This window comes from Bacillus sp. 22475, from assembly GCF_052044835.1.
GTDB classification, from domain to species: Bacteria; Bacillota; Bacilli; order Bacillales; family Bacillaceae_G; genus Bacillus_A; species Bacillus_A cereus.
Genome location: NZ_JBQENW010000004.1, coordinates 115,343 through 230,685 on the forward strand (window position 1 = coordinate 115,343; position 115,343 = coordinate 230,685).

Here is a 115,343-nt window from a genome sequence, read left to right on the forward strand (position 1 = left end):
CTAATAACACTTCATAGCCTTGTTCTTGTAATGAGTTGTAGATATTTTCACCCATTTCACGTTGTGCATCAGATTTCATATTTACTGGAATTACATGCACATGGAATGGTGCTACAGCTTTTGGCCAAACTAAGCCGTTCTCATCGTTAAACTGCTCTGCAATTGCTGCCACTGTACGAGATACACCGATACCGTAACACCCCATAATAAGTGGTTGTGTTTTTCCGTTTTCATCTAGGAATGTCGCGTTCATTGCTTCACTATAACGAGTTCCTAATTTGAATACATGACCAACTTCAATTCCGCGTGCGAAAAGAATTGTTCCGTTTCCATCTGGAGATTGGTCTCCTTCTTGAATGAAGCGTAAATCTGTATATTGACTTACTTTAAAGTCACGTTCTGGATTTACATTTACATAATGGAATCCTTCTTCGTTCGCTCCTGAACATCCGTTAACAATTGATGCTACAGCGTGATCAGCAATAATTTCAATATCACCTGTTACACCAATCGGCCCTAATGAACCAATTTCACAATTTAATAATTCTTTTACTTCTTCATGAGAAGCAAGCTCAACAACTGAAGCGCCGTATACATTTTTCACTTTCACATCGTTTACTTCGTGATCACCACGAACAAGTACAACTACTAATTTCTCATCTACTTTAAATACCATAGACTTAATGCACTTGTCAGCTGCAATGTTTAAGAATGCAGATACTTCTTCAATTGCTTTTTGGTCTGGTGTTGCTACTTTTTCAAGAGCTTTTTCTGCTTCGTCACTCTTCGTATACGTATCTACAACAGGAGCCATTTCGATGTTTGCTGCATAATCAGATGTGTCAGAGTATGCAATTGTATCTTCACCAACATCAGATAATACCATAAATTCATGTGTATCTTTTCCGCCCATTGCTCCAGAATCAGCAATAACTGCACGGAAATTCAAGCCACAACGAGCAAAAATGTTAGAGTATGCTTTATATAAGCGATCGTATACTTCATCTAAGCTCTCTTGTGTAGCATGGAAAGAGTATGCATCTTTCATTAGAAACTCTCTTCCACGTAATAAACCGAAACGAGGTCTTTGCTCATCACGGAATTTTGTTTGAATTTGGTATAATGTTAACGGTAATTTTTTATATGATTTCACTTCATCACGCACAAGATCCGTAATTACTTCCTCATGTGTCGCTCCTAATGCGAATTCACGAGCGTTACGATCTTTCATACGCATTAATTCAGATCCGTATGAATACCAACGACCTGATTCTTGCCATAATTCTGCAGCTTGCATAGCTGGCATTAATAATTCTACAGCTCCTGCACGCTCCATTTCTTCTCGAACGATACGTTCTACTTTGTGTAATACTTTTAATCCCAATGGTAGAAAACTATAAATACCAGAAGCATTTTGACGCATAAAACCTGCGCGAAGTAATAATTGATGACTCTTAATTTCAGCATCAGCTGGAACTTCACGTAATGTAGGACTGAATACCATACTTTGTTTCATTTATTTGCACCTCTTCATTTTACTCTTACACGCAGTAAAAACCCTCACCTCGAATTAGGTGAGGGATTTTATTCTACGAGCTCTATTTCATTATTAGTTTCATTCTATTTTACAAGAAAAACTTACGAATGTCATTCCATGTTACAACTAACATTAATAACATTAATAATGCAAAACCAATAAAATGAACCATTCCTTCTTTTTGACGGTCGATTGGTTTCCCTCGTAACGCTTCAATTAAGAAGAAGAATAAACGGCCACCATCTAAAGCAGGAACTGGTAATAAATTAAATAAACCAAGATTAATGCTTAGAACTGCCGCTAAACTTAGTACACGCGTAAATCCATAATCTACAACTTGATCTGTTAGATTATAAATTCCTACCGGACCTGACAACTCATTAATAGAAAATTGACCAGTTACTAATTTCACAAGAGATTCAAAAATTAGTTTCGTCCATTGGTACGTTTGTTCAAATCCTGATTTAATAGAACCCATTACTGTTTTCTCTACAGGAGAATAAACACCAATTCTACCAACTTCGTCTTTTCCTTCTTTATCAAGTGTTGGCGTTACTTTCACATTAAACTGTTCATTATCACGCTTTACTTGTAACGTAATTTCTTTATTCGGGTTTTCACGTACAATAGTAACAACATCTTTCCATGTACTTGTGTTTTTCCCATCAATCGCTTGAATTGTATCATTCTCTTTCAGGCCAGCTTGCTGTGCTGCACTATTATCCATCACTTTTCCGACCATTGGTTTGTCAATAGGAACCCCTTGTACAAATCCAAGAATCACAAAAATAACAAATGCTAAAATGAAGTTCATTGCAGGACCCGCAAAGATTGTTAAAGCGCGTTGACCCAATTTTTTAGAACCAAATTGCCTGTTATATGGAGCAATTTGAATTTCTTCTCCAGCAGTAATGATACGAGCCTTTTCATTCACTCGGAATGTTTGAAGCTCTTCCTCATACTCTTCATAGCCTGAAATCGTTAGATTATGCTCTAAATCAGCTTGTTCAACTTCAATAACACGAACATTTGGATATTTTTCATATCCATCAAAAACTAATTTCACAGCTTCGTCTTTTTCATTTAGCACAAGGCCAACCTTTTTCCCTGGCTTTAACTCAACTGTGTCTGCATCCTCGCCAGCCATTCTTACATAGCCACCCAGAGGCAGTAATCGAATCGTATACACCGTTTCATTCTTTTCAAATGAGAATATTTTCGGACCAAAACCAATCGCAAATTCGCGGCATAAAATGCCTGCTCTTTTCGCGAAGTATAGATGCCCTAGCTCATGGAAAAATACGAGTGCACCGAAAATTAATATAAAGGCAATCGCTGTATTCAATTCCATAACCACCTTTGCTAAATTTGTTCCATCACAAACCGTCTTGTGGCTGCATCAATTTCCAGAATTTCCTCTAAGCTCGGACGTGCAATGACATTGTGATGGTTCATTGCTTTTTCAATGAGGTCTTCCACTGTTAAGAAACCAATTCTCTTGTGTAAAAAAGCTTCAACAGCTACTTCATTCGCTGCGTTCATTACAGCTGGCATACTTCCACCTGCTTTTCCAGCTTCATACGCAAAACGTAAACAACGGAATCGTTCTTGGTCCATTTTCTCAAAATGCAACGTCCCTATTTCCCATAAGTTTAGCTGTTTTGTGTCTGAAAGAGGCAATCTATCAGGATATGTAAGTGCGTATTGAATTGGTACTCGCATATCAGGTGAACCAAGCTGCGCCATTACACTACGATCTTCAAATTCAACCATAGAATGGATAATACTTTCTTTATGTAAAACAACATCGATTTGCTCATAAGGGATACCAAAAAGCCAATGTGCTTCAATTACTTCTAGTCCCTTATTCATCATTGTAGCAGAATCAATTGTAATTTTCGAACCCATTGACCAGTTTGGATGTCGAAGCGCATCTTCTACGGTCACATGATGCAATTCATCTCTCGTTTTATCACGGAAACTTCCACCAGAAGCCGTTATAATAAGACGAGAAATTCTTTTTTCATTTTCACCATTCAAGCATTGAAAAATAGCCGAATGTTCACTATCTACTGGAAGTAACGAAACATTATGTTTTCGCGCTGCTTCCATTACAAGATGTCCTGCAGTTACTAACGTTTCTTTATTTGCAATTCCAATTGTTTTTTTCGCCTCAATCGCACGAAGTGTCGGTAACAACCCTACGCTACCTACAACAGCATTTACTACAATCTCCGCATCTGGATGTAATGCTACTTCTAAAAGTCCTTCACTACCATATACAATTTTTGTATTACCAGAAACAGCTTGTAATTTTAAAACATCTTCCTCTCTTTGCACAGAGACGATTTGCGGAGAAAATTCTTGAATTACCTTTACTGCGTAGTCAATATTTTTCCCTACAGAAAAAGCAACGAGACGGAATTGGTCTGGGTGCGAGCGTAATACATCTAAAGTTTGTGTACCAATTGATCCGCTTGCACCTAATAAACTAATGTTTTTCATGACTCCAACCCCTCGTTCATTTATTAATTGTATTGTAATAAGAAGTAGAGAATTGGTAAAACGAATAACCAACTATCTGTTCGATCTAATATACCGCCATGCCCAGGTAAAATTGTACCTGAATCCTTTACGCCATAATGACGTTTAAAAGCAGATTGTACTAAATCACCAATTTGTCCAAAAATAGAAATGATAATTGTCAGCACAATTAAAATTACTACATTCGATTCGACTGGGAAGAACACGTTGTAAACAAGTGCCACAATAATTCCACAAACGATGCCGCCTAATGAACCTTCAATCGTTTTATTTGGACTAATTTCTGGCCACAATTTTCTCTTGCCCAATGCTTTTCCTACGAAATATGCGCCTGAATCAGTAGCCCATATAACAAATAATGCACAAAACACATATTTAATTCCTAATATTCTCGTTTCATTTAAATATAAGAATCCCATTGCCACATATGTCGTTGCCATTAGTAAAAATGAAGCATTATCAAAAGTAAATGTATTCTTAGAAAGGACTGTATATGATAAAAGTAATAAAACAATCACAAATGTGATTTCCAATTTACCTAATCCAATCCATGTAAACAGTTCTGATGCACTACTTGGAATTAAAAGAATCCACAATAATAATGCAGCTAAAACTGTCGGTACTGAAATAAGCGTAAGCTTATTCATACGAATTAATTCATATAAACCTATAGAAGCAAGTGCATACACTAAAACCGTAAAAGGCACGCCACCGTATATTACGATGGGAATGAATAGCGCGGCAGCAACCACTCCAGTAATAATTCTCTGTTTCACTACCAAACCCTCTCTTTCTACACGCCTCCGAATCTGCGCCCTCTATGTTGAAAGTCAGTAATCGCATTTAGCAAATGTTCTTCTTTGAAGTCTGGCCAATACACATCTGTAAACCAAAACTCCGAATATGCAATTTGCCATAACATGAAATTACTAATACGTAGCTCTCCGCTTGTTCGGATTAACAACTCTGGATCGGGTAAAGAACTCGTCATTAAGTAGGAGGAAAGCATTTCTTCACTTACCTCTTCAGAACGAATTTTTCCTTCCTCATTATCTTTCATCATATGTTGCACAGCAGAAACGATTTCATCTCGACTTCCATAGTTTAACGCGAAATTAAGAATTAATCCCGTATTCTCTTTCGTATCTTCCATGGCTTTCTCCATCGCTCTGCGTGTATGCGTAGGAAGACGATCTTTTTGCCCTATTACTCGGACTTGTACGTTTTCTTCAATCAATTCTGGTAAAAATGTACCTAGAAATTCTTCTGGAAGCTTCATTAAATAATCAACTTCCTTTTTCGGTCTTTTCCAGTTCTCAGTTGAAAAAGCATAAAGAGTTAACACCTTCACATTAAGTTTACTTGCAAATTTTGTAATTTTCTTTACAACTTGCATACCTTCATGATGTCCCGCAATACGAGGCATTGCTCTCCTCTTTGCCCATCTTCCATTCCCATCCATAATGATGGCAATATGTTCTGGGATATATCCTTTTTTCACTTCTTCAACGAGATGATCAAACGATGTGTCCTTTTTACCTTTAAAAAAAGGAAAGTTTTTAAACATCATTCATACCCTCCAACAAGCAGACGTATGCCTAAAAGTGTAAAAAGACCCCCTTAAGAAGAGGGTCATATTTGCGAAGTTATCGCTATTACACTTCCATGATTTCTTTTTCTTTGTTTTTTGCGATTTCGTCAACTTTTGCAATATATTTATCTGTTTCTTTTTGGATATCTTCAGTATATCCTCTTAAATCATCTTCTGTAATCTCGCCAGCTTTTTCAAGCTTCTTAAGATCATCATTTCCATCACGACGTACGTTACGAACAGCTACTTTTGCTTCTTCAGCATATTTTTTCACAACTTTAACAAGATCACGACGACGCTCTTCTGTTAATGCAGGGAATGCAATACGAATTACAGTTCCATCATTAGAAGGGTTTAAGCCTAAATCTGCTTTTAAAATTGCTTTTTCGATATCACCGATAGAAGTTTTATCATAAGGTTGAATTACAAGTAAACGTGCTTCTGGAACTGTAATGTTCGCTAATTGCACAACTGGTGTTGGTGCACCATAGTAATCAACTTGTACCTTATCTAATACAGACGAGCTTGCACGACCAGCGCGAACTGTTGCTAATTCACGAGAATAAGCAGCAACTGCTTTTTCCATTTTTTCATTTGAAGACTTCAATACTTGTTGTCCCATATTTATTTCCCCCTTACAACTGTTCCAATATTTTCGCCTAAAACGGCACGTTTAATATTACCTTTTTCCATAACTGAGAATACAATTAATGGAATATCATTATCCATACATAGAGAAGAAGCTGTAGAATCCATTACACCTAAACCTTCTTTTAATACATCTAAGTAAGTAAGCGTTTCGTATTTCGTAGCTGTTGGGTCAATAGACGGATCTGCGCTATATACGCCATCCACATTATTTTTTGCCATTAAAATAACGTCTGCTTCGATTTCCGCTGCACGTAATGCTGCTGTTGTATCTGTAGAGAAGTATGGATTACCTGTACCTGCTGCAAAGATAACAACACGTTTTTTCTCTAAGTGACGAACTGCTTTACGGCGAATGTAAGGCTCTGCCACTTGACGCATCTCAATTGAAGTTTGTACACGAGTTTGGATTCCAATGTTCTCCAAGCTATCTTGAAGAGCTAATGAATTCATAACTGTAGCTAACATGCCCATGTAATCTGCTCCTGCACGATCCATGCCCATTTCACTTCCAATTTTCCCACGCCAAATGTTACCGCCACCAACAACAACAGCAACCTCTACATCAAGTTCTGCAATTTCCTTTACTTGTTCCGCAACTGACTTAATAACAGTTGGATTAATTCCAAATCCTTGCTCTCCAGCTAAAGCTTCTCCACTTAGCTTTAAAACGACACGATTATATTTCGGTTTACTCATAATGAACCTCCAATTGCTTACATCTTTATTTTAAAAAAGGGAACACAATGTGTTCCCTAATCTGTATTAGTTACTACCTTTTACTTGGTTCATTACTTCTTCAGCAAAGTTGTCTTCGCGTTTTTCGATACCTTCACCAACAGCGTAGCGAACGAATCCTTTTAATGTTCCGCCTTTAGACTCAACGAACTGACGAACTTTCATATCAGGGTTTTTAACGAATGCTTGGTCAAGTAAGCAAATCTCTTCGAAGAATTTGCCTAGACGGCCTTCAACCATTTTTGCAACGATTTTTTCAGGCTTGCCTTCGTTTAATGCTTGTTGTGTTAATACTTGACGCTCATGCTCAACTTCTTCAGCTGTTACAGCATCGCGGTCGATGTATTTAGGGTTAACTGCAGCGATGTGCATTGCAACATCTTTAGCAGCAGCTTCATCAGTAGAACCTTCAAGAACTGTTAATACACCAATGCGTCCACCCATGTGTAGGTAAGCGCCGAATGCATCTGCATCAGTTTTTGATACGATTTCGAAACGACGAAGTGTAAGTTTTTCACCAATTTTAGCGATTGCTTCGTTGATGTGCTCTTCAACGTTTTTACCGTTTTCCATTGTTTGAGCCATAGCTTCTTCAACGTTAGCTGGTTTGTTAGTTAATAAGTGAGCAGCTAATTCTTTAATTAGTGTTTGGAAACCTTCGTTTTTCGCAACGAAATCAGTTTCAGAGTTTAATTCTAAGATTAAAGCGTCGTTACCGTTTGTTTCGATGAAAGTTAAACCTTCAGCAGCAATGCGGTCTGCTTTTTTAGCAGCTTTCGCAATACCTTTTTCGCGTAAGAAGTCAATTGCCTTCTCCATGTCGCCGTTAGTTTCTGTTAAAGCTTTTTTGCAGTCCATCATACCTGCGCCAGTTTTTTCACGTAATTCTTTTACCATTTGAGCAGTGATTGCCATACTTTTCATCCTCCTAAAATATGTATTTATACCTTTTATAAAGGTGTTTATACCTTAAAAAAGGTGATAAAAGGCCGAACCCCTTATCACCTTTCCAACTTTGTTACGCAGTAACAGTTTCTTCACCTTGTTTTGCTTCAAGGATCGCGTCTGCCATTTTAGATGTAAGAAGTTTTACAGCACGAATTGCATCATCGTTTGCTGGGATAACGTGATCGATTTCGTCTGGATCACAGTTTGTATCAACGATACCGATGATTGGAATGTGTAATTTGCGCGCTTCAGCAACTGCAATACGCTCTTTACGAGGGTCTACTACGAATAATGCACTTGGAAGACCTTTCATATCTTTAATACCGCCTAAGAATTTCTCAAGACGCTCTAACTCTTTTTTAAGTTGAACAACTTCTTTCTTAGGAAGTACTTCGAAAGTACCATCTTCTTGCATTCTTTCGATGTCTTTAAGACGCTTGATACGCTTTTGGATTGTTTGGAAGTTTGTTAAAGTTCCGCCTAACCAACGTTGGTTAACGAAGTACATACCAGCACGAGTTGCTTCTTCTTTAATAGCTTCTTGTGCTTGTTTTTTAGTACCTACGAATAAGATGTCTCCACCTTCAGCAGCGATGTCGCGCATCGTTCTGTAAGCTTCCTCAACTTTTTTCACAGTTTTTTGTAAGTCAATGATGTAGATACCGTTACGCTCTGTGAAAATGTAACGCTTCATTTTTGGGTTCCAACGACGAGTTTGATGTCCGAAATGAACACCAGCTTCAAGCAATTGCTTCATAGAAATTACTGACATAATATAGTTCCTCCTAAATGGTTTTTGATATCCTCCGTTTACTTCATCTCTAAGCGAAACTACAAACGTAGCACCAACACTTAAATCAGTAAACGTGTGTACTTTGTACTGACACCACTGCTTACTATATCATACTGAAATATTACAATCAAGTCGAAAATGCGAACAATGTAAAACTTTCTTTGTTCATACTCGAATTCTAGTATTACCAACCTTCATTTCTTTTAAGCAAAAAAGTAAAACACAATTAATAGTTTCCCCAGAAAACACGCTTATGGCACTTTTCACAAGCGCCATCAACCCATTGCACAAAAAAAACTCTCCTCGATCGAGGAGAGTTTTTTATAAATTAGTTTGTTTTTAATTTAGCAAGTTCCTGTAGAAACTTGTCGTTTAGCACTTTAATGTATGTTCCTTTCATACCTAAAGAGCGAGACTCAATAACACCAGCACTTTCTAATTTACGTAGTGCATTTACGATTACAGAACGAGTAATTCCTACACGATCAGCAATTTTACTTGCAACAAGTAAACCTTCTGTTCCATTTAATTCTTCGAAGATATGCTCAATTGCTTCTAACTCACTGTAAGATAATGAGCTGATCGCCATTTGAACAACAGCTTTACTACGTGCTTCCTCTTCGATTTCTTCTGCTTTTTCACGTAAAATTTCCATGCCTACAACAGTTGAGCTGTACTCAGCAAGGATTAAATCGTCATCTAAGAACTCTTGACCAAGACGAGCTAATACTAATGTACCTAGACGCTCACCACCACCAACGATTGGTACGATTGTAGTTAAACCTTGACCAAATAATTCTCTGTTTTCTACCGGGAATGCTGTGTAAGCACTGTTCACATCTAAGTTTGAAGATGTTTCTGTAATGTTGAATAAGCTTTGTGTATATTCTTCTGGGAATTGACGTTCTGCAAGCATTTGCTTCATGCGTTCGTTTTCGATTTGTTGGTGAATTGCATAACCTAGTAATTTACCACGACGACTAACTACGAATACGTTTGCTTCGATTACTTCACACATTGTGTCAGACATTTCTCTAAAGTTTACAGGCTTCCCTGCTGCGCTCTGTAATAACGCATTTAATTTTCTTGTTTTTGCTAATAATTCCATTTCAAAAGTTCCTCCTACATGTTACTCACATATTTTTTCATCACTTGGAAACTAGGGCGAGTCACCTGATGACACTATTACAAAATAAACTGGCTCACATCTTTATTTTTAGCAATTGTTGCTAATTTCTCCTCAACGTATTGAGGGGTTATCGTTATTTTCTCTAACGTAATTTCAGATGCTTCAAACGATAAATCTTCAAGGAGCTTCTCCATAATCGTATGAAGTCTTCTTGCTCCAATATTATCTGTATCCTGATTAACTTGATAAGCAATCTCAGCAATCTTACGAATAGCTTCGTCTGAAAATTCAATTTCTATACCTTCAGTCGCTAATAATGCCATATATTGTTTAATTAACGCATTGTCAGGCTCGATTAATATTTTAACAAAATCGTCTGTCGATAATTTTGTTAATTCTACTCGAATCGGAAATCTCCCTTGCAATTCCGGAATTAAATCCGACGGTTTAGACATATGGAACGCTCCAGCTGCAACGAATAAAATATAATCCGTTTTTACTGATCCGTATTTTGTCGCAACATTCGACCCTTCTACAATTGGCAAAATGTCACGTTGCACACCTTCACGTGATACATCTACGCTATTCGACTGCTTACCAGCAATTTTGTCAATTTCATCGATAAAAATAATCCCGAGCTGTTCAGCACGATAAACAGCCTCTTGTGTAACTTCATCCATATCAATTAAGCGCTGTGCCTCTTCATTTGTCAAGAGTTTTCTTGCTTCTTTTACAGAAAGTTTACGTTTTTTTGTTTTTTTCGGCATAAAACTCCCTAACGCATCTTGGAAATTTATTCCCATTTGCTCCATGCCAGTTCCTTGTAACATATCAAACATTGACGACTGTTGCTCAGTCACTTCAATCGATACAATCTCTTCTTCAAGAAGCCCTGCAGCAAGCTTTCTCTCCACATCTTGACGTTTCTTTTCGATTTCACCATCTTCTTGTGTATCAGACGTTTGACTCGAATTTTGAGCGCCCCCAAAAAGCATCTCTAATGGATTTTTAAATCCAGATTGCTTCTCCGGACTCGGTACTAAAATTTCAACAAGACGTTGATTCGCTTGCTCTTCTGCTTTATCTTGAACTTTCACTACCATTTCTTCTTTTACGATACGAACCGATGTTTCCACAAGGTCACGTACCATCGACTCTACATCTCTACCCACATATCCAACTTCTGTGAATTTTGTAGCCTCAACCTTAATAAAAGGTGCTCCAACGAGTTTCGCCATTCGTCGTGCTACCTCTGTTTTCCCAACACCTGTCGGTCCAATCATCAAAATGTTTTTAGGTGCTATTTCATCACGTAAATTTTCAGCTAATTTACTGCGACGGTATCGATTTCTCAACGCTACAGCAACCGCTTTCTTTGCGTCTTTTTGACCAATGATATATTGATCTAATTTTTCCACAATTTGGCGCGGAGTAAAATGTAAATGCATATAAAATGCCTCCCTTACGATTCTACAATTCTTCAACAATTATGTTGTGATTCGTATAAACACAAATATCGCCAGCAATCTCTAAACTCGCTTTCGCAATTTGTTTCGCTGTTAAGTGTTCACTTGCATATTGCTTTAAAGCACGACCTGCAGAAAGTGCATAATTCCCACCAGATCCAATTGCTAAAATACCATCATCCGGTTCAATCACTTCTCCTGTACCTGAAACAAGAAGCATAGTTGTTTTATCCATGACAATGAGCATCGCTTCTAGTTGACGTAACATTTTATCGCCACGCCATTGTTTTGCCATTTCAACAGCAGCACGCTGCAAGTTGCCATTATACTCTTCTAATTTCCCTTCAAACATTTCAAAAAGAGTAAATGCATCAGCAACTGAACCTGCAAAACCAGCTAAAACTTTACCTTGGAAAAGTCTGCGAACTTTACGAGCTGTATGTTTCATTACAACAGCATTTCCCATTGTCACCTGACCATCTCCAGCCATTGCACATTCTCCATTATGATGAACTGCAAATATCGTTGTAGCGTGGAAATTCCCCATAGAAAAAACTCCTTTATTTGTTTTTATAGCTTTTAAAGCAATTTATGCCCGCGGGTGATGCTTCATGTAAACAGAACGCAATCTTTCTTTAGAGACATGCGTATAAATTTGTGTAGTCGACAAATTCTCATGACCTAATAGCTCCTGTACAGTACGTAAATCCGCGCCTTCATCTAACATATGTGTAGCAAATGTATGCCTTAACATGTGGGGACTTATCCGCATTGTCAGTGACGCCTTTTTAATGAGTTCATTTAAAACATAACGTACTCCACGACTTGTTAGCGGTGTACCTTTCGCATTTAAAAACACCATACGAGAGTCTTCGTCAGTCTTATTAACTAACTGTTTTCTCCCATTCTCTATATAAGTAATTAAAGAATCTTGCGCATAGCTTCCGAACGGAATATACCTTTGTTTTTTTCCTTTTCCCATTACTAAAATTGTTCCCACCGCAAAGTCAATATCGGTAAGTTGTAAATTGACACATTCACTCACACGGATTCCAGTCGCATACATCAACTCTAATAAAGCTTGATTCCTTTGACCTAATGGTGTTTCCGTGTCAGAAACTTCAAATAATTCCTCTAACTCTTCAGCATATAAAAACTTTGGGATTGACAATTCTTTTTTGGGGAGTGACGCAAGTGCAAATGGATTATCTTTTCGATAACCTTCACGCATCAAAAAACGATATAAACTTCGTAAGCTTGATACTTTTCTTGCGACAGATTTACGGGCTAACTTTTCATCGTGCAACGTCGTTAAGTACAAACGAACATCCGCGTATGTAACGTCTAAAAAAGAGGATATGCCTTCTCGCTCCATAAATTGCACAAAATGTTCTAAATCATTTTGATAACTTGCAATTGTATATTTTGAATAATTTCTTTCAATTTGTAAATATCCAACGAATAATTGTAACAATTTCTTCACATTCACACGACTCACCTCAATAAAGGCTACTAAATCGTATCACAACTTAGTAGCCTTTGCAAGAAATTTAACTAAATATTTACAAAATTTTGAATTGTTTCTAAAGCGCGTGTTGCGTATGCTTCATTTCGTTCCGCTTTCTTTTTGATCTTTTTCTCTAACGGTGCAAATAGACCGAAGTTCGCATTCATCGGTTGGAAGTTTTTAGCGTTCGTTGCCGTAATGTAATTTGCCATGCTACCCATTGCAGTTACTGACGGTAATACAACTGGCTCTTCACCTTGCACAAGACGTGCAGCATTAATTCCCGCTAATAATCCTGATGCTGCTGATTCAACATATCCCTCTACTCCAGTCATTTGACCAGCGAAGAATAAATCATCACGTTGTTTATATTGATATGTTGGACGAAGCAAATTAGGTGAATTAATAAACGTATTACGATGCATTACACCATAACGTACAATCTCTGCATTTTCCAGTCCCGGAATTAACTGTAGCACTTCTTTTTGTGGTCCCCACTTTAAATGCGTTTGGAAACCTACGATATTGTATAAAGTTCCCGCTGCATCATCTTGACGTAACTGAACAACAGCATATGGCGTTTTCCCTGTTTTTGGATCTTCCAATCCAACAGGTTTCATAGGTCCAAATACTAGCGTCTGTCTCCCTCTACTTGCCATAACTTCTACTGGCATACAACCTTCAAAGAAAATTTCTTTTTCAAACTCTTTTAAAGGCACTGTCTCAGCAGCAATTAAAGCCTCATAAAAACGGTCAAACTCTTCTTCTGTCATTGGACAATTTAAATATGCAGCTTCACCTTTGTCATAACGCGATTTTAAATATACTTTATTCATGTCAATGCTGTCTTTTTCTACGATTGGTGCTGCCGCATCGTAGAAATAGAAATAATCTTCACCTGTTAGTTCTTTTAATTGTGTAGCAAGATCAGGAGATGTAAGTGGACCTGTTGCAATAATTGTTGGTCCTTCTGGAATTTCAGTAAGCTCTTCGTTCACTACAGTTACATTCGGATGGTTTTTTACGTATTCTGTTACTTTAGCTGCGAACTCATGGCGGTCTACAGCTAAAGCACCTCCAGCTGGTACAGAGCACTCGTCTGCCGCACGAATAATTACAGAATCCATTAAACGCATTTCCTCTTTAATAACTCCAACTGCATTTGTTAAAGTGTTTGCACGAAGTGAGTTACTACATACTAATTCAGCAAATTTATCTGTGTGATGAGCTGGTGTTTGCCTTACCGGCCTCATTTCATATAATCTAACTTGGACACCACGTTTTGCAATTTGGTAAGCTGCTTCACTTCCTGCAAGACCTGCGCCGATGACGTTTACTACTTGTGTTGTCATTTATATCACCTTTCCTTTTCTTCCCGAAAAAAATGTGAGCAGTTACGCTCACATTTGTTGTTCTTCTTCATAATCGCACGAAATACATTGTACTTGCACGCCTTTTTTTAACTTTTTCTCTACAAGCATGCCTTCACACTTCGGACATTTACGACCAATTGGCTTATCCCAAGATACAAAGTCACACTCTGGATACGTACCGCATCCATAGAAAAGACGTTTCTTTTTGTTACTGCGACGCTCAATAATTTGTCCTTCTTCACATTTCGGACAAGTTACACCGATTTCTTTCACAATCGCTTTTGTATTACGACAATCAGGGAAATTCGAACAAGCCATAAACTTCCCGTATTTACCCATTTTAAAGACCATTGGATGTCCGCATAATTCACAGTCTTCCCCAGCTGGCTCATCTTTAATTTCCACTTCACGCATTTCTTTTTCCGCTTTTTCTAAGCGCGGTTCGAATCCTACGTAGAAATCATCAACAATTTTCACCCAATTGGCATTTCCTTCTTCTACTTCATCAAGGCTTTGCTCCATATTGGCAGTAAATTCAATATTAATAATTTCTGGGAAAAACTCTAAAATAAGTTCGATTACTATTTCACCAAGTTCAGTCGGAACGAAGCGTTTATTATCCAAACCTACATATCCACGTTTTTGAATCGTTTCAAGTGTAGGTACATAAGTCGACGGTCTTCCAATTCCAAGTTCTTCAAGTGTTCTTACTAGACGAGCCTCTGTATAGCGCGGAGGAGGTTGTGTAAAATGTTGCTTCGGTTCTAAATCCTTTGAAAATACAGTTTCCCCTACTTCTAAAGGCGGCAACATCTTATCCTTTTCTTCCGCACCATCATCTTTCGACTCTACATACACTTTCATAAATCCTGGGAACTTTACAACCGATCCACTTGCACGGAACTGAACATTGTTATTAATGAGTCTCGCTGTCACAGTATCCATTATAGCAGACGCCATTTGACTTGCAACAAATCGCTCCCAAATCAATTTATATAATCGAAGTTGATCACGACTTAAGAAACTTTTCAGTTCCTCTGGCTTTCTCATTACCGAAGTAGGACGAATTGCCTCATGCGCATCTTGTGCATTTGACTTTTTCGTTTCTTTCTTCTTTTCTGTTCCTATGTATTCCGTACCATACGCTTCAGTGATGTAAGTACGAGCCTCTGTTTGAGCTGTTTCTGAGATACGTGTTGAATCAGTTCTCATATACGTAATAAGACCTACAGTTCCTTGTTTTCCAAGATCTATCCCTTCATACAATTGCTGTGCAAGCATCATCGTTTTCTTTGCTCGCATGTTTAACTTACGTGCTGCTTCTTGTTGCAAGGAAGATGTTGTAAACGGTAATGCAGGATTACGTTTTCGCTCTTTGCGCGTTACATTTTCAACTGAAAACGCATTGTCTTTCATCTGTTCAATTATTTCATTCACTTGCGTTTCATTCGTTAATTGAACTTTTTCACCATCTACACCGTAAAAACTTGCTTCAAATGTGTCTTTTCCTTTTACAAATTCTGTTTTAATTGTCCAGAATTCTTCAGGTTCAAAGCTTTGAATTTCCTTTTCACGTTCGATGATTAAACGAACTGCTACAGATTGTACACGCCCTGCACTTAATCCTTTTTTTACTTTCTTCCATAATAAAGGACTAATATTGTAACCAACAAGACGATCAAGTATGCGTCTTGCTTGTTGTGCATCTACTAAATCCATATTAATTGCACGAGGATGTTTAAATGATTCTTTGATTGCATCTTTCGTAATCTCATTAAACACAACCCGACAATCTGATTCAACGTCCACATTTAACGTATTCGCTAAATGCCAAGCAATCGCTTCCCCTTCGCGGTCTGGATCGGCCGCGAGATAAACTTTCTTTGCTTTTTTCGCCGCTGATTTTAAATCTTTTAAGACGGGACCTTTACCACGAATGGTAATATACTTCGGGGTGAAGTTATTCTTTACTTCTATCCCCATTTGACTTTTTGGCAGATCGCGAACATGTCCCATAGACGCGACAACTTTGTATTTTTTCCCTAAATATTTCTCAATGGTCTTCGCCTTAGAAGGCGACTCCACGATTACGAGGTAATCTGACATGCTAGTGCCTCCTTAAGAGGTGGATTCAAGTCTTCATTAATCTTATTGATTTCTCTTGTTTTTGTCAATCAAGAATGAATATACCATACAGTGCCAATCTACCATTTGTCAATAATTGTTTAATAAAAATTTAAAAATATAAGGTTAATTTAAAATCTCCTCCAAGATATCTTCTGCATTTCTTACTAATTTTGCTCCTTGTTGAATAAGATGATTCGTTCCCGATGCCCCCTCTATAAATATAGGTCCAGGAAGCGCAAACACCTCTCTATTTTGCTCTAACGCAAGGTCTGCAGTAATAAGTGTTCCACTTCTCGATTTCGCTTCTACAACTAAAACACCTTTACTTATACCACTAACAATCCGGTTCCTTTTTGGAAAATACCATTTTTTCGGTGCATAGTGCGGAGGATACTCTGTCAATAACAATATATATTCCTTCCACATTTCATATAAATGTCTATTTTCTTTCGGATACATAAACGACAATCCGTGCCCTAATATCGCAATAGTCGGGCAATGATGCCTTACTGTAATCTCATGAGACATTGTATCTATCCCTTTTGCAAATCCACTGACAATAAGCCACTCTCTTTCTAATAAAGGGTGTAAAATAAACTTCAAACTCTCATGACCATATAATGATGGTTCTCTCGTTCCAACAACTGCTAATTTATTTACTTTATTGAGAAAATCTTTCTCTCCTTTTCCATATAAAACGAAAGGAGGGTCTTGTATTTCACGTAATAATTGCGGATAATTTTCATCCCATATCGTTATATAAAAAATACGATTTTTCTCTAAATAAGATATATATTGCGGAAGATTTGAACTTTGAAGAAATTTCACTAGTTCTGAAGATTTTTTCGAGGATATTCCAGTGTAGTATTCCATTTGTTTTTCGTTAAAAGTATATATGTTCTTTAATTCTGGATCGACATATAGTAGCCTCTCCATCGCTTTCCAATAATCTGCTAGCAAGTAATGAAGATGTAATAATCGCTCTCTTTTCATCTCAATTCTCCTTACCCATAATTTTTATTATGTAAACAGAAAAAAGTGTAAAAAGACACCCTCAAGTAAGAAGGTGTCTTTCAACAGATTAATAGTTTTTGCAAGTCTCAAATAAACCTTTTTCTTTTAAAACAGAGATTAGCGTTTCTCCCATAACTGCTGGAGTTTCAGCTACTTTAATGCCACAAGCTTCCATTGTTTTAATCTTTTCAGCAGCAGTTCCTTTACCGCCAGAAATGATTGCACCAGCATGGCCCATACGTTTGCCAGCAGGCGCTGTTTGACCACCAATGAAGCCTACAACAGGTTTTGTCATATTAGCTTTTACCCATTCAGCTGCCTCTTCTTCTGCTGTACCGCCGATTTCACCAATCATAATTACAGCATGTGTTTCTTCATCTTCATTAAATGCTTTTAACGCATCAATAAAGTCTGTACCGTTAACAGGGTCACCGCCGATACCTACAGCAGTAGATTGGCCAATACCTTCTTGTGTTAACTGATGTACAGCTTCATACGTTAATGTACCAGAACGCGATACGATACCTACATGACCTTTTTTATGAATGTATCCTGGCATAATACCGATTTTACATTCATCAGGCGTGATAACACCTGGGCAGTTTGGTCCAAGTAAACGTGTATGTTTACCAGCCATATATCTCTTTACGTTTACCATATCTAATACAGGAATTCCTTCAGTAATACATACTACTAAATCAATTTCTGCATCAACTGCTTCCATAATTGCATCAGCCGCAAAAGCGGGTGGAACGTATACAACTGAAGCGTTTGCGCCTGTTGCTTTCACTGCATCTTCTACAGTATCAAATACTGGTACACCTTCAATATCAGTGCCACCTTTACCTGGCGTTACACCACCGACAATTTTCGTACCGTATTCAATCATTTGTTTTGTATGGAATAAACCTTGAGAACCTGTAATACCTTGAACAATAACTTTTGTATCTTTATTAACTAATACGCTCATTTTTCTCCCCCGCTTTCTATTAGCCCACTAGTGAAACAATTTTTTGTGCACCGTCTGCCATAGATTCTGCTGCAACAATATTTAAGCCAGACTCATTTAAAATTTTCTTACCTAGTTCTACGTTTGTACCTTCAAGACGTACAACTAAAGGTAACTCAAGACCTACCTGTTTCGTTGCTTCAATAACACCTTCTGCAATAACATCACACTTCATAATGCCACCAAAAATGTTAACGAAGATACCTTTTACATTTTTGTCAGAAAGGATAATTTTGAATGCTTCTGTAACTTTTTCAGCAGTTGCACCGCCACCAACATCTAAGAAGTTAGCTGGGTCACCGTGGTAATGTTTAATGATATCCATTGTAGCCATCGCTAAACCTGCACCATTAACCATACAACCGATATTTCCATCTAAAGGAATGTAGTTTAAGTCGTATTTTGAAGCTTCAATTTCTTTTGCATCTTCTTCATCAAGATCACGAAGCTCTAAAATGTCTTTATGGCGATATAACGCATTAGAATCAAAGTTTAATTTTGCATCTAGTGCCATAACTTTACCTTCACCTGTTGTAACAAGTGGGTTAATCTCAGCGATAGAGCAATCTTTTTCGATAAACGCACGGTATAAGCCCATCATAAACTTCACAGCTTGTCCTACAAGCTCTTTTGGAATATTGATGTTAAATGCAATTCGGCGCGCTTGGAAACCTTGTAAGCCTACTGCCGGATCAATATATTCTTTAAAGATTTTTTCAGGTGTTTTTTCTGCTACTTCTTCAATTTCTGTTCCGCCTTCTTCAGAAGCCATTAAAACAACTTGAGAAGTAGCACGATCTAAAACTAGACCTACATAATATTCTTTTTTAATATCGCAACCTTCTTCGATAAGTAAGCGTTTTACTTCCTTACCTTCAGGACCTGTTTGATGTGTCACAAGTGTAGTTCCTAAAATGCTTTCTGCATATGTACGAACTTCATCTAAATTTTTTGCAACTTTTACTCCGCCAGCTTTGCCGCGTCCACCAGCGTGAATTTGTGCTTTCACTACACATACATCTGTTCCTAATTCTTTCGCTGCTTCTACAGCTTCTTCTACTGTAAATGCAACCTTCCCGTTCGGAACGCTAACCCCATAGCTTCTAAGGACTGCCTTACCTTGGTACTCATGGATATTCATGGTCCCATCCTCCCCTGTTTTCCTGTTTTACTCGAAAAGTTTTTTAATGTTTAAAAAACATTACATTGCCATTGTATAAGATGATTGGCACGCTGTCTACAATAAAGTGTCAGAAAACTGAAATCGCTTTATTCTTTTTCGGAAATAGTAATGTTTATATGCCAAAATAAAAAATAAGCTGTATATTTACAGCTTATTTTTGAATCATATCTTTAATTGGCGCGAATGACTTGCGGTGTTCATCTAATACTCCATGCACTTCAATTGCCTCTAAATGTTGCTTTGTGCCATATCCCATATGTTGCTCAAATCCGTATTCAGGATACTTCTCTCCCAGTTCTTTCATCATACGATCTCTCGTTACTTTTGCGATAATGGATGCAGCTGAAATCGAAACACTTTTCGCATCACCTTTAATAATTGAAGTTTGCGGAATTGGTGTGGGAAGCTTCATCGCATCAATTAATAAATGTTGGGGTGTATAAGATAAATTTGCAACAGCATCTAACATCGCTTGTTTCGTTGCTTGGTAAATATTAATTTCATCAATAACTTGCGGTGATACAATTCCAACTCCAATTGCAATCGCTTGTACTTTTATTTCATCATAAAAACGCTCACGTTTCGCTTCACTCAGCTTTTTTGAGTCATTTAACCCTGGAATATAAAAATCCTCAGGAAGAACGACAGCTGCCGTCACAACGGGCCCAGCCAATGGCCCGCGCCCTACTTCATCAATACCCGCGATATATGTGACCCCTTTTTCACGCAAAGCATTTTCATACTTGGACATTTCAAAAAACTTCTCTTTTTCTTTCTGTTCTAACTCTTTTTGTTTATACCACTTCAAAACGAGCTTTTGAACGCCTTTTCGCTCATCTTTCATTAACAGTTGAAAGCGATCATCTTCTTCATTCATAATTTCTTTCAATACATTTTCCGCTTCTTTTATCGTCATTGTTTGCATTTATACAAGCTCCTTTTTAAACGTATCCAAAAAGAAAAGACGCACAAACGCACGTCTTATACTTCTTCTATTTTTTCCACATCTTCTACTTGCTCTGCAAACTCTTCCGGTGTTTCAAACGTCATTTTTCCAAGTTTGCCACCACGAAGCTCACGAAGTACAAGCTCAGATGTCTTATCATAATCAATCATTCCGCCGCCCATTAAGCAGCCTCTATTTTTTCCAATTGCATCGAATAATTCCACAATATCTTCTGGAATCTCATTTAAATTGTAGCGTTCTTTCAAGCGTTCTGGATAATGTTTCTCCATAAAACGTAATGCGTAAACAGCTACATCTTGTAAATTTAAAATTGAATCTTTAATTGCACCCGTCGTCGCTAAGCGAAGACCCACTAATTGATCTTCAAATTTAGGCCACAGAATACCTGGCGTATCTAACAATTCCATTTCCTTTCCAACTTTAATCCATTGTTGAGCTGTTGTCACACCTGGACGATCTCCTGTTTTAGCAATATTTTTCTTTGCCAATTTATTAATCAATGTAGATTTACCAACATTTGGTATACCTACAATTAATGCGCGAATCGCTCTCGGTCTAATACCTTTTGCAACCATTTTATCAAATTTTTCTTTAACAAGCACTTTACAAGCTGCTGCAATTTCTTTCATACCTTGTCCAGCTTGCGCGTTAATCGAAATTGCCATATGGCCTTTTTCTTTAAAATATGCGATCCATTGTTTTGTTAAACGATCATCTGCCATATCCGCTTTATTTAAAACAACAAGCCTCGGCTTATGTGTAATGATTTCATCAATCATTGGGTTTCGAGATGATAATGGTAATCGAGCATCTACAAGCTCAATTACAACATCAATTAATTTTAATTTCTCCGTTACTTGGCGTCTAGCCTTCGCCATATGCCCTGGAAACCATTGAATTACCATGTTGCCACCTTCTTTTTCATTTATTTCACAATACGTGCGTCTTCTAACGGCCAATATAACATATTGGCTTTACCAATTACTTGATCCATTGAAATCGTACCGATTGAACGGCTATCTTTACTAAAACGACGATTATCACCTAAAACAAATAATTGATCTTTTGGAACAGTTTTCTTGCCTGTCATTTCTTCAAGATTAAAATCATATGTAAGCGGTCCGTCAGCAATTTGCTTTTTCTGCTTGTCTAAATACGGCTCCTCATAAGCCTTTCCGTTAACATACAGTTTATCATTACGATACTCTATTTCATCGCCTGGCAGGCCTATAATGCGCTTAATGTAATCTTTATCTTCTGTTGCTCGAAACACGATAATATCAAAGCGTTTTGGATCTCCAATGTGATAACCAATTTTATTCACAATCATTCGATCACGATCATGTAAAGTAGGTGCCATCGATACCCCATCTACGAGAATTGGCGCAAAGAAAAACTGTCTAATAACACCAGCTAATACAACAGCAATCAAAATTGCTTTAATCCATTCCCAAAGTGAACTCTTCTCTTTTTTCATGCATTTCCCCTCCACGGTTATGTAAGCTGTTCGTATTATACCAAAATTTCATATAGATTGGAAAAAGGGAGCTTGTGCATTTACAAGCTCCCATACATGTCTTATCGAATTTCTTTAATACGTGCTTTTTTACCGCGAAGGTTACGTAAGTAGTATAACTTAGCACGACGTACTTTACCACGGCGAAGTACTTCGATTTTCGCGATTCTTGGCGTGTGAACTGGGAATGTACGCTCAACACCTACACCGTAAGAAATCTTACGAACTGTGAATGTTTCACTAATTCCGCCACCACGACGTTTAATTACAACACCTTCGAAAAGCTGAATTCTTTCACGAGTTCCCTCAACAACTTTTACGTGTACACGTAAAGTGTCACCAGGACGGAATGAAGGAAGGTCAGTTTTTAATTGGCCTTTTGTAATTTCTGCGATTAATTGTTGCATATTAAATTCTCTCCTTTAAACAGATGCTCTTATAAAGTCTTAATAAATTACAGCGGAACATCGTTAATACGGCTACTGATTTCAGTAGCACAAATGTTATAATAGCATATTACTAGGCCTGTTGCAATAGCAAATATATGAAGTTATTACTGCTCTCGCTTTATTTCCTCAAGCCATTTTTTCTCTTGTTTAGATAGATCTCTATCATCTAACAAATCAGGTCTACGCGTATACGTACGACGCAAAGATTCCCTATGTCGCCATTCGTCAATATTTTTATGATTCCCTGACATTAATACATCCGGTACCTTCATACCACGAAAATCAGCCGGACGTGTATAATGAGGATGCTCTAATAAACCTGTACTAAACGAATCCTCCACTTGTGAAGCATGATTTCCTAGCACGCCTGGCAAGAGACGTACAACACTATCAGTAATAACCATAGAAGCTAATTCTCCGCCCGTTAATACATAGTCACCAATAGAAATCTCATCCGTTACGAGATGCTCACGAATTCGTTCGTCATACCCTTCATAATGCCCACATACAAAGATCAAATGTTCTTCCTCTGCAAGCTCTTCCGCTTTCTTCTGCGTAAATCTTTCGCCCTGCGGACACATTAAGACAACTCTCGGCTTACGCTCTGTCTCTTTCGTCAAATCTTCTACAGCATCAAAAATAGGCTGAGGAGTAAGCACCATACCAGCTCCTCCGCCGTAAGGATAATCGTCTACGCTATTATGCTTACTTGTTGTATAATCACGAAAGTTAACAACACGAAGGTTTACCGCTTCTTTTTCTTGCGCCTTCTTTAATATAGAAGATCCAAATACACCGGTAAACATGTCTGGGAACAACGTTAAAATATCAATTTTCATTATAGCAACCCTTCCATTACATGAATGGTTACTAATTTATTTTCAATATTAACTTGAAGTACAACGTCATCAATATAAGGAATTAAAAGATCTTGACCCTTCGGACGTTTAATCACCCAAACATCATTTGCACCAGGAGAGAGAATTTCTTTGATTGTCCCTAGCGCTTCTCCTTCTTCCGTTACAACGCTGCAACCAATAATTTCGTGATAGTAGTATTCACCTTCAGCAAGTTCGCCTAACTGCTCTTCTGGTACTTTTATTAAAGAACCTTTAAACTTCTCTACTTCATCTACATTGTTATATCCTTCAAATGTTAATAAATCAAATGTCTTATGTTGGCGATGAGAAGTTACCTTCACCGGAAGGTAGTCTGTGTCTTTCTCATTCGATATGTATAGTGTGTTTCCTACTTTATATCGCTCTTCTGGAAAATCAGTACGAGAAATAACACGGATTTCTCCTCTTACGCCATGAGTATTTACAATTTTCCCTACGTTAAACCATTTTGTCATAAATAGTATGTCACCCCTGGTTTCTATATAAATTAAGCATCTCCATTTTATAGATGGAACATGCAATCTCTATTTAAATGTTAAAAAAGGGAGAGGAATAACTCCTCGCCCTTTTTACGTTTATTGAATTTCCAGCGTTACTTTTTCATCATTATGATGTCCCACTGAATACAAGAGCATTCGAATCGCTTTCGCAACTCTCCCTTGCTTTCCAATGACTTTTCCAACATCCTCAGGATGTACAGTTAATCGATACTTTATCTCTCCGTTGTAAAGTTCCTGTGTAACTTTTACATCTTCAGGATGATCGACAAGAGGCTTGACAATCGTCTCGACTAACTTCTTCATAGTCATTGCCTCAATTACTTACCTTGTTTAGATAAGTGGAATTTCTCCATGATACCTTGGTTAGAGAATAAGTTACGAACTGTATCAGATGGTTTAGCACCATTTCCTAACCATTTTAATGCTGCTTCTTCGTTGATCTTAACTTCAGCTGGTTGAGCAACTGGATTGTAAGTTCCGATTTCCTCAATGAAACGTCCGTCACGAGGAGAACGAGAATCTGCAACAACTACACGATAGAAAGGAGTTTTTTTAGCTCCCATACGTTTTAAACGAATTTTAACTGCCATTTATAAAGCACCTCCGAATTTATTTCACACAGATAATTATATTAGCAAAAAGACTATTGCTTTGTAAAGTATTTTTTCTTAACAGAGCCATCTTTTTTTCCTTACATGAATGGAAACTTCAATCCACCTAGTCCTTTTTTCTTGCCTTTTTGCATTCCAGTCATCGTCTTCATCATTTTTTTCATGTCATCGAATTGTTTGATTAGACGATTGATTTCTTGTACAGTTGTACCGCTACCTTTGGCAATGCGCTTTTTGCGACTAGCATTGATTATTTCCGGTTGTTCTCGTTCTAATTTAGTCATAGAACGAATAATTGCCTCAATATGCCCAATTTGTTTTTCATCAACTTGCGCATTTTTCAGCCCTTTAATTTTATTTGCACCAGGAAGCATTCCTAACAATTCATCAAGCGGCCCAAGTTGACGCACTTGTCCAAGTTGTTCTAGGAAATCATCAAGCGTAAACGAAAGCGTACGCATTTTTTGCTCAAGTTCTTTTGCTTTCTCTTCATCAACTGTAGCTTGCGCTTTTTCAATCAATGTTAAGACATCGCCCATCCCTAAAATACGGGATGCCATACGCTCTGGATGGAACGCTTCAATTGCATCTAGTTTTTCACCCATACCAGCAAATTTAATCGGTGTGTTTGTTACAGCCTTAATAGATAATGCAGCACCACCGCGCGTATCACCATCTAATTTCGTTAATACAACACCTGTTAAACCTAACTGTTCATGGAAACTTTGTGCAACATTTACCGCGTCTTGTCCCGTCATCGCATCGACAACAAGGAAAATTTCATCCGGTTTCGCAACTTCTTTAACTTTCGCTAATTCATCCATTAGTTCTTCATCAATATGCAGGCGACCCGCTGTATCGATTAAAACATAATCATGATGATCTTCTTTTGCTTTTGCAATCGCTTGTTTCGCAATTTCAACAGGACTTACTTGATCTCCTAAAGAAAATACAGGCATGTCCAATTGCTTCCCTAATGTTTCAAGCTGTTTAATTGCTGCTGGACGGTAAATATCAGCTGCAACAAGCATCGGTTTACGATTATGCTTTTTACGAAGCAAATTCGCAAGCTTACCTGTCGTCGTTGTTTTACCCGCACCTTGCAGACCAACCATCATAATAACAGTCGGTGGCTTATTAGCAACAGCAATTTTGCTTTGCTCTCCGCCCATAAGTTCTGTAAGTTCTTCCTGTACAACTTTAATTACTTGTTGTCCAGGTGTCAAACTTTTCATTACATCTTGTCCGACAGCACGTTCAGACACACGCTTCACAAAATCTTTTACTACTTTAAAGTTAACATCTGCTTCTAAAAGAGCTAGACGAACTTCTCTCATCATTTCTTTCACATCGGCTTCAGAAACTTTTCCTTTGCCGCGGATTTTTTGCATTGTCTGTTGAAGTCGGTCGGCTAATCCTTCAAATGCCATATTGCCGCCCTCCTAATCTAATTTTTCGATAGCTTCAACAACTTGTTTCATTTCTTCATTCACATGCTCTTCTTCGCTGATTAGCTGTTTTAGCTTTGCAACAAGTCGCTGTCGCTCTTGAAACTTTTGAAGTAATACTAATTTTTCTTCATATTCTTCAAGCATCGCTTCAGTCCGTTTAATGTTATCATACACGGCTTGGCGACTTACATCAAATTCTTCCGCAATTTCACCAAGAGATAAATCATCTAGATAATAAAGCGACATATAACTTCTTTGTTTTTGCGTTAACAACGATTGATAAAAATCAAATAAATAGTTCATTCTCGTTGTTTTTTCGAGCATGTTGGATCATCCTTTGTTAAGTGATTTCCCTTTACATGAATTAGTTTACATGGAGTCCAAAAGAGTGTCAAGTTTTTTTCTTAACATCATATATTTTTATAGAAAAAGAAGCGGAAATACCGCTTCTTTCGCTTATACTTCTTCTGTTTCTACTAAGTTCGCAAATAAACCATACACATATTGTTCTGGATCAAACTGCTGCAAATCATCCATTTGCTCTCCTAATCCAACAAACTTCACCGGTACATCCATTTCGTTACGAATCGCTAATACAATACCACCTTTAGCAGTTCCATCTAACTTCGTTAAAACAATACCAGTTACATTCGTTGCCTCCCGGAATGTTTTCGCTTGGCTTAAACCGTTTTGTCCTGTTGTTGCATCAATAACAAGCAATACTTCATGAGGAGCACCTGGTACTTCACGCTCAATTACACGCTTCACCTTCTCTAACTCTTTCATTAAGTTTACTTTATTTTGCAAGCGTCCTGCTGTGTCACATAGTAATACATCTACCTTACGTGCTTTCGCAGCTTGTACAGCGTCATACATAACCGCCGCTGGATCAGATCCAGATCCTTGTTTAATCACTTCTACACCAACACGATCGCCCCATACTTCTAATTGTTCAATCGCCCCAGCACGGAATGTGTCTCCTGCTGCCAATAGGACTGACTTACCTTCTGATTTAAACTTATGCGCCAGTTTACCAATTGTTGTCGTTTTTCCTACACCGTTAACACCAACAAATAAAACAACCGTTAATTGGTCCTCTTGCATATTAATTTCGTTACTAAAATCGCTTTCACCTTTGTAAATTCCCACTAGTTTTTCTGAAATAACAGCTTGTACTTCTTTTGGATCTTGAATGTTACGACGTTGTACTTCTTCTTTCAATTGATCAATTAATTCCATTACCGTCGCAACGCCAACGTCTGCACCAATTAAGATTTCTTCTAACTCTTCGAAGAAATCTTCGTCCACTTTACGGTAACGATACACTAAATCATTCACTTTATCCGCAAATGAATTTCTAGTTTTTTCTAATCCGTGTTTAAATTTCTCTGTAACTGTATCCGTTTGTTTTGAAATTTTTTCTTTTAGTTTTTTAAAAAAACTCATACTTTCCCATCCTTCCTATTCACTTGCAATAAGTTCTTCTCCGGCATCTAAACGAACCGAAACAAGTTTAGATACCCCTGATTCTTGCATTGTTACACCGTACAACACATCAGACTCTTCCATTGTACCTTTTCTATGTGTAATTACAATAAACTGCGTCTCATCACTAAATTTCTTTAAATACTGTGCAAAACGAGCTACATTCGCTTCATCAAGGGCGGCCTCTACCTCATCTAGTACACAGAACGGTACTGGGCGCACTTTTAAAATACCAAATAAAAGCGCAATTGCCGTTAAAGCACGCTCTCCACCTGAAAGTAAACCTAAGTTCTGCAATTTCTTCCCTGGCGGTTGTGCTACAATATCAATACCCGTATTTAGTAAATCCTCTGGATTAGTCATTACTAAATCCGCTCTACCGCCTCCAAATAATTCAGAGAATACCGATTGAAACTCCATTCTAATGCCTTCAAACGTAGTAGAAAAGCGTTTTTTCATTTCTTCATCCATTTCGGTAATAAGCTGGTGCAATGTCGTTTTCGCTTCTTCTAGATCGTCTCTCTGCTCTAGTAAGAATGTATGACGCTCCGCTACACGTTCATATTCCTCAATTGCCCCTAGGTTCACTGTACCTAACTCTTCTATGGATAATTTGATTAATTTTACTTTCTTACGCGCATCTTCTGCAGGCATTGTCATTGTATATTTTAGTTTCGCCGCTTCAAATGAAATCGTATATGTTTCACGTAAATGTTGTAATCTATTTTCCAACTCTACATCAAGTCGGTTTATTCTCACTTCTTGATCTTTCAACATTTCAAGAATATATTTATGTTTACCTGTCGTTTCTTTCAAATTGCGTTCTAAATGTTCTACTCTCTCTTGCAACGATACACGTTGTTCACGACGAGAGCGAATTAATTCTGAAGTTTGATTACGATCATACGCTTTCTTCTCAATCATATTCGTAATTTGCTCTTCACCACTTGAATTAGATGTCATTTCTTGTTTTAAGAATGCTAAATCCTCTTTCGTTTTTACAAGTGTCGCATCCGTTTCTTCTTTTTCCTTCGTCAATCGTTCAACTTTTTCTTTTTGATTAGATAAGCGTTGTTGCTTTTCAGCTGCCAGCACTTTTAATTCAGTCATTTCTTTTTGAACTTTTTCTTTCGAAGAATGTTGCTCACTTTTTTGTTTTGTTAAAGCTACAATTTTACTATCTAACTCAGTGATATCAGCTTGAAGATTCGCTAAAATCCCTTCTAACTCCTCTTTACGCCCTTGCATTTTTACTCGATCTTGTAAAAACCCTTCAATCTCTAAATCATAAATAGACAAGCGGTCATTAATACGATGTTCTTCTAATTCTAAACGATTAATCTCTTCTCTTAATTTCTGCTCTTCTACACGATCCACTTCTACAGTTTGCCTTAGTTCGCGTATTTTCACTTCTTTTTCTTGAATCTCTTGTTTTACTGCTTTAACAAAGTTTTCTAACTTCGTTGTTTTTTCTTCCATATCAGTTAACTTGCGAGTCCACTCTTCCAGTTCACGTTGGCGTCCTAATAAAGAAGATTTCGCTTGTTTTACCGCCCCACCAGTCATAGAACCGCCAGGATTCACTACGTCACCTTCAATTGTTACAATGCGATAACGGTATTGCAGTTGTTTCGCCAACTCATTTGCTCCGCGTAAATCTTTCGCAACAATAACAGTACCTAATAAATTTGAAACTACATTTTCATATTTATTGTTGTACTGCACAAGTTCTGCCGCCACACCTACAAACGATGGGTGTTGATTTGCAATGCGTAATTGCTCAAATGATAACGATCTGCTTTTAATAACAGCTTGCGGTAAAAACGTTGCACGTCCATGTTTATTTTGCTTTAAAAATGCAATCGCATTACGAGCATGCTCCTCTGTTTGTACAACAATATGCTGCATCGCTGCACCTAGAGCGATTTCCATTGCAACTTCGTATTCTTTCGGAACCGTTAACAGTTCCGCAACAGCACCCTCGATACCTTGCAACCTATTTTCTCTAGCTTTCAATACTTCACGTACACCTTGATAGAAGCCAGAATAGTCTTCTTGCATCTCTTCAAGCATTTCTTTTCGAGAACGTGCCTGTTGCACAAATTGGTATGCTTGGTATAGTTTTGTTTCATTTTCACTATACTGCGTCTTACATTTCCCAAGTGCCGCCTCTGTCTTCTGTATGTTTGAGAGAATGCCAGCTACTTTTTCTTTCGCTTGTTCGTAACTTTCTACAAGTTTCGTCTTTTTCGCTGTAATTTCCATACGCATTTCTACATATTTCGCATTCTCTTCATCTAGACGCTCGTTTTTAGACGTTTGCTGTTTAGATTGTTCTTCAATCATAGATAATTCATTGCGATGACTAGCTTGTTGATTTAAAAGTTCAATATAGTCACCTTTTAAATTCTCAATCTGTTCCTCTAAATTGTCAGCAAAAGTAGCAAGCAATTGCTCATTATCATGCAATTTTTGCTCCAACTCTTTTACTTCATTCACAAATTGCATTAAAGCTTCTGTACTTGACTCAATCTCACCATCGTAAATTTTAGCTTTCTCTGTTAATTCAACAATTAACTGCTCAAGTTGCGCACAATGCGTCGTAGCATTTTGCTTTCTCTCTTTTAACAACTCGCGCTGCCCTTCTAGTTTTTCTAGCTCTTTACTAGAAAGAAGAAGTACCTCTTGCAACGAGTCTACAGACTCATCTACCGCTTGTAATTGTCCTCGTAATTCCTCAAGTTCTTCTTCACTTTTTTGTAAATTCGTTGACATTTTAGCTTCTTCGTTTTTATTATGCCCAAACTGATTTCGAAGTGCTTCCCATTTCTCATGCAATTCTTCAATTTCATGGACAATAAGCGCAGCTTCTACTTTCTCTAATTCTTCTTTATTCTCAAGATAATCTTTCGCAATAGAAGCTTGTCTTTCTAAAGGTTCTACTTGACTACTTAATTCATGAATTATATCTTGTACACGATTTAAGTTTTCTTGTGTTTCTTCTAATTTTCCTTCAGCTTTCTTTTTGCGAAGTTTGTATTTTAGTACGCCTGCCGCTTCTTCAAATACACCTCGACGCTCTTCTGACTTACTACTTAAAATCTCTTCCACTTTCCCCTGGCTAATAATTGAAAAAGCTTCTCTCCCCATACCAGAGTCCATAAATAAATCAATAATATCTTTCAATCTACATGATTGTTTATTAATATAAAAATCACTTTCACCTGAACGAGATACACGACGTGTTACACACACCTCATTGTATTCAATTGGTAAACGTTGATCTTCATTATTTAAAGTTATTGTTACTTCAGCAACATTAACCGCTCTCCTCGTATCACTGCCTGCAAAAATAATATCCTCCATCTTTGCACCACGTAATGATTTTGCAGATTGTTCACCAAGTACCCAGCGAATTGCATCAGTAATATTACTTTTCCCGCTTCCATTAGGTCCTACTACAGAAGTTACACCCGGGACAAAATCAACAGATACACGCTCAGCAAAAGACTTAAACCCTGCTATTTCTAATCTTTTTAAAAACACGAAAGGCCTTCCTCCTATTCTCCGTCGTTATAAATGTTCTCTATACAAAAACAAGCTATTATACGGATTTACCTTCTTTTTATTTACAAACAAAAAGAAAGTTTCATTCTATGCATAAGGAATCCCCCTCATTCAAAGGGGGATTCCTTATAGTTGTTCTTTTAATTTTTTCAATGCTTCTGCAGCAGCTTGTTGCTCTGCTTCTTTTTTCGACTTACCACTACCAAGACCTAAAGCTACGTTATTTAACGTAACACGTGACACAAATTCTCGATTGTGAGCTGGTCCTTTTTCTTGCAAAATTTGATACTCAACATTGCCACTACCATCACGCTGAATCAATTCTTGTAACTGACTCTTATAATCCATCACATGAGAAAAAGCACCCTCATTAATTTTCGGATATACAATTTCTTTTAAGAATTCCCAAACTGTTTCTAACCCTTGATCAAGATAAAGGGCACCAATAAACGCTTCAAAGACATCCGCTAATAAAGCTGGTCGTTCACGTCCACCTGTCATTTCTTCACCTTTTCCTAATAAAACAAGGCTACCAAATGACAATTCGTTCGCAAAACGAACAAGAGATGGCTCACATACAATAGCTGCACGTAGTTTTGTTAACTCTCCTTCGCTCATTGTCGGATATTTTTGAAACAGATACTGCGATACAGTAAGTTCCAATACTGCATCTCCAAGAAATTCAAGACGCTCATTATCTTCATGCGGTTTTTTTCGATGCTCATTCACATACGATGAATGCGTAAATGCTTGAATCAATAATTTTTCATCTGTAAACGTAATACCTATCTTTTCTTGAAACACTTTAAATGCTTCACGATATTTTGTTTCGTATTTTTTTTCTCTATATTTTCGGTACGGCATAGGTCCCTCCAGATATAAGCCAGAAAGCCCCGCTAAAAAACGGGACTTCACTTAAGCATTATAGATGACTCTCTATGTAAGTCACAGCATCGCCAACAGTAGCAATCTTTTCAGCATCTTCATCAGAAATTTCCATTTCGAATTCATCTTCTAATTGCATTACAAGTTCTACTACATCTAGGGAGTCTGCTCCTAAATCTTCCTTGAAGCTTGCAGCTGGTACTACCTCAGTCTCTTCTACTCCTAAACGATCAACGATGATTTTTGTTACGCGCTCTAAAACATCTGCCATTCCATTCACCTCCCCTCAAATATTATATTAAATATTGACCAAAAAAACTAGGTGAAATCGATTCTTTTATTACATTACCATACCGCCATCAACATTTAACGTTTGACCTGTAACATATTTGCTTTGATCAGAAGCAAAAAACGTTACAGCATTCGCGATATCTTGCGCTTCACCAAATTGAGCAGCTGGAATAACTTTTAACATTTCGGCTTTAATATTCTCATCTAGTACATCAGTCATATCAGTCGCAATAAAGCCTGGCGCAATTGCATTCACAGTAATATTTCGACTTGCTAACTCTTTTGCAGATGTTTTTGTTAATCCAATAACACCCGCTTTAGCAGCAACATAATTAGCTTGCCCTGGGTTTCCTATAACACCCACAACAGAAGCGATATTTATAATTCTACCGTGACGTTGACGCATCATATAACGAGATACTGCTTTTGTACATAAGAATACACCTTTTAAGTTTGTATTAATAACTGTATCCCATTCTTCTTCTTTCATACGCATTAATAAATTATCTTTTGTTACACCAGCATTATTTACAAGAATATCAACTTGTCCAAATGTATCTACTGTTTGTTTCACCATATTTGTAACATCATCAGCATTTGCAACATCTGCTTTTACCGCAATTGCATCAGAACCTAATTTCTTAATTTCATCTACTACTTCATTTGCTTTTTGTTCATTACCTGCATAATTTACTACTACATTTGCCCCTTGTTTCGCTAAATCGATCGCAATCGCGCGACCAATTCCACGTGAAGCGCCAGTTACTAATGCTACCTTCCCTTTTAACATCAGTTTTCTCCTCTCAAATTTGAAATGGTATCTTTTAATGTCTCTTCATCATATATCGCATATGCTTTCACTGATGAATCAATTGACTTCATAAGTCCAGCAAGTACTTTTCCAGGTCCAATTTCAATAAATGTATCTACTCCCTGCTTCACCATACATTCAATAGACGGGTACCATAATACAGGCGAATAAAGCTGTTCGATTAACTTTTCTTGAATGTCGGCACCACGTGTAATAACATCCGCCGTAACATTTGCAATAACAGGAATATTCGTATCATGGATTGTAATTTCATTTAAAACACTTTGGAACTTCTCAGCTGCCGGCTTCATAAGTGAAGAATGGAATGGCCCACTTACTTTTAGTGGAATTGCTCTCTTTGCACCATTTTCTTTCGCTCTTTGAGAAGCAAGCTCTACGCCTTGCTTCGTTCCAGAAATTACAATTTGCTTCGTACTATTCATATTAGCGATTTGCACTGCATATCCTTCACTTGTTACTTCTTCTGTAACTTGTTTCAGCATATGTGGGTCAGCACCTAATATAGCTGCCATTGCACCTTCCCCGCCCGGAACAGCTTCTTCCATATATTCCCCGCGTTTCCTTACAGCATATACCGCATCTTCAAAAGTTAATGCACCAGCTGCTACAAGAGCGCTATATTCACCTAAACTATGACCAGCGACAAAGTCAGGTGTAATGTCATACTCTTTCAAAGCTGTCAAAATAGCAAAACTCGTTGTTAATAATGCAGGCTGAGCATTTGTTGTTAATGTAAGCTTTTCCTGCGGTCCTTCAAAAATCACTTCTGAAAGTGAATCTTGTAACACCTCATCTGCTTTTGCAAACACTTTTGCAACCTCTTTATTATTCTCTGCTAATTGTTTACCCATTCCAACTGCCTGTGAACCTTGGCCCGGAAAAAGAAATGCTATTTTTCCCATTTCAAATCCTCCTCTTATTGGAGTGACTCTTTCTCCATTACGCTTGAAATTGTAGGAATTACTTCTTTCGCTACCATTTCTCTCGTTTGACGAATCGCACTAAATATCGACTGGTCATTAGAAGAACCGTGAGCCTTAATGACAGGTGCTTTCAATCCAAATAATGCAGCTCCCCCATACTCCGAATAATCCATTTTATCTTTTAATACCATAAGTTTTGGCTTTAATACCGCCGCTGCTAATTTGCTCGTAAACGAACTCATTAGTTGTTCTTTCAACATAGAGAATAGCGCAAGTGCTGTTCCTTCTAATGATTTCAACGCTACATTCCCTGTAAAACCATCACATACAACAACATCTGCTACACCTTGCAATAAATCTCTCGATTCAACGTTCCCAACGAAATTAATTGGCGCATCCTTAAGCATTGCAAATACTTGCTTTGAAAGCTCGTTTCCTTTTCCATCCTCTGTTCCAACGTTTAATAGTCCAACACGAGGATTTTCAATTCCTCTTACCTTCTCAGCATAAACAGATCCCATTACTGCATATTGATATAAATGAATTGGTTTTGCATCAACATTTGCTCCAACATCTAACATAACAAAACCTTTTCCATCTACAGTTGGCATTGTAGGCGATAAAGCTGGTCGCTCAATTCCTTCCATACGACCGACAACAAATAATCCAGCTGCCATTAAAGCTCCTGTACTACCTGCGGATATACAAGCGTCTGCTTCTCCATCCTTTACTTGCTGTGCCGCAAGTACCATTGAAGCTTGTTTTTTTCGACGAACCGCTCTTACTGGTTCCTCCGTCGATTCTATTTTTTCGTCTGTATGAAGAATAGTAATTCGTTCATCACTCGTTAAATATTGACGAATTTCCTCTTCTTTCCCTACTAACGTAATATGTAGATCAGAATATTCCTTAATAGCTTTCATTGCCCCTAATACTACAGCCTTTGGAGCGTGATCTCCGCCCATTGCATCTATTGCGATTTTCATAAGTTGTTACCTTCCTCACTATAATTACTAGATCGATACATTTCAAAAGTGCCTGTAAAAACAAGTTCTTCTCCAACGAAGCTACGCACTTTGACAACCGTCCGTCCCTTATCATTCTCTACGTCTTCAACACGCGCTTTTGCAACAACACGCTCTCCTAATTTTACAGGGCGAATGTATCGAATGGTAGACTTTGCAGTTAAAGCTAATTCTTCATCAATAACCGCAACAGCTAGTGAGTTTGCTTGCGCAAACAGATGATGCCCACGGGCAATTTGATTTCTTTTAAATACATGTTCTACCTTTACTTCAAAGATAGAGATTGCATGTCTATCTAATTCAATATCAATAATTTCTCCGACAACCTCTTCTAACGGTAAAGATTTCACATCTTCTTCATGTTGCTTTGTAGCTACATGTTTAATTCTCTCTCTTAATTCAGGAATAGACAATTCCATACGATCCAGTCGTACTGTTTGTATACTCACTTGAAATTTTTCCGCTAAATCTTCATCCGTAATAAAAGGATTTGATTCGATTGTTTGTTGTAATAATTCTTGTCTTTCTTTTTTACTTCTTCTTTTCTTCATACCGCACCATCCATTTTTATGACTAGGTACTAACAGTAGTATATAATCATTAAAAGTAGAATGCAACAAAAATTTTTGTTGACTCCCTTTAATCGAGCTTCTCTCCTTGGAACACACCTGTCCCATCAAGATACGTACGCAAGGCAGCGTACTGATCATTGTGCCAAAATGCTTCTGAATCTACTAGTATCGCCGCATCTTGCCTTGCTGTTTCTAACGCTCGATAATCGTGTACCATGTCAGCAACCTTAAATTCTGGTAAGCCACTTTGCTTACTCCCAAAGAAATCTCCAGGACCTCGTAATTCTAAATCTTTTTCTGACAATACAAATCCATCATTTGTTTCAGTCATTATGCGCATTCTTTCTTTTCCTGTTTCTGATTTAGGGTCTGCTATTAATAAACAATATGATTGTTCACTACCACGCCCGACACGCCCTCTAAGCTGATGAAGCTGCGATAAACCGAAACGTTCTGCATCATAAATAACCATCACAGTCGCATTCGGTACGTTCACACCCACCTCAACAACCGTTGTCGATACAAGAATTTGCACTTTATTTTCACTAAACTGGCCCATTATCTCTTCTTTTTCCTGAGACGATAATCTCCCATGCATCAATCCAACTTGGCATTTCCCTTGGTAATGATGCGTCAGCATACTATGTAAGTCGATAGCATTTTGCACATCAAGTTTCTCAGATTCTTCAATTAGAGGACAAATAACGTATGCCTGTCTTCCTTTTTTTATTTCCTTCTCAACAAAACCGAGGACGCGATCTAACATATCATGTTTTGCCCAGTATGTTTCAATCACCTTTCTACCTGCTGGCATCTCATCGATTATCGAAACATCCATCTCTCCAAATGCAGTAATTGCAAGCGTACGCGGAATTGGTGTCGCTGTCATAAATAATACATCTGGACTTTCACCTTTCTCCCGTAAAACTCGGCGCTGCGCTACACCAAATCGATGCTGTTCATCTGTAATAACGAGACCCAACCTATGAAATATAACTTCATCTTGAATTAAAGCGTGCGTTCCAACAAGAATATCTATTTCTCCTTGTTCTAACTTCGCTAAAATTTCTCGGCGTCTTGCACCTTTAACAGAACTTGTTAGCAGTTCCACCTTCATACCAAAATGCGAAAACGTTTCAGCAAGCGACTGATAATGTTGCTCAGCTAAAATTTCTGTAGGAACCATTAAAGCACCTTGATAATGAGCTAATTTCGATGCATAAAGGCCAATCGCAGCAACAACTGTTTTCCCAGAACCAACGTCACCTTGTAATAGTCGGTTCATCCGATAAGGAGATGTCATATCTTTTAAAATTTCATCTACAACTCGGCGCTGCGCACCAGTTAACGGGAACGGCAGTGCATCGATAAATTCTTGTAATTCTACTGACGGAATCTCTTTCTTCGTCCCTTTTGAATTTTCCCTCTCCATTTTCCTCAGTGTTTGCATTTTCAGCTGAAATAAGAAAAATTCCTCATATACAAAACGGCGACGCGCTTGCTTTAAATCCTCCTGTCCTACCGGAAAATGCAAAGCCTTAAGTGCTTCATATCTTGGTAATAATTTATACCGGCCTAACAAACCATCCGGTAACACTTCGACTATAGAATCTCCATATTCCTTTAACGCTTGAGCAATAAAACGACGCATCTGTTTTACTGTAAGTTTCCCCTTTACTGAGTAAACAGGCTCCACTTCTTGTTGACGTACAACTGGCCCAAAATGAAGTTCTGATACAGCAATTGTTTGACGATGTTGATCCCATTTACCAGTAATCGTTACCGTTTCATCTAACGTTAATTTTTGCTTATAGTAAGGCCTATTAAAACATACCGCCGTAATTAAATAACGACCGACGAGAACACGAACTGTTAGACGCGATTTCTTCTTACCATAATATTGCAGCAAAGGAGCACTATGAACCTTCCCTTCAACCGTTACACGTTCATCATGCTTTACTTCAGCAAGATCTTTCATCGCATAATCTTCATAACGGTACGGAAAATGTTCTAATAGATGAGAAACTGTATAAATCCCCATCTCATGTAGTAACTCAGATGTTTCTCCTCCGATCCCCTTTACATCCGTAACAGGAACTTGTACAACATCATTCAAGATTCTCACACCCCGTCACATTATTTTCTTTATTGCATTTTATTTGAGTACCAATTAGCATCTGTAATCGCTCTCTTTCACCTTATATATTCTATCATAGGCATTCTAAGAGAAACTACTCAAATCCCTTATATAAAACAAGTAAAAAAGAGCCTCACTATTAGCAGCAAGGCTCTTTTCTCTCTTCAATATGCTAGCCTTTTGAATAAAAACTAGTAATAAACTTCATATTACTACTTCTTATCCATTAGCAAGTAAGTAATCCATTTATTTTCAAAACAAATCTTATCTTATTCTACAGAGAAGATGAAAGAATACACTGGTTGGTTTCCAGCATGCACTTCTACTTCTGCATCTTCAAATTTCTCTTCTACAAATTCAACTAACTCCGCTACTTCTTCGTCAGTTGCATCTTCACCTTGTAGAATCGTTACGATTTCAGAATCTTCATCAATAAGCGCTTCTAGTAATTGCTTCGCAGCTCCTACTTTTTCAGCATTTGTAGATACAATTTTTCCATCTGCAATACACATGAAGTCATCTTTTTGAATTGCTACACCATCAATTTCCGTATCACGTACAGCATACGTAATTTGACCTGTTTTCACATGAGATAAAGCTTCTTGCATGTTTTCTTCATTCTCTTCTAACGTTCCAACTGGGTTAAATGCTAACATTGCTGCCATACCTTGAGGAACTGTTTTCGAACGAACAACAATAACTTCTTGATCTACAACTGATGCCGCTTGTTCTGCTGCCATTACAATATTTCCGTTATTCGGTAAAATAATGATTTTTTCAGCATTTGCTTCTTCAATTGCCTTCACGATATCCTCCGTACTTGGATTCATCGTTTGACCACCTTCGATAACTTTCGTTGCGCCGATGCTCTCAAATAAAGTTTTAATACCAGACCCCATTGCCACAGTTACGATACCATATGGTTGTTTTTCTTTCGATTGAGCTGGTTGTTCAGGAACCATAGCAGGTTCATCTAATAAAGCAGTATGCTGTTCACGCATATTTTCTACTTTAATCTTAATTAAACTACCGTATTTTTGCCCGTAGTTCATAGCGTCTCCAGGATGTTCTGCGTGGATATGAACTTTTACAATTTCATCATCAGACACAACTAGTAGAGAATCACCATGTACACTAATATCTTCACGGAATTTTTGTTCAGAGAAATTATGCTCTTTAACCTTTTCAGCCTCTAATTTCACCATGAACTCCGTACAATATCCATACTTAATATCTTCTGTACTCAATTGGCTTTGTACACTACGGTGATGTTCTGCGCGTACCATCTCATTCATAGATGTTTGCGTCGGTGCATCAGAAGAAATCGTTTCTCCTTTTAAGTCAGCTAAAAATCCTTCGTATACCACTACAAGACCTTTACCACCGCTATCTACAACGCCAACTTGTTTTAATACAGGTAATAAATCTGGCGTACGATTTAACGATGCGTTTGCTTCTTTCACAACGTCTTCCATAAACAAAACAAAGTCGCGCTGTTTTTTCGCAACTGTTACTGCATATTTAGCCGTTTCTCTTGCAACCGTTAAAATCGTTCCTTCAATCGGTTTCATAACCGCTTTATAAGCCGCCTCTACTCCAGCTTCTAGTGCTGCAGCAAAATCAACTGTTGTTAATTCTTCTTTTTGTTCAATGGATTTAGAGAAACCACGGAACAACTGAGATAGAATAACTCCAGAGTTACCACGAGCTCCCATTAATAATCCTTTGGCTAAACTTACGCCGACTTTACCAGCATGCTGTGAAGGATTTGCTTTCACTTCACGCGCACCTGAAGTCATAGATAAGTTCATGTTTGTACCGGTATCGCCATCTGGAACTGGAAATACGTTTAATGCATCAACAAGCTGAACATTATTTGTTAAATTATTCGCTCCTTGCATGATCATTTGTGATAAACGTTTTCCATCAATTTTTTGAATTGACACAGATTTTCCTCCTTAATGCACATTACAAGTTTATTACTTTAACTCCTTGTACGTAGATGTTTACAGAATCTACTGCTAGTCCTACAGTTTGATCTAATGTATATTTCACTTTCGTCTGCACATTATGTGCCACTTCTGAAATTTTCGTACCATAGCTCACAATAATATACATATCAATATGTACTTCATCTTCATCTTTACGAACAATAACACCTCTAGTGAAGTTTTCTTTTCGTAAAATGTCTGTTAATCCATCTTTTAACTGATTTTTTGATGCCATACCTACGATACCGTAGCAATCTACCGCGGCACCTCCAGCAATTGTTGCAATTACATCTGTACTAATATCAATTTGACCGTACTTCGTTTTAATTTCAATTGACATCTCGTTTCCCCCTTCATAAATGGTGAAAGTGAGCTAGACTACTTTAGTTACTATCATATAATCTTTTTAAAGAAAATTCCATCGTTCTTTCTTTTCACTCTCATATTTTATGTTTTAAATTACACTTTTTTATGATGAGCAAAATAGTCCATTGTTATTATACAACATGTACCACTATAATATGTCAAGCAATTTTTATGGATTTTAACTTTTCTTCATTGACATATAGTGTCAAGTAAATTTTCTTGATTTCTTTTTTCTACGGTGTTGCATTCTCTTTTTAGTTGTGTTAAATTATAGTAGTGTTTTTAGCATCGCATAAAAGACTAACATTGAAAAATTACGTATGGTAAGGTATCAAGGGAGGGAAATATAAATGGCTCGTGTTTGTGCTATTACTGGAAGAAAAGCTCGTTCTGGTAACTCTCGTTCTCACGCAATGAACGCTACAAAACGTAAGTGGGGCGCTAACCTTCAAAAAGTTCGCGTACGCATCGACGGAAAAGTTCAACGTGTTTACGTTTCTGCTAGAGCATTAAAATCTGGCAAAATCGAACGTGTTTAATAATAAAAAAAAGAGCCGATAGGCTCTTTTTTTACTATAACAATGGAAAAAGCACCGGTGATAGGTGCTTTTTTTAATCTTTTTTGAAGGTATTTAACATTGCACGAACAATTCCACCAAGAAATTTAGGTAACTTAATTGTATAAAATCTCATGGTTTCCCTCCTAATCCCCATTACTCCACTTGGTCACTATATGATGTAAGGAGCAAAATTGTTTCTTCAATCAGTGCTTCTTATCAACATTAATATGCCAGAAGTAAATGAAAAAGTACCTTTTTCCTCAACGAGTTCGTTACTAATACAAAGTGTTGATCCCCACTCTATTGTTTTATTAGTAAGAGGGTACTTAAAACCAAACAATGTAATCCCTTCCACTATTTCAGTAACTGGTACAAAAGATACATAAGGAAAATTTTTATTTTCTTCAATTATATGTGTACCCACTTTTTTAACTGTTATTTCATTTTTATTGTCCACAATACACATTTCTATCTCTACTTCTAACCCTTTTAAAAGCATTTGTATATTTGCCAAACCGTGATCAAGTCTTCCACCGGTAGCACCAAAAATACGAATTAGTGCCGGCTTCTGTCCTAATGCCCAGTTGATTGCAATTTCTAAATCCGTTTGATCTTTTTCCCGCGGAACAATATGTAATTCGTTCGTTTGCTGTCCCATCCATACTAATTCTTCTTCAGTAACTGAATCGTAATCTCCAAACGCAACAGCCGGGGTAATCCCTTTCTTTAATAGACGGTATACTCCCCTATCAACCGCAGCCCACACTACTTCCTCATTCTCATATCGAGCAAAATCTGCGCAATATTCCGAAGGTCCTCCTGCCAAAATATGAATAATCATTTTTTCTTCCCCTTCCATTGTAAAAAGGCAATCTGCCATTCGGTAGATTGCCTTTTTACATATTTTTACCCTATCCTATGAATACCTTACTAGGATAAAAGTTCATCACTACCCACGAATTACGCGAATTGCTTCACCGCGGTCTTTTTGATTGTATACTGCTGATCCAGCTACAAGTACATTTGCTCCTGCTTCCACACAAAGTCTTGCTGTTTCAGCATTTACACCACCATCAACTTCAATTTCTACTTCTAGATTGCGCTCTTTCACCATGTCTGCAACTTGTTTAATTTTCGGTAATACAGAATGGATAAACTTCTGTCCACCAAATCCAGGGTTTACTGTCATAAGTAATACCATATCTATATCTTCTAATACATGCTCAATCACTGAAACTGGCGTATGTGGATTTAATACAACGCCCGCTTTAATACCGTGAGATTTAATTAACTGAATTGTACGATGCAGATGTGGACACGCCTCTACGTGAACAGTAATAATATCCGCTCCCGCTTCTGCGAAAGTCGGGATATAGTTATCAGGATTTTCAATCATTAAATGTACATCTAATGGTAATGATGTAATTGGACGGATAGCTTCTACAATTAATGGTCCAATCGTAATATTTGGTACGAAATGTCCATCCATTACGTCAACGTGAATGTAATCCGCTCCACCCTTTTCTACATCTTTAATCTCTTCCCCTAATTTTGAAAAATCTGCTGATAAAATCGATGGTGCAATTTTAATCATAACTAATACCTCGGCTTTCTCTCTCTAATTTCTTCTACGAATTGTTTATAGTTCTTATAGCGATATTCTGTAATCTTCCCTTCTTCAACCGCAGCTTTCACAGCACATTTCGGTTCAGAAAGATGTGTACACCCTCTAAATTTACAGTATTGGCTCGCTTCTTTCAACTCTGGAAAACAATATGTAAGATCTTCTACTTCTATATCAATGAAATCTAGTGAACTAAAACCCGGTGTATCTGCTACTAGTCCACTCCCAATTGCAATTAATTCTACGTGTCTTGTCGTATGCTTCCCGCGTCCTAAATGGGAGGAAATATCATTTGTTTTCAGCTCTAATTCTGGACGTAGCACATTAAGCATTGAAGATTTCCCAACACCAGATTGACCCGCAACAACAGAAACACAATTTTCTAAGTATGGTTTTAATATATCAATACTTTCTGACATATTAATAGAAGTAAATAAAACATCATAACCCATCTCACGATAATCATTCGCATAAGCTTCAACAGTTGCTTTCATCTTTTCATCTACTAAATCCATCTTGCTAATACAAATAATTGGCTTAATGTTATGATATTCAATCAGCACTAAAAATCGATCTAACAGTCCAGGATTAAAATCTGGTTCTACTGCAGAGAACACAAGGATCGCTTGATCGACATTAGCAATAGGAGGTCTAACAAGTTCATTTTTTCGATCAAACACTTCAAGCACATAACCTTCAGTTGGATTATCTGCCTGAAAAACAACTTGGTCTCCTACAAGTGGTGTAATTTTATTTTTTCTAAATACACCTCGCCCACGACATTGCGTAACCCCTTCTTCATGCTGCACGTAATAAAACCCACTTAAAGCTTTTATAATTTTTCCTTCTGGCATAGAATTCTCCTTTTTTGTATAAGGTGATGCTGAATTTAAAAATGAATGGATTTAAATTTTCCAAATAACGATTTCAAAACCTACCATATATACTTTCGCTAATATACATTAAATTTCCCATTAAATGCAAAAAAACATTTACAGCTGCATCACTTTACTAGCTTTTTGAATCATATATTTTTGCCTGCTATACCGTCCACTTTGTAGACAGCATAACAGGCAATAATAATAAGTAGACTTTCACTATTATTGAGTTGGATATGGTACTTCTTTATCAATAATCGTTACTCCATCTCGTACAATTTTATAGTGTCCCTTTGAACCTTCTTGAATTACAAATTCTAAAGAAATAGTCGCTGATTCAGTAATTGTTCTCGTTTCAACCGGTCTATCCATTTTTTGCTGCATGTCTTCTTTATAAATTTCTATTGTTTGCGGCTTTTTTTCACCTGTTACAGCAGGCTCATATGGGATAGAGATATTGTCCACTTTTACCGTTTTAGTCACTTTAGGCTTTTGACCATCAGAGATAATAATAGTTACTTTATCTCCCTCTTTTAATGGTGTACCTGGTTTTGGAAATTGCGAAATTACAAGTCCTTTTTCGACTGAATCTGAGTACTCTCGTTTTATATCTGACGTTAGTTTTCTCTCATTCAAATAACCAGTTACACTATTTTCAGTCCACCCCGAAAAGTCACCTGGTCTAATTTGATAAGGACCTTTACTTACCCAGATTTTCAGTTCTTGCTCCGCTTCTATAACCATTTGATCAGGCGTCGGAATTTGCTCTACAATTTCACCTTTCGGCTTATCATTTTCAATATAATTTACTGTAACTTGTTTATATTTTTCTTCTAACTCAGCTTTTACACTCTCAAAGTTTTGCCCTGTGAAATTCGCCATCTTACTTTTCTTTTTTCCACCTGATTGATAGATAGTAATTTTAGCGTTTTCTTTTACGACTCTTCCTGCTACAGGTTCCGTTTTTATTACATCCCCAACTTCAACATCATCTGTATATACAATATTAGGCTCCGTCACCTCAAAGCCCTTTTCTACTAACGTATTTACAGCTGTCGTGTATTTCATACCAGCCACATCAGGAACTTTCACATCTTTCGGAATAAATAATCCTGGAATAACCGTAAGCGCTAATGTTATTCCTATTGCTAAAAATAAAAATGTTGAAATTAAAACTTTAAGCCACTTGTTACTCCGTTTTTTCTTCTTATCTAACTCAGCTGCTTCTGCTCTTATCGGTTCTTCCACCTTACTCCCTTTTAAAACAATCGTTTCATCACTTACATTTTCAAATAATTGTTCTTGTTGAATAATCGGAATCGCTTTCGTCGCTTCCATATCTTCTGGTATGTAAAATGGTTGCTCATTTATCCTCTCTGGATATAGCGCAGTTTCAATATCTCGCTTCATCGCATTGGCAGATTGATATCGATGGAAAGGATCTTTTGCAGTTGCCTTTAATATAATATTTTCAACACTTTGCGGAATATTTTCATTCCATCTTTTTGGTGATGGGATTTCACTTTGTAAATGTTTTAAAGCTATAGCAACAGCAGATTCGCCAGAAAACGGTTGTCTTCCTGTTAACAATTCAAACATAACTATTCCAAGAGAATAAATATCCGATTGTTTATTTGCTATCCCGCCACGTGCCTGTTCTGGTGATAAATAATGGACTGAACCCAGTACTGAATTTGTATGTGTAATTGTTGTTGCACTTGTAGCTGTCGCAATTCCAAAATCTGTTACTTTTATTATTCCATCAGCTCGAATTAAAATATTGTGCGGCTTTATATCACGATGCACAATTTCAAAATGATGGGCGTGTGCCATGGCGGATGTTAACTGCTCCATAATATCAAGAGCTTCTCCTATAGGTAACATACCTCGCTCAATTATGTATTGCTTCAATGTTTGCCCGGGTACATATTCCATGACAAGATAATATATACCATCTTCTTCTCCGACATCATACATATTCACAATATTTGGATGCGACAACGTTGTAACAGACTGCGCTTCTCGATGGAAACGTTTAATAAACTCTTCGTTATTTGAGTAGTCGAGTCTTAATATTTTTACCGCTACATCTCGGCCAAGTATATCATCATGAGCTAAATATACATTGGCCATTCCGCCACCACCAATCATTTTCAGCAGCTTATAACGGTCATTTAAGCGTTTTCCAATCAGCACGTTGCACTTCACCTACTTTCGTTTGTCGAACCCGCATAATCAATAAGAACAAGTGTGATATTATCTTCTCCACCGCGATCATTCGCCAATTGAATGAGACGCTGCCCTTTACCTTCAAGCTGTTCATTTAACTGTAAAATTTGTTGCATATCATCAATAGAAACTTTGTTTGATAACCCATCAGAGCAAAGAAGTAATTGATCATCTTCCTCAAGCACCAACGTTTTAACATCTAATCCAACTTTTTCTTCTGTTCCTAGCGCTCTTAATAACACATTCTTTTTCGGATGATACTCTGCATCTTCCTTTGAAATTTCACCATGTCTCACAAGCTCATTTACAAGCGAATGATCTTCCGTTACAAGCGTCATTTCTCCTTCTGATACCATATAGCAACGACTATCTCCTATATGCCCTATCGTCACAAAACTTGGTGTACAAACAGCTATTATAAGCGTTGTTCCCATACCATTACATTCTACATTTTGCTGAGCGTATTCATATATGCGCTCATTAATAATCCCAACACTAGTATGTAACCATTGTTCTACTTTTTTCGGTTCATTCATATTATGCGTTTGCTTCCAATAATCATGGAATAATTGAATGGCCATCGAGCTAGCTACATCACCAGCTCGATGACCTCCCATTCCATCTGCTACTACCGCTAAAACATTTCCATCTAAATTGTGAAAAACTCCTGCACTATCTTCATTATGTTGACGAACTTTTCCTTTATCCGATAGAAATACGGCTTTCATCTCGTCACCTCGTCTCTTCTTTGCGCTCCTTCGCACGCAACTGACCGCAGGCTGCGTCAATATCATGACCTTGTTCACGGCGAATCGTTACATTCACTCCACGATCTTTTAACGTTTTCTCGAACAAGAAAATTTGCTCACGTGGTGTACGTACATAATCACGTTCAGGTACGTAGTTTACCGGGATTAAGTTTACATGACATTTTACACCTTTTAAGAGCGCAGCAAGCTCTTCAGCGTGCTCAACTTGGTCATTTTCTCCTCCAAATAATCCATATTCAAAAGTAATACGGCGCCCTGTTCTATTTACATAGTATTTAATAGCTTCCATTAAATCCGGTAATTTATAAGCACGGTTAATCGGCATTAATTTTGAACGTAATTCTGAGTTTGGAGCATGCAATGAAATCGCAAAATTAATTTGTAGTTCTTCTTCAGCAAACTTATAAATTTTCGGGATAATTCCACTCGTCGAAACAGTCATATGTCTAGCACCAATATGAAGTCCTTTTTCATGGTTAGTGATGCGTAAGAATCCCATTAAATTATCGTAATTATCAAATGGTTCTCCAATTCCCATAACAACAAGAGAACTTACACGTTCTTCTGTTTCATCAAGCGCACGCTGAACTTCTACTACTTGCGCTACGATTTCTCCAGCTTCTAGGTTTCGTTTTAGTCCACCAAGTGTCGAAGCACAGAACGTACATCCAATACGACAACCAACTTGCGTTGTTACACAAATGGAATTTCCATATTCATGTCGCATTAATACCGTTTCAATAGAATATCCGTCATATAATTGGAATAAGAATTTAATCGTTCCATCTGAAGACGTTTGTTTTACTAACGTGTTTAAAGTAGTAATATCAAAGGAATTCGACAATTTATCACGCAATCCTTTAGAAAGGTTTGACATATCCTCATAATTTTTTACACGTTTTTTATATAGCCAGTCAAAAATTTGTCCAGCGCGGAACTTCGGTTCTCCTTGTTCCTTTAACCAATCTTGCATTTCATGAAGTTGTAAAGAGTAAATTGATGGTTTCTTCGTTTCTACATTTTTCTTTTGTTTTCTTACAGTTGTTTCCATGATGCTACACCTTCTTCCTTAAACAAGCAATATAAAAGCCATCCGTTGCAAAATAATGCGGTAAAATTTGTACTTGACCTTCATTAATATACGGACTTAATTTTTCTGGCATACGTTCTTTTATCGTAGTATCCCATTCAAATTCAGGATGTTCTTTTAAAAATTTATCTATTACTTGTTCATTTTCTATTTTCTCAATTGTGCACGTACTATAAACAAGACGACCGCCTTGTTTTAATAATGGTGCTATTTTTTCTAGTATCGCAAGTTGAATCGTCGATAATCTTTCACTATCGCCTTTATCTTTTCCTAACTTAATATCAGGCTTACGTCTAATTACACCAAATCCAGAACACGGTGCATCTACCAATATTTTATCAAACGTTTCATTTGCAAAGTGCTCTTGCACTTTTCTAGCATCTAGCGCTTTTGTTTCGACATTTTCTAGACCAAGTCGCTCTGCTTGCTGTTTAATTAAACGTACTTTGTGTGCATGTAAATCAAGGGACATTACTTTACCAGTTCCCTTTAAACGCTCTGCTATATGCGTAGTTTTACCACCAGGAGCCGCACAACTATCAAGAACTGTCTCTCCCTCATTTGGTTCTAAAGCGCGTGCTACAAGCATAGAACTTTCATCTTGAATAGAAAGAAATCCTTTTTTAAACGCTTCTGTATGCGCTACATTTCCTCTTTCAATCTGAATTGCATCATCTGACAAGTCACCACGTTTTGCTTCTATACCTTCACTTGCCAACAACTCAATCGCTTCTTCTACCGTTACCTTATCAACATTCACACGTGCTGTTGGTACAGGTGGTAACATGTTTACTTCGCACATTTTCTCTGCAGTTTCTAAGCCATATGCAGAAGTCCACTCTTGTACAAGCCAAACTGGATGACTCGTCGCAATTGCAAGACGTTCTACTGGATCCTTGATTTCATCTACAGAAGGCACACCTTCTCTCTGAATCGAACGTAATACACCGTTCACCATACCAGCAATTCCTTTATGCCCGCGACGCTTTGCAATCTCAACCGCTTCATGAATAGCCGCTCTTTCTGGCACTCGGTCTAAATAAATCATTTGATATAAAGATAAGCGAAGCAATACTCTTACCCACGCCTCAACCTTCTTTTTTAAAAAAGGCTGTAAATAATAATCTAATGTGTCACGACGTTGAATCGTTCCATATACAATTTCAGTTAATAAACCAATATCTTTTCTATCAATTGCACTTTTTTCAATTAGATTATTTAAAAGTAAGTTGCTATATGCACCACTTTTTTCCACTTGAATTAAACCATCAAGAGCTAATTCACGAACATTTTGTCTCATGCATTTTCTCCTAACTTCGTTCCAATTTCAGGTTTTGTTCCACGTAAAAATTGTGAACAACTCATACGCTTTTTACCAGAAGGTTGCAATTCAGTAATTTTAACACCTGTTTCATTACTAGTTGCTACAACAAAACCATCTTCTTCGATTGCAACAATCGTACCTGCTTCAGCCGGTTCAGTTACAGGCACTTTTTCTCCCCACCATACTTTAACAACTTGTCCTGCTAAAGTTGTATAAGCAACTGGCCATGGATTCAATCCGCGAATGTGATTGTATACTTCTTCACCTGTTTTTGTCCAATCAATTTTCTCTTGTTCACGTTTTATATTGTACGCAAACGTTACTTCTTCTTCGTTTTGTTTAATCGGTTCTAACTTACCTTGAATTAATAAAGGTACTGTTTTAGATAGAAGGTGTGCTCCGGCTTCACTTAATTTATCAAATAATGAGCCTGTCGTTTCACGCTCTTCAATTTCCACTTCCACTTGCGTTAAGATATCACCAGCATCCAATTTTTCTACCATATACATAATTGTAATACCAGTTTTTTCTTTACCTTCCATAATGGCATAATGAATTGGTGCACCACCACGAAGTTCAGGAAGTAAAGAAGCGTGGACATTAATACATCCATACTTCGGTGCTTCTAAAATTTCATTTGGTACAATCTGACCAAATGCAGCTGTTACAATTAAATCTGGCTCTAATGCCAATACTTTTTCATATTCATCTTTTTCACGAATTTTTAACGGCTGTAACACAGGGATACCATGTTTTTCCGCTTCAACTTTAACAGGTGTAGGTGTTAATACTTTTTTTCTACCTACCGGACGATCAGGTTGCGTCACAACACCTACTACCTCATAGCCATCTTCAATAAGACGACGAAGCACCGGCACTGAAAAGTCCGGTGTTCCCATAAACACTACTTTTATCATTTAAAAACCGCTCCTTTTAACACCTATTCTAGTTCGTTTTCTTCATAATATCTTGTCACTTTCGATGTAAATAAAACACCGTGTAAATGATCGATTTCATGTTGAATTGCACGCGCTAAAAATCCTTCCGCTTCTAATAAAAATACTTTCCCACGGCGATTTTGCGCTCTTACTTTAATATAATCGGCACGTTCTACTTCACCATAAAGTCCCGGGAAGCTTAAACAGCCTTCGGGACCTACTTGTTCACCACGTTTTTCTAATATTGATGGATTGATTAACTCGATTTTCCCAGTATCATCATCGACATCAACAACCGCTACTTGCAAGCTTACACCTACTTGAGGCGCAGCTAAACCGACTCCGTCCGCAATTAACATTGTTTCATGCATATCTTTCAACAATTTCACTAACTTTTTATCAAAGTTAATTACTCTTTCGCATGGTGTTTCTAACACTTCATTTGGATGCTTTATTATTTCTAAAACTGCCATATTTCCCTCCGCTACATTAACATTGTTGGATTAAAATCAATTGAGATTTGTAGCTCTTTTTGCATTTCTGCTTGATAATGTTCATTTACCATTTTGAGCACGTTCTTTAAGTTTGGTTCCCGTTTGTATTTTATCATGCATTGATAACGATATCTATCTTTTATCCTTGGAATTGCTGAAGCAACTGGTCCTAATACCATTGTTTGCTGTGAGCAATGCGTTCGTAAATACGAGGCAATTTTTTCCGTCACTTGCACCGCTTTTAATAATTCTGGATGAGATACGGTTATGAGTACAACATAGTAATATGGGGGATATTGTCTTGTTCGCCTCATTTGCATTTCTTGGTCAAAAAACACATCATATTGTTGGTTCTTCGCTAACTCTATACTGTAATGTTCTGGCGTATACGTTTGAATCACAACTTCCCCTGGCAATTCATGTCTACCCGCTCGTCCACTTACTTGCGTCAATAACTGATATGTCTTTTCACTTGCTCGAAAATCAGGTAAGTGAAGCATCGTATCTGCAGTTAAAACCCCAACAAGCGTTACTTTCGGAAAATCTAATCCTTTAGCAATCATTTGTGTTCCAAGTAATATATCTGCTTTTTCTTCCCCAAACGCCTTTAATAATTTTTCATGCATTCCTTTTCGACTTGTCGTATCTACATCCATTCGAATGACTCGCGCCTCTGGAAATAGTTTTGTAATTTCTTCTTCTACCTTTTGTGTACCTGTACCAAAGAAACGAATGTATGTACTTTGACAAGCAGGACACTCAGTTGGCATATTTTCTTCGTAACTACAATAATGACATTTTAAACGATGATTCATTTTATGATATGTCAATGAAATATCACAATGCGGACATTGTACAACATACCCACAATCACGGCACATAACAAATGTAGAATGACCTCTTCTATTTAAAAAGAGTACCATCTGTTCTTTCTTTTCTAATCGATCTGCTATTTTTTCATGCAGCACCTTAGAAAACATTGATCGATTCCCGTCACGAAGTTCTTCTCGCATGTCAACAATCTCTACCGTTGGTAAAGCTTGTTCATTCATACGTTTTTCCATTGTTAGTAGTTCATAAACACCTTTTTTCGCCCTTGCAAACGATTCAAGTGTTGGTGTCGCACTACCAAGAACGATAGGACATTTATGATATTGCCCTCTCCAGACAGCTACATCTCTTGCATGATACCTCGGATTATCTTCTTGTTTGTAACTTGATTCATGCTCTTCATCAATAATAATAATCCCTAAATTCTCAAAAGGCGCAAAAACGGCTGAACGCGCACCAACTACAACTTTCACTTCTTTTCTTAAAATCTTACGCCACTCGTCATACTTTTCTCCAACAGACAACGCACTATGAAGAACTGCAACTTGCGAGCCAAACCTACCTTTAAAACGATCCACCATTTGGGGCGTTAGTGCAATTTCAGGAACAAGAACGATGGCTTCTTTTCCTTTCTCGAGCACTGCTGCTATAGATTGTAAATATACTTCTGTCTTTCCACTTCCTGTAACACCATATAGTAAAAATGGATTATAAGTTTCATTTGTAATTGATGATAAAATCGGTGTAATAACTTGTTTTTGTTCCTCCGTAAGTGGAAATGGTTTCGTTTGTTCAAAATGATCATCGTCATACGGATTTCGGTATACTTCCACATACTTTTCTGAAATGAAGCCCTTTTTAACAAGTGCTTTTATTGGAGCATCTGTTATTTGTAACTCTTCTGTAATGATTTTCAACGGTACACTTTTATAATTTTCCACAAAATAATAAAGTACATCTTGTTGTTTTTTACTTTTCAGTTCAAATGCCGCTAATTCCAATTTATCTTCTGGCAACTCCGGCTGAACAACTCTTTGCTTCTTCTTTTGTACTTTATCTTTCACTTGATAAACGACTTCAACCGTACCATTTTTAATTTCTTGTTGAATAGTCCGGTATAAATGTGGCTGCTGCTCGATTACTTCAAAATCAATTGCTTCTTTATCCTGAAATAAATATAGTATTTCAGGTGCTATTTCTTCCTGCTTACAAATTTGTAGACGTTTTTTATACGTTGCTTTTATCGCAGTTGGAAGCATCACTTGAAAAGCTGAAATCATGTAGCATAACGTTTCACTTGTAAGCCAATATCCAAGCTTTAATAATTCATCATTTAAAACCGGTGTTACATCTAATATTTCATGGATTGTCTTTAACTTATTACTTTCTACATCCACCGAATCTTTAATCCCAATAATAAAACCTTGCAATTTCCTTGGCCCAAACGGAACTACTACACGCATTCCTGTCTGTACAATATCTTCCCATTTTTCAGGGATAATGTAATCAAATGGTCGATCTGTCTGACGCGCAGGTACATCAACAATTACACTTGCAAATTTCATAAACGATCATCTTCTAACATCATTTCAATTTGCTTTAATATTTCACGAGCTACCTCTTTTTTCAGTAAAAGTGGTAACTCAATAACTTTTCCATCTTTTCTATACATTGTTACAATATTCGTATCCGTGCCAAATCCAGCTCCTTGCGCTTTTACATCATTCGCGACAATCATATCTGCATTTTTCTCACGTAGTTTTTTCGTTGCATATTCCTCTACATTTGTCGTTTCAGCAGCAAAACCGATAAGTAACTGTTTATCCTTTTTCTGACCTAACGTTTTTAAAATATCCACCGTTCTTTCGAGTTCAATGACAGCATCACCATTTTGCTTTTTCATTTTATTATCATGAACATATTTTGGACGATAATCTGCAACTGCTGCTGTTTTAATGACAACGTCTACGTTTTGATAATGTTGAAGAACTGCTTCTAACATATCTTGTGCAGATTCCACTTGCACTGTCGTTACATGTAACGGTGGATTTAATGCTGTCGGTCCTGAAACGAGTATAACATCAGCGCCTAAATTCGCCGCCACTTCTGCAATCGCATACCCCATTTTTCCAGAAGAAAAATTCGTCATAAAACGAACTGGATCAACTTTTTCACGTGTTGGGCCAGCAGTTATTAATATTCTTTTTCCCTGCAATGGTTTGTGTTCTGAGAAAGCTTCCTCTAACCGTGCAATAATCGCTTCAGGTTCTTCTAGTCGTCCCTTCGCTACATATCCACATGCTAAAAAGCCTTCCCCAGGCTCAATAAATGTATATCCTAGCGTTTTCAATGTCATCATATTTTTTTGAACAATTTTATTTTCATACATATGCACATTCATAGCAGGCGCAATCCATACCGGGGCTGTAGTAGCTAACAGAGTAGTTGTAATCATATCATCTGCAATACCACCAGCTAACTTTCCAATACAATTGGCAGTAGCAGGTGCGACAAGTACAACATCCGCCCAATCTGCTAAATCAATATGAGCAATAACAGCCGAGTCTTTCTCATCAAACGTATCCGTATATACATCATGGCGAGAAAGCGCTTGGAATGTAAGAGGCGTAACAAACTTCATTGCCGACTCACTCATCATTACTTTTACAATCGCGCCAGATTGTGTCAATTTACTCGTTAACGCAGCTGCTTTAAAAACCGCAATGCCTCCTGTTACACATAGAAGTATCTTTTTCCCTTTTAGCATATGACTCGTCCTCTTTCTTTTTCAAACTTATAATACTGAAATAGAATTCCCAGCTCGTCAGTACCAATATTTCATTCCTTTCGTAAAAAAATAACAACCTACTTGTAAATAGGTTGTTACCGTTACATAGAAAATTATAAAGTCTATGTTTTATTTTGTCGAAGGCAAAGGCTTATTCAGCTACTTTATCTTCACTTGGTACGTAGCTTAATGCTTCTGCATCGATTTCTTCTAATGCTTTACCTACACATTTATGAGAAACAGGTTGCTCTACAACACAGTTATTAGCAAGTTGCATTTCACGTGCGCGTTTTGCAGCCACTGTTACTAATGTGTACTTAGAATCGATTTTTTGTAGTAATGAGTCAATTGATGGATTTAACATAATTATAGACCCTCCGTCATTTCTTTATAATATTTTGCTACCCTTTCGCGGCGGCAATGTTCGCCAACCACAATTGCTTTAATTCTATCACAAGCTAATTCAACTTGATCGTTTTCTACTACATAGTCGTAAGCGTCCATCATCTCGATTTCTTCTTTCGCTACAGTTAAACGATTTTCAATAACATCTTCAGTCTCTGTACCACGTCCGACAATACGGCTCTTTAGTTCAGATAAACTTGGAGGTGCTAAGAAAATAAATACACCTTCTGGGAAAGCTTTCTTAACTTGAATTGCTCCTTGCACTTCAATTTCTAAGAATACATCTTTTCCTTCTTGTAATGTTTTTTCAACATAGTCAATTGGTGTTCCGTAATAATTACCTACGAACTCAGCCCACTCAAGTAATCTTTCATTACGAATCATTTCCTCAAATTCTTCTCTTTCTTTAAAGAAATAATCCACACCATCTACTTCACCTTCACGCGGTTTACGTGTCGTTACTGAAATAGAGTACTGAAAACGTGTATCCTCATGGCTAAACAGCTCTTTACGAACCGTTCCTTTTCCAACCCCAGAAGGCCCTGAAAGAACGATGAGCAATCCTCTTCTACTTCTCATAAATATGTAAAACCTACCCTTCCTCACTTAAATCTTCTTTATTATTCAAACGATGTGCAATCGTCTCTGGTTGAATTGGACTTAATACAACATGCCCATCATCCATAACAATAACCGCCCTTGTTTTTCTCCCATACGTAGCATCAAGCAAAGCATTATGTTCGCGTGCTTCTTGTACTGTTCGTTTAATAGGAGCTGACTCCGGACTTACAATAGCAATAATTCGATGAGCAGATACAATATTTCCGTATCCAATATTTAAAAACCGCATGGCCATAGTTTGCGCCTCCTAGTAAGTCTATCCGATTTCTCCACCACGTATAACTTTATATATTTTTTGAAAGCTACTCAATATTTTGTACTTGTTCACGAATTTTTTCAAGGTTATTTTTCATTTCTACAACATATTTTGAAATTGTTAAGTCATTTGCCTTAGAACCAATCGTATTAATTTCTCTATGCATCTCTTGCACGATGAAATCCATTTTCCTTCCAACAGGCTCTTCAATCTGCAATGTTTCACGAAATTGCTCTAAATGACTTTGCAAACGAACTAACTCTTCATGAATATCACAACGCTCTGCAAAGATTGCGACTTCTGTTAGCAATCTTTGTTCATCTAACTCTTGATTATGTAATTCTTTTAAGCGATTTTCTAATCGTTCACGATATTTTTGTGTAACAATTGGTGCATGTGGAATAATTGCATTTACACAATTGCTAATCTCTTGTAAACGATACGCTATATCTTTATGTAATCGTTCTCCTTCGTCATCTCTCATCGTTTTCAACATATGAGCAGCTTGACGAACAGCCTCATATAAACTGTTCTCAAAATGTTCATTTACATTTTCTATTTCTTCAATTGCTGTTACTTCTGGCATTGCCATTAATTGCTCGAGTGTAATAGAATCTTGTAATTGAAACTTTCCTTTTATATCTTCCATCATCGATTGGTACTGCTCAAGAAGTGACCAATTCACACTTAATTTTCTTTCAACAAGTCCTTCACCTGCTATACTAATAGACACTTCAATGCGTCCACGTCGAACTTGCTGTGCAATTATTTTACGAATTTTGTCCTCAAATACCATCATTTGCTTAGGAAGTCGAATACTCATCTCTAAAAAACGGTGGTTCACCGATTTCATTTCTACTGTAATTTGAAAAGTATCACTTTCTACTTTCGATCTTCCAAACCCTGTCATACTAGAAATCATTTTTATCACATCCAAGCCATAAAATAACTCAATGAAAAAGGTAATAGAGACAAGGCTCTACTACCTTCTGTAAATTATATCACATTTTCATAACATTGACTATTTCAAGTTTAATCCCTTCTTATATAACATTGGCTTTTTCTTTTTCGCCTTTTTCCCTGTTAATAAAGAACCTACTAGTAAGAAAGTCGGAATTGATGACAAACCTCCAATTAATAACCAATCTCTTGCTTGTATCGGCATTGTGCTAAAAATCGGTTGTAACGGTGGATAATATATCACCACTAGCATGAGTAGTAATGAAATGATAACCGCCCCTACTAAATACACGTTCCCAAATGGATTACGATGAAAGACAGAATGCTCACTACGACAATCAAATACATGAATAAGCTGAGCAAGTACCAACGTCGCGAACGCTACAGTTTGTGCATATTTCAGTTCATTTGGATGTTGGTTATATGCAATAATAAACGCTACTAACGTCACTGCCCCAATTAAAAAACCTCGACTTATTATTTTCCACGCAAGCCCTCTAGCGAATACCCCTTCTTTCGGGTGGCGCGGCGTTCTCTTCATCACATCTCCTTCAGCCTTATCCAAACCTAATGCCATCGCTGGTAAACCGTCAGTAACTAAGTTCACCCATAAAATTTGAATAGGAACCATCGGCAGGGGTAATGCAAGTAACATCGCAAATAACATAACTAAAATTTCTCCAACATTTGATGCTAATAAATATCGGATGAACTTACGTATGTTCTCGTATATATTTCTTCCTTCTTTAATCGCTGACTTAATTGTAGCAAAATTATCGTCTAGTAAAACAAGTGAAGAGGCTTCTTTTGCAACATCTGTCCCTGTAATCCCCATCGCTATCCCAATATCCGCTGTTTTTATAGCTGGAGCATCGTTCACTCCATCACCTGTCATCGCTACTATATGCCCTTGATTTTGCAGTGCCTTAACAATTTTTAATTTATGTTCAGGTGATACACGAGCGAATACATACGTATCTTCTACAACATTTTCTAATTCCTCCACATCCATATTCGCGAGTTCTACTCCTTCAACAACGCGTCCATCTGGTGGCAAAACTCCTAATTGTTCAGCAATCGCCATTGCTGTCACTTTATGATCACCTGTAATCATTACTGTTCGAATACCAGCTTCTTTACACTCTTTTACCGCCTGCGCCACTTCTGGTCTTGGTGGGTCAATCATACCTTGTATCCCAACCAACATAAAATCTTTTTCAACGTCTCTTTCATGTTCAATAGAATCCGTTATTTTTAAAGGTTTAAACGCAACTGCAATTGTTCGAAGCGCTTGACTACCTAAGCTATGAATAGCAGCCTGTACTTCTTTTCTATATAGCTCACTTAACGGCTGTTGCTTATCCCCCCATAAAATCGTTTGACTCATTTGTAAAAGAACATCCGGTGCTCCCTTCGTAACAATAAACTTTTTCCCCTCTCGATCTCGTACAATAACACTCATCATTTTTCGAGTTGAATCAAATGGAAATTCACGAATAACTTCAAATTTCCCTTTCAATGCCTCACGTGTTATCCCAGCTTTCATTGCTGCAGCTACAAGCGCTCCCTCTGTTGGATCTCCATCTAATACGTACGCCTTTTTCTTTTGAATAATATTTGCATTGTTACATAGTGAACCAAATGTAAGTAGCTGATAAAGTGCTTTTGTCTTAGCTGGATTCACTTCTTTTTCACCTTTCATAAAAGAGCCATTAGGTTCATATCCTTGCCCTGTCACTTTCCACAATTCTCCGCCTGACCACATATGTGTTACCATCATTTTGTTTTGCGTCATTGTTCCCGTTTTATCAGAACATATAACGGAAGCACAACCTAACGTTTCTACGGCTGGTAACTTTCGTACAATTGCTCTCTTTTTTATCATACGCTGTACACCAAGTGATAAAGCTACTGTAACAATTGCTGGCAACCCTTCTGGAATAGCCGCAACAGCCAGAGACACACCAGCTAAAAACATATGATATACTTCATTCCCTTGATACACACCAGCTAATACAACGAGTGCTGTCAAAATAAGAGCCACAATAATTAATATTTTTCCGAGCTGTTCTAACCTTCTTTGCAGTGGTGTTTCCATTTGCTCTGCATTTTGTAACATATTTGCAATTTGCCCCATCGCTGTATTCATACCAGTTGCTACAACGACTCCTGTACCAGATCCTCGCGTAATCATTGTCCCCATAAAAGCCATATTTTTTTGATCACCAATTGCAACATCTTGCCCTTGCAATGCTTCTACCTTCTTTTGTACAGGTACGGACTCCCCTGTCAAAGCAGACTCTTCAATATATAAACTTGATGCTTCAACAAGACGCACATCAGCCCCAATACGATCACCACTGGAAAACTTAATAATATCACCTAAAACAAGTGCTTTAGATGGTGCTTTTACCCACTTTCCATTCCGCATTACAGTAACTTGTGGAGCGGCTAGTTCCTTTAAAGCTTCCAATGATTTTTCAGCTTTTCTTTCTTGAAAAAATCCGAGAATACCATTGATAATAACAATGGCAACAATAGCAATAGAATCAATGTATTCACCTAAAAACGCAGAAACAATTGTTGCTCCAAACAAAACGAGTACCATGAAATCTTTAAACTGTGCTAAAAATACCATTAGTGCAGAAGGCCTTTTTGCTTCTTCTAATTCATTAGTACCAAATTTCTTTACGCGCCCTTCTGCTTCTTTCTCTGTAAGTCCAACCTTTACATTCGTATTCGTTCTTTCTTCCACTTCATGTGCCCGCATTCCATACCAGTTCATCCTGCCATCGACCTCCTGATTCCAGACATACTCTATTGAAAGCTTATTCAGCCTCGTCCAAAAAAATGCTATAATTAACTTTTAGTTAGAAAGGAGTGTTCATTTATGGCATTCGATGGATTATTTACAAGAGCAATTACACATGAAATTGCAAATTCTCTTTACACAGGAAGAATTTCCAAAATATATCAACCTTCAAAGTATGAGATTTTATTACATATTCGAGCAAACGGAAAGAACCAAAAACTAATTCTGTCGTCTCACCCTACATATGCGCGTCTGCACTTAACGAATCAAAACTACGATTCACCAGCAATACCGCCAATGTTTTGTATGCTTCTTCGTAAACATTTAGAAGGTGGGTTTATTGAAAAAATTGAACAAATTGACTTAGAACGTATTATTCAAATTACAGTTCGCAGTCGGAATGAAATTGGAGACGAATCATTAAAAACATTAGTAATCGAAATAATGGGCCGACATAGTAACATTATATTAGTAGATACGAAAACAAACGTTATTTTAGATAGCTTAAAACACATATCTTTAGCGGTAAACCGCCATCGTACTGTATACGCTGGAGCTGAATATATTGCACCACCAGCACAACATAAAATTAACCCACTTCAGATTGAAACAAATGATGAATTTATTAGACCACTTGACTTTCTATCTGGAAACATGGATAAACAGCTTGTCGGCACCTTTACGGGAATATCCCCGTTATTCGCAAAAGAAGTAGTGAGAAAAGCTGGTATGGTAAATGAAAAAGCATTAGCGGATGCATTTTTCTCCATACAAAAACCATTATTAACTCATACATATTCACCAGCGATGACTACTTCAAATGGGAAAGAATTCTTTTATCTTTTCCCTCTTGCACACTTGCAAGGAGAAGATAAGACGTTCTCATCTGTTAGTGAATTGCTTGATCGTTTCTTTTTCGGAAAAGCAGAGCGCGATCGTGTAAAACAACAAGCTCATGATTTAGAACGCTTTATGCAAAATGAAAAAAATAAAAACGAGAAAAAACTCATTAAACTCGAAAAAACACTGCAAGATGCTGGAAAAGCAGATAAATATCAACTATTTGGAGAGCTACTTACAGCTAATATGTACGCTTTGAAAAAAGGCGATAAAGATATTGAGGTCGTTAATTATTACGATGAAAATGGCGGAACTGTAAAAATCACATTAGATCCTTTAAAAACACCATCTGACAATGCACAACGCTATTTCCAAAAGTATCAAAAAGCAAAAAATTCAGTTGTTGTTGTAGAAGAACAAATCGAAAAAACCAATGAAGAAATTCTTTATTTTGATAGCTTACTTCAACAAATGGAAGCTGCTTCTTCAAAAGATATTGAAGAAATTCGTGAGGAATTAGCTGAAGAAGGTTATGTGCGCAATCGCAAAACGAAAAACGCAAAGAAAAAGCCTACTAAGCCAGTATTAGATAAATATTTAGCAAGTGATGGCACAGAGATTTTCGTTGGTAAAAACAATAAACAAAATGATTATTTAACAACGAAGTTTGCCCGCCGTGATGAAATTTGGTTACATACGAAAGACATACCTGGCTCTCACGTTGTCATTCGTTCTTTAGAGCCTGCTGAAGAAACTTTACTAGAAGCTGCCAAAATTGCCGCTTATTACAGTAAAGCGAAAGAGTCTAGCTCTGTACCTGTTGATTTCACTAAAATACGCCATGTGAAAAAACCGAGTGGTGCAAAACTTGGTTTTGTTACGTACGACAATCAGCAAACCGTATATGTAACACCAGATGCTGATATTGTAATGAAATTAAAAGCGTAAATACAAAAATGCGTTGCTTATAAGCAACGCATTTTTTATATTCGTTCACACTAGTTCATATACCCATTTACTAATTCATAACATCTTGCTTTTGTCATCTTATATTTCTCTTCTGAAGCTTCTATACGCCTCATCGTTCCGTTATTTGTATCAGTATCAATTGCTTTAACTTTACTTTCCTTTTCTTTAACCCACGCAATTTGTTTCGTTTTTAACGACTGAAACGCATCAGGTGACATCGTACTTTTTAATGTACTGTAAATTTCATTTAGTTTATTATCCCACAGTTCATAATTTCCTTCTATTTCATTTAATATGTCATTATCTGACGCAACATTTGCATGTGTTTCTTGATTTTCTAGAGCAGCTAACTCATTTAAAACCTTAGTTTTACCTATCGCTGACGAAGTTTCTTTTTTAGGTTGCTTCTCTTCTTTAGATGTAACTTGTGAACTCACACTATTTGCCTTAACCGTTTCTTGATCTTGACTATTATTTTCTCTTGCTACCTTTTCCTGTTTTTGCTCATCTAAATTATATGTAATAACCGATGTTTTTGCATCTACAGCAATTAATCTAGCATTTTCTTTAAAAATATATTTTTTGTCACCACTGTCTTCTTCTTTAACAAAATCAACATTCTTAAAACCTTGAATTTTCAGAAATTCACTAGCTTCTTCCTTCGTAAGTTTTAAATCGCTAGGTATATGCGATGACCATTTATCTATTAACCATTTTCCATCTTTATAAACGAAAATAAATTCCCATATCTCTGCTTCATTTCCCATATCATTTGAAGGTGTGATAGTCTCAATCGTTAAAATATCTTTTTTCTGTGAATATGTTAATCTCATGTTCGGTTTAATATTAGTAGGGAATGGTAACATATCCGTCTCTCTTGATCGATTAAATGTTGCAAGCGACTTAGGAAGCTGATTCTCTACAAACTTTTCTGAAACCAATCCTTTAACTCCTTTTTTAGCTGTCTCTAAATCCCCAGGATTATTTCGGCTCCATCCATTTTCTTTTTCCATCTCACTAAACGCATTTGCTATTCCATCTACACTCTTTCTTACAATCTTTTTCGCTTCTTTTTCTGTCACTTCTGGCGCTTCATCAAGCTGTTCAATCGTTTCATTTACTTGAACTTTGTGTTCACTTGTTTCACACCCCGTTATAACAAGCATACTAGCGGCCAAACAAAATGACATTACTTTACTTAATTTCTTCATACACTCACATTCCTTAACCCAGTTTTTTTCGTTACATCTCTTTACCTATAAAAAACGTAACAATCCCTTATTATACCAATTAACTTAATTTATTTATACAAAAAATATAATATTTAAATTAAAAAGATTTTCGTTTGCGAGTTTATATTATTGTTCAGTCACATAAAAACTTACTGTAAAAATTTTATATATATTTATTTTACATTCGTCTAGTTTTTTTGACACACAGCTACCCTCTTCTCTTTTATTCTAAATAAATATACTGGCACAATTCTTGCTTTATTAATGTAAAAAGGAGGAATTAAAATGAATGTAAGAATAACTAACATCCAAAAACAACTACATAATTACGGAATCGACGGGTTACTTATTACAAAAAAAGAAAACCGTCAATACGCAACAAACTTTACAGGTAGCGCAGGCGTTGTCTTAATCGCTGCGCATAAAGCTATTTTCATTACTGATTTCCGTTACGTAGATCAAGCAAAAACGGAAATAAAAGCAGCAGAAATTATTATGCATAAAGGAAATTTAGAAGAAGAAGTTGCAAATCAAGTATCAAAATTAAACATTCAAAAACTTGGTATAGAAGACAATAATATGACTTTGCAACAATTTAAGAAACTACAAAAATATATACATACAGAAATGGTTCCAGTGTGTGAGATCATTGAAGATATTCGACTTATTAAAGACACATCTGAAATAGAAACAATGAAAATCGCAGCTACGATCGCTGACGAAGCATTTCACCATATTGTTACATTTCTAAAGCCTGGAATAAGCGAGACTGACGTTCGAGATGAGTTAGAATTTTTCATGCGAAAAAAAGGGGCTACATCTTCTTCATTCCAAATCATTGTAGCCTCAGGCGTTCGTTCTTCACTTCCCCATGGAGTTGCATCAAATAAAATAATCGAACGAGGCGATATCGTTACATTAGACTTCGGTGCACTTTACGACGGATATTGTTCCGATATAACACGTACCGTAGCAATCGGGGAACCATCGGAAGAATTCCAAAAAATATACAATGTTGTACGAGAAGCGTTAAAGCGTGGGACTGAAGCAATTAAGCCTGGAGAAACTGCGAAAAGTATCGATGATATAACGAGGAATTACATTACAGAACATGGATACGGTCAATACTTTGGCCACTCTACCGGGCACGGTCTTGGGTTAGAAATACATGAACCACTTCGCCTATCCCAAGAAAGCAAGGCAACTTTACAAGAAGGTATGGTTGTTACAGTTGAGCCGGGCATTTACATACCGAACTGGGGCGGTTGTAGAATCGAAGATGATATTGTCATCACCAAAGATGGTTATGACGTTATTACAAAATCAAATAGAGAACTAATTATAATCCCTTGTTAATATTATGAAGGTTTAAACAAAACTTTTTTTGCACATAGAATTCCTTCTCTGGAGTATTCATTTAAAGAGGGGGAATTTTAATTGAATTTTGTAATTGATAAATTGGAGGGTTTACATGTAGAATTTTCAAAGCTTGTTTCCATGATGAATTACGCTCGCTATACAACAATGCAAGCAGTGGAAAGTTTAACAATTGAAGAACTTGATTATTTATATGATAAGGAAGCAAATTCAATTGGCATGTTATTGTATCATATGGCTGCTATTGAATTTTACTACCAGATTCATACTTTTGAAGACCGTGAACCAACGGAGGCTGAATTAGAACGCTGGTTACCTGGCATTGAATTAGGCGATCTTGGGCGTGAGAAAATAAAAGGAAACGCTATAGAATTTTACATAAATACATTACAAGAAGTACGTTCCAAAACAATCGAGACTTTTCAATTGTTACCTGATGAATGGTTATTTAAAACGACAGACTTTTGGTATGACAAACCAGCAAATAACTATTTTAAGTGGTTTCACGTTTTTGAAGATGAAATCAATCATCGTGGACAAATTCGTTTAATTAAAAAGATGCAAAAAGCTCATGCAGTAAAATGAGGAAATGCCACCGAATAAGGTGGCATTTTCTTTTATTCATTAACGAATAGCTTTTCGTTTACTATTTTAGTGACTACCACTACCAACATTAAAATGCATATTAAATATAGCATTTTCGCAATAAACAACCACCCTTGAAACATTACAATTCCATCTATTATCTCATTTCCTTTCCATAACAAAAACGGAATTGTGCTGATTATAATGACAAATTCGATGCTGAAAACCATTTTCTTTTTTCGACTATATGCTTTCCATTCATTCCAGCGATACATAGGAGCAAAAATCAATACTCCTATACATAATATAACTGGTACCCATTCACTGTTAAGAAATTGTCCTGAAATAACTGATAATAGTAAACAAACTAGCACACCATAATATCCTATTTTTTCTCTCATTCATACTCCACCATTCTACTTCTCCTTTAATATGTAACTTGCTATACTTATAACAATTCTTAGAAAAATAACAACTATAATTACAAGATAAAGCCCGTTTGCAGAAGACATCCATTCTTGAAAAATAGACATTTTCTCCATTTGTTTCTGACCCTCTATTAAAATAACCCCTGCGAACAATGAGCAAACAACGATGATACCTATCATAATTCCGATACTTTTCTTACTATATTGTTTCATACCATCCCAGTTATATAAAAGTATAAATACAAACCCGAAAACAGGTATAATACTTATCCATTCATTGTTTGTAAATAGCTTTAAAATGATTAATAGACTACAAGATATGATAAATCCCCAAAATCCAATTTTTTTGTGCATAAGCCCTCCTCGAATTCCATTTTTAGGATTAATTGTATTGTAACATCCATTTTTTATCCTTACCATTGCAGTACATGAAATTTTACCTTTTTTCTGTTTCTTATACTCACATACTTTCCCTACTTTCATACAATAAACTACACGATTGCCTAAGGATGTGAATGTTATGGGAGTTGAATTAACGCTATTACACGCTCTCTATGTTATTTGTTTACTCACTATTATTACCTTTTTTATTCTCCGGAAAGATACTACAATTATTTGTATCGTTTTTATCTTTTTATTAGCATTAACTGCTACAAGTTCTATCCCTCTTGCCGTTAGCGGCATTTTTCAAAGTTTTATTTACGCCATTACTGAGCTATTACCAACTATATTAATCATTTCTATTATTGTATCCATGAGCAATTTACTCGTTCATACCGGTATAAATGATACAATGATTTTACCATTTACAAAGATGATCCGTACCCCTACCCTCGCCTACTGGATTATTGGCCTTTTGATGATGACAATTTCTTTCTTCTTTTGGCCTTCTCCCGCTGTCGCCTTAATGGGAGCTATTTTATTACCGGTTGCTGTACGCGTCGGTCTCCCCCCAATTGGAGTAGCAATTGCTATGAACTTATTCGGTCATGGGATTGCTTTATCCGGCGACTTCGTTATACAAGGCGCACCAAAATTAACCGCAGACGCTGCTGGTCTCCCTGTTTCCAGCGTCGTATCTGCAAGTGTTCCACTCGTTATCGTTATGGGCGTTGTGACAACTTCCGTCGCTTTTTTCTTCTTACGAAAAGAGTTTCATACAGGCTTAGCTATACAAGAATCTATTCTATCAACTGAGTCTTCTAAAACGCTCACTTCATTATCTCCTCGCACAAAGAAATGGCTCGCTATTTGTATCCCTATCGTATATATCATTGATATCCTTTGCATGATTCAATTTCAACTACAAGGAAGCGACGCAACTGCACTTATCGGCGGAACAACTGTTATTATGATTATCATCATTTCTCTCATCGCCTACAAAGGTAATGGACTGAATAAAACGACCGATTATTTCATAGAAGGGCTCCAATTTGGCTTTAAAATTTTCGGACCAGTTATTCCTATCGCTGCACTCTTTTATTTAGGAGATAGTGGCTTTGTGAAAATTATCGGGGACTATTTATCGAAAGGTTCACACGGAATCATTAACGACTTAGGCATCGCTTTATCTCAAACTGTTCCTTTGAATCAATATGTATCGGCAGGGACATTAACCATCGTTGGTGTCATTACCGGCTTAGATGGATCAGGTTTTTCAGGTATATCACTTGCTGGTTCCATTGCCAATCTTTTTGGAACAGCACTTGGCCATGGAACAGCTACATTAACAGCACTCGGGCAAATTGCAGCTATATGGACCGGGGGCGGGACGTTAATTCCTTGGGCACTTATTCCTGCTGCTGCGATTTGTAAAGTTGATCCATTTGAACTTGCACGCCGAAACTTTTTACCGGTTGTTATCGGTTTAATTGTCACCACGATCGTTGCGATGTTTATCCTATAACGTAAGCAAGTGTTCTCTTGCTTACGTTTTTTGCTTGTAAAATTCATCATGAATTATCAGTTTTCAAGAGGGATTCGTTATTACTTAGCGAAATTATATTAGGAGAGTAATTATTTCAAAACGTTTACGAGAAACAGATTACTGCAATTAGAAAAGGGGACATACCTATGAATGAATTGATTTTCGTCTTATTAATTTGTCCATTATTTATCTTTATCGTATCTGTTATTGGAACACGCAAAACGAAAACGTATTACGTAATGCCGATTGTAACGTTTGCTAGTTTTTTAATAATAGGTGTTATCGCCTTTACTCCAAAATTTTTCTTTTGGGTTGGCATGTACAGCATCTTCTCGTTTATCGTTTCTTATATGACGCTATTGTTTGTGAAAGGATATGAGGTTGCTGAAAACGCTAAATAGTTGTTAGCAAGGAGACAGCAATATGATTTTCTTTGATATTGATGGAACTTTACTTGATTATGAGGCTGCTGAAAGAAATGGTATTATAGATTTTTTTCAAATATATAATACTATTTTTTCAGGCAATGAATTAGAGGCAACGAAAGTCTGGCATGAATTATCAGAAGAATATTTCAACAAATTTTTATCCAGGGAATTATCTTTTCAAGAACAACAAGTAATGCGAATGTATCATTTATTTAAAACATATGGAGTAAACCTATCACCCAAAGAATCTCAGCATAGATTCAATCAATATATAGAACTATATAAGAACAACTGGACCGCGTTTGAAGATGTACACTATACATTACAGACCTTGCAGCAAGGCGGTCATTCATTAGGTATCATTAGTAATGGTGACTATGAACAACAAGTCGAAAAATTAACTGCCCTAAACATTTTAAAACATTTCAAATATATATTTACTTCTAGTGAACTTGGTATATCGAAACCAGATCCTGAAATTTTTCACAGAGCCGTATTACAATTGAATCTTGAAATGAAAGATTGCTATTATATTGGCGATCGATTAGAGACTGATGCAATTAGTAGTACAGCAGCTGGAATGCAAGGGATATGGTTAAATCGAGATAACTCGCAACTCAAGTGCGATGTTCCTACTATCTATTCTTTACATGAAGTTTTAACAATGATATAAAAAACGACCGCGTTCCCCCGCGGTCGTCTTTTTTCGTGTTACGCTGTGATCCAAGCTTCGTTAGCTGGATTTTTACGCCACTCTTGTAATTTCTTCGTTTCAGCTTGTCCAATCATACCTTTTTCTGCTGCAACTTCAGTTAATGCACTGTAATCACTTAAAGAATATGATGCTACGTTCGCTGCTTCTAACTTTTCTTTTCCTGCTTCTAGCTCGTATGTGAAGATTGATACGATTCCTAATACTTCACAGCCAGCTTCGCGAAGTGCTTCTACACATGTAATTGCACTTCCGCCAGTTGAAATTAAGTCTTCTACTACTACAACTTTTTGACCTTTTTCAGCTTTTCCTTCAATTTGATTCCCTTTACCGTGGCCTTTTGCTTTACTACGTACGTAGCACATTGGTAAATCCATACGATCGCTTACCCATGCAGCGTGCGCAATACCAGCAGTTGCTGTTCCTGCAATAACTTCTACAGTTTGGAAGTGCTCTTTAATTAACTCTTCTAATCCAGCTGCAATCGCTTGACGTACTTTTGGATAAGATAAAGTTAAACGGTTATCACAATAAATTGGTGATTTCATACCTGAAGACCATGTGAATGGATCATTCGGTTGTAAAAATACTGCTCCAATTTCTAATAAATGCGATGCGATTTCTTTTTTCATACTGTTACACCTTCCCACTGTTGTTTTACTGTTTTATACGCTTCAAGCGGATTTTCTGCTTTTGTAATACTACGTCCAACTACGATGTAGCTTGAGCCAAGTTCCCTCGCACGTTTCGGTGTTGCTACGCGCACCTGGTCATTTACATCATCGCTTGCAAGACGAATCCCCGGTGTTACTGTTACAAATTCATTTCCGCATACTTCACGTAATTTTGGAACTTCAAGCGTTGAGCAAACAACGCCATCAAGTCCACTTTCTTTCGTTAGTTTTGCATAATGAGCAACGGCTTCTTCTAACGTCTTCTCAATGCCGATCTCTTTTTTCATCATAGCTTCCGAAGTGCTTGTTAGTTGTGTAACTGCAATACAAATCGGTCTCTCTTTTCCTTCTTGCTTACCTTCCTCTAATCCCTCAATCGCAGCTTTCATCATGCTGCTTCCCCCAGCAGCATGAACATTTACCATATCAACATCTAGACTAGCTAGGCTACGCATAGCGCTTTTTACTGTATTCGGAATATCATGAAGTTTTAAATCTAGAAAAATCTTATGTCCTTTTTCTTTTAAGTACGTAATAATTGCAGGGCCTTCTTTGTAAAATAACTCCATACCAACTTTGACAAATAACTCTTCCCCTTCAAAGTGGCGCAAGAATTGTTCTACATCTTGTTTCCCTGGAAAATCTAGTGCAACGATTAACGACTGTGACATGTTTGCTTCCAGCTCCTTCCTTGACATTCCGAAATGTGATCGAATCCTAATTCATCTAGTAATGCTGGTAACTCTTCAATAATTGTCGGACATACGAACGGATCGATAAAGTTCGCTGTACCTACTGCAACTGCGCTTGCGCCAGCGTAGAAGAATTCAATTACATCTTCCGCTGTTTCAATACCACCCATTCCGATAATTGGAATGTTAACCGCTTGGCTTACTTCATGTACCATACGAATTGCTACTGGCTTAATCGCAGGACCTGATAATCCGCCTGTACGGTTTGCTAAAATTGGTTTAGCTGTTTTTAAATCTAAACGCATACCAAGCAATGTATTAATCATCGTTAAACCATCTGCACCTGCATTTTCAATCGCTTTTGCAATTTCCACTATGTTTGCCACGTTCGGTGACAACTTCACGTATACAGGTACTTCAGAAACCTCTTTTACTCGCTTCGTTAAATCAGCAGCAATTTCAGGATTTGTACCAAAGGCGATACCACCTGTTTTTACGTTCGGACAAGAAATATTTAATTCTAGTGCATGGACATTAGGCGCTTTAGAAATTTCCTTTGCAACCGCTACATAATCCTCAGCTTGTGAGCCTGCAACGTTCGCAATGATTGGAAGGTCAAATTGTTCTAACCATGGTAATTCAGAATTCATTACTTTTTCTAACCCTGGGTTTTGAAGTCCGATCGCATTTAACATGCCGCCCGGTGTTTCAGCAACACGAGGCGTTGGATTTCCATAGCGTGGTTGTTCTGTCGTCGCTTTAATCATGATTGATCCTAGTACACTTAAATCGTAAAACTGTGCATATTCACGACCAAATCCAAAGCATCCAGATGCCGGTATAATTGGATTTTTTAATGATAATCCTGGTAATTCAACTTGCAATCTGTTCATAGTACAACCTCCCCGATTGGAAATACTGGTCCGTCGCTACACACCTTCTTGTAAGAATGTCCACTTGGATCTTCTTGTAAGTGGCATACACATGCGAAACAAGCTCCAATACCGCAGCCCATACGTTCTTCTAATGAAATATAGGCTTTTTTCTCTTTGTAACGTCCTTCTAATGCACGAAGCATCGCTAACGGACCACATGAATAAAGAATATCAAAGTCAATTCCGTAATCATCAATTACATCTGTGACAAATCCTTTTGTACCGTGTGTACCATCTACTGTCGCAACGTACGTATCACCAAGTTCTGCAAATTTTTCTTCATAGAAAACTACATCTTTCGTTTGAAAACCTAAGATGTGAATTACACGTACACCTTTTGCAACGAGGCGCTGTGATAGTTCATAAAGTGGTGGTACACCAATCCCCCCGCCTACTAGTAAAGCTGTTTGACCAGCTTCTGCTTCTTCTACAGGAAAACCGTGTCCTAGTGGTCCTAGTACGTCTACCATTTCACCTTGTTTTCTAGTTGCTAATGTTTTTGTCCCTTGTCCTTCCGCACGATATAGCATTGTAAATTCGTTCTTCTCTTGATCTACATTACAAATACTAATCGGGCGGCGCAGAAGAGGCGCAATGCCCTCTGCTACCTTAATGTGTACAAACTGCCCTGGTTCGTTCATTTGCTGTACTAAAGTTCCTTGAAGCACTAACTCGTAAATGTTTTTTGCGATTTCTTTTTGATTAACGACGATCATATTTTGCTTTTGCATCATGCATGTACCACCTCGTGACGCTTTGTTTGCGTAATTTCTTTCATTGAATGAGCTGAGAATGTCATAGATTCTAATACTCGTAAGATTGCTCTTGTTGTATCAAGTGATGTTAAGCAAGCCACACCATTTTCTACTGATTCACGGCGAATGCGGAAACCATCACGCGCTGGTTGTTTACCTTTTGTTAATGTGTTAATTACAAACTGTGCTTTTCCTTGACGGATAATATCTAGTAAGTTGTAGTCTTCAGAATCAATTTTGTTTACAACTTGTACTGGGATATTTTGCTCTTCTAATGATTGTGCTGTTCCAGCTGTTGCTAATAAGTTATAGCCGATTTCGTGGAAACGTTTTGCAATTTCCATCGCCTCTTCTTTATCTTTATCCGCTACAGTAATGATTACTGATCCGTGCGTTGGGATGTTAATTCCAGAAGCAACTAATCCTTTATATAATGCTTTTTCAAGCGTTAAGTCTTTACCCATTACTTCCCCTGTTGATTTCATTTCAGGTCCTAATGTTGTATCAACTGAACGTAGTTTCGCGAACGAGAATACCGGAGCTTTTACATATACTTCTTTCTCTTCTGGGTGATAGCCCGTTCCGTATCCTTGCTCTACTAGGTCTTGCCCTAAAATAACTTTCGTTGCAACATTCGCCATCGGTACGCCTGTAATTTTACTTAAGAACGGTACTGTACGGCTTGCACGTGGGTTTACTTCAATTACGTACACTTGATCTTTGAATACTACAAACTGGATATTTAGTAATCCAACAATGTTTAATCCTTTTCCAAGTGCAATTGTATGTTCAATGATTTGTTCTTTTAGTTTTTCAGATAAACTTTGTGGTGGATATACTCCAATTGAGTCACCAGAGTGAACTCCAGCGCGTTCAATATGTTCCATAATACCTGGAATGAATACATTCTCACCATCCGAAATTGCATCTACTTCAATTTCTTTACCAACCATGTAACGGTCGATTAATACTGGGTGATCTGCATGAACTTTAACTGCATTTTTCATGTAGTGCAGCAGTTCTTCTTGACGATATACGATTTCCATCGCACGTCCACCTAGTACGTAAGATGGTCTTACTAATACTGGATAACCAATTTCTTCTGCGATTGCTACTGCTTGTTCTACAGTCGTTGCTGTTTTACCAACTGGTTGCGGGATACCAAGTTTTGTTAAAGCAGCTTCAAATTTATCACGATCTTCTGCACGGTCTAAGTCTTCAAGTGATGTTCCTAAGATTTTCACACCGTGAGCCTCTAATTTCGCCGCTAAGTTAATTGCCGTTTGTCCACCGAACTGAACAATAACGCCTTCTGGTTTTTCTAAATCAATGATGTGCATTACATCTTCGATTGTTAATGGTTCAAAGTATAATTTGTCAGAAATACTGAAGTCTGTTGAAACTGTTTCTGGATTGTTATTAACAATGATTGCCTCATATCCAGCTTCTTTAATTGCCCATACAGAGTGAACTGTTGCATAGTCAAACTCAACCCCTTGACCGATACGGATTGGACCAGACCCTAGTACAACAACACTCTTACGATCTGTTATAACCGATTCATTCTCATCACCATATGTGCTGTAGTAGTATGGTGTTGCAGATTCAAACTCTGCCGCACAAGTATCTACCATTTTATAAACAGGAGTTATATTGCTTTCTTTACGCATATCGTAAATTTCACGCTCCGTTTTGTTCCAAGCAGCTGCAATGTAGTGATCACTGAAGCCCATTTCTTTCGCAGCTTGTAGTACTTCCATATTTCCTACATTCGCTTTTACTTCGCGTTCCATATTTACGATGTTTTCAATTTTTTGTAAGAAGAAGAAGTCCATTTCACACCATTCGTTGATTTCTTCTTTCGTTACACCTTGACGAATTGCTTCTGCTACAATAAACAGTCGCTCATCGTCTGCTTTAATAATGCGTTTTTTCATTGTTTCTTTATCAAGTTCTTTTAAGTGGTCTAATTCTAAGTGATAAATGCCAAGCTCTAAAGAACGAACCGCTTTTAATAATGATTGCTCTAAGTTACGTCCGATTGACATAACTTCACCAGTTGCCTTCATTTGTGTACCAAGTGTTCTGTTTGCTGATTCAAACTTATCAAATGGCCAGCGTGGAATTTTTGAAACAACATAGTCTAATGCTGGCTCGAAGCAAGCGTAAGTTTTTTGTGTTACTGGGTTTATGATTTCATCTAATGTTAAGCCGACTGCAATTTTCGCTGCTAATTTTGCAATTGGATATCCAGTCGCTTTAGATGCTAGTGCAGATGAACGACTTACACGTGGGTTTACTTCGATTACATAGTATTGGAAGCTATGTGGATCTAGTGCAAGCTGAACGTTACATCCACCTTCAATTCCTAATGCACGAATAATTCGTAATGAAGTGTTTCGTAACATTTGATATTCACGGTCGCTTAATGTTTGGCTTGGTGCTACTACGATAGAATCACCTGTGTGAACCCCAACTGGATCGATGTTTTCCATGTTACATACTACAATCGCATTATCATTCGAATCACGCATTACTTCATATTCAATTTCCTTACAACCAGCAATGCTCTTTTCTAATAAACATTGTGTTACTGGACTATGTTTTAATCCACCAGATACGATTTCAATTAGTTCTTCTTCATTACTACAAATTCCGCCACCTGTTCCTCCCATTGTAAATGCTGGGCGAACAATAACTGGATAACCAATTTCTTTTACAAATTCATGTGCTTCTTCCAGCGTATGAATGATCGTACTAGATGGAATTGGTTCATTTAAATCCTGCATTAATGTACGGAATAAATCGCGATCTTCCGCTTGCTCGATAGCTGATAATTTCGTTCCTAAAATTTCAACTCCGCATTCTTCAAGTATGCCTGATTTCGCAAGTTCAACAGCCATATTTAACCCTGTTTGACCACCTAATGTTGGTAAGATTGCATCTGGACGTTCTTTACGAATAATACGGCTTACGAATTCTAATGTTAATGGTTCGATATATACTTTATCTGCTGTTGCAGTATCTGTCATAATTGTTGCTGGGTTAGAGTTAACAAGGATTACTTTGTAACCTTCTTCTCTTAGAGATTGACAAGCTTGTGTACCAGAGTAGTCAAACTCCGCTGCTTGCCCAATTACAATTGGTCCTGATCCGATTACTAAAATTGTGTTAATGTCTAGGCGTTTTGGCATAACTCTTCCCCTTCTTTCTTGAAGTTTTCAATCATTGCTAAGAAATCTTCGAATAAATCATTTGCATCTTCAGGTCCTGCTGAAGCTTCTGGATGGTATTGTACTGTAAATGCTGGGAACTTCTTATGACGAAGACCTTCTACTGTTCCATCATTTAAAGCAACATGTGTAATTTCAAGCTCTGTATTTTCAACTGATTCTTCTTCTACTGCGTAACCATGGTTTTGAGATGTAATTGCTACTTTTCCAGTTGCAAGATTTTTTACTGGATGGTTTAAACCACGGTGACCGAATTTCAACTTACTTGTATTTGCACCAGATGCTAGAGCGAACAATTGATGTCCTAGGCAAATTCCGAATAAAGGAACTTTACCGATAATGTCTTTTAACATTTCAATTGCTTCTGGTACATCTTTTGGATCCCCAGGTCCGTTACTTAACATAATTCCATCTGGGCTAAGGCGTAAAATTTCTTCTGCTGTTGTGTTGTAAGGAACTACAATTACATCACAGTCACGCTTATTTAATTCTCGTAAAATACCATGTTTCATTCCGAAGTCTACAAGTACAACTCGGTGTCCGCGTCCTGGACTTGGGTATGGATCTTTCGTTGATACGCGTTTCACGTGATCTGTAAATACTGTCGCTTTTAATTGGCTCACGATGTATTCTACATCTGCATCCATGTTACAAAGGCGTCCGCGTAATGTACCGTATTGACGAATTTTTCTCGTTAATTTTCTCGTATCAATTCCTGCTAATCCCGGGATGTTTCTTTCTTTTAAGTAATCATTTAACGAAATTTCATTACGGAAGTTTGATGGATGATCACAAATTTCGTTTACGATTAAACCATTTACAGATGGGTGAATCGATTCGAAATCGTCACGGTTAATGCCGTAGTTTCCGATTAATGGGTACGTGAATGTTACGATTTGACCGCAATATGATGGATCAGATAATGTTTCTTGATATCCAGTCATTCCTGTTGTAAATACAACCTCACCTGACTTTTCGATTTCTCCTCCGAAACCTTTTCCAATTAATACTGTTCCATCTTCTAAGATAAGTTGTCTTTTCATACTAATGCACTCTCCTTTTGCCATGCGATCTTACCACCAACGATTGTCATTACCGGCCATCCTTGGCATTTCCAACCTGCGAATGGTGTATTTTTTCCTTTTGATAAGAATGTTGTTGGATCAATCTCTTCTTCTTGTTCCAAATCAATGATTGTAATATCAGCTGTTCTACCTTCTTTCAGGCGACCTGCTTCTAAGCCGAATGTATCAGCTGGCTTTTCTGTTAAATATTGAATTAATTGTTCTAGCGTAATAACTCCTTTTTTCACAAGGTTTGTGTATAGAAGCGGGAATGCTGTTTCAAAACCAGTAATTCCGAATGGTGCTCTTTCAATTCCTTGTGCTTTCTCTTCCGCTGTATGCGGTGCATGGTCAGTTGCGATCATATCGATCGTTCCATCTAATAAACCTTCAATTAATGCTGCATGGTCTTCTTTTCCACGAAGCGGTGGGTTCATTTTAAAATTAGGATCAACTGATGGGATATCATCTTCACATAACACTAGGTGATGTGGTGTTACTTCTGCTGTTACTTTAATTCCAGCGCGTTTCGCATCACGGATTACACGTACTGAACCTTTCGTACTTACGTGACATACGTGATAGTGACAATCTGCTGCTTCCGCAAGCAATATATCCCTTGCAATATGTACAGATTCACATACTGATGGGATACCGTTTAATCCGTGTTTCTCAGAAAACTTCCCTTCATGTACACAACCTTTATTAATAAGCGTATTCTCTTCACAGTGCGCAACTACTGCCATATCTAATTTTGCTGCACGTTTCATAGCCGCTAACATCATGCTCGCATCTTGTACGCCTACGCCGTCATCTGTGAAAGCAAATGCTCCAAGTTCTTTTAATGTTTCGAAATCTGTCATTTCAGAACCAGCTTGACGTACTGTAATTGCTCCGTATGGTAGTACATTGACATGGGCTTTTTCTTTAATACGATTTTGCAAGTCTTCCATATGTTCTCTGCAATCTGGTACTGGACGTGTATTTGGCATTGCACAAATTGTAGTGAATCCACCTTTTGCCGCTGCTAGTGTACCTGTTTCAATTGTTTCTTTATGTTCACCACCTGGTTCACGAAGATGTACGTGTACATCTACTAATCCAGGTGCGATTAACTTTCCGTTCACATCGATTACTTCAGCGTTATCTGCCGTAATATTTTCTGCTACCTTAGCGATTTTACCGTCTTGTACGAGAAGATCTGTTGCTACAATTTTTCCTTCTTCATTCATATAACGACCATTTTTAAACAAGTAATTCATGTTTCATTCCTCCTAATACATTTGGTAAGGCGCGTTTTAGTACAGCCATTCTTACGTAAACTCCATTTTCCATTTGTTTAAATATGCGTGAACGCTCACACTCAACAAGTTCACTTGCAATTTCAACATCACGGTTTACAGGAGCTGGATGCATAATAATGCTTCCTTCTTTCATACGCTTTTCTCTTTCTACTGTTAATCCGTGTTTCTCATGATATTCTTTCATAATGTCTGTTTCATAATGATCATGACGCTCATGTTGTACACGGAGTAACATCATTACATCCACTTCTGGAACAAGTTCATCTAATGGTTTGTATGTTCCAAATGTGTTGTCTTCACCTTTCCACTCTTCTGGACTTGCAAAGTAAATTGTTGCACCAAGCTTCGTTAATGCTTCTGCATTAGAACGTGCTACTCGGCTATGACGAACATCTCCTACTATTGCAATCTTCAAACCTTCAAATCTTCCAAACTCTTGTTTAATTGTAAGAAGGTCGAGTAGGCACTGCGTTGGGTGGTTTCCACATCCATCTCCAGCGTTTAAGATCGGGATATTCACCTGATCTTTTAGTTCATCGAAGTAGCGATCTTGCTCATGGCGGATGACCACTGCTTTTGTTCCGATTGATTCTAGTGTTCTTATCGTATCGTATAAAGTTTCTCCTTTTTGTACGCTAGATGCATCAGCTGAAAAGTTTAAAACATCTAGTCCTAATCTCTTCTCAGCAACTTCAAAGCTAAATCTCGTTCTCGTACTATTCTCAAAGAACAAGTTTGCAACAAAAGTTTGCTCTGTCGTTTTGCTCTCTTTTCCATTCGCAAAATCTTCTGCGTCTTTTAGGATTTCTGAAATTTCTACTTCCGATAATTCACTCATCGTTAACAAATGGCTCATCGTCATCCCTCATCTTTCTGATTTTTATGTTACCACTTTTGTATTTTCATAACAATCTTTGCATAAAAATACCCTAATCATGTAAGACTAGGGTGCAAGGAAGAAGCCACCCTTTTCTGTCTCACAGGACTGAATTAAAAGGTTATTTTTATGAAGCAATCTGCTTAGATTGTTTTGTATGTTTTTCTTGTTTTGTTTCTGGTAGTAGTAGATTTAACAGTACACCTACAATTGCTGCAAGCGCCATTCCTTCAACTTGGAATGAATCCCCTACGTGAAGTACCGCTCCACCAATACCGATTACTAGTATTACTGATGCAATCATTAAGTTTCGTTTGTCACTTAAATCTGTTTTATCATCTACCATCATGCGTAATCCGCTTGATGCGATTACACCGAATAGTAAGATTGATACCCCGCCCATAACTGGTGTTGGGATCGAATGAATCAGTGCAGAAATCTTACCGATAAATCCGAACATGATTGCGAATACTGCTGAACCGATGAATAAGTATACACTGTATGCTCTCGTAATTGCTAGCACACCGATGTTTTCACCATACGTTGTATTCGGTGGCCCACCGATTAGTGATGCAATTAATGTTGCTACTCCGTCACCGAAGATCGAACGGTGTAAACCTGGTTTTTCAATTAAATCTCTTTTAATAACATTTCCAAGTACAATTTGATGTCCGATATGTTCTGATATTGTTACTAGTGCAACTGGTACCATCAAAAGTACGATCTTCCATGAAAACTCTGGTGTGTATGTTACAAATGGTACTGTGAAATCTGGTACAACAAACCATTTTGCCTCAGCTACCGGCTTTAAGTCTACTAGCCCTTGGAAGTAAGCGAAGATATATCCGCCGATAATGCCAAGTAACACTGGTATGATACTGAAAAATCCTCTTCCGAATATCGAGCAAATGATTGTAATTGCTAATGTTACTAATGCTACTGAAAAATGTGTAAAGCTGTATTTGCCATCCGCACCGTTCATCGCCATGTTAACTGCTGTATGTGCTAAAGCTAGACCGATTACCATTACTACTGGACCAACTACGATTGGTGGTAGTAGTTTCATAATCCACTCTGACCCTGATTTCTTAATTCCGAGTGAGATTAAGATGTACACAAGCCCTGCTAGCAAACCACCAAGCATTGCTGCTCCCGGCCCACCTGCCGTTTTCGCTGTTATAATCGGTGCGATAAAGGCGAATGATGATCCTAAATATGCTGGTACTTGACCTTTCGTTATAAGAAGAAACGCTAGTGTTCCTAATCCACTTGATATTAATGCTACTGATGGATTCAATCCTGTTAAAAACGGAACAAGCACTGTTGATCCAAACATCGCGAACAAATGTTGTATACTTAAAAATAACCATTTTCCCGGTTTCGGTACTTCATTAACGTCTAACACTGGCTTTTGTTCCATTGTTACATCCTCCTTCAGTTTAAATCTTTGCAATAAAAAAACTCTTTGTGCCTGTGCACAAAGAGTCCTATACTTTCGTATGCCAAATTTGACATATGAAAGCCAAGACCCTTTGGCAGCCTCACAGGACTACATTTAAAAGGGCTTTACTTATCGTATATGCTTACTCGATCTTGTTGATCTGTCTCTTGCAAATCAACTTCGATACGCTCTTCACTTGATGTTGGAATGTTCTTTCCTACATAATCAGCGCGAATTGGTAATTCACGATGACCTCTATCAACAAGAACCGCCAATTGAATTTGAGATGGTCTACCTAAATCCATAAGAGCATCCATTGCTGCTCGAACTGTTCTTCCTGTATATAATACGTCATCCACGAGGATAACTTTTTTCTTCGTAATATCTACAGGGATATCAGAACCTTTTACAAGTGGTTCTTTATTTTTGGATTGTAGTGTTAAATCATCACGATATAACGTAATGTCTAACTCTCCAACTTCCATTTCTTTTCCTTCAATTTGACCAATTCGTTCTGCCAAACGTTGTGCAATAAAAATTCCACGAGTTTTAATTCCGACAAGAACACAATTATCGACACCTTTATTTCGTTCCACGATTTCATGACTAATTCGTGTTAAAGCGCGGCGAATCATTTGGTCATCTAAAACGACAGCTTTCTCTTGCATGCTCTACACCTCCAAGCTTTTTTTCTTGCGTGAGAGTAATGGTATAAAAAAAGTCCTCTCAGCGTGTGCGAGAGGACTTTTGAAAAAAGGGTACAACATACCCTAAGTATTTCAAACCGTTACCTTCTCAACCTCACGGGGCTGTGTTAAAGGATCATTATTTAACTGTTGTCAGTATCTCAGTTTTCTTATGATTTGTCAATACTATTTTCGTAAAATATTTAATGCGTCTTCAAACACTTCTGGAATCGGTGCCTCAAACTGAATATATTCACCAGTACGAGGATGATCAAAGCCTAAAATACCCGCATGAAGTGCTTGTCCATTCATATCTAACGTTTTCTTCGGACCATACTTCGGATCTCCTGCAAGTGGATAGCCAATATATTTCATATGAACACGAATTTGGTGCGTACGTCCCGTTTCTAAGCGACATTCTACAAGTGTAAAGTCTTTAAAACGTTCTAACACTTGGAAGTGCGTAACAGCGTTCTTACCATTTTCATCAACTGTCATACTTTGACGCTCTTTCTTATCACGACCAATTGGTGCATCAATAGTCCCCTTATCATGCGGAATCACACCGTGTACAATCGCTTTGTAACGTCTCGTTACTGTTTTGGCTACAAGCTGATTTACAAGCGATTCATGTGCCATATCATTTTTAGCAACCATTAATAGTCCAGATGTATCTTTATCAATACGATGCACGATACCTGGACGCATTACACCGTTAATGCCTGATAAGTCTGTACAATGGTGCATAAGGCCGTTTACAAGTGTACCACTTGTATGCCCTGGTGCTGGATGTACAACCATGCCACGTGGCTTATTTACAACAAGCACATCTGCATCTTCATAATAAATTTCTAAATTTAAATCCTCTGGTTGAATATCTAGCGCTTCTGGCTCAGGAATCGTTACTGTAATTTCATCTTCTTCTTTTACTTTATAATTCACTTTTACTGCTTTCCCGTTCACTGTCACAACATCATCTTTAATCCATTGCTGTACTTGTGAACGTGACCATTCGTTATTTATCCCTGTAACGAATTTATCAATTCGCTCGTTTTTTTGCTCTGCTGCAACTGTTACTTGTACTACTTCACTCATTCAATTACTCCTTCGCTTTCTTGCCTTCTAATAATGTTTGAATAATAATTAATACAACACCAATACATAATGCTGAATCAGCTATATTGAATACTGGATAGTTGTACGAGAAAATATACACGTGAATGAAATCCACTACTTCTTGTCTAAATACACGATCAATAAAGTTACCAATTGCCCCGCCCAAAATTAGACCTAACGAAATACCTAGAAGCTTGTCTGTTTTCGCATACTTTTTCATATAAAATACGATAAACACTACAAAAACAACTGTAATAATGTAGAAGAACCACATTTTATTTTCTAAAATACCCCAAGCAGCGCCTCTATTTCGATGTGATGTTATGTATAATACATTGTCGATAATCGGAATACTCGTACCCAATTCCATGTTCTTTACAATTAACCACTTCGATATTTGATCGATAGCAATGACAAATAACGCTATTACATAATATATCATTTTCATTTCCCCCACAAAGACAGTGTACCTCAAAATTTTAGCATAGCTGCTACCTTTTCACAATGAACCTTTATAGAAGAATAAAATAAATTAAAAAAAGGTAATATAATATCGTTGTGCGTATTCATACATTTACCTTTTCATAGAAGAATTCATGAATCGTACGAGCAGTCGGCATTGTCTTCATTTGCTTTGTCGAAATTAATCTCCCCGTCTCTTCACAAATACCGTACATGTCTATTTCCATTTTAAATAATGCGCGTTCTACATCCTTTAAATCCTCTTTTATATCATGTAATAGCAATTTTTTCTTTATCTCTTCCTTAATTTCATATCCAAGCTCTTGGCTGAACTCGACATCATATTTGTGCATTACTTCTTTAGCTAGTCTCTCTTGCAACTCTTTTCTCATCAATTGCAATTCTTCTTTTATTTCCATGTAAATTTCATTCACGTGTACATTCCTCCTAGCTGTAATGTACAGTTAGTGTGTCCGAAATTTATTTGCTTACCTCACACACATTTTTCCTTCACAGGAAAGAGTCTTAAAAGTTTTTTTGATATGCCATCAACAAAAAAACTGACTGCATGAATAGCAGTCAGTTTTTTATTATTTTACATAGTTTTCTTTAACAACTGTTGCACAACGCTCACATAATGTTTCATGTTCAGCATCTTTACCAATTGTTTCTGAAACTACCCAACAACGTTCACATGTTTCACCAGTTGCTTGAGCAACAACAACCGCTGTATGTTCATACTTCGGTGCATCTGCTGGCGCTTCATCCATCATACCACCAAGTTTATACTCAGAAACGATGAATAATTGCTTTAAGTCTTCGCTAATAGACTCTAACATAGCTTTCATTTCTGCAGTTGGATATAGCGTAATGCTTGCATTTAATGACTTACCGATTACTTTTTCATTACGAGCTACTTCTAGTGCTTTTAACACGTCATCACGTAATGTCATAAATGCATCCCATTTTGTTTTTAACGCTTCCGCGTCATCTAATTGTACAGCTTCTGGCATATCAGTTAATTGTACACTTTCTTCTGTTACGCCTGGAATGTATGGCCATACTTCATCAGCTGTATGCGGTAAGATTGGTGTTACAAGTTTCGTTAACGCAACAAGAACATCATATAATACAGTTTGAATTGCACGACGATCTTCGTGATTTGCACCTTCAATGTATAAAATGTCTTTTGCAAAGTCTAAGTAGAATGAACTTAAATCAATTGTACAGAAGTTATGAATTGCATGATACACAGCAGCGAAGTCGTATGTCTCATATGCTTCTTTAACTTTTGTAATTAAGTCATTTAATTTCACTAACATGTAACGATCTACTTCACGAAGTTCAGCTACAGCTACTGCATTTTCACTTGGCTTAAAGTCGTCTAAGTTTCCTAATAAGAAACGGAATGTGTTACGGATTTTACGATACACTTCTGCTACTTGTTTTAAAATATCATCTGAAATACGTACATCAGATTGATAGTCAACAGAAGATACCCATAAGCGTAAAATGTCTCCGCCTAATTGATCCATAATTTTCTTCGGTACGACGATGTTTCCAATCGACTTACTCATTTTACGTCCTTCACCATCTAGTACGAAACCGTGACTTAATACGCCTTTATATGGAGCTTTACCTGTTACAGCAACTGCTGTTGATAATGAAGAGTTAAACCAACCACGATACTGGTCAGATCCTTCTAAATATAAATCAGCTGGACGCTGTAAATCTTCGCGCTCTTCTAATACCGCTTGGTGAGAAGAACCTGAATCGAACCATACATCCATGATGTCTGTTTCTTTACGGAATTCGCCATTTGGGCTACCCGGATGTGTAAATCCTTCTGGTAATAGATCTTTCGCTTCACGCTCGAACCATACGTTAGAACCGTGTTCACGGAATAAATCTGCTACATGGTTAATTGTTTCATCCGTAATAATTGGATCACCATTCTCAGCATAGAATACCGGAATTGGCACACCCCATGCACGCTGACGAGAAATACACCAGTCACCACGGTCACGAACCATATTATGAAGACGAGTTTCTCCCCATGCTGGTACCCATTTCGTTTCCGCTACAGCTTCTATTAATTCTTTACGGAATGCTTCAATAGATGCAAACCACTGTGCTGTCGCACGGAAAATAATTGGTTTTTTCGTTCTCCAATCATGTGGGTATGAATGTGTAATGAATGTTAGTTTCAGTAACGCGCCTACTTCTTCTAATTTTTCTGTAATTGGCTTGTTAGCTTTATCATAGAATAAGCCTTCAAATCCAGGTGCTTCATTTGTTAATACACCTTTATCATCGACTGGGCAAAGTACTTCTAATCCATACTTTTTACCAACAACGAAGTCATCTTCCCCGTGTCCTGGTGCTGTATGAACACAACCTGTACCTGCATCTGTTGTTACGTGATCTCCTAGCATAACTAATGAATCACGATCGTAGAATGGATGTTTTGCAACTGTGTACTCAAGTTCGCTACCTTTTACTGTTTTCACAACTTCAGCATTTTCCCACTCTAACGTTTTTGCAACTGTCTCAAACAGCTCAGAAGCAATGATATATTTCTCATCATTTACTTTTACAATACTATATTCAAGCTCTGGGTGAACAGAAATACCTAAGTTTGCAGGTAATGTCCAAGGTGTTGTTGTCCAAATGATGTACTTTTCATCACCTTCTAATACATTCTTTCCATCTTTTACAGGGAATGCTACGTAAATAGATGCTGATTTTTTATCTTGATATTCAATTTCAGCTTCTGCTAAAGCAGATTCACTCGTTGGAGACCAGTAAACTGGTTTTTGACCTTTATAGATATAACCTTTTTTCGCCATGTCACCAAACACTTTAATTTGTTGTGCTTCATAAGCTGGCTCTAAAGTAATATATGGATTATCCCAATCTGCACGTACACCTAAACGCTTAAATTGTTCACGTTGACGTTCTACTTGTTCATATGCATACTCTGCACATAACTTACGGAACTCAGCAACTGTCATTTCTTTACGTTTTACGCCTTTATTTGTTAAAGCTTGTTCAATTGGTAAACCGTGCGTATCCCATCCTGGAACATATGGCGCACTAAAACCAGTCATTGATTTATAACGAACAATAAAGTCTTTTAATACTTTATTTAATGCATGTCCCATATGAATGTCACCATTCGCATATGGAGGTCCATCATGCAATACAAATAAAGGACGACCTTTTGTATGTTCTTGTACTTTTTCGTAAATATTCATTTCAGCCCATTTTTCTTGCATTGCAGGCTCACGTTTTGGTAAGTTCCCACGCATTGGGAACTCTGTTTTCGGCATCAGTAATGTATTTTTGTACTCCATGCTCAATTCCTCCTTACATGTATAAAAGAAATACTTAAAAAACGGAATAAAAAAGAGACTTTCTCATCCCAAAAAGGGACGAGAAAGTCTCCCGCGGTACCACCCTAGTAGATCATATACATATGTATAGAATCCTCTTTATATTCTTAACGCGAATACACGCCTACGCTTACTCTATTTGTTCAGCGCGGAACTCCAGGGTGATATTCCCACTATCTCCTTATCCTGAGCTTACACCATCCTCAGTTCGCTATATAAGGTTTGAAAAGGTACTTATCCCTATCTTCGTTTTTCTTAATAAATATGTTGTTTAAAATTATATGTAATAATGAGAAAAACGTCAAGCTTACACTGTTTCTTCTTTTTTCAACAGTTCATCTACTTCGTCTTCTAACTCAATTAGTTTATCCCAATCATCGTTGTTTAACATTTCAAGCTGTGTTTCTAATAACATACGGAAACGAGTTCGGAATACTTTCGCTTGTTTCTTTAGCTCTTCAATATCAAAAGCAACTTTTCTTGATTTTACTAATGCTTCGTTAATAATACGATCAGCATTCTTTTCAGCTTCACGCACAATTAATTTCGCTTCTTTTTGCGCATTACGTTTTACTTCTTCCGCTGCTTCTTGCGCAACAACGATAGATTTGTTTAACGTATCTTCAATATTAGAGAAATGATCTAACTTCCCTTCTAACTGCGCAACTTTTTCTTCTAAAGCTTTTTTCTCACGAATGACCAATTCATAATCTTTGATAATTTGATCAAGAAACTCATTTACTTGATCTTCATCATAGCCACGGAATCCGCGACCAAATTCTTTGTTATGAATATCTAATGGTGTTAACGGCACAACGCCACCTCCAAGTAGTTATCTAAATTTCCTCTTTCAATTATATCTTTTCTTCGACAAAATAGGAGGATTTCCTTCTAAAAAACCAATCATTTTAGTATACCATACAAAATTCTCCATTTGTCGCGTTTTGTTCTACCTTCTACAGAAAATAATTTACTTCGGCCATATCCTCTAACAGAAAAAACGTCTCCTGGATAACATTCATAAGAAGTTTGCTCCACTGTTTTCCAATTGACTTTTACTAAACCATTTTTTATGAAAGGTTGTACTTTCTGTCTAGATAAATGTAACATTTCAGCTAACATAACATCTAAACGAAGTGAAGAAACCGTTCCAGATTTCTCCCCCCACGTTTCATGTATTTGTAGAATTTGTTCTCCTTGTACTGCTGATAAGGAGACTTTTACTTTTCCTATTGCTTGTAAGTTCATCTCAATGTACGATACGATTTCTTTCGCAACTACAATTTGGGCACGATTTTCTTGCAGCAAAATATCACCACATTTTTCTCTCGTTAAACCAAGAGACATAAATGTACCTAATATTTGCCTATGTTCTAGCGTATAAAACTTGGAAGGATAGTCAATTTCTAATACTTCTATTTGAAATTCTTCTTCATTTAATTCTAGATAGTCTGGATAAATGAGTGCTCTTTTACGCTCTGCATTAGGCGCTGCACCACCAAATTGCACAGCAACATCTCCTTGTCCAATTACCATAGAAACAATTTGTTGCTGTCTTGGATCAAGGAAATCTGTTAATTTCACTTGATGGTACTCCGCCGTTCGCTTCCACTCTAGCACTTTATCTACAAAGACCTCTTCATCAGGCCTAAAATGTTCGTAAATGCTCATGTATTTAACCTCTTACTATAAGAAATAGCTGAACAAACTGAACAAACCACTTTTAGCAAGTTTTAACGCAAAAATCGCAACGAGTGGAGAAATATCAATCATACCAAGCGGCGGAATAAATCTGCGGAATGGTTCTAAATACGGTTCACAAATTCGCGCCAAGAACTCTCCAAAAGATGATTCCTTTGCACCAGGAAACCATGATAGGAGAATGTAAATAATCAGTGCCCACGAGTAAATCTCGATAGCAGAACTTAACACCATTAAAACTGTTGTCATGGCGTATTACCACCTCTTTATATTTGTTTCTTCTTCTTCACCGAATAACTCTGAAATTGCACCAACAATATCAACATTTTCAGGTGTACACATAAATGTTTTCGGTCCTATTTTTTGAATGTCCCCGCCTATAGCGTATACAGTACCACTTAAAAAGTCAACGATACGTACCGCTTGATCAGTAGACATTCTCTGCAAATTAATTACAACAGCTCGTCTACCTTTTAAGTGGTCCGCAATCCCTTGTGCTTCCGAATATGTGCGTGGTTCTAATAAAACAACTTTTGAAGATTGCTTTGCTGTTTCAATACTCACAACATTTTGCTTCGGTTGCGCTTTCGGAAACGTAACATCTTGTTGTTCTGGTGGATCTTGCTGCTTTTTCATGTCTGTTTGCTCCTTTTCATAACCATATTGAGCTGCTTCTTTTTCTTCCGGTGTATCAAAAAAGAAGTATTTTACTTTTGACCAACTCATAATAAGATTCTCCTTCCTTTTACGCTTTTCCTACTAAAATCGTTCCCAAACGAATATATGTAGCCCCTTCTTCAATTGCAATCGTGTAATCGTTGGACATTCCCATTGATAATTCTTTACATGGCGCATGTAATAACTCTAGCTCCTGCACCTTTGTTTGCAACATACGTAATTCCTTAAAACAGCGTCTGATTTCTTCCTCTTCTTCTGTAAATGGAGCCATCGTCATTAGTCCAACCACTTCAATTTTATCGAATTCTTGCAAACTTTGAATAAAAGAAACAACCTCTTCTATTGCCAATCCTTGCTTCGATTCTTCAGATGAGGTTTTCACTTGAATAAAGCATTTCACTTTCTTATCAGCACGTTTCTGAATTTCTTTCGCCAGGGAAAGACGATCTAACGAATGTAAATAATCAATTTCATTAATGATTTCTTTTACTTTTCTCGTTTGTAATGAGCCAATAAAGTGCCAATTAACTTTTGAACCGAAATACTCATATTTCTGTAAGAAACCTTCATTTCTATTTTCACCTAAATCGATAATTCCAGTTTCAATTACTTCGTTTGTTTTTTCAATCCCTACAGTTTTTGTCACTGCAACAAGTTTAATATCTTGCAACGAACGTCCAGCTCGAACGCAAGATTCTTTAATAGCTTCGTTTACAATTACTAAATTTTCTTGTACTGTCACTTGCTTCCTTCCTCCTTAAAACCTATGAAACTCAACATTCTTCCTGTCTTACCTTGATCACGACGATGAGAGAAAAATAGTTGCTCTTCACAGCTTGTACAAAGAGATGACATTACAATATGCGCTTCTTTTATGCCTGCTTGTACACATAATATACGATTAATTTCTTTTAAATTAATTGCGTACTGCCCGTCAGAAATTTTTTGATGAGGAACAGCACCGTTAATTACTTTCTGTGCTGCTGTTAATACACGATCATCCACAACATAACAACAAGATCCAATCGACGGTCCAATTGCAACATGAATTTCATCACTTGAAATACCTTCTGCATTCCACTTTTGAATCATTTCCTTTGCAATCTCTTGTACAGTGCCTTTCCATCCAGCATGCGCAAGTCCTATCATACCATGTGATGGTGCATAAAAATAGAGCGGAACACAATCCGCGTAACAAGACGTTAACAGAACATCTTCATTACTCGTATAAATGCCATCTGTTTTTGAAATGCCGTCCTCATATGAATAAACGCCACTTCCTTTTTCCTGTTGCCCTACTTTTTCAACATGATGATCATGAACTTGTTCAGAGCAAATCCAGTTTTCTAATGGTTTTTGTAACTTATTTGCTAAAATGCGTCTGTTTTCATGAACGTTCTCCACGATATCATTCACATGTAATCCTAAATTCATCGCATGAAAGGAGCCCGTACTTATCCCACCATCTTTTGTCGTAAATCCAGCAGTAATGTTTCCAAGTTCTTTCCACGCTTGTAAATACAGTATACCGTCCACATATTTAAATGGTTCTCTCATAATAAAGCGGCTCCTTTTAATTAAAATAACAGAAAAAAGCATGGTACTTCCTGTCTATTTTACCATACTTTTATTTTTTCATAATCCTAACAGAAAAAAAAGAGGAATTTGTAATATTCTTTATGAAATTGTCGGTGTTTGTATTGATTCTGTTACAGTATTAACAGGATCTACTCTTACAAGTATGACATCCTCCCCAATTTTCACAATTTCCTTCCAAGGAATTACAATCTCAACATCTTTTCCAAAAATACCTAGCATACGTGTCTGTTTGGAAATAATAACAGAACAAATTTTCCCTGTGTTCATATCAATTTCAATATCTCCAATATTCCCAATCCTTTTTCCATCTGAAATATTTATAACATCCTTCATCTGTAACTCTGAAATTCGTATCACCATTTTTACCCTCTCCCTTATATGACGAATTGGAAGCTGTTCCTCATATTTACAGGAAGCCACCTATACGAAACACCATGCTAGTTTCATTATATGAACACTAATCCCCTACTATGAGCACAAACCATATTACATATAAAAAGGTCTCACCATAATTGGTGAGACCTTATCCTTGAATCGTCTTATTCATTTGTTTAATGGCTGACTTCTCTAAACGTGATACTTGCGCTTGGGAAATCCCAATTTCTTCTGCAACTTCCATCTGTGTCTTTCCTTGGAAGAAACGTTTTCTAATAATCATTTTCTCTCGATCATTTAAACGCTTCATTCCTTCTTTCAATGCTAGTTCTTCAACCCACTGCTCGTCCTTTTGTTTTTCATCACTTAACTGATCCATAACAAAGATAGGATCTCCTCCATCATTATAAATCGGTTCAAATAATGAAACTGGATCTTGAATCGCATCTAAAGCAAATACTATCTCTTCATGAGTTACTTCTAGCACTTTTGCAATATCCATTGCTGTTGGTTCTTTTGAATTTTCTGCAATTAACTTTTCTCTTACTTGCAAAGCTTTATACGCAATATCTCGCAATGAGCGCGATACGCGAATCGGATTATTATCACGCAAATATCTGCGTATCTCCCCAATAATCATCGGCACAGCATACGTTGAAAATTTTACATTTTGGCCTAAATCAAAATTATCAATTGATTTCATAAGTCCGATGCAACCAACTTGGAATAAATCGTCAACATATTCTCCTCTGTTATTAAATCTTTGGATGACGCTCAGTACAAGACGTAAGTTTCCATTCACTAATTTTTCTCTTGCGCTTATCTCTCCACTTTGCATTTCACGAAATAATTTACGCATCTCTTCATTTTTTAATACTGGAAGTTTAGCTGTATCAACACCGCAAATTTCTACTTTGTTTCTCGTCAAAGTGTTCCCTCCTATCGGGAGTTGCTGTACAGTGTAAAGTATTTCCTTTGAAGGGGATTTTATGCATATGGTTTTTTCACGATTTTTTATTTAAATTATCTTTCCTAATACAACTAAATAGAATAAGACCAGCCTACATAACGGCTGGTCTTATTCTTCACACCATTTTATTGAATTCTTTTCGTAATCTTTTTATAATTCTTTTTTCTAAACGCGAAATGTATGACTGTGAAATCCCAAGCATATCCGCCACATCTTTTTGCGTCTTTTCCTCTCCTCCAGCAAGCCCAAACCGAAGTTCCATAATTTGTTTTTCACGATCATTTAATTGGTGTAATGCTTTCATTAAAAGGTGACGATCTACAGTAGCTTCTAAATCTTTTGTAATAATATCATCATCTGTACCTAACACGTCAGACAACAACAGTTCATTCCCATCCCAATCAATGTTTAGCGGTTCATCAAAAGAAACTTCCGAACGATTTTTGTTATTCCGACGTAAATGCATTAAAATTTCATTTTCTATACAACGCGATGCATATGTTGCTAATTTTATTTTCTTTTCTGGATTAAATGTATTTACCGCTTTAATAAGGCCGATTGTTCCTATACTAATTAAATCTTCAATATTTATCCCTGTATTTTCAAACTTTCTTGCTATATATACAACGAGCCTTAAGTTACGTTCAATAAGTAATGACCTTGCTGCCTGATCTCCTTTTGGCAATTTATTCAAAAGAACTTCCTCTTCTTCTTTCGTTAACGGTGGTGGCAACGCTTCACTTCCACCAATATAATAAATTTCATCGGTCTTAATTCCTAATTTCAGCAATACTTTATACCAAAGGTATACTAAATAAAATTTTAATTTCATCATATTATCCCGCCTCTCATTATTAAGCGATCACCATTTTTTGTGAAATCAACATTTTTGGATGCACAATACATTGATACTCCCCATTAGTAGACAGCTGTTGTGTATTTAATCCAATTAATACTTTGTTTACAACAATAGAACTACCTTCATGATCAACTTGCACACTGTCAGGCTTAATTGCCCACAAAAATTGACTTTCTACTCCTATTGCACGGAAAGGAATTAAACGTAATTTTGTCGCCCAACCAGAATCATTTTCTGGTATTTGAGGAATTTCTGTTTTGGAATAAATTTGTTCTGTTAACCAAGATGGTAAGCAATGTTCTAATGATGAAACATGCATAATCATAACGGGTGTTTTTGTTAATGGGTCGTAAAGTTGGTTCCCACTGTCAATAAGACCTGCCAGTTCTAGTTCTTCTTCGGCTAATTGAATTTTCACTTTCACAATTTGGTCATAGTGTATTTTCGTGACCTCTACGCTTTCAATACGCTTTTTAGAAAAATAATAAATTACCGGAAAACCAAAAATAACAAATAACCAACTAATTGGATCGCCGTAAGAAATTGACTGAGATTGAACCAATCCATTTACCATTTCATTTGTTTGCAAAAAGAAATGAGTTCCAATTAATCCTCCGCCAACCATAAAGGTTACAAAATAAAAAGTAAAAACAGTTTGTGCATAATTTCTAAATGTTGTAAACCCAAATGCTGTATACACAATAAGTAACGAGTACAGTAGTTTCATAATTGGATGTGTCATCATAGAAGCAAAAGGAGTAAAGGCAAAAATAACAATAGTTGAACCTATAAATGCCCCTAACACAAGCCTCCATCTTTTGATCTTCTTTTTTAACACGGTAGCTGTTAATAAAAGCAAAAGAAAATCAATGCAGGCGTTTAACAACCAAACAACGTCGGCGTAAACAACCAAACAATTCACCTCTTTTTTCAAGTTGAGACTAGTATAATGCATATCCAATAGGAAAGTGTGTCAATTTGCGGAGGTGTTTTTTTGTTATTTTGTGATTTCTAGACATAATCTGTCGGTAAAAAATAAAAGTACAAATTCATAGAATGATATACTCTTATTTTCACCAACAAAATATATTGAAATATACGAAATAAAAAAAGACCTGCTTAGCAGGTCTTTTCCATTTAAAAAACAAAAAAGGAGCATGAAAGCTCCTTTTTTTATCGTCTACGACGGTTACGTAAAAATGCTGGAATATCGATATCATCTGAATCTGAATGACGCTCATGTACAACTGGCTCTTCACGCTTCATTTCACGTTTTACTTCACGGTGTTTTGAAGGTTGAGCTACTGGTTGTTGCTGTTGTTGCGTGTGGTTCGCATTCGGACGAATAATTGGTTTTGGTGGTTGAGTTGCAATGCTATCATCAAAACCAGTTGCAATTACAGTTACAACGATATCATCTTTTAATCCTTCGTTAATAACAGAACCGAAGATCATATTTACTTCTGGATCTGAAGCTGAAGCTACGATATCTGCCGCTTCTTGTACTTCATATAAGCTTAAGTTAGCGCCACCCGTAATGTTCATGATAACACCTTGAGCTCCATCAATAGATGTTTCTAGTAATGGACTAGAAATCGCTTTTTTCGCAGCTTCTGCAGCACGATTTTCCCCGTTACCAGAACCAATCCCCATTAAAGCAGAACCTCTATTAGACATAATTGTCTTTACGTCTGCAAAGTCTAAGTTAATTAAACCTGGCGTTGCAATTAAATCCGAAATACCTTGAACACCTTGACGTAATACGTTATCAGCTTCACGGAATGCTTCTAACATTGGCGTATTTTTATCAACAATCTCTAATAAGCGATCGTTTGGAATTACAATAAGAGTATCTACATTTTCTTTAAATGCTGCAATACCAGATGCTGCTTGCGTCGCACGCTTACGCCCTTCAAAAGTAAATGGACGTGTTACAACACCAACTGTTAAAGCACCTAATTCTTTTGCAACTTGAGCGACAACTGGAGCTGCACCAGTTCCAGTTCCACCGCCCATACCGGCAGTTACGAAGACCATATCCGCACCACGAAGTGCTTCTTGGATCTGTTCTTTACTTTCTTCTGCAGCTTTTTTCCCTACTTCAGGGTTTGCGCCTGCACCAAGTCCACGCGTTAATTTTCCACCAATTTGCATTTTCGTTTCAGCTTTTGATAGATTTAATGCTTGTGCATCAGTGTTCACAGCGATAAAGTCTACACCTTGTACACCGTGTTCAATCATACGGTTTACAGCATTGTTTCCGCCACCGCCGACACCGATAACTTTTATATTCGCTAATTGATCTTGAGTAGTATCAAACTCTAACATGTCGAAATCCCCCTAGAACCTCATTTTTCGTGTCCAATTTTAATCCCATAAATAACGGAATACACGTTTTACTTTTGACATCATGCGGTCATCATTTTGATTATTATTGTTTTGATTACGAGTTTTTTGTTTTGCAGGTTGCTGTTGTACCGGCGTTGGTGCTGGTGCTGGTACTGGTTCAAAATGCTCTTGCTTTTCCTGCACATTTTTCCCACGTAATTTAGCTTTTTGATAAGAATGTTTAATTAATCCAACTCCACTTGTATATTGGGGCTCACGCACACCAATATAATCAGGAGTTGCTACACGAACATTTTCATGTAAAATATCATATGCAAGGTCAAGAACACCTGGCATAGAAGCAATTCCACCAGTTAGTACATAACCAGAAGCCACTTGCTTTACTCCTAACTTACGCACTTCATCTTGAACAAACATTAAAATTTCCTCTACACGAGCCTCTATTATATCCGATAATTCCAACTGAGAATATTGTTCTGTTTGATCACTTCCCATAATAGGAACCGTAAACATCTCTTCTTCAGATGCTGTATCATAAAAAGCATGTCCATATTTCAACTTAATTTGATCTGCATTTTCTGTTGAAGTTTTCAACCCAATCGCAATATCCTTCGTTATATGGTCTCCACCTAATGGTAATACGCTCGTCGCTTGTAACTCTCCATCTTTAAAAATAGATAAAGTTGTAGATCCTCCCCCCATATCAACAAGGGCTACTCCTCTATTTTTTTCATCTGAAGATATAGCAACTGTTGCAGCCGCTAAAGGTTGAAGACAAATATCAACAATTTCAAGACCTGCTTTTTCTACACAACGAAGTAGGTTATGTAGTAAAGTTCTCGAGCCTGTAATAAGTGTACCTTCCATTTCTAATCTTACACCGATCATCCCGCGTGGATCGTTAATCTCGTCAAGACCGTCTACGATGAACTGTCGAGGTACCACATCAATAAACTCACGTTCTGGAGCAATTGACACAACTTGTGCTGCATCTAGAACGCGTAAGACATCTTCATTCCCGATTTCACGATCTTCATTTGAAACAGCGACTACTCCGTGACAAGGAAGTAGCTGTACCTGGTTTGCATTGACACCTACTACAACTTGCTCAATGTGGATTCCCACCATGCGCTCAGCTTGTTCAATTGCTTTTTTAATTGATCGAACAGTCTCGTCTATATCAACTATCGATCCCTTCTTTAAACCATTTGATTTTACATTTCCAACACCAATAATGTTTAAGCTGTCATTAACCATTTCACCAATGATGACTTTAACATTGGATGTACCGATGTCAAGACTAACATATATTTCATTGCTGTTCATTCTTTGGCACCTCCTTCTTTATTTATACCATACAACTCAATATATGGAACAACAATCGCAACTTTACTATTTATAAGAAAAATATTCAACGTCTTTATACGTTTCCCTTTTTTAACCCTATATTTTTCTTATTTTTATTTAGCATTCAATTAAGAATATCGCAGTAAACTATGAATAACTGCTTATCTTGAAATAATTCTATTTCGAGTGTAAAGTTTACCGCCAAGTATAAGTCTACACTAAGATGTACTCATAGAAAAGTGAAACTTGTACCAATACTAGTATGAATCTAAGAATTTTTACATATTTTTCATCAAATGAACCATTCTTCTAAATTCGTATACATATAACAGAACATTTGTTTCGTTTTTTCTGCTATAATCAACGAAAACTACCATTCTATTCTTTTTTTTCTTCCGCACCTAATTCTTTCGTATATGCACCTACTTCTAAGTCAATTAATACCTTCTTACCTGGCTCAATTGTTTTTAAAATAAGCGGATAGGCTTCCATACGTTTTGCAAAATTTTGAATCGTAGTGCTCACTTCATAACCTTCATTCATATATAAAGTAAGATGATCTTCATTCGCATTCGTTGGTGAATAGCGAATCTCCGAAATAGATTTTAAAATAGCTGGTGTTAATTTTTCTAGTTCAGCGATTAACTCCTTCATTTTCTCTTCTTTAAAAGGTTCGAAAATCGGTGCTGCAACAGGAAGTTTTCCATTAGGTAGTACATCAAGCGTTTTTCCATTTTCTAATAACGGTTGTAATTTTCCCTCTTTATTTATATAACCAATCGTTAAATATTCTTCGATATGAATATCAATCTTGTTTGGAAAACGTTTTTTTACATTTACTGCTTTAATTTCTTTTCGCTTCGTTAAGTTTTCTTCAGCTTTATGTGCTGTCACTCGGAAATAACTTGTATCATATGTCACGCCTGAATCCTTCATTACTTGCTCATCCGTCATATAGTGATTTCCAAACACACTAATCTTTTTTATATTACTAAGCGGAGACCGAAAATAAATTAAAAAGAGCACTAATAAAAATAAAATTGATATGTATAAAATCAATCGATGATTAACATTTTTTTTGTTTTTTTTCTTTTGATTTTTCAATTTTGGTACACGATCTTGTAGTTTAATCACTTTACTATTATTCATGTACGATCCCCCTATGTAACATAAAGAACGGCATGTTCCTCATGCCGTTCTTATCTTCTTATTATAACATAAATGATAATGAGCGGAACGAATAACCGTTATCTTCCAATGATTTCTACTTCTGTATGCATATCTACATCAAATTTATCCTTAATTGTATGTTTTATTAATTCAATTAAGGACAATACATCTTGCGCTGAAGCTCCCCCGGTATTAACAATAAAATTGCCATGCATTTCAGAAATTTGAGCTCCACCAATCCTATAACCACGAAGCCCTGCTTTTTCTACTAAATCTCCTGCAAAATGTGGGATTGGATTCCGAAATACACTTCCTGCACACGGGTGATTCCATGGTTGCGTTTCACGGCGGTAATCTTTATTATTTTGCATGCTACGTACAATTTCTTCACGTTTTCCCGCCTGTAATTGAAACTCCGCCTCTAAAACAATACCAGGACGTTTCGTTTGCAATACAGATGCCCGATAAGAAAACTCCAGTTCTTTATTCATTAACCAGTCAATTGTACCGTCTTCAAACAGAATGAGAGCCTTCGATAATACACTCGATATATCCGATTTATGTGCACCTGCATTCATATATACTGCACCACCGACACTTCCAGGAATACCGCTTGCAAACTCCAATCCAGCTAACCCTTGACGACTAAGTAAAGTTGACAATTTAATAAGAGGATATCCACTACCAACTCTTACCTTATGTTTTTCGACCTCTAAGTGATCTAATCCTTCTCCTAAACGAATAACAACACCTTCTATGCCTTGATCAGATACAAGAAGGTTTGAACCGCGCCCAATTACAGTCCACTTCGTTTTGTATTGCTTTACTAACTGTAATGTTTTTTCAATACCGGCTACATGCTTTGGCACAATTAAAATATCCGCTGGTCCACCTATTTTCATAGTTGTATAACGTGCTAACAACTCGTTAACTAAAACACGACCAACGTCTGCTTCTATAAGCTCATTTACTAATTGTTCCATAGACAATCTCCCCCATATTAAGTCTCCTTATGACAATAATATGCAGGGCGTTCACCTAACGTTATCCCTCTATTTACGGGCAGTACAGCTCCTAAATCAAAATTAGGCGATAACAAAGAAATTAGGCGGAATCGGGATGCCAGTAAACATCCGATTAGTGAAAGGTAATAATCAACGAGAAAGAATCACTCCCCACTGATTAAAGCCTCACTTTATTTTTTTACAAGCTTATTCATTACTTCATACAGCTTATTTGCTGCATCTGGAATACCTAGTTGCTTAGCAGCTAGCTTCATATTTTGTAATGTTTGTGCATCCAATAAAATCTCATCAATATCACGAATAAGCGTTTCAGCTGTTAAATCTTTTTCAAGTAACATTTTTGCCGCTCCTTTATCAACAACTGAACGTGCATTCTTTTCCTGATGATTATTTGTTACGTACGGACTCGGTATTAACACACTTGGTTTTCCTAACGCTGTTAATTCTGCAAGTGTTGTTGCCCCAGCCCTTGAAACAACAAGGTCTACACCAGTTAGTACCTCTGGCATATTATGAATGAACGGCTTAATAATAACATTGTTCGGGTTCCCTTTTTGCTTCACGGCTTCCATCACTTTGTCATAATGTACTTCACCTGTTACATATAGTATTTCGTAGCTTTTGTTCCCAAACTGTTCAATTGCTTCAACGAAGGCATCGTTAATCGGTCTAGCTCCACGACTTCCACCAAATATAAGTACAGACTTTTTAGGAAGAGAAAGCCCAACTGAACGTTTCCCTTTCATTCCATTTTGATCCATTACCTCTGATGCTCGCGGATTACCTGTCATTACCACTTTTGACTCTGGAAAATGCTCTGTAGCTGCTTCAAAACAAACAGCAACTTTATCAACATAACGACTTAAAAATTTGTTCGTTACACCTGGTACACTATTTTGTTCATGTACAATAGTTGGAATACCTAATTTGGCTGCAGCGTATACAACTGGTCCACATACATATCCACCCGTTCCAATTACGATATCCGGATTAAAACGACGAATATATCGTTTACTATCCTGTACACCTTTTAGAAAACGCATTACTGTTTTCACATTATCTAATGATATTTTTCGTTTAAATCCACTTATAACAATAGATTGAAATGGTATACCTGCTTTTGGAACGATTGTACTCTCTAGTCCATTTTCCGTACCAATATATAAAAATCTTGCTTCTGGATTTAACTTTTTTATTTCTCTAATTAAAGCAAGAGCTGGATAAATATGACCACCAGTACCCCCACCACTCACTAATACACGCACTACTAACTCCTCCGCTTCTCTTTTCTTATTTCCATTATATGTATTTCTATATACATATTGCATTTTTACACACATACGAAAAACCCTGTCTTATAAACAGGGTTTAGTAGCGAGAATGGCGACTTATATTTAATAATACACCTACTGCCATTAACATTAATGTCAAACTTGATCCACCATAACTTAAAAACGGCAAGGTAATACCCGTAACAGGCATCAGTCCTGTTACAACACCAACATTAATCATTACTTGAATCGCAATCATCGCCACAATACCTACTGCTAAAAACGTACCATATAAATCTGGCGCTCCTAATGCGATACGAATCCCGCGCCATAATAATAGACTAAATAATAATAACACAAATGAACCACCAATAAAACCTAATTCCTCGGATAAGATCGCAAATATAAAGTCAGTTTGTGGTTCAGGTAAATAAAGAAATTTTTGTCTACTTTGTCCAAGTCCAAGCCCAAATAATCCACCAGGTCCAATTGCGAGTAATGATTGGATAATTTGAAATCCACTTCCAAGCGGATCTGACCACGGATCTAAATATGATGTAATGCGTTTCATTCGATACGGTGCTGATGCAATTAACCCTACAAATCCTGCTACCCCAATCAAACCAAACATTGCAAAGTGAAAGACCCTCGCTCCCGAAATAAATATCATAATGATACATGTCCCAACCATTACCGTTCCTGTCCCAAGGTCTGGCTGTAACATAATCATCCCAAAAGCAAGAAACACAAAACTAAGAGCCGGTAATAAACCACGTTTAAAAGATGTAATCAATTTTTGCCGTTCCGCTAAAAACTTTGCCAAGAAAATAATCATCGCAAACTTCATAAATTCTGACGGTTGAATCGAAAATGCTCCGATCCCAATCCAACTTCGTGCTCCTCCTCGAACAAGACCTACTCCAGGAATAAGAACGAGAATAAGAAGAATGAAGCAAACTAGCAAAATTACTTTTGAATACGTACGCCACACCCAATAATCAATTTTCATAATAAAAAACATAGCTACTACACCAAGACCCGCAAACAGTAATTGTCTTTTTGCAAAAAAGAATGAGTCCCCCATTTTATAAGAGGCCCAAACTGCACTCGCACTATAAACCATAATCATTCCGATTGTCAACAATGAAAGTGTTACGATGATGAGCATAAAATCAGGCGTTTTCTTCATTACCCACAAACACCACCTCTTTAGGCAGAACCTTTTGCCCTATGTAACAAAACATCAGTAGGTGTTAGCCTACTGATGTTTTGATTTACTTTATATAAGTTTATGCACAGCTTGTATAAAAATGTCTCCTCTTTCTTCAAATGTTTTAAATTGATCCCAGCTTGCACACGCTGGAGAAAGAAGAACAACATCACCTTCTTTAGAATGAGCATAAGCTTTCACCACTGCTTCATCTAAAGTATCGACACTTTCAATTATATCTAATCCCGCTTTTTCTGCCGCTCTTACTAGTTTGGGAGCTGTTTGTCCAAATGTTACAATCGCTTTTACATTTTTGAAATACGGAATTAAATCATCGAATTCATTTCCGCGGTCAAGCCCACCTGCTAGTAACACAATCGGTTGTGTAAATGCAGATAGTGCTTTCTCAGTCGCTAACATATTCGTTGCTTTTGAGTCATTATAAAACTTACGGTTGTTAATCGTTGTTACATATTCTAAACGATGTTTTACACCCGTAAAACGTTTTAACACGACCGTAATTGCTTCATTAGAAGTACCTAATAATTTCGCAATACTCATCGCAGCTAAAATATTTTCTAGATTATGTTGACCAGGTAAAACGATATCGCTTACTTCAACAACTTTTTCACCTTTGAAATAAAGAGCGTTATCTTTTATACACGCGCCATCTTCAATTTCTTTCGTTGTCGAAAACAAGATTTTTTGACCTTTAGTATCCGCAGATAAAGCCATCACATCTGCATCATCCGCGTTTATTACACTATAATCGTTTTCTGTTTGGTTTTTAAAAACATTTGCTTTTGCTAAACCATATTCCTTCTTCGTCCCATGATAATCTAAGTGGGCTTCAAATAAGTTTAAGAACGCTGCAATTTTAGGTTGGAACGATTCTACTCCCATCAATTGGAACGATGAAAGTTCTGTAACTACAACTTCATTTTCTTTTGCATCCTGTGCTACTTCACAAGCTACAGTTCCTATATTCCCTGCAATAACAGGATGCTTTTGTCCTTCTTTTAACATTTCAAATGTCAGCATTGTTGTCGTCGTTTTACCATTAGATCCTGTAATTCCAACAAATGGCGCTTTTGAAATACGATATGCTAACTCAACTTCCGTAACAATTGGAATTTGCTTTTCTTTCGCAGCAACTAATATTGGATTAGAATACGGGATTCCTGGATTTTTAACGACAAGAGAAATATTTCTCTCTAATAATTCTAAAGGATGGCCACCGCATACAACGTCCATTCCTTTTGCTTGTAATTCTGCAGCAAGTACATTGTCTGCTAAAGGCTTTCCGTCATTTACAATGACATTCGCCCCTAACTTTTGTAACAATGTAGCTGCTGCATAACCACTTTTTGCAATGCCTAATACAAGAATATTCTTATTTTGAAATTCAGTTACAGTTTTCAATTACATCCACACCCCGATATAAATTCCTAACACAGCTAATAAAAATCCTGCAGACCAAAACGTCACAACAACACGCCACTCTGACCAACCACATAATTCATAATGATGGTGTAATGGACTCATTTTAAAGACACGTTTTCCTGTTGTTTTAAATGAAATGACCTGAATAATAACCGATAAAGTTTCCATTACGAATACTCCGCCAATAATTACAAGTAGCAATTCTTGTTTTAATAAAATCGCTACAGCTGCAATGGCTCCACCTAAAGCTAATGAACCTGTATCTCCCATAAACACTTTTGCTGGATTCGCATTGAATACTAAAAATCCAAGTACAGCTCCTACCACTGCCATACAGAATATCGCTACTCCAAATTGCTCTTGTGCCACAGCAATAATACTAAATGCTCCAAATGCAATAGCAGCTGTTCCTGATAATAAACCATCTAAACCGTCAGTTAAGTTAACTGCATTTGATCCACCAATAAGCATAAATAGTACAAGTACAAAATACGCCCAACCTAATTCAAACTTAACATCCGTTCCCGGAATCATGATGTATGTGTGGAACGCTTGCCCTTTTCCAATTAAAAAGAATGCAATAGCAATAACAAGCTGCCCTACTAATTTTTGTTTTGATGTTAAACCAAGATTTCTCTTCTTAACTACCTTTATGTAGTCATCTAAAAATCCGATCAATCCGTAACCAAATGTCACTAATAATAATAACGAAACTTCTGCACCTAAATAATTAAACTTAATCGCCATAATAAGTGAAGTTACCATCATAGATACGTATATGACGATACCACCCATTGTCGGTGTCCCTGATTTTTTTTGATGTGACTTTGGTCCCTCATCACGAATACTCTGTCCGAACTTTAATTTTCTTAAAAATGGAATAAACAATGGCGAAAGGGCAACAGAAATTAAGAATGCTACCCCAGCCGTTACTAATAAACCTTGCTCAAGCACATGTAGTCCTCCTCTCACGTTGTTACTCTCCGTTGTTTAAACGCCCTGTAATTGCTTCTTTCGCAACTTCTCGATCATCAAAATGATGAACTTCTTTACCAATAATTTGATACGTTTCATGACCCTTACCAGCAATAATAATGACATCATCTGCTTTCACTTTAGTGATTGCATGGTGTATCGCTTCTTTTCTATCAATAATCACTTCATAATTATTTCCACTTGCACCATGTACCATATCATCTAAAATAGCCGCTGGATCTTCACTTCTTGGATTATCTGATGTGTAAATTGCATGAGTTGCATATTTTGTTGCAACACTTGCCATTATCGGTCTCTTCGTTCGGTCCCTATCGCCGCCACAACCAACGATACAATACACATCACCTTTTGCAAATTGTTTTGCAGTTTTTAATACATTTTCTAAACTATCCGGCGTATGTGCGTAATCAACAATAACTGTATAACTTTGTCCTCCATCAACAACTTCAAAACGCCCTGGAACCCCAGCTAGTTCCTTTATAACAGCAATGATTGTTTCTAATTTCACACCCGAAACAAGCCCTGCTGCTGTTGCTGCAAGTACGTTATATACATTAAATTTACCTATTAATTTCATCGTAACATTTACACTTTCATACGGTGTGACAAGGGTAAATGTAGTCCCGCCACTCGTCATAACGATATTTTTTGCCATAATGTCACTTGTTGTATCAATACCATATGTTACAACTGTTGCTGCAGTACTTCTCATATACTCTTCTGTTACATTATCATCGCTATTCAGCACAGCGTACTTTTCACGATTATGATTATAACTATTGCCAAGCTGTGCAAATAGTAACCCTTTTGCATGTTTATATTCTTCCATCGTTTTATGATAGTCTAAATGATCTTGTGTTAAATTCGTAAACACCGCTACATCGTAATCACATCCGTGTACACGACCAAGATCTAACGCATGTGACGAAACTTCCATTACCGTGCTGTCCACACCTTGTTCAACCATTTTTGAAAACGTCTGTTGAAGTGTTAGTGCATCTGGTGTTGTATTTTTCACCTCAAATGTTTCATCACCGATTTTCATATTAATCGTTCCAATTAGCCCTGTTTTATGACCATGTGCTCGCATAATCTCATCCATAATATGCGATGTTGTTGTCTTTCCATTTGTACCTGTAATTCCAATTAAATGTAACTTGTGTGTCGGTTGACCATAAAAATAATCAGCTAAAACCGCTAACGAACGAAAAGTATTTTTCACAAGTACAACTGGAACGTCAACATCAATTGGTCTTTCCGCAACAATAGCAGCCGCTCCTTGTGCCGCTGCTTGCTTAGCAAAATCATGGCTATCAACCGTATATCCTTTCATACATACAAATAAGCTTCCCTCTTTCACTTTACGTGAATCAGCTTCTATAGATGTGATTTCTGGATTTTCTTTTGGAACAACTGGAAAATCATGCAAACATGATAAAAGTGTATGCAACTTCATTTCACTAAACCCTCTCTACATTGTTTATTTATCTTTTTTTCAGTAAGCAACACATTACCTCCTATATAAGGAGGTAAGTGCTACTGGCCTATTTATGACTGAGACACTTATTGTCTCAAGTTAAGTAACTGTTCTATAAAGAACTCACTTCCACCAATTGTACCATAAAACGTACTATGTTACCTTTAATTCCCGAAGTAAATTCTAATTTTTGAGCCTTCTTTTACTTTAGCTCCCGCTTCTGGTGATTGCTTAATTACTTTCTCTCCATCTCCACTTATATCAAGCTGCAAATCGACGAGTTGTGTTTGTAAGTCTTTCTTTTTCATTCCAATTAAATTCGGAACTTCCACAGTTGGTGTATCGCCCCATTTATATTCTTTCTCAACTTGTTCTTTTCTCGGTTTCACTCCCATAACAGGAAGCGCATCTCGAAGGATATTCCCGACAATTGGAGCTGCTACCACTCCACCAAACTGTGTAACCCCTTTTGGATTATCAACAGCAACATACACAACAATCTCTGGATCATCCGCTGGAGCAAATCCGATAAAAGATACAATATAATTATTCTCTAAATATTTACCATCTTTCACCTTTTGAGCAGTACCCGTTTTTCCACCTACACGATATCCATCAATATAAGCACCTTTACCAGAACCTTTCGCTACAACATTCTCTAATGCATAACGAACTTTTTCTGAAGTTTCCTTGGAAATAACTTTTCTTTTCTCAACAGGTGTCTTTTTACTAACAACTTGATTATTTTTCGGATCAATAAACTCCTTAGCTATATACGGCTGATACAATGTTCCACCATTTACAGCCGCCGCTACAGCTGCTACTTGTTGAATTGGTGTAACAGAAACCCCTTGGCCGAATGAAGTTGTTGCTTGCTCTACTGGACCAACTTTATCTAAATTAAATAAAATCCCACTACCTTCACCTTGCAAGTCAATTCCAGTCTTCTGCCCAAAACCAAAATTACGAATGTATTTAAATAATCGGTCTTTACCAAGGCGATCACCAAGTTCAATAAATCCCGGGTTACATGAGTTTTGAACGACTTCTAAAAACGTTTGACTGCCATGACCTCCTGCTTTCCAGCATTTCAATCTAGCTCCACCGACTTCAGCTGCTCCATCATCATAAAACGTATCCTTCTCTAAGTCTACTAAATTTTCATTCAATGCTGCAGCTAGTGTAATAATCTTAAATGTTGAACCAGGCTCATACGTACTCCACACAGGTAGATTTCTGTTATACACTTCTGGAGAGACACTTTGAAAATCCGCTGGATCAAAACTCGGCCGACTAGACATACCTAAAATTTCACCATTTTTAGGATTCATTGCAATTGCAATCATACCGTCTGGATTATACGTCGACTCCGCAATATTCATTTCTCTTTCCATAATCCTTGTAATACGCGCATCGATTGTTAATCCTAAATTTAAACCGGCTTCTGGTTTTTTGAAATCATCACCAACATTAGGCATCCTTTGCCCTTTCGCATCTGCAAAAAAACGCACATGACCTTTGTCCCCATTTAACTCTTTATCATAATATTTTTCTAGTCCCATAAGACCTTGGTTATCGCTACCTGCAAAACCTAATACATGGGATAAAAAGTTCCCAAATGGATAGTACCGGATAGAATCCTCTGCGATATACACGCCCTTCAAACTTAATCCTCGTACTTCTTTCGCTTTGTCATGTGATATTTTCCTTCCGCCTTTATCTAACCTTACAATCGATTCTTTTTTTGTAATCCTTTTATAAATCTCATCTTTTTCCACACCTAATACTGCAGCTAACTTCTCTGCAGTCTCTGCTGGTTTTTCAATTTGCCTCGGTACAACAAAGACAGTTGGAGCACTTTTATTCGTGGCAAGTTCCACACCATTTCGGTCTAAAATTTTCCCACGTTCGGGTTCAAAAGTAATATTACGACTCCATGAATCTTTCGCACGATCCGTTAACATATTCCCAAGAAAAAATTGCACATATCCAAGACGAATATCGATAATAGTGAAAATAAGTATACCTGATATAAGTATAAAAATAAGTCGTTTTCTAACTGTTACATTTGATACACGCATATCGGAACAAGCCTCCCTTACGCCTAGCTTGTTCCAATATATGCTTGTACTTATTTAATTAGAACTTCTTCTCTTTTACCATTACGGCTTTTCTGCTTCTTGTTGTGGTTCGAGTGGCGGTACGAGTGTGACACCTAATTCTGTACCAGGTTGTAATAATGTTCCTTCCGCCACACTTTGCTCTGTTACGTATCCTGTACCAGAAGGCTTCAAGTTAAGCTGTAATGTCTTCGCTAAATTCATAACATCACGCAGTGCCCATCCTTGTATATTTGGCATTGTAGGCTTATCTCCTACCAAGAAGACTCGGTCGCCTTTCAATGTTTGTTCAGTCGCTTTTGGTACTTGTTGCTGTACTTTCCCTTCACCTAGTACGATTGGACGAAGTTTTGCTTTATCAATTGCTTTCCCCGCTTCAGCCATCGTTTTACCAGTTACATCTGGAACAGTAGTTTGTTGCTCTTTCAGATGTTTTTTCGGATCTTTCACTTCATTTGGCTTAATCTTTAAATACTCTAAACTATTTTTTGTTACATATTTAAAAATATCAGCTAAAGGCTGTGCACCGTTCTCATCATCTTTTAATTTCGGCTGTTTAACAGCTACATACACAACAAGTTGTGGGTCGTCCATTGGTGCCATACCTAAGAATGAGAATATATAATTCTGTCTTCCTGTCATATAGCCGCCTTTTCCATCCGGAATTTGCGCTGTCCCTGTTTTACCACCAACTGAATATCCATCAATTTTATAAGCTGTCCCTGTACCTTTCGGAGATGTAACAACACGTTCTAATAACTGTCTTACTTGCGCTGCTGTTTCCTTTGTAACAGGTTTTCCTACTTCTTCTGGCTTATGTTCTAATTTTACTTTCCCTGTTATCGGATCTACAATTTTATCAATTGCATAAGGTTTCATCATTTTTCCATCATTTGCAATGGCCGTTGCAGCTTGTACAAGCTGAATGGGTGTTACAGTGGAACCTTGTCCAAAAGCTGTTGTCACTTGTTGTATTTGCTGATCAAATAAAATTGTATTCGATCCTTCACCTGATAAATCAATGTTCGTTTTTTCATCTAATCCAAAACTATGAATATATTTCCGGAAACGTTCTGGACCAAGTTTTTGATCTCCTAAAATTGCAAACGCTACGTTTGAAGAGCGCTCTACCCCTTCATCAAACGTGATAGAGCCCCAACCAGCACCGCCGTTATGATCTTTTATTTTCCTATTTCCGACTTGATATGTCCCGGACTGATAATAATCTTGCCCTTTGTACACACCTTCATTAATAGCTGCCGCTAACGTGAAAATTTTCATTGTTGATCCAGGTTCAAATGCATTGGCAATTGCGTCATTGAAGAAATATTTAATTTGACGATCATTAGGGTCATAACTAGGTTTAGTAGACATCGCTAATATTTTTCCGGTTTTCGGATCTGCAACAATCCCTATTAAACTTTCTGGCTCATATTGCTTACTTGCTGCTTTCATCGCGTCTTCTAAATAACTTTGGACACGTTGATCAATTGTTAAATAAGCGTTATCTCCATTTTTAGGTGCCTTTACATTAACTTTTCCACCATCAAGGGATACACCTTTACGATCACCTGTATATGCTACTTCTCCATTAGAAGCACTTAAGTATTTATCCAAGCTTTTTTCTATGCCAAATTGACCTACAGATGTTCCATTCTCATTTGGTTTTGCATGACCTATGACGTAAGATGCAAAATCACCGTTTGGATACACCCTTGCATTTTCTGTAATAAAAGATATTCCCGGCAACTTCAACGCTTCTATTTGTTCCTTCTTTTCTTTCGTCAAATCCTTGCCTAACGTTCCAAATTCGACTTGACTTCTACCTTCCTTATTTAAAGAAGCTAAAATATCCTCTTCGCCTTTTCCAAGTACTCCTGCAATTTTCTTTGCAGTATCTTCTTTATTCTCAACAGAGTTAGCACCTTTTAGCGCAGCTACTATTTTATAAGAGTTTGCGTCTTGTGCTAACACATGACCGTTTTGATCATAAATGGTTCCTCGGTTCGCTTCAAGAACTCCTTTTTTACTATGCTTTTGTTTAGCAAGTGCATCTAAATCCTGATTATGAACTGTTCCTGTTGATTGTATGTAAAAAAATCGGGCTAATAACAGCAAAAAGAGCAGGAGGAAAAATATCATAAAATAACCTGCTCCCTTATTGGTATGAAATTTAGTCATATTCTTCTTCATCGTTCCTTCACACCTATTGCCTTATTTGAGGCCTTTCACATTATTCGCATTAATTTCTAGCCCGTGTTTTTTTGCAACTTCAGCGATTCGTTCATAGCGACTTAACTTCTCTACTTCAGCTTGTAATTCTTGATTTTCTTTTTGCTGCTGTACAATTTTTTCTTCTATCGTCGCTGCTTCTACATTAACTTGATAAAGGCCTGCTTTATTTCCAATAAACGCGACACAGGCATACAATAAAAAGCCAATAAACGCTACATACAACAGTTTTTCGATTCTTGTAATTTTCGCTTTAACCTTCGGCTTAGCCATCTGCTGTGGGGGCGTTTGAATTTGCACCTCTTCTTGCGCTTGTTGTTTGTACTTTACAGCTAAATTAGTCATACCTCTCTCTCCCTTTTATCGTTTTTCAGCGATTCTCAACTTCGCAGAACGCGCACGATTATTTTCTTCTAGCTCTATATCAGAAGGTAAAATCGGTTTTCTTGTAATAAGCTTTAATTTCGGCTTAAATTCATCAGGAATAATCGGTAATCCTGGCGGCAATTGTGGCGTTGTACTATTTCGCTTAAACGTTGTTTTACAAATACGATCTTCTAATGAATGGAATGTTATAACACTAACCCTTCCACCTGGCTTAACCATCTCAATAGCAGATTCCAATGCTTCTTCAAATACTTTTAATTCATCATTTACAGCTATACGAATTGCCTGAAACACTCGCTTAGCAGGATGCCCACCCGTTCTACGAGCAGGAGCCGGAATACCTTCTTTAATTAGCTCTACTAATTCTCCTGTCGTTTCAATAGCTTTATTCTCACGATAAGCTTCAATTTTTCTTGCAATTTGTTTTGAAAATTTCTCTTCACCGTATTGGAAGAAAATCCTTACAAGTTGTTCATATGACCAGCTATTTACAACATCATACGCTGTTAATGGGGCATCTTGATCCATCCGCATATCTAGCGGTGCATCATGATGATAACTAAAGCCTCGTTCTGGTGTATCTAATTGTGGGGATGAAACACCTAAATCAAATAAAATACCGTCTACTTCTGTTATACCTATTTCCTGCAGCTTTTCAGCTAAATAACGGAAGTTACTCTTTACTGTTATAAACTGTTCACCGTATGAAGAGAACTTTTCTTTCGCGTTTTGAATCGCTATCTCATCTTGATCAAACGCTATTAATTTTCCACCTTCAGTTAATTGGGATAATAAATAAGAACTATGTCCTCCTCCCCCCAGTGTACAATCTACATATGTACCATCTGGCTTTATATCTAAGCCGTCTACTGTTTCCTTTAAAAGAACTGTTACGTGTTTAAACATTGTTGCACCTACTCTTTTTCCAATTAATTATGTTGAATGTATCCCTTTCTCTAAACACATATTTCACGCTTAGAGAATGAAACAATACGAAAGAACGACTCATTTAACTTACCAACAAAGGCAACATACTATACAAATCGCTATTTTCTTTTATTATATACTAAATTTTATCATCTTTTGCGGGAATTTAAATAAAAAACTGTCGAAAAAGCGAATAATACGTTTACATTTTGTGCTATTTTGTCATATATTTAAGTATCCAACACAATTACCATATCCAACACTTTTGATTGACAATTCAGAAAAAAATCACTTCACAGTAAATTCAACGGAATAAAAATAAAATCCTGCTCCAAAGAGCAAGATTTTATAGTTTTATAACATGATGTTTTCCGTCCCAAGAAAAAGGGTTTTCCATTACACGATCAACGAAATCCAAACCAAACTGATTTAAATAATAACATACATTCCACACACGTTCTTGCGGTGCACCTAATGGACGAAGTGCAAATTGTATACGGCGGAATTTATTTAGCTGAACCTCATACTTTTTCGCAACATTTCTTTTCAACATTCTTTCCAGCAGTTCAATTTGTTCATTAATTTTCAATTCGTTTTTCCCTGCAAACGCACCTAACCCTGGCTCTATTTTCTTTACAAATTGCTGTAAAGATGTATGAATATCGGCAATTTCTTTTTTCGCCTTTTCAAAATGATCATCAATCGGTTCCTCTATTTGATTAGACAACCAGTTTTCACGCAATTTATCGACATCATTTAAAAACGGATCACTTTCTCTCAATTGCAGATCAAATAAATCTGTCGCTATATCTCTCTCCACATAAGTAATTGTAAGACGAGGAACGACAGGTGGCATTTGAAAACCGACAGTATGGAATACTTGTTGTAATTCACTCCAATAAGCTAATTCTCCTGGACCTCCAATAAATGCGAGCGTAGGAAATACATACTCTTGCATAAGAGGACGTGTTACAACATTATTACTAAAACGTGCCGGATTTCTCTCCATCTCTTCAATCAACTCTTCGTATGAAAAGGAATGCGCCCCATCCCTTCCAACAAACTTACCTTGTTGATCTTCAAGCAATACTCGTTCATTATCTATTTCCATGAATATATGCACTGCATGAGACTTCGTTTCAATAATCGGTTTGTATCCTAGTTCTTTAATTACTTCCTGCTGATTACGAAGCCCCTCTTGTACCTCTTTATACTTACTTATAATTCGCTTAAAAAATGGAATTTCTAACTTTCTTAATTCAGGATGATGTGAATCAACAAGGATTAAACCAGAATTAGCAAAGATTTTCGTAATAAGATGAGCAAAGAAATCTACATACGTATTCGATTTTTTCAAAGCATCATCAACAAATTTTAATACATCCTTTGTAAAATTGGTTTCTGGGTATGTTTTAAAAATCTCTTCAATCCAATTTCTACAATCTTCAACAGAAAGTTCAGACTCAGAAGCACTCGCCTTTTTCGGATTACGGTCATAAAAAATAGTTTTTTTCACCTTTTTATTTTTCGCTACAAAAGTATGGTTAATCTCATCCATATCATGGTCTTCACCCGCAATCCAGAAGACAGGGACAACTTTAACTCCTAAACTTTTTTCCTTTTCCTTTGCAAGCTGTAAAATTGAAATAACTTTATGAATTGTATAAAGCGGTCCAGTTAATAACCCCGCTTGTTGTCCAGCTATAACAACATATGTATTTTCATCTCCAAGCGCTTTTACATTTTGAAGTGTAGATTCTCCCGCTTGTAATTTTGTATTATATTCTAATAAATGCGCTACTAAATCTTGGCGGAAAAACTCCCTTTCACGCAAATCATGTAAACGTTGTTTAAAAGCATCTTCTGTTAACATATAATCAAAACATGACTGTATCTCTTTTTTACCGTTCATATAGTCCGCTACAACACCTTGTTGCGGAACAGAGATTTCTTTTATCTCCATATAATTCTTCCTTTCGTATCCAGTTCTCTCACCAATCCACATTGTAGTCAATGTTTCACGTAAAAGCAAAGAATAACACTTATACTCTTGTTTCTAACCCTTTTATTGCATCGAACAAAAATTGAAGTGTTGGAACTGGTCGTTGCTGTTTCTTAGCCTCTTCTAATACATACCCAACAATCGCATTAATTTCCGTCTGTCTATTCGCTCTTACATCCGCTAACATAGAGGATGTATTACGAGACGTTCCTTCACACACATTTCGTACCATTTGCCATACCATTTCTTTTTCTCCTCTAATAAGAAATGCGACCTCCTGAAACACTTGCTCCATCATTTGATAAAAAAAACGATTCGTGATTAATTCACCATTCTTAACTCCCAATAACGCTGTCAACGGATTGATACATACATTTACTACTAATTTTTTGCGCATAATCTCTTCCCAATCTGTTTCTATTTGAACTGGAAAATAAGCAACCGGAAAAGAATGAAATATTTTTTTAAAATGTATAGATTGGCCACAAACCACTCCAAATCTCGTTACACCTACTCCAGTATGATGAACGATGTGCCCTCCCTCTTTTTTCGCACCATGTTCTACAATACCAACAGCTATATTTTCACTCCCTATTTGCAGCATCTTTCGAAGATGCGACATTCCGTTTTGCAAAAAGATTAATGATGATGCACCTTCCACAAACGGTAGTATGTCATCTATATGATATTGCTTCACAGCAATAAATATATAATCTAAATTTTGCGCTACCATACTTTCTATCGGTAAAACAGCTGGATATACTGTTTCACATCTTCCATCTCTAATACAAGTTACACCTGTTTCATTTAACTCTTCAGCTTGCTTAGCTGTTCTTGTAAACAACGTAACATCTTGGTTACTTTTTTGTAAATAAAATGTATACAATAGACCAATAGCACCTGGTCCGACAATTCCAATTTTCATTTTCACACAAGGGATTCACATTAAGCGCCCTTGCCTCCCCCCTTTTTTATATCTTTTTAAAGTACATAAGCACACCCTATAATTTCGTTGTCCTCTGCCAAACAAATACACTCTCACTTTTCACTATGTATATACTGCCTATTAATACACTTATACTCTTAGTTTAGCAAATCCTCAAAAAAATAATAAAAGAAATATACTATCTTCTTCATAAAAATAAAAAAATGAGTTATACTATTATTATAAATATTTTTACTTTTCTGCATTCAACGAGATAAGAAAAGGATGTGATGTAATGGGATTCCCAAAAGTTGAGCGCTTGCTCATCAATTATAAAACGTTAGATGAATTCAAAAAATTTAAAGGGTGCGGAGCCCAGGAACTATCTATGCTGGAAGAATTGCAAGCAAACATTATTGAAAACGACAGTGAATCTCCATTTTACGGTATTTATTATGGCGGATCACTAATCGCACGTATGAGTCTATATATGAAAAGAAACGGCGGAGAACCATTCGAAATTACAGGTCCTTACCTAGAACTTTATAAACTTGAAGTATTACCAACTTTTCAAAAACAAGGATTCGGACAAATGCTTGTAAATCATGCGAAACAACTGCAATTTCCTATTAAAACGATAGCGCGTATTCATTCAGCTGGTTTTTGGGATAAATTAAATTTCAGCCCCGTATCAGTAACTGATGGAGATTTTTATATTTGGCATCCAGAAACAAATTTGAATGCGGTTACAAATGAAGAATCGGCTTAAGAAATAAAAAAACAGCTGTATAACAGCTGTTTTTTATTTCTTAAGCTTCTCTAACTTCTCAGTCGAGCGAGCATTGTTTCTTTCCGCTACCATTACACTTCTTTTTTGATCGATATAATCAAGCAATGTCCTATACTCTTCCTCATATACTGATAATCGCTCCAGAAGACGCTCTCTTTCTGTTTGTAATGATTCAACTTGTTGTTGCAACACCGTTAAAGAGTTTTCATCTTTATAATTTTGCAAGAAATCAATAACATCATTCAACGTAATTGACGTAGGTTCTAACACTTTTGTCTCTTTTACTTCATAATTTTCTACTTTACGAAGTTGCTTCGCTTCCTCAATACGTTCTTTATATTGCTTTCTTACGTAAGAATTCCATCTAAATCCACATGCTGCTGGTGTACGAGATAAATTTTTCCCCACTTCCTTAAAGGCAGAAAGTTGTGTTCCACCTTCTCGAATATGCCGGAGTACTACTTCTGCCAGAAGCAAATCTTCATCATCAGTCCAAGCATCTTGTCTTGTTGTCGCCATTTCTCTAGTCCTCCCTATGCATTTTTTATTAAGCATATGCAGTTACTAGAAAAGATAGAATACAACAACTAAAGATTAAGACAAAAAAAATAAACGCAGAAGATATCTTCTGCGTTTATTTTCCCGCAATTACTTGCTGATTACTTCTTTACCTTTGTAAGTACCGCATGCTTTACATACACGGTGAGCTAATTTCGCTTCACCACAGCTTGGGCACTCTACCATACCAGGTACTGATAATTTGAAATGCGTACGACGCTTTCTTTTTACTGTTTTAGAAGTTCTTCTAAAAGGTACAGCCATTCTTCCCACCTCCTTAAAAGAAATAGTTATTTTCATATGAAGGCCTGAACCAGTCTTCCGATTATTTGTCAAAAAACTTTGCAAGTCCTGCCAATCTTGGATCAACAGTCTTTTCTTTGTCTTCTTCCGAAATCACTTGCCAGTCTTGACCTTGCGTCGGTGCTCCACCAGAAACATCATCACTGAAAATTTGCATTGGAATCTCCAAAAGTATATTTTCCTTGATTACGGGCAGTAAGTCAAGTACTTCTCCTTCTAAACAATGAATTTCAGCTTCAGTTTCAAATTCTTCTTGTGAAGTTTGGAACACCTCAGTTGTTTTAATGTCAAATGGTAATGTCACATCTACTAAAGAGCGAGAACATGGTAAAACCATGCTTCCAGTTATATGTAGATGAAACGTAAACTTACCGGAGCCAAAATCAACTCTTCCCGTTACATGAACAGGATTAATTTCACGAATATCTTTCTCGACCTCTTTTAGCTCACTTACATCTACCATCTCATCCAATGTCAATCCTTTATTTCTCAATTTATTCAATTGATGGATGGACCATTTCATATCATATCACCTCAAGGCAACAAACAAAATTATAGCTAGCCATTTTATATTTGTCAATGTTTTTTCTTTACACTATAATGAAGTCATCATAGTAAATAATATATAGAGTATCACGTTTTTCAAAAAGATGCTACATCGAAAGGAGAGATTACCATAAAAGCTGGTGGTATTGTTGTTGAATATAACCCTTTTCATAACGGTCATCTTTATCATGTGCAACAGACAAAAAAGTTAACACAATCCGATATAATAATTGCCGTTATGAGTGGTCCTTTTTTACAGCGTGGTGAGCCCGCACTCATTTCCAAATGGTATCGCACTAAAATGGCCTTAGCAAACGGCGTAGACCTTGTTGTAGAGCTTCCATACGTCTTTGCAACACAAAAGGCTGAAACCTTCGCAAATGGTGCTATTTCCATTTTAAATGCCCTACATGTTTCTGAAATTTGTTTCGGTAGTGAGGATGGACAAATCGAAAATTTTTATAATACCATCTCCGTACAAAAAAACGAAGAAGAGACTTTTAACTGCCTTGTAAAACAATTCATGGACGCTGGCAATAGTTATGCAAAAGCAACATCGGATGCTTTTTCACACATTTTAACATCCGAAAAAAACATAGATATGTCACAACCAAATAATATTTTAGGCTTCCAATACATTAAAGCAATTCTGTCACAAAATAGCTCTATACAAGCTCAAACTATAAAAAGATTCGCCTCTCATTATCATGATGAAACATTTAATGACCAACATATTGCAAGCGCGACAAGCATTCGAAAACAACTCTTTAGCGAAGAAGGATCATTTACAACAATTGAACCTTTTCTCCCACAGGCAACCGCTTCGCTTTTAGCAAATTACAAACAAAACTACGGGATATTACATAATTGGGAACAATACTTTTCATTTTTTAAATATAAACTCATGACGATGTCTCCAGGGGACTTACGACATATATATGAAATAGAAGAAGGTTTAGAGCATCGTATTTTATCAAAAATACAAAACAGTTCCTCCTTCTATTCATTCATGGAAGCATTAAAAACAAAACGTTATACATGGACTAGATTACAAAGAGCTTGTACACACATTTTAACAAACACAACAAAAGAGGAAATACGTAGCGCAAATATAGAACAACATGCACCATATATCCGCCTGCTAGGCATGTCACAAAAAGGGCAAACTTACCTTTCAAAAAACAAGAAAAAAATCGAACTTCCAATCCTTACTCATACAAAAACATTTGACCATGCTGCTTTAGATATAGAGAAAAAAGCAACCTCTGTATATTTCTCCATCATGCACGAACCGTTACGCACGCAACTATTAAAACAAGACATAACACACCATCCTATTCGCTATGATGAAACAACTACAAAATTTCTATAAAAAACCTCTCTATTTCAGAGAGGTTTTTTCTTTATCCATCTTTTCTAAATATGTTAATGCATCATCTAGCGTATCCACTGGTACAATTTTCATTTTTGTTTTAATATCCTTTGCAGTCTCAAGTGCATCTTTATAGTTCGATTTCTCCGCACCTTTTTCATTTGGCGCAAAGAACACTTCAGCCCCGGCATCGCTAGCAGCCACCACTTTTTGATTTATACCACCAATCGGGCCAACTTCTCCTTTTTCATTTATCGTACCTGTTCCAGCTATTTCATGTCCTTTTGTTAAGTCTTCTTCCACAAGTTGATTATATATTTCTAATGTGAACATTAAACCTGCGGATGGTCCACCAATTTCATGAGAATTAATTTTCACTTTCGGATCGACCAATAATTCTCTTTCCGTAACGATAGAAACACCTATACCGACACGTCCATTCCCATTAGGAATCGTCTTTACATTTAAATTTTCTTTCAATTGTTTTCCATTTCTCATGTACTCAATACTTACAGCATCGCTTTCTTTTTTCCCAGTCATATATTCAATAAATTGCTCCGTCTTTTCAAATGTTTTTCCATCAACAGCTATAATAACATCACCAAGCTTAAGCTTTCCTTCTGACGGCATTCCTTTTGCCACACCAGCAACTAATACACCTTTATTTTCAAAAGAAACGGAGCGATTTGCACGTTTATATGCATTATAAATTGCTGCATTTTGTGAATCTTTCATCGCATAATTTTGGCGAAATTGATATTCTTCATCACTCTCACCTTTTTGCAATATTTCTTCCGCTTTTGAAATATGTGTATATTTATTAAACTGTGCCGCTATTAAATTCACCACATTTGCTGGTCCCATTGAAACCGTAACAAGCATAAAATCACCAGATTCTTTCGTTCCACCCTCAACTTGAACGTAA

Annotated in this window: 111 protein-coding genes and 1 other annotated feature (2 of these 112 running past the window's edge); of the genes, 9 read left to right on the forward strand and 102 right to left on the reverse strand. The window is 37.0% G+C overall.

What is annotated here, in order from left to right; genetic code table 11:
- The 39 genes from ACTJJY_RS09105 to ACTJJY_RS09295 form a co-directional block, all read right to left on the reverse strand.
- Positions 1 to 1,516: the 5' portion of a proline--tRNA ligase gene (locus ACTJJY_RS09105; RefSeq protein WP_440605402.1), read on the reverse strand. Its footprint begins 185 nt before the window's first position; the window shows 1,516 of its 1,701 coding nt (coding positions 1-1,516); the start codon lies at positions 1,514 to 1,516; its stop codon lies beyond the left edge, outside the window.
- 109 nt (positions 1,517 to 1,625) lie between these two features.
- Complete coding sequence (gene rseP / locus ACTJJY_RS09110; protein ID WP_001090233.1) at positions 1,626 to 2,882, reverse strand: RIP metalloprotease RseP; 1,257 nt, start codon at positions 2,880 to 2,882, stop codon at positions 1,626 to 1,628.
- 17 nt (positions 2,883 to 2,899) lie between these two features.
- Positions 2,900 to 4,042 carry a 1-deoxy-D-xylulose-5-phosphate reductoisomerase gene (gene dxr, locus ACTJJY_RS09115; protein ID WP_440605403.1) on the reverse strand — a complete coding sequence of 381 codons (1,143 nt, stop codon included), beginning with the start codon at positions 4,040 to 4,042 and terminating at the stop codon, positions 2,900 to 2,902.
- A gap of 23 nt (positions 4,043 to 4,065) precedes the next feature.
- The gene (gene cdsA / locus ACTJJY_RS09120; RefSeq protein WP_440605404.1) at positions 4,066 to 4,857 is read right to left on the reverse strand and encodes a phosphatidate cytidylyltransferase; all 792 of its coding nucleotides are present in this window, start codon (positions 4,855 to 4,857) and stop codon (positions 4,066 to 4,068) included.
- A gap of 17 nt (positions 4,858 to 4,874) precedes the next feature.
- The gene (gene uppS, locus ACTJJY_RS09125) at positions 4,875 to 5,651 is read right to left on the reverse strand and encodes an isoprenyl transferase (protein ID WP_000971296.1); all 777 of its coding nucleotides are present in this window, start codon (positions 5,649 to 5,651) and stop codon (positions 4,875 to 4,877) included.
- Between the two features lie 85 nt (positions 5,652 to 5,736).
- Positions 5,737 to 6,294 carry a ribosome recycling factor gene (gene frr, locus ACTJJY_RS09130; protein ID WP_000531505.1) on the reverse strand — a complete coding sequence of 186 codons (558 nt, stop codon included), beginning with the start codon at positions 6,292 to 6,294 and terminating at the stop codon, positions 5,737 to 5,739.
- Between the two features lie 2 nt (positions 6,295 to 6,296).
- Positions 6,297 to 7,019 (reverse strand): UMP kinase, encoded by a 723-nt coding sequence (pyrH, locus tag ACTJJY_RS09135; RefSeq protein WP_000042669.1) that lies wholly within the window; start codon positions 7,017 to 7,019, stop codon positions 6,297 to 6,299.
- A gap of 66 nt (positions 7,020 to 7,085) precedes the next feature.
- The gene (gene tsf, locus ACTJJY_RS09140) at positions 7,086 to 7,973 is read right to left on the reverse strand and encodes a translation elongation factor Ts (protein ID WP_016080531.1); all 888 of its coding nucleotides are present in this window, start codon (positions 7,971 to 7,973) and stop codon (positions 7,086 to 7,088) included.
- A gap of 103 nt (positions 7,974 to 8,076) precedes the next feature.
- Positions 8,077 to 8,778 (reverse strand): 30S ribosomal protein S2, encoded by a 702-nt coding sequence (rpsB, locus tag ACTJJY_RS09145; RefSeq protein ID WP_000111485.1) that lies wholly within the window; start codon positions 8,776 to 8,778, stop codon positions 8,077 to 8,079.
- 349 nt (positions 8,779 to 9,127) lie between these two features.
- Positions 9,128 to 9,907 (reverse strand): GTP-sensing pleiotropic transcriptional regulator CodY, encoded by a 780-nt coding sequence (codY, locus tag ACTJJY_RS09150; protein ID WP_000421290.1) that lies wholly within the window; start codon positions 9,905 to 9,907, stop codon positions 9,128 to 9,130.
- Between the two features lie 77 nt (positions 9,908 to 9,984).
- Positions 9,985 to 11,376: an ATP-dependent protease ATPase subunit HslU gene (gene hslU, locus ACTJJY_RS09155; protein WP_440605405.1), complete on the reverse strand. Its 1,392-nt coding sequence runs from the start codon at positions 11,374 to 11,376 to the stop codon at positions 9,985 to 9,987.
- 22 nt (positions 11,377 to 11,398) lie between these two features.
- Positions 11,399 to 11,941 (reverse strand): ATP-dependent protease proteolytic subunit HslV, encoded by a 543-nt coding sequence (gene hslV / locus ACTJJY_RS09160; RefSeq protein ID WP_000526274.1) that lies wholly within the window; start codon positions 11,939 to 11,941, stop codon positions 11,399 to 11,401.
- A gap of 42 nt (positions 11,942 to 11,983) precedes the next feature.
- Positions 11,984 to 12,883, reverse strand: coding sequence for a tyrosine recombinase XerC (gene xerC / locus ACTJJY_RS09165; protein WP_001101244.1), 900 nt, complete (start codon positions 12,881 to 12,883; stop codon positions 11,984 to 11,986).
- Positions 12,884 to 12,948: 65 nt separating this feature from the next.
- Positions 12,949 to 14,253 carry an FADH(2)-oxidizing methylenetetrahydrofolate--tRNA-(uracil(54)-C(5))-methyltransferase TrmFO gene (gene trmFO, locus ACTJJY_RS09170; protein WP_440605406.1) on the reverse strand — a complete coding sequence of 435 codons (1,305 nt, stop codon included), beginning with the start codon at positions 14,251 to 14,253 and terminating at the stop codon, positions 12,949 to 12,951.
- A 48-nt stretch (positions 14,254 to 14,301) separates the two neighbouring features.
- Positions 14,302 to 16,380 carry a type I DNA topoisomerase gene (gene topA, locus ACTJJY_RS09175; protein ID WP_440605407.1) on the reverse strand — a complete coding sequence of 693 codons (2,079 nt, stop codon included), beginning with the start codon at positions 16,378 to 16,380 and terminating at the stop codon, positions 14,302 to 14,304.
- 144 nt (positions 16,381 to 16,524) lie between these two features.
- Positions 16,525 to 17,394, reverse strand: coding sequence for a DNA-processing protein DprA (gene dprA, locus ACTJJY_RS09180; protein ID WP_000818046.1), 870 nt, complete (start codon positions 17,392 to 17,394; stop codon positions 16,525 to 16,527).
- Between the two features lie 88 nt (positions 17,395 to 17,482).
- The gene (gene sucD, locus ACTJJY_RS09185; RefSeq protein ID WP_000115178.1) at positions 17,483 to 18,385 is read right to left on the reverse strand and encodes a succinate--CoA ligase subunit alpha; all 903 of its coding nucleotides are present in this window, start codon (positions 18,383 to 18,385) and stop codon (positions 17,483 to 17,485) included.
- A gap of 19 nt (positions 18,386 to 18,404) precedes the next feature.
- On the reverse strand, positions 18,405 to 19,565 hold the full coding sequence (gene sucC / locus ACTJJY_RS09190) for an ADP-forming succinate--CoA ligase subunit beta (RefSeq protein ID WP_001020790.1): 1,161 nt from the start codon (positions 19,563 to 19,565) through the stop codon (positions 18,405 to 18,407).
- 193 nt (positions 19,566 to 19,758) lie between these two features.
- On the reverse strand, positions 19,759 to 20,532 hold the full coding sequence (locus ACTJJY_RS09195; RefSeq protein WP_440605408.1) for a ribonuclease HII: 774 nt from the start codon (positions 20,530 to 20,532) through the stop codon (positions 19,759 to 19,761).
- Between the two features lie 56 nt (positions 20,533 to 20,588).
- Entirely contained in the window at positions 20,589 to 21,479 is an 891-nt protein-coding gene (gene ylqF / locus ACTJJY_RS09200) for a ribosome biogenesis GTPase YlqF (protein ID WP_000236702.1), read from the reverse strand.
- 20 nt (positions 21,480 to 21,499) lie between these two features.
- Positions 21,500 to 22,051, reverse strand: coding sequence for a signal peptidase I (gene lepB, locus ACTJJY_RS09205; RefSeq protein ID WP_000711853.1), 552 nt, complete (start codon positions 22,049 to 22,051; stop codon positions 21,500 to 21,502).
- A 101-nt stretch (positions 22,052 to 22,152) separates the two neighbouring features.
- Positions 22,153 to 22,497, reverse strand: coding sequence for a 50S ribosomal protein L19 (rplS, locus tag ACTJJY_RS09210; protein ID WP_001186516.1), 345 nt, complete (start codon positions 22,495 to 22,497; stop codon positions 22,153 to 22,155).
- Between the two features lie 146 nt (positions 22,498 to 22,643).
- A complete protein-coding gene (gene trmD, locus ACTJJY_RS09215; RefSeq protein ID WP_440605409.1) occupies positions 22,644 to 23,378 on the reverse strand; it encodes a tRNA (guanosine(37)-N1)-methyltransferase TrmD in 735 nt (244 codons plus the stop codon).
- Complete coding sequence (rimM, locus tag ACTJJY_RS09220) at positions 23,378 to 23,893, reverse strand: ribosome maturation factor RimM (protein ID WP_000170272.1); 516 nt, start codon at positions 23,891 to 23,893, stop codon at positions 23,378 to 23,380. The genes trmD and rimM overlap by 1 nt, the downstream gene beginning before the upstream one ends.
- Positions 23,894 to 24,013: 120 nt before the next feature.
- Positions 24,014 to 24,241 (reverse strand): KH domain-containing protein, encoded by a 228-nt coding sequence (locus tag ACTJJY_RS09225; protein ID WP_000737399.1) that lies wholly within the window; start codon positions 24,239 to 24,241, stop codon positions 24,014 to 24,016.
- Positions 24,242 to 24,255: 14 nt separating this feature from the next.
- Positions 24,256 to 24,528 (reverse strand): 30S ribosomal protein S16, encoded by a 273-nt coding sequence (rpsP, locus tag ACTJJY_RS09230; RefSeq protein ID WP_000268750.1) that lies wholly within the window; start codon positions 24,526 to 24,528, stop codon positions 24,256 to 24,258.
- 101 nt (positions 24,529 to 24,629) lie between these two features.
- Positions 24,630 to 25,979: a signal recognition particle protein gene (ffh, locus tag ACTJJY_RS09235; RefSeq protein WP_000863460.1), complete on the reverse strand. Its 1,350-nt coding sequence runs from the start codon at positions 25,977 to 25,979 to the stop codon at positions 24,630 to 24,632.
- A 12-nt stretch (positions 25,980 to 25,991) separates the two neighbouring features.
- On the reverse strand, positions 25,992 to 26,324 hold the full coding sequence (locus ACTJJY_RS09240) for a putative DNA-binding protein (protein ID WP_000891062.1): 333 nt from the start codon (positions 26,322 to 26,324) through the stop codon (positions 25,992 to 25,994).
- 132 nt (positions 26,325 to 26,456) lie between these two features.
- Complete coding sequence (ftsY, locus tag ACTJJY_RS09245; protein ID WP_440605410.1) at positions 26,457 to 27,446, reverse strand: signal recognition particle-docking protein FtsY; 990 nt, start codon at positions 27,444 to 27,446, stop codon at positions 26,457 to 26,459.
- 15 nt (positions 27,447 to 27,461) lie between these two features.
- Positions 27,462 to 31,031 (reverse strand): chromosome segregation protein SMC, encoded by a 3,570-nt coding sequence (smc, locus tag ACTJJY_RS09250; protein ID WP_440605411.1) that lies wholly within the window; start codon positions 31,029 to 31,031, stop codon positions 27,462 to 27,464.
- 147 nt (positions 31,032 to 31,178) lie between these two features.
- Positions 31,179 to 31,916: a ribonuclease III gene (gene rncS, locus ACTJJY_RS09255; protein ID WP_001146875.1), complete on the reverse strand. Its 738-nt coding sequence runs from the start codon at positions 31,914 to 31,916 to the stop codon at positions 31,179 to 31,181.
- Between the two features lie 58 nt (positions 31,917 to 31,974).
- Positions 31,975 to 32,208 (reverse strand): acyl carrier protein, encoded by a 234-nt coding sequence (gene acpP, locus ACTJJY_RS09260; protein WP_000786062.1) that lies wholly within the window; start codon positions 32,206 to 32,208, stop codon positions 31,975 to 31,977.
- A gap of 69 nt (positions 32,209 to 32,277) precedes the next feature.
- Complete coding sequence (fabG, locus tag ACTJJY_RS09265; RefSeq protein WP_000911769.1) at positions 32,278 to 33,018, reverse strand: 3-oxoacyl-[acyl-carrier-protein] reductase; 741 nt, start codon at positions 33,016 to 33,018, stop codon at positions 32,278 to 32,280.
- Positions 33,018 to 33,962 (reverse strand): ACP S-malonyltransferase, encoded by a 945-nt coding sequence (gene fabD / locus ACTJJY_RS09270; protein WP_000515902.1) that lies wholly within the window; start codon positions 33,960 to 33,962, stop codon positions 33,018 to 33,020. Before fabD ends, fabG begins: the two co-directional genes overlap by 1 nt.
- Positions 33,963 to 33,976: 14 nt before the next feature.
- On the reverse strand, positions 33,977 to 34,969 hold the full coding sequence (plsX, locus tag ACTJJY_RS09275; protein WP_000684100.1) for a phosphate acyltransferase PlsX: 993 nt from the start codon (positions 34,967 to 34,969) through the stop codon (positions 33,977 to 33,979).
- The gene (gene fapR / locus ACTJJY_RS09280; RefSeq protein ID WP_000747349.1) at positions 34,966 to 35,559 is read right to left on the reverse strand and encodes a transcription factor FapR; all 594 of its coding nucleotides are present in this window, start codon (positions 35,557 to 35,559) and stop codon (positions 34,966 to 34,968) included. Before fapR ends, plsX begins: the two co-directional genes overlap by 4 nt.
- A gap of 88 nt (positions 35,560 to 35,647) precedes the next feature.
- Positions 35,648 to 37,696 carry an ATP-dependent DNA helicase RecG gene (recG, locus tag ACTJJY_RS09285; RefSeq protein ID WP_001000823.1) on the reverse strand — a complete coding sequence of 683 codons (2,049 nt, stop codon included), beginning with the start codon at positions 37,694 to 37,696 and terminating at the stop codon, positions 35,648 to 35,650.
- Positions 37,697 to 37,986: 290 nt separating this feature from the next.
- Complete coding sequence (locus tag ACTJJY_RS09290) at positions 37,987 to 39,663, reverse strand: DAK2 domain-containing protein (RefSeq protein ID WP_440605412.1); 1,677 nt, start codon at positions 39,661 to 39,663, stop codon at positions 37,987 to 37,989.
- Positions 39,664 to 39,685: 22 nt separating this feature from the next.
- Positions 39,686 to 40,048, reverse strand: coding sequence for an Asp23/Gls24 family envelope stress response protein (locus ACTJJY_RS09295; protein WP_000021109.1), 363 nt, complete (start codon positions 40,046 to 40,048; stop codon positions 39,686 to 39,688).
- Between the two features lie 376 nt (positions 40,049 to 40,424).
- On the opposite strand from ACTJJY_RS09295, the gene rpmB reads away from it, so the two are divergent.
- Positions 40,425 to 40,613: a 50S ribosomal protein L28 gene (gene rpmB, locus ACTJJY_RS09300; RefSeq protein WP_000124776.1), complete on the forward strand. Its 189-nt coding sequence runs from the start codon at positions 40,425 to 40,427 to the stop codon at positions 40,611 to 40,613.
- 73 nt (positions 40,614 to 40,686) lie between these two features.
- Here the strand turns inward: rpmB and spoVM are convergent, their stop codons facing one another.
- The 17 genes from spoVM to ACTJJY_RS09385 form a co-directional block, all read right to left on the reverse strand.
- A complete protein-coding gene (gene spoVM / locus ACTJJY_RS09305) occupies positions 40,687 to 40,767 on the reverse strand; it encodes a stage V sporulation protein SpoVM (RefSeq protein WP_001213599.1) in 81 nt (26 codons plus the stop codon).
- Positions 40,768 to 40,833: 66 nt separating this feature from the next.
- Complete coding sequence (locus ACTJJY_RS09310) at positions 40,834 to 41,514, reverse strand: thiamine diphosphokinase (RefSeq protein WP_000752665.1); 681 nt, start codon at positions 41,512 to 41,514, stop codon at positions 40,834 to 40,836.
- A 69-nt stretch (positions 41,515 to 41,583) separates the two neighbouring features.
- On the reverse strand, positions 41,584 to 42,228 hold the full coding sequence (rpe, locus tag ACTJJY_RS09315) for a ribulose-phosphate 3-epimerase (protein WP_440605413.1): 645 nt from the start codon (positions 42,226 to 42,228) through the stop codon (positions 41,584 to 41,586).
- A gap of 2 nt (positions 42,229 to 42,230) precedes the next feature.
- Positions 42,231 to 43,112, reverse strand: a complete 882-nt coding sequence (gene rsgA / locus ACTJJY_RS09320; protein WP_325763403.1) for a ribosome small subunit-dependent GTPase A — start codon at positions 43,110 to 43,112, stop codon at positions 42,231 to 42,233.
- Between the two features lie 246 nt (positions 43,113 to 43,358).
- Positions 43,359 to 45,332, reverse strand: coding sequence for a Stk1 family PASTA domain-containing Ser/Thr kinase (pknB, locus tag ACTJJY_RS09325; RefSeq protein WP_000904750.1), 1,974 nt, complete (start codon positions 45,330 to 45,332; stop codon positions 43,359 to 43,361).
- A gap of 8 nt (positions 45,333 to 45,340) precedes the next feature.
- Positions 45,341 to 46,093 (reverse strand): Stp1/IreP family PP2C-type Ser/Thr phosphatase, encoded by a 753-nt coding sequence (locus ACTJJY_RS09330; RefSeq protein WP_000648708.1) that lies wholly within the window; start codon positions 46,091 to 46,093, stop codon positions 45,341 to 45,343.
- A 4-nt stretch (positions 46,094 to 46,097) separates the two neighbouring features.
- Positions 46,098 to 47,186 carry a 23S rRNA (adenine(2503)-C(2))-methyltransferase RlmN gene (gene rlmN / locus ACTJJY_RS09335; protein WP_000450550.1) on the reverse strand — a complete coding sequence of 363 codons (1,089 nt, stop codon included), beginning with the start codon at positions 47,184 to 47,186 and terminating at the stop codon, positions 46,098 to 46,100.
- Positions 47,187 to 47,190: 4 nt separating this feature from the next.
- Positions 47,191 to 48,525, reverse strand: a complete 1,335-nt coding sequence (rsmB, locus tag ACTJJY_RS09340; RefSeq protein WP_440605414.1) for a 16S rRNA (cytosine(967)-C(5))-methyltransferase RsmB — start codon at positions 48,523 to 48,525, stop codon at positions 47,191 to 47,193.
- Positions 48,522 to 49,466 (reverse strand): methionyl-tRNA formyltransferase, encoded by a 945-nt coding sequence (fmt, locus tag ACTJJY_RS09345; RefSeq protein ID WP_000598805.1) that lies wholly within the window; start codon positions 49,464 to 49,466, stop codon positions 48,522 to 48,524. Before fmt ends, rsmB begins: the two co-directional genes overlap by 4 nt.
- 23 nt (positions 49,467 to 49,489) lie before the next feature.
- Positions 49,490 to 49,960: a peptide deformylase gene (def, locus tag ACTJJY_RS09350; protein ID WP_000279455.1), complete on the reverse strand. Its 471-nt coding sequence runs from the start codon at positions 49,958 to 49,960 to the stop codon at positions 49,490 to 49,492.
- 11 nt (positions 49,961 to 49,971) lie between these two features.
- Positions 49,972 to 52,377: a primosomal protein N' gene (gene priA / locus ACTJJY_RS09355; RefSeq protein ID WP_440605415.1), complete on the reverse strand. Its 2,406-nt coding sequence runs from the start codon at positions 52,375 to 52,377 to the stop codon at positions 49,972 to 49,974.
- Entirely contained in the window at positions 52,374 to 53,579 is a 1,206-nt protein-coding gene (gene coaBC / locus ACTJJY_RS09360; protein ID WP_000911748.1) for a bifunctional phosphopantothenoylcysteine decarboxylase/phosphopantothenate--cysteine ligase CoaBC, read from the reverse strand. Before coaBC ends, priA begins: the two co-directional genes overlap by 4 nt.
- Positions 53,580 to 53,751: 172 nt before the next feature.
- A complete protein-coding gene (gene rpoZ / locus ACTJJY_RS09365; protein ID WP_000933961.1) occupies positions 53,752 to 53,964 on the reverse strand; it encodes a DNA-directed RNA polymerase subunit omega in 213 nt (70 codons plus the stop codon).
- Positions 53,965 to 53,966: 2 nt separating this feature from the next.
- Positions 53,967 to 54,584 (reverse strand): guanylate kinase, encoded by a 618-nt coding sequence (gmk, locus tag ACTJJY_RS09370; protein WP_001257742.1) that lies wholly within the window; start codon positions 54,582 to 54,584, stop codon positions 53,967 to 53,969.
- A 13-nt stretch (positions 54,585 to 54,597) separates the two neighbouring features.
- Positions 54,598 to 54,861, reverse strand: coding sequence for an extracellular matrix/biofilm regulator RemA (gene remA, locus ACTJJY_RS09375; RefSeq protein ID WP_001251456.1), 264 nt, complete (start codon positions 54,859 to 54,861; stop codon positions 54,598 to 54,600).
- A 67-nt stretch (positions 54,862 to 54,928) separates the two neighbouring features.
- Positions 54,929 to 55,804, reverse strand: coding sequence for a YicC/YloC family endoribonuclease (locus tag ACTJJY_RS09380; protein WP_000625865.1), 876 nt, complete (start codon positions 55,802 to 55,804; stop codon positions 54,929 to 54,931).
- A gap of 99 nt (positions 55,805 to 55,903) precedes the next feature.
- Complete coding sequence (locus tag ACTJJY_RS09385) at positions 55,904 to 58,627, reverse strand: calcium-translocating P-type ATPase, SERCA-type (protein WP_001104774.1); 2,724 nt, start codon at positions 58,625 to 58,627, stop codon at positions 55,904 to 55,906.
- Positions 58,628 to 58,732: 105 nt separating this feature from the next.
- Between ACTJJY_RS09385 and ACTJJY_RS09390 the strand changes: the two genes are divergently transcribed.
- Positions 58,733 to 60,442: an Rqc2 family fibronectin-binding protein gene (locus ACTJJY_RS09390; protein WP_440605416.1), complete on the forward strand. Its 1,710-nt coding sequence runs from the start codon at positions 58,733 to 58,735 to the stop codon at positions 60,440 to 60,442.
- Positions 60,443 to 60,492: 50 nt separating this feature from the next.
- Here ACTJJY_RS09390 and ACTJJY_RS09395 read toward each other — a convergent pair whose 3' ends face one another.
- Positions 60,493 to 61,674 (reverse strand): lysozyme inhibitor LprI family protein, encoded by a 1,182-nt coding sequence (locus ACTJJY_RS09395; protein ID WP_440605417.1) that lies wholly within the window; start codon positions 61,672 to 61,674, stop codon positions 60,493 to 60,495.
- Between the two features lie 306 nt (positions 61,675 to 61,980).
- On the opposite strand from ACTJJY_RS09395, the gene ACTJJY_RS09400 reads away from it, so the two are divergent.
- Together ACTJJY_RS09400 and ACTJJY_RS09405 are read left to right on the forward strand one after the other, a co-directional pair.
- On the forward strand, positions 61,981 to 63,051 hold the full coding sequence (locus tag ACTJJY_RS09400) for a M24 family metallopeptidase (RefSeq protein ID WP_001102865.1): 1,071 nt from the start codon (positions 61,981 to 61,983) through the stop codon (positions 63,049 to 63,051).
- Positions 63,052 to 63,132: 81 nt separating this feature from the next.
- Positions 63,133 to 63,657: a DinB family protein gene (locus ACTJJY_RS09405; protein WP_106824274.1), complete on the forward strand. Its 525-nt coding sequence runs from the start codon at positions 63,133 to 63,135 to the stop codon at positions 63,655 to 63,657.
- 32 nt (positions 63,658 to 63,689) lie between these two features.
- On the opposite strand, the gene ACTJJY_RS09410 is transcribed toward ACTJJY_RS09405, so the two are convergent.
- Together ACTJJY_RS09410 and ACTJJY_RS09415 are read right to left on the reverse strand one after the other, a co-directional pair.
- Positions 63,690 to 64,058 (reverse strand): YoqO family protein, encoded by a 369-nt coding sequence (locus ACTJJY_RS09410; RefSeq protein ID WP_002181188.1) that lies wholly within the window; start codon positions 64,056 to 64,058, stop codon positions 63,690 to 63,692.
- 15 nt (positions 64,059 to 64,073) lie between these two features.
- A complete protein-coding gene (locus ACTJJY_RS09415; RefSeq protein ID WP_327946760.1) occupies positions 64,074 to 64,505 on the reverse strand; it encodes a YoqO family protein in 432 nt (143 codons plus the stop codon).
- A gap of 100 nt (positions 64,506 to 64,605) precedes the next feature.
- Between ACTJJY_RS09415 and ACTJJY_RS09420 the strand changes: the two genes are divergently transcribed.
- From ACTJJY_RS09420 to ACTJJY_RS09430, 3 genes are all read left to right on the forward strand, one after another.
- The gene (locus tag ACTJJY_RS09420; RefSeq protein ID WP_440605418.1) at positions 64,606 to 65,991 is read left to right on the forward strand and encodes a hypothetical protein; all 1,386 of its coding nucleotides are present in this window, start codon (positions 64,606 to 64,608) and stop codon (positions 65,989 to 65,991) included.
- 167 nt (positions 65,992 to 66,158) lie between these two features.
- Positions 66,159 to 66,413, forward strand: coding sequence for a YbeF family protein (locus ACTJJY_RS09425; protein ID WP_001003915.1), 255 nt, complete (start codon positions 66,159 to 66,161; stop codon positions 66,411 to 66,413).
- Between the two features lie 22 nt (positions 66,414 to 66,435).
- On the forward strand, positions 66,436 to 67,113 hold the full coding sequence (locus ACTJJY_RS09430; RefSeq protein WP_440605419.1) for an HAD family hydrolase: 678 nt from the start codon (positions 66,436 to 66,438) through the stop codon (positions 67,111 to 67,113).
- A 38-nt stretch (positions 67,114 to 67,151) separates the two neighbouring features.
- On the opposite strand, the gene pyrE is transcribed toward ACTJJY_RS09430, so the two are convergent.
- The 39 genes from pyrE to panE all read right to left on the reverse strand — a co-directional run bounded on the left by pyrE (position 67,152) and on the right by panE (position 110,849).
- Entirely contained in the window at positions 67,152 to 67,784 is a 633-nt protein-coding gene (gene pyrE / locus ACTJJY_RS09435; protein ID WP_070756918.1) for an orotate phosphoribosyltransferase, read from the reverse strand.
- Positions 67,781 to 68,497: an orotidine-5'-phosphate decarboxylase gene (pyrF, locus tag ACTJJY_RS09440; RefSeq protein ID WP_000083496.1), complete on the reverse strand. Its 717-nt coding sequence runs from the start codon at positions 68,495 to 68,497 to the stop codon at positions 67,781 to 67,783. Before pyrF ends, pyrE begins: the two co-directional genes overlap by 4 nt.
- Complete coding sequence (gene pyrD / locus ACTJJY_RS09445; protein WP_001081057.1) at positions 68,482 to 69,411, reverse strand: dihydroorotate oxidase B catalytic subunit; 930 nt, start codon at positions 69,409 to 69,411, stop codon at positions 68,482 to 68,484. Before pyrD ends, pyrF begins: the two co-directional genes overlap by 16 nt.
- The gene (gene pyrK, locus ACTJJY_RS09450) at positions 69,408 to 70,187 is read right to left on the reverse strand and encodes a dihydroorotate oxidase B electron transfer subunit (protein WP_440605420.1); all 780 of its coding nucleotides are present in this window, start codon (positions 70,185 to 70,187) and stop codon (positions 69,408 to 69,410) included. Before pyrK ends, pyrD begins: the two co-directional genes overlap by 4 nt.
- The gene (gene carB, locus ACTJJY_RS09455) at positions 70,184 to 73,402 is read right to left on the reverse strand and encodes a carbamoyl-phosphate synthase large subunit (RefSeq protein ID WP_001126128.1); all 3,219 of its coding nucleotides are present in this window, start codon (positions 73,400 to 73,402) and stop codon (positions 70,184 to 70,186) included. The genes pyrK and carB overlap by 4 nt, the downstream gene beginning before the upstream one ends.
- The gene (locus ACTJJY_RS09460) at positions 73,387 to 74,484 is read right to left on the reverse strand and encodes a carbamoyl phosphate synthase small subunit (RefSeq protein WP_000828670.1); all 1,098 of its coding nucleotides are present in this window, start codon (positions 74,482 to 74,484) and stop codon (positions 73,387 to 73,389) included. The genes carB and ACTJJY_RS09460 overlap by 16 nt, the downstream gene beginning before the upstream one ends.
- Positions 74,481 to 75,767 carry a dihydroorotase gene (gene pyrC / locus ACTJJY_RS09465; protein ID WP_440605421.1) on the reverse strand — a complete coding sequence of 429 codons (1,287 nt, stop codon included), beginning with the start codon at positions 75,765 to 75,767 and terminating at the stop codon, positions 74,481 to 74,483. Before pyrC ends, ACTJJY_RS09460 begins: the two co-directional genes overlap by 4 nt.
- Complete coding sequence (gene pyrB, locus ACTJJY_RS09470; RefSeq protein WP_000018860.1) at positions 75,751 to 76,665, reverse strand: aspartate carbamoyltransferase; 915 nt, start codon at positions 76,663 to 76,665, stop codon at positions 75,751 to 75,753. The genes pyrC and pyrB overlap by 17 nt, the downstream gene beginning before the upstream one ends.
- A 148-nt stretch (positions 76,666 to 76,813) precedes the next feature.
- Positions 76,814 to 78,106, reverse strand: a complete 1,293-nt coding sequence (gene uraA / locus ACTJJY_RS09475) for a uracil permease (protein ID WP_053563749.1) — start codon at positions 78,104 to 78,106, stop codon at positions 76,814 to 76,816.
- A 146-nt stretch (positions 78,107 to 78,252) separates the two neighbouring features.
- Entirely contained in the window at positions 78,253 to 78,795 is a 543-nt protein-coding gene (gene pyrR / locus ACTJJY_RS09480; protein WP_001156491.1) for a bifunctional pyrimidine operon transcriptional regulator/uracil phosphoribosyltransferase, read from the reverse strand.
- A 204-nt stretch (positions 78,796 to 78,999) separates the two neighbouring features.
- Complete coding sequence (locus ACTJJY_RS09485) at positions 79,000 to 79,908, reverse strand: RluA family pseudouridine synthase (RefSeq protein WP_000005832.1); 909 nt, start codon at positions 79,906 to 79,908, stop codon at positions 79,000 to 79,002.
- Positions 79,909 to 79,912: 4 nt separating this feature from the next.
- Positions 79,913 to 80,371 carry a lipoprotein signal peptidase LspA gene (gene lspA, locus ACTJJY_RS09490; protein ID WP_000642180.1) on the reverse strand — a complete coding sequence of 153 codons (459 nt, stop codon included), beginning with the start codon at positions 80,369 to 80,371 and terminating at the stop codon, positions 79,913 to 79,915.
- Positions 80,372 to 80,495: 124 nt separating this feature from the next.
- A complete protein-coding gene (locus ACTJJY_RS09495) occupies positions 80,496 to 80,825 on the reverse strand; it encodes a molecular chaperone DnaK (protein ID WP_001002956.1) in 330 nt (109 codons plus the stop codon).
- A 156-nt stretch (positions 80,826 to 80,981) separates the two neighbouring features.
- Positions 80,982 to 83,747 (reverse strand): isoleucine--tRNA ligase, encoded by a 2,766-nt coding sequence (gene ileS2 / locus ACTJJY_RS09500; protein ID WP_000455951.1) that lies wholly within the window; start codon positions 83,745 to 83,747, stop codon positions 80,982 to 80,984.
- A gap of 71 nt (positions 83,748 to 83,818) precedes the next feature.
- Positions 83,819 to 84,042 (reverse strand) — a binding site (T-box leader).
- A 51-nt stretch (positions 84,043 to 84,093) separates the two neighbouring features.
- Entirely contained in the window at positions 84,094 to 84,600 is a 507-nt protein-coding gene (divIVA, locus tag ACTJJY_RS09505; RefSeq protein ID WP_001131611.1) for a septum site-determining protein DivIVA, read from the reverse strand.
- 89 nt (positions 84,601 to 84,689) lie between these two features.
- A complete protein-coding gene (locus tag ACTJJY_RS09510) occupies positions 84,690 to 85,457 on the reverse strand; it encodes an RNA-binding protein (protein ID WP_440605422.1) in 768 nt (255 codons plus the stop codon).
- Positions 85,458 to 85,472: 15 nt separating this feature from the next.
- Positions 85,473 to 85,736 carry a YggT family protein gene (locus ACTJJY_RS09515; RefSeq protein ID WP_000214324.1) on the reverse strand — a complete coding sequence of 88 codons (264 nt, stop codon included), beginning with the start codon at positions 85,734 to 85,736 and terminating at the stop codon, positions 85,473 to 85,475.
- A gap of 6 nt (positions 85,737 to 85,742) precedes the next feature.
- Positions 85,743 to 86,213: a cell division protein SepF gene (locus tag ACTJJY_RS09520; protein WP_000119129.1), complete on the reverse strand. Its 471-nt coding sequence runs from the start codon at positions 86,211 to 86,213 to the stop codon at positions 85,743 to 85,745.
- Between the two features lie 19 nt (positions 86,214 to 86,232).
- Complete coding sequence (locus ACTJJY_RS09525) at positions 86,233 to 86,907, reverse strand: YggS family pyridoxal phosphate-dependent enzyme (protein WP_440605423.1); 675 nt, start codon at positions 86,905 to 86,907, stop codon at positions 86,233 to 86,235.
- A complete protein-coding gene (gene pgeF, locus ACTJJY_RS09530; RefSeq protein ID WP_153591976.1) occupies positions 86,904 to 87,722 on the reverse strand; it encodes a peptidoglycan editing factor PgeF in 819 nt (272 codons plus the stop codon). The genes ACTJJY_RS09525 and pgeF overlap by 4 nt, the downstream gene beginning before the upstream one ends.
- A gap of 120 nt (positions 87,723 to 87,842) precedes the next feature.
- Positions 87,843 to 88,124, reverse strand: coding sequence for a YlmC/YmxH family sporulation protein (locus tag ACTJJY_RS09535; protein WP_097987615.1), 282 nt, complete (start codon positions 88,122 to 88,124; stop codon positions 87,843 to 87,845).
- A gap of 163 nt (positions 88,125 to 88,287) precedes the next feature.
- Positions 88,288 to 89,067, reverse strand: a complete 780-nt coding sequence (sigG, locus tag ACTJJY_RS09540; protein WP_000197755.1) for an RNA polymerase sporulation sigma factor SigG — start codon at positions 89,065 to 89,067, stop codon at positions 88,288 to 88,290.
- Between the two features lie 157 nt (positions 89,068 to 89,224).
- The gene (sigE, locus tag ACTJJY_RS09545; RefSeq protein WP_000976948.1) at positions 89,225 to 89,944 is read right to left on the reverse strand and encodes an RNA polymerase sporulation sigma factor SigE; all 720 of its coding nucleotides are present in this window, start codon (positions 89,942 to 89,944) and stop codon (positions 89,225 to 89,227) included.
- Between the two features lie 19 nt (positions 89,945 to 89,963).
- On the reverse strand, positions 89,964 to 90,881 hold the full coding sequence (spoIIGA, locus tag ACTJJY_RS09550) for a sigma-E processing peptidase SpoIIGA (RefSeq protein ID WP_440605424.1): 918 nt from the start codon (positions 90,879 to 90,881) through the stop codon (positions 89,964 to 89,966).
- A 260-nt stretch (positions 90,882 to 91,141) separates the two neighbouring features.
- Positions 91,142 to 92,296 carry a cell division protein FtsZ gene (gene ftsZ, locus ACTJJY_RS09555; protein ID WP_440605425.1) on the reverse strand — a complete coding sequence of 385 codons (1,155 nt, stop codon included), beginning with the start codon at positions 92,294 to 92,296 and terminating at the stop codon, positions 91,142 to 91,144.
- Between the two features lie 39 nt (positions 92,297 to 92,335).
- Entirely contained in the window at positions 92,336 to 93,643 is a 1,308-nt protein-coding gene (ftsA, locus tag ACTJJY_RS09560) for a cell division protein FtsA (protein WP_001087557.1), read from the reverse strand.
- Between the two features lie 399 nt (positions 93,644 to 94,042).
- Positions 94,043 to 94,813: a cell division protein DivIB gene (gene divIB / locus ACTJJY_RS09565; protein WP_001065789.1), complete on the reverse strand. Its 771-nt coding sequence runs from the start codon at positions 94,811 to 94,813 to the stop codon at positions 94,043 to 94,045.
- Between the two features lie 98 nt (positions 94,814 to 94,911).
- On the reverse strand, positions 94,912 to 95,817 hold the full coding sequence (gene murB / locus ACTJJY_RS09570) for a UDP-N-acetylmuramate dehydrogenase (protein ID WP_023522862.1): 906 nt from the start codon (positions 95,815 to 95,817) through the stop codon (positions 94,912 to 94,914).
- Positions 95,818 to 96,029: 212 nt separating this feature from the next.
- A complete protein-coding gene (gene murG / locus ACTJJY_RS09575) occupies positions 96,030 to 97,124 on the reverse strand; it encodes an undecaprenyldiphospho-muramoylpentapeptide beta-N-acetylglucosaminyltransferase (protein ID WP_024927913.1) in 1,095 nt (364 codons plus the stop codon).
- A gap of 103 nt (positions 97,125 to 97,227) precedes the next feature.
- A complete protein-coding gene (gene spoVE / locus ACTJJY_RS09580) occupies positions 97,228 to 98,319 on the reverse strand; it encodes a stage V sporulation protein E (RefSeq protein WP_000753524.1) in 1,092 nt (363 codons plus the stop codon).
- 90 nt (positions 98,320 to 98,409) lie between these two features.
- A complete protein-coding gene (murD, locus tag ACTJJY_RS09585) occupies positions 98,410 to 99,762 on the reverse strand; it encodes a UDP-N-acetylmuramoyl-L-alanine--D-glutamate ligase (RefSeq protein WP_000860103.1) in 1,353 nt (450 codons plus the stop codon).
- Positions 99,763 to 100,737 (reverse strand): phospho-N-acetylmuramoyl-pentapeptide-transferase, encoded by a 975-nt coding sequence (mraY, locus tag ACTJJY_RS09590; RefSeq protein ID WP_000893060.1) that lies wholly within the window; start codon positions 100,735 to 100,737, stop codon positions 99,763 to 99,765.
- A gap of 22 nt (positions 100,738 to 100,759) precedes the next feature.
- On the reverse strand, positions 100,760 to 102,235 hold the full coding sequence (gene murE / locus ACTJJY_RS09595) for a UDP-N-acetylmuramoyl-L-alanyl-D-glutamate--2,6-diaminopimelate ligase (RefSeq protein ID WP_440605426.1): 1,476 nt from the start codon (positions 102,233 to 102,235) through the stop codon (positions 100,760 to 100,762).
- A gap of 185 nt (positions 102,236 to 102,420) precedes the next feature.
- Positions 102,421 to 104,337: a stage V sporulation protein D gene (locus ACTJJY_RS09600; RefSeq protein WP_001266235.1), complete on the reverse strand. Its 1,917-nt coding sequence runs from the start codon at positions 104,335 to 104,337 to the stop codon at positions 102,421 to 102,423.
- An 81-nt stretch (positions 104,338 to 104,418) separates the two neighbouring features.
- A complete protein-coding gene (locus ACTJJY_RS09605) occupies positions 104,419 to 106,569 on the reverse strand; it encodes a penicillin-binding protein (RefSeq protein WP_080117117.1) in 2,151 nt (716 codons plus the stop codon).
- Between the two features lie 21 nt (positions 106,570 to 106,590).
- Positions 106,591 to 106,953 (reverse strand): cell division protein FtsL, encoded by a 363-nt coding sequence (gene ftsL, locus ACTJJY_RS09610; protein WP_000182804.1) that lies wholly within the window; start codon positions 106,951 to 106,953, stop codon positions 106,591 to 106,593.
- Positions 106,954 to 106,968: 15 nt separating this feature from the next.
- A complete protein-coding gene (rsmH, locus tag ACTJJY_RS09615) occupies positions 106,969 to 107,901 on the reverse strand; it encodes a 16S rRNA (cytosine(1402)-N(4))-methyltransferase RsmH (protein WP_000472508.1) in 933 nt (310 codons plus the stop codon).
- A gap of 367 nt (positions 107,902 to 108,268) precedes the next feature.
- On the reverse strand, positions 108,269 to 109,885 hold the full coding sequence (bshC, locus tag ACTJJY_RS09620; protein WP_440605427.1) for a bacillithiol biosynthesis cysteine-adding enzyme BshC: 1,617 nt from the start codon (positions 109,883 to 109,885) through the stop codon (positions 108,269 to 108,271).
- Between the two features lie 79 nt (positions 109,886 to 109,964).
- Positions 109,965 to 110,849 (reverse strand): 2-dehydropantoate 2-reductase, encoded by an 885-nt coding sequence (gene panE, locus ACTJJY_RS09625; RefSeq protein ID WP_440605428.1) that lies wholly within the window; start codon positions 110,847 to 110,849, stop codon positions 109,965 to 109,967.
- 295 nt (positions 110,850 to 111,144) lie between these two features.
- On the opposite strand from panE, the gene ACTJJY_RS09630 reads away from it, so the two are divergent.
- Positions 111,145 to 111,618, forward strand: coding sequence for an N-acetyltransferase (locus ACTJJY_RS09630; protein WP_000506690.1), 474 nt, complete (start codon positions 111,145 to 111,147; stop codon positions 111,616 to 111,618).
- Positions 111,619 to 111,651: 33 nt separating this feature from the next.
- Here ACTJJY_RS09630 and ACTJJY_RS09635 read toward each other — a convergent pair whose 3' ends face one another.
- The 3 genes from ACTJJY_RS09635 to ACTJJY_RS09645 all read right to left on the reverse strand — a co-directional run bounded on the left by ACTJJY_RS09635 (position 111,652) and on the right by ACTJJY_RS09645 (position 113,023).
- Entirely contained in the window at positions 111,652 to 112,158 is a 507-nt protein-coding gene (locus tag ACTJJY_RS09635; protein ID WP_000246469.1) for an RsfA family transcriptional regulator, read from the reverse strand.
- A 129-nt stretch (positions 112,159 to 112,287) separates the two neighbouring features.
- On the reverse strand, positions 112,288 to 112,461 hold the full coding sequence (rpmF, locus tag ACTJJY_RS09640) for a 50S ribosomal protein L32 (protein WP_001984764.1): 174 nt from the start codon (positions 112,459 to 112,461) through the stop codon (positions 112,288 to 112,290).
- Positions 112,462 to 112,522: 61 nt separating this feature from the next.
- Positions 112,523 to 113,023, reverse strand: coding sequence for a YceD family protein (locus ACTJJY_RS09645; RefSeq protein WP_000872146.1), 501 nt, complete (start codon positions 113,021 to 113,023; stop codon positions 112,523 to 112,525).
- Positions 113,024 to 113,236: 213 nt separating this feature from the next.
- Here ACTJJY_RS09645 and ACTJJY_RS09650 point away from each other — a divergent pair, with 213 nt between their 5' ends.
- Positions 113,237 to 114,418 (forward strand): nucleotidyltransferase, encoded by a 1,182-nt coding sequence (locus ACTJJY_RS09650; RefSeq protein WP_440605429.1) that lies wholly within the window; start codon positions 113,237 to 113,239, stop codon positions 114,416 to 114,418.
- 9 nt (positions 114,419 to 114,427) lie between these two features.
- Here ACTJJY_RS09650 and ACTJJY_RS09655 read toward each other — a convergent pair whose 3' ends face one another.
- Positions 114,428 to 115,343 carry the 3' portion of a SepM family pheromone-processing serine protease gene (locus ACTJJY_RS09655; protein WP_440605430.1) on the reverse strand. It continues 122 nt past the right edge of the window, so 916 of the gene's 1,038 nt are visible here — the last part of the coding sequence; the start codon falls outside the window, past its right edge — the gene reads right to left on this strand; its stop codon occupies positions 114,428 to 114,430.

What these genes read in the sequence shown, in the direction of transcription:
- dxr (WP_440605403.1), bottom strand. Translation starts at nt 4,042, where the DNA reads ATGAAAAACATTAGTTTATTAGGTGCAAGCGGATCAATTGGTACACAA.
- uppS (WP_000971296.1), bottom strand. Translation starts at nt 5,651, where the DNA reads ATGATGTTTAAAAACTTTCCTTTTTTTAAAGGTAAAAAGGACACATCG.
- frr (WP_000531505.1), bottom strand. Translation starts at nt 6,294, where the DNA reads ATGGGACAACAAGTATTGAAGTCTTCAAATGAAAAAATGGAAAAAGCA.
- pyrH (WP_000042669.1), bottom strand. Translation starts at nt 7,019, where the DNA reads ATGAGTAAACCGAAATATAATCGTGTCGTTTTAAAGCTAAGTGGAGAA.
- tsf (WP_016080531.1), bottom strand. Translation starts at nt 7,973, where the DNA reads ATGGCAATCACTGCTCAAATGGTAAAAGAATTACGTGAAAAAACTGGC.
- rpsB (WP_000111485.1), bottom strand. Translation starts at nt 8,778, where the DNA reads ATGTCAGTAATTTCTATGAAGCAATTGCTTGAAGCTGGTGTTCATTTC.
- codY (WP_000421290.1), bottom strand. Translation starts at nt 9,907, where the DNA reads ATGGAATTATTAGCAAAAACAAGAAAATTAAATGCGTTATTACAGAGC.
- hslU (WP_440605405.1), bottom strand. Translation starts at nt 11,376, where the DNA reads ATGCATTTACATTTTACTCCGCGCCAAATTGTGGAAAAATTAGATCAA.
- hslV (WP_000526274.1), bottom strand. Translation starts at nt 11,941, where the DNA reads ATGGGGAATTTCCACGCTACAACGATATTTGCAGTTCATCATAATGGA.
- trmFO (WP_440605406.1), bottom strand. Translation starts at nt 14,253, where the DNA reads ATGACAACACAAGTAGTAAACGTCATCGGCGCAGGTCTTGCAGGAAGT.
- topA (WP_440605407.1), bottom strand. Translation starts at nt 16,380, where the DNA reads ATGTCAGATTACCTCGTAATCGTGGAGTCGCCTTCTAAGGCGAAGACC.
- dprA (WP_000818046.1), bottom strand. Translation starts at nt 17,394, where the DNA reads ATGAAAAGAGAGCGATTATTACATCTTCATTACTTGCTAGCAGATTAT.
- sucD (WP_000115178.1), bottom strand. Translation starts at nt 18,385, where the DNA reads ATGAGCGTATTAGTTAATAAAGATACAAAAGTTATTGTTCAAGGTATT.
- sucC (WP_001020790.1), bottom strand. Translation starts at nt 19,565, where the DNA reads ATGAATATCCATGAGTACCAAGGTAAGGCAGTCCTTAGAAGCTATGGG.
- ACTJJY_RS09195 (WP_440605408.1), bottom strand. Translation starts at nt 20,532, where the DNA reads ATGCAAACAATGACGATAAAAGAAGCGGAAAATGTATTGAAAGAAATT.
- ylqF (WP_000236702.1), bottom strand. Translation starts at nt 21,479, where the DNA reads ATGGTAATTCAATGGTTTCCAGGGCATATGGCGAAGGCTAGACGCCAA.
- lepB (WP_000711853.1), bottom strand. Translation starts at nt 22,051, where the DNA reads ATGAAAAAAGAGAAGAGTTCACTTTGGGAATGGATTAAAGCAATTTTG.
- rplS (WP_001186516.1), bottom strand. Translation starts at nt 22,497, where the DNA reads ATGCAACAATTAATCGCAGAAATTACAAAAGGCCAATTAAAAACTGAC.
- trmD (WP_440605409.1), bottom strand. Translation starts at nt 23,378, where the DNA reads ATGAAAATTGATATTTTAACGTTGTTCCCAGACATGTTTACCGGTGTA.
- rimM (WP_000170272.1), bottom strand. Translation starts at nt 23,893, where the DNA reads ATGACAAAATGGTTTAACGTAGGGAAAATTGTAAATACTCATGGCGTA.
- ACTJJY_RS09225 (WP_000737399.1), bottom strand. Translation starts at nt 24,241, where the DNA reads ATGAAGAAGTTAGTCGAGACGATTGTCAAGCCTCTTGTCGATCATCCT.
- rpsP (WP_000268750.1), bottom strand. Translation starts at nt 24,528, where the DNA reads ATGGCAGTTAAAATTCGTTTAAAACGTATGGGAGCTAAAAAAACTCCT.
- ffh (WP_000863460.1), bottom strand. Translation starts at nt 25,979, where the DNA reads ATGGCATTTGAAGGATTAGCCGACCGACTTCAACAGACAATGCAAAAA.
- ACTJJY_RS09240 (WP_000891062.1), bottom strand. Translation starts at nt 26,324, where the DNA reads ATGCTCGAAAAAACAACGAGAATGAACTATTTATTTGATTTTTATCAA.
- ftsY (WP_440605410.1), bottom strand. Translation starts at nt 27,446, where the DNA reads ATGAGTTTTTTTAAAAAACTAAAAGAAAAAATTTCAAAACAAACGGAT.
- rncS (WP_001146875.1), bottom strand. Translation starts at nt 31,916, where the DNA reads ATGCCGTACCGAAAATATAGAGAAAAAAAATACGAAACAAAATATCGT.
- acpP (WP_000786062.1), bottom strand. Translation starts at nt 32,208, where the DNA reads ATGGCAGATGTTTTAGAGCGCGTAACAAAAATCATCGTTGATCGTTTA.
- fabG (WP_000911769.1), bottom strand. Translation starts at nt 33,018, where the DNA reads ATGTTAAAAGGGAAGGTAGCATTAGTAACTGGCGCTTCACGTGGAATT.
- fabD (WP_000515902.1), bottom strand. Translation starts at nt 33,962, where the DNA reads ATGGGAAAAATAGCATTTCTTTTTCCGGGCCAAGGTTCACAGGCAGTT.
- plsX (WP_000684100.1), bottom strand. Translation starts at nt 34,969, where the DNA reads ATGAAAATCGCAATAGATGCAATGGGCGGAGATCACGCTCCAAAGGCT.
- fapR (WP_000747349.1), bottom strand. Translation starts at nt 35,559, where the DNA reads ATGAAGAAAAGAAGAAGTAAAAAAGAAAGACAAGAATTATTACAACAA.
- ACTJJY_RS09295 (WP_000021109.1), bottom strand. Translation starts at nt 40,048, where the DNA reads ATGTCAATTGAAATTAAAACGAAGTACGGTCAAATTGATATTAGTACA.
- rpmB (WP_000124776.1), top strand. Translation starts at nt 40,425, where the DNA reads ATGGCTCGTGTTTGTGCTATTACTGGAAGAAAAGCTCGTTCTGGTAAC.
- spoVM (WP_001213599.1), bottom strand. Translation starts at nt 40,767, where the DNA reads ATGAGATTTTATACAATTAAGTTACCTAAATTTCTTGGTGGAATTGTT.
- ACTJJY_RS09310 (WP_000752665.1), bottom strand. Translation starts at nt 41,514, where the DNA reads ATGGCAGATTGCCTTTTTACAATGGAAGGGGAAGAAAAAATGATTATT.
- rpe (WP_440605413.1), bottom strand. Translation starts at nt 42,228, where the DNA reads ATGATTAAAATTGCACCATCGATTTTATCAGCAGATTTTTCAAAATTA.
- rsgA (WP_325763403.1), bottom strand. Translation starts at nt 43,112, where the DNA reads ATGCCAGAAGGAAAAATTATAAAAGCTTTAAGTGGGTTTTATTACGTG.
- ACTJJY_RS09330 (WP_000648708.1), bottom strand. Translation starts at nt 46,093, where the DNA reads ATGAAAGCCGTATTTCTATCGGATAAAGGAAAAGTTCGTCAACATAAT.
- rlmN (WP_000450550.1), bottom strand. Translation starts at nt 47,186, where the DNA reads ATGGAAACAACTGTAAGAAAACAAAAGAAAAATGTAGAAACGAAGAAA.
- rsmB (WP_440605414.1), bottom strand. Translation starts at nt 48,525, where the DNA reads ATGAGACAAAATGTTCGTGAATTAGCTCTTGATGGTTTAATTCAAGTG.
- fmt (WP_000598805.1), bottom strand. Translation starts at nt 49,466, where the DNA reads ATGATAAAAGTAGTGTTTATGGGAACACCGGACTTTTCAGTGCCGGTG.
- def (WP_000279455.1), bottom strand. Translation starts at nt 49,960, where the DNA reads ATGGCAGTTTTAGAAATAATAAAGCATCCAAATGAAGTGTTAGAAACA.
- priA (WP_440605415.1), bottom strand. Translation starts at nt 52,377, where the DNA reads ATGAAATTTGCAAGTGTAATTGTTGATGTACCTGCGCGTCAGACAGAT.
- coaBC (WP_000911748.1), bottom strand. Translation starts at nt 53,579, where the DNA reads ATGCTAAAAGGGAAAAAGATACTTCTATGTGTAACAGGAGGCATTGCG.
- rpoZ (WP_000933961.1), bottom strand. Translation starts at nt 53,964, where the DNA reads ATGTTAAATCCATCAATTGACTCATTACTACAAAAAATCGATTCTAAG.
- gmk (WP_001257742.1), bottom strand. Translation starts at nt 54,584, where the DNA reads ATGAGAAGTAGAAGAGGATTGCTCATCGTTCTTTCAGGGCCTTCTGGG.
- remA (WP_001251456.1), bottom strand. Translation starts at nt 54,861, where the DNA reads ATGGCCATGCGGTTTTTAAATATTGGATACGGAAATATTGTATCTGCT.
- ACTJJY_RS09380 (WP_000625865.1), bottom strand. Translation starts at nt 55,804, where the DNA reads ATGATTTCTAGTATGACAGGGTTTGGAAGATCGAAAGTAGAAAGTGAT.
- ACTJJY_RS09385 (WP_001104774.1), bottom strand. Translation starts at nt 58,627, where the DNA reads ATGAACTGGTATGGAATGCGGGCACATGAAGTGGAAGAAAGAACGAAT.
- ACTJJY_RS09390 (WP_440605416.1), top strand. Translation starts at nt 58,733, where the DNA reads ATGGCATTCGATGGATTATTTACAAGAGCAATTACACATGAAATTGCA.
- ACTJJY_RS09395 (WP_440605417.1), bottom strand. Translation starts at nt 61,674, where the DNA reads ATGAAGAAATTAAGTAAAGTAATGTCATTTTGTTTGGCCGCTAGTATG.
- ACTJJY_RS09400 (WP_001102865.1), top strand. Translation starts at nt 61,981, where the DNA reads ATGAATGTAAGAATAACTAACATCCAAAAACAACTACATAATTACGGA.
- ACTJJY_RS09410 (WP_002181188.1), bottom strand. Translation starts at nt 64,058, where the DNA reads ATGAGAGAAAAAATAGGATATTATGGTGTGCTAGTTTGTTTACTATTA.
- ACTJJY_RS09415 (WP_327946760.1), bottom strand. Translation starts at nt 64,505, where the DNA reads ATGGTAAGGATAAAAAATGGATGTTACAATACAATTAATCCTAAAAAT.
- ACTJJY_RS09420 (WP_440605418.1), top strand. Translation starts at nt 64,606, where the DNA reads ATGGGAGTTGAATTAACGCTATTACACGCTCTCTATGTTATTTGTTTA.
- ACTJJY_RS09425 (WP_001003915.1), top strand. Translation starts at nt 66,159, where the DNA reads ATGAATGAATTGATTTTCGTCTTATTAATTTGTCCATTATTTATCTTT.
- ACTJJY_RS09430 (WP_440605419.1), top strand. Translation starts at nt 66,436, where the DNA reads ATGATTTTCTTTGATATTGATGGAACTTTACTTGATTATGAGGCTGCT.
- pyrE (WP_070756918.1), bottom strand. Translation starts at nt 67,784, where the DNA reads ATGAAAAAAGAAATCGCATCGCATTTATTAGAAATTGGAGCAGTATTT.
- pyrF (WP_000083496.1), bottom strand. Translation starts at nt 68,497, where the DNA reads ATGTCACAGTCGTTAATCGTTGCACTAGATTTTCCAGGGAAACAAGAT.
- pyrD (WP_001081057.1), bottom strand. Translation starts at nt 69,411, where the DNA reads ATGAACAGATTGCAAGTTGAATTACCAGGATTATCATTAAAAAATCCA.
- pyrK (WP_440605420.1), bottom strand. Translation starts at nt 70,187, where the DNA reads ATGATGCAAAAGCAAAATATGATCGTCGTTAATCAAAAAGAAATCGCA.
- carB (WP_001126128.1), bottom strand. Translation starts at nt 73,402, where the DNA reads ATGCCAAAACGCCTAGACATTAACACAATTTTAGTAATCGGATCAGGA.
- ACTJJY_RS09460 (WP_000828670.1), bottom strand. Translation starts at nt 74,484, where the DNA reads ATGAAAAGACAACTTATCTTAGAAGATGGAACAGTATTAATTGGAAAA.
- pyrC (WP_440605421.1), bottom strand. Translation starts at nt 75,767, where the DNA reads ATGAATTACTTGTTTAAAAATGGTCGTTATATGAATGAAGAAGGAAAA.
- pyrB (WP_000018860.1), bottom strand. Translation starts at nt 76,665, where the DNA reads ATGAGCCATTTGTTAACGATGAGTGAATTATCGGAAGTAGAAATTTCA.
- uraA (WP_053563749.1), bottom strand. Translation starts at nt 78,106, where the DNA reads ATGGAACAAAAGCCAGTGTTAGACGTTAATGAAGTACCGAAACCGGGA.
- pyrR (WP_001156491.1), bottom strand. Translation starts at nt 78,795, where the DNA reads ATGCAAGAGAAAGCTGTCGTTTTAGATGACCAAATGATTCGCCGCGCT.
- ACTJJY_RS09485 (WP_000005832.1), bottom strand. Translation starts at nt 79,908, where the DNA reads ATGAGTGAAGTAGTACAAGTAACAGTTGCAGCAGAGCAAAAAAACGAG.
- lspA (WP_000642180.1), bottom strand. Translation starts at nt 80,371, where the DNA reads ATGATATATTATGTAATAGCGTTATTTGTCATTGCTATCGATCAAATA.
- ileS2 (WP_000455951.1), bottom strand. Translation starts at nt 83,747, where the DNA reads ATGGAGTACAAAAATACATTACTGATGCCGAAAACAGAGTTCCCAATG.
- ACTJJY_RS09510 (WP_440605422.1), bottom strand. Translation starts at nt 85,457, where the DNA reads ATGAGCATTTACGAACATTTTAGGCCTGATGAAGAGGTCTTTGTAGAT.
- ACTJJY_RS09515 (WP_000214324.1), bottom strand. Translation starts at nt 85,736, where the DNA reads ATGACAACAGTTTTAATGGTGTTAAGTTCTGCTATCGAGATTTACTCG.
- ACTJJY_RS09520 (WP_000119129.1), bottom strand. Translation starts at nt 86,213, where the DNA reads ATGAGTTGGTCAAAAGTAAAATACTTCTTTTTTGATACACCGGAAGAA.
- pgeF (WP_153591976.1), bottom strand. Translation starts at nt 87,722, where the DNA reads ATGAGAGAACCATTTAAATATGTGGACGGTATACTGTATTTACAAGCG.
- ACTJJY_RS09535 (WP_097987615.1), bottom strand. Translation starts at nt 88,124, where the DNA reads ATGGTGATACGAATTTCAGAGTTACAGATGAAGGATGTTATAAATATT.
- sigE (WP_000976948.1), bottom strand. Translation starts at nt 89,944, where the DNA reads ATGATGAAATTAAAATTTTATTTAGTATACCTTTGGTATAAAGTATTG.
- ftsZ (WP_440605425.1), bottom strand. Translation starts at nt 92,296, where the DNA reads ATGTTAGAGTTTGATACTACTCAAGATCAATTAGCGAATATAAAAGTT.
- ftsA (WP_001087557.1), bottom strand. Translation starts at nt 93,643, where the DNA reads ATGAACAGCAATGAAATATATGTTAGTCTTGACATCGGTACATCCAAT.
- divIB (WP_001065789.1), bottom strand. Translation starts at nt 94,813, where the DNA reads ATGAATAATAGTAAAGTGATTAAACTACAAGATCGTGTACCAAAATTG.
- murB (WP_023522862.1), bottom strand. Translation starts at nt 95,817, where the DNA reads ATGGAACAATTAGTAAATGAGCTTATAGAAGCAGACGTTGGTCGTGTT.
- spoVE (WP_000753524.1), bottom strand. Translation starts at nt 98,319, where the DNA reads ATGAAGAAAACGCCTGATTTTATGCTCATCATCGTAACACTTTCATTG.
- murE (WP_440605426.1), bottom strand. Translation starts at nt 102,235, where the DNA reads ATGAAGTTGCATACACTTTTATCATGTTTGCATGATTTTCCAGTTGTT.
- ACTJJY_RS09600 (WP_001266235.1), bottom strand. Translation starts at nt 104,337, where the DNA reads ATGCGTGTATCAAATGTAACAGTTAGAAAACGACTTATTTTTATACTT.
- ACTJJY_RS09605 (WP_080117117.1), bottom strand. Translation starts at nt 106,569, where the DNA reads ATGAAGAAGAATATGACTAAATTTCATACCAATAAGGGAGCAGGTTAT.
- ftsL (WP_000182804.1), bottom strand. Translation starts at nt 106,953, where the DNA reads ATGACTAATTTAGCTGTAAAGTACAAACAACAAGCGCAAGAAGAGGTG.
- rsmH (WP_000472508.1), bottom strand. Translation starts at nt 107,901, where the DNA reads ATGTTTAAACACGTAACAGTTCTTTTAAAGGAAACAGTAGACGGCTTA.
- bshC (WP_440605427.1), bottom strand. Translation starts at nt 109,885, where the DNA reads ATGGAGATAAAAGAAATCTCTGTTCCGCAACAAGGTGTTGTAGCGGAC.
- panE (WP_440605428.1), bottom strand. Translation starts at nt 110,849, where the DNA reads ATGAAAATTGGAATTGTCGGACCAGGTGCTATTGGTCTATTGTATACA.
- ACTJJY_RS09630 (WP_000506690.1), top strand. Translation starts at nt 111,145, where the DNA reads ATGGGATTCCCAAAAGTTGAGCGCTTGCTCATCAATTATAAAACGTTA.
- ACTJJY_RS09635 (WP_000246469.1), bottom strand. Translation starts at nt 112,158, where the DNA reads ATGGCGACAACAAGACAAGATGCTTGGACTGATGATGAAGATTTGCTT.
- rpmF (WP_001984764.1), bottom strand. Translation starts at nt 112,461, where the DNA reads ATGGCTGTACCTTTTAGAAGAACTTCTAAAACAGTAAAAAGAAAGCGT.
- ACTJJY_RS09645 (WP_000872146.1), bottom strand. Translation starts at nt 113,023, where the DNA reads ATGAAATGGTCCATCCATCAATTGAATAAATTGAGAAATAAAGGATTG.